Origin of the sequence: Corynebacterium sp. HMSC069E04, assembly GCF_001813175.1 — a bacterium.
Taxonomy (GTDB): domain Bacteria; phylum Actinomycetota; class Actinomycetes; order Mycobacteriales; family Mycobacteriaceae; genus Corynebacterium; species Corynebacterium aurimucosum.
This window is the reverse complement of record NZ_KV811686.1, coordinates 3,418-116,281: the sequence shown is the minus strand read 5'-3', so window position 1 is coordinate 116,281 and position 112,864 is coordinate 3,418. Positions and strand designations below refer to the sequence as shown.

At 62.3% G+C, this 112,864-nt stretch carries 105 protein-coding genes, 4 tRNA genes and 2 pseudogenes (1 of these 111 cut by a window edge); 71 read left to right on the top strand and 40 right to left on the bottom strand.

Translation table 11 applies throughout. The annotated features are described in order from the left end of the window. From HMPREF2896_RS08160 to HMPREF2896_RS08145, 4 genes are all read left to right on the top strand, one after another. Positions 1–1,956 carry the 3' portion of a fumarate reductase/succinate dehydrogenase flavoprotein subunit gene (locus HMPREF2896_RS08160; RefSeq protein WP_070719035.1) on the top strand. The gene continues 84 nt to the left of window position 1, outside the view, so only the last 1,956 of its 2,040 coding nucleotides appear in the window; the start codon falls outside the window, past its left edge; its stop codon occupies positions 1,954–1,956. Then, positions 1,956–2,705 carry a succinate dehydrogenase/fumarate reductase iron-sulfur subunit gene (locus HMPREF2896_RS08155; protein WP_070444027.1) on the top strand — a complete coding sequence of 250 codons (750 nt, stop codon included), beginning with the start codon at positions 1,956–1,958 and terminating at the stop codon, positions 2,703–2,705. Before HMPREF2896_RS08160 ends, HMPREF2896_RS08155 begins: the two co-directional genes overlap by 1 nt. Positions 2,706–2,752: 47 nt before the next feature. Continuing rightward, positions 2,753–3,124, top strand: coding sequence for a hypothetical protein (locus tag HMPREF2896_RS08150; protein WP_070444024.1), 372 nt, complete (start codon positions 2,753–2,755; stop codon positions 3,122–3,124). Positions 3,125–3,560: 436 nt separating this feature from the next. Next, positions 3,561–3,908, top strand: coding sequence for a DNA polymerase family A protein (locus HMPREF2896_RS08145; RefSeq protein WP_246824010.1), 348 nt, complete (start codon positions 3,561–3,563; stop codon positions 3,906–3,908). On the opposite strand, the gene HMPREF2896_RS08140 is transcribed toward HMPREF2896_RS08145, so the two are convergent. Further along, positions 3,905–4,822, bottom strand: coding sequence for an Abi family protein (locus tag HMPREF2896_RS08140; protein ID WP_070711091.1), 918 nt, complete (start codon positions 4,820–4,822; stop codon positions 3,905–3,907). The genes HMPREF2896_RS08145 and HMPREF2896_RS08140 overlap by 4 nt on opposite strands. 315 nt (positions 4,823–5,137) lie before the next feature. Between HMPREF2896_RS08140 and HMPREF2896_RS13095 the strand changes: the two are divergent. The 6 genes and pseudogenes from HMPREF2896_RS13095 to HMPREF2896_RS08115 form a co-directional block, all read left to right on the top strand. Then, positions 5,138–5,740 (top strand): annotated as a pseudogene (locus HMPREF2896_RS13095) (phage antirepressor); the annotation flags it as partial. A gap of 8 nt (positions 5,741–5,748) precedes the next feature. Continuing rightward, positions 5,749–5,904, top strand: coding sequence for a hypothetical protein (locus tag HMPREF2896_RS12985; RefSeq protein ID WP_210384666.1), 156 nt, complete (start codon positions 5,749–5,751; stop codon positions 5,902–5,904). Positions 5,905–6,025: 121 nt separating this feature from the next. Further along, positions 6,026–7,360 carry a DUF445 domain-containing protein gene (locus tag HMPREF2896_RS08130; RefSeq protein WP_070719031.1) on the top strand — a complete coding sequence of 445 codons (1,335 nt, stop codon included), beginning with the start codon at positions 6,026–6,028 and terminating at the stop codon, positions 7,358–7,360. A 15-nt stretch (positions 7,361–7,375) separates the two neighbouring features. After that, complete coding sequence (locus tag HMPREF2896_RS08125) at positions 7,376–7,837, top strand: CGLAU_01105 family protein (protein ID WP_070719028.1); 462 nt, start codon at positions 7,376–7,378, stop codon at positions 7,835–7,837. Positions 7,838–7,850: 13 nt separating this feature from the next. Continuing rightward, entirely contained in the window at positions 7,851–8,141 is a 291-nt protein-coding gene (locus HMPREF2896_RS08120) for a DUF2516 family protein (protein WP_070719024.1), read from the top strand. Then, entirely contained in the window at positions 8,141–8,590 is a 450-nt protein-coding gene (locus HMPREF2896_RS08115) for a deoxyribose-phosphate aldolase (RefSeq protein ID WP_070719023.1), read from the top strand. Before HMPREF2896_RS08120 ends, HMPREF2896_RS08115 begins: the two co-directional genes overlap by 1 nt. A gap of 24 nt (positions 8,591–8,614) precedes the next feature. Here the strand turns inward: HMPREF2896_RS08115 and HMPREF2896_RS08110 are convergent, their stop codons facing one another. The 4 genes from HMPREF2896_RS08110 to HMPREF2896_RS08100 are packed head-to-tail and all read right to left on the bottom strand — an operon-like array spanning position 8,615 to position 10,761. Next, a complete protein-coding gene (locus HMPREF2896_RS08110; RefSeq protein WP_070719022.1) occupies positions 8,615–9,409 on the bottom strand; it encodes an LmeA family phospholipid-binding protein in 795 nt (264 codons plus the stop codon). 23 nt (positions 9,410–9,432) lie between these two features. Next, complete coding sequence (locus HMPREF2896_RS08105; RefSeq protein WP_246824011.1) at positions 9,433–10,113, bottom strand: class I SAM-dependent methyltransferase; 681 nt, start codon at positions 10,111–10,113, stop codon at positions 9,433–9,435. Further along, positions 10,114–10,242: a hypothetical protein gene (locus HMPREF2896_RS13130; RefSeq protein WP_256375588.1), complete on the bottom strand. Its 129-nt coding sequence runs from the start codon at positions 10,240–10,242 to the stop codon at positions 10,114–10,116. Between the two features lie 27 nt (positions 10,243–10,269). Further along, positions 10,270–10,761: a DUF2505 domain-containing protein gene (locus tag HMPREF2896_RS08100; RefSeq protein WP_070645756.1), complete on the bottom strand. Its 492-nt coding sequence runs from the start codon at positions 10,759–10,761 to the stop codon at positions 10,270–10,272. Between the two features lie 24 nt (positions 10,762–10,785). Here HMPREF2896_RS08100 and HMPREF2896_RS08095 point away from each other — a divergent pair, with 24 nt between their 5' ends. Next, entirely contained in the window at positions 10,786–11,907 is a 1,122-nt protein-coding gene (locus HMPREF2896_RS08095; RefSeq protein WP_070719021.1) for a UDP-N-acetylmuramate dehydrogenase, read from the top strand. Positions 11,908–11,922: 15 nt separating this feature from the next. On the opposite strand, the gene HMPREF2896_RS08090 is transcribed toward HMPREF2896_RS08095, so the two are convergent. Continuing rightward, positions 11,923–12,399, bottom strand: a complete 477-nt coding sequence (locus tag HMPREF2896_RS08090) for an S-ribosylhomocysteine lyase (RefSeq protein WP_070719019.1) — start codon at positions 12,397–12,399, stop codon at positions 11,923–11,925. An 84-nt stretch (positions 12,400–12,483) separates the two neighbouring features. On the opposite strand from HMPREF2896_RS08090, the gene HMPREF2896_RS08085 reads away from it, so the two are divergent. After that, the gene (locus HMPREF2896_RS08085; RefSeq protein WP_246823032.1) at positions 12,484–13,668 is read left to right on the top strand and encodes a YihY/virulence factor BrkB family protein; all 1,185 of its coding nucleotides are present in this window, start codon (positions 12,484–12,486) and stop codon (positions 13,666–13,668) included. 114 nt (positions 13,669–13,782) lie between these two features. Here the strand turns inward: HMPREF2896_RS08085 and HMPREF2896_RS08080 are convergent, their stop codons facing one another. Next, entirely contained in the window at positions 13,783–13,986 is a 204-nt protein-coding gene (locus HMPREF2896_RS08080; RefSeq protein WP_070719015.1) for a hypothetical protein, read from the bottom strand. 164 nt (positions 13,987–14,150) lie between these two features. Next, positions 14,151–23,084 (bottom strand): type I polyketide synthase, encoded by an 8,934-nt coding sequence (locus HMPREF2896_RS08075; RefSeq protein ID WP_070719012.1) that lies wholly within the window; start codon positions 23,082–23,084, stop codon positions 14,151–14,153. Positions 23,085–23,384: 300 nt separating this feature from the next. On the opposite strand from HMPREF2896_RS08075, the gene HMPREF2896_RS08070 reads away from it, so the two are divergent. Beyond that, the gene (locus tag HMPREF2896_RS08070; RefSeq protein ID WP_141754778.1) at positions 23,385–24,383 is read left to right on the top strand and encodes a hypothetical protein; all 999 of its coding nucleotides are present in this window, start codon (positions 23,385–23,387) and stop codon (positions 24,381–24,383) included. Here HMPREF2896_RS08070 and HMPREF2896_RS08065 read toward each other — a convergent pair. Together HMPREF2896_RS08065 and HMPREF2896_RS08060 are read right to left on the bottom strand one after the other, a co-directional pair. Beyond that, positions 24,380–26,119: a long-chain-fatty-acid--CoA ligase gene (locus HMPREF2896_RS08065; protein WP_070711018.1), complete on the bottom strand. Its 1,740-nt coding sequence runs from the start codon at positions 26,117–26,119 to the stop codon at positions 24,380–24,382. The genes HMPREF2896_RS08070 and HMPREF2896_RS08065 overlap by 4 nt on opposite strands. A gap of 168 nt (positions 26,120–26,287) precedes the next feature. After that, positions 26,288–27,997 carry a long-chain-fatty-acid--CoA ligase gene (locus HMPREF2896_RS08060; RefSeq protein ID WP_070711019.1) on the bottom strand — a complete coding sequence of 570 codons (1,710 nt, stop codon included), beginning with the start codon at positions 27,995–27,997 and terminating at the stop codon, positions 26,288–26,290. A gap of 76 nt (positions 27,998–28,073) precedes the next feature. Between HMPREF2896_RS08060 and mshA the strand changes: the two genes are divergently transcribed. The 4 genes from mshA (at position 28,074) to HMPREF2896_RS08040 (ending at position 32,168) form a co-directional block, all read left to right on the top strand. Continuing rightward, on the top strand, positions 28,074–29,339 hold the full coding sequence (gene mshA / locus HMPREF2896_RS08055) for a D-inositol-3-phosphate glycosyltransferase (RefSeq protein WP_070443953.1): 1,266 nt from the start codon (positions 28,074–28,076) through the stop codon (positions 29,337–29,339). A 43-nt stretch (positions 29,340–29,382) separates the two neighbouring features. Continuing rightward, a complete protein-coding gene (locus tag HMPREF2896_RS08050) occupies positions 29,383–30,132 on the top strand; it encodes a phosphoglyceromutase (RefSeq protein ID WP_070645831.1) in 750 nt (249 codons plus the stop codon). A 75-nt stretch (positions 30,133–30,207) separates the two neighbouring features. Then, positions 30,208–31,473, top strand: a complete 1,266-nt coding sequence (locus tag HMPREF2896_RS08045) for a sensor histidine kinase (protein ID WP_070443950.1) — start codon at positions 30,208–30,210, stop codon at positions 31,471–31,473. Beyond that, positions 31,470–32,168, top strand: a complete 699-nt coding sequence (locus HMPREF2896_RS08040) for a response regulator transcription factor (protein WP_070443947.1) — start codon at positions 31,470–31,472, stop codon at positions 32,166–32,168. The genes HMPREF2896_RS08045 and HMPREF2896_RS08040 overlap by 4 nt, the downstream gene beginning before the upstream one ends. On the opposite strand, the gene HMPREF2896_RS08035 is transcribed toward HMPREF2896_RS08040, so the two are convergent. Then, complete coding sequence (locus HMPREF2896_RS08035; RefSeq protein WP_070443944.1) at positions 32,165–33,046, bottom strand: DUF3109 family protein; 882 nt, start codon at positions 33,044–33,046, stop codon at positions 32,165–32,167. The two genes, HMPREF2896_RS08040 and HMPREF2896_RS08035, sit on opposite strands and share 4 nt — an antisense overlap. Before the next feature lie 33 nt (positions 33,047–33,079). Between HMPREF2896_RS08035 and HMPREF2896_RS08030 the strand changes: the two genes are divergently transcribed. From HMPREF2896_RS08030 to HMPREF2896_RS12450, 5 genes are all read left to right on the top strand, one after another. After that, positions 33,080–34,009: a Ppx/GppA family phosphatase gene (locus HMPREF2896_RS08030; protein ID WP_083311470.1), complete on the top strand. Its 930-nt coding sequence runs from the start codon at positions 33,080–33,082 to the stop codon at positions 34,007–34,009. Positions 34,010–34,018: 9 nt separating this feature from the next. Then, a complete protein-coding gene (locus tag HMPREF2896_RS08025) occupies positions 34,019–34,831 on the top strand; it encodes a hypothetical protein (RefSeq protein ID WP_070443938.1) in 813 nt (270 codons plus the stop codon). Between the two features lie 217 nt (positions 34,832–35,048). After that, positions 35,049–35,840, top strand: coding sequence for a pyrroline-5-carboxylate reductase (gene proC / locus HMPREF2896_RS08020; protein ID WP_070719005.1), 792 nt, complete (start codon positions 35,049–35,051; stop codon positions 35,838–35,840). Between the two features lie 200 nt (positions 35,841–36,040). After that, positions 36,041–36,229: a helix-turn-helix domain-containing protein gene (locus HMPREF2896_RS08015; RefSeq protein WP_010189818.1), complete on the top strand. Its 189-nt coding sequence runs from the start codon at positions 36,041–36,043 to the stop codon at positions 36,227–36,229. Positions 36,230–36,473: 244 nt separating this feature from the next. Continuing rightward, on the top strand, positions 36,474–36,575 hold the full coding sequence (locus tag HMPREF2896_RS12450) for a 30S ribosomal protein bS22 (RefSeq protein WP_003855542.1): 102 nt from the start codon (positions 36,474–36,476) through the stop codon (positions 36,573–36,575). A gap of 118 nt (positions 36,576–36,693) precedes the next feature. On the opposite strand, the gene HMPREF2896_RS08010 is transcribed toward HMPREF2896_RS12450, so the two are convergent. Beyond that, positions 36,694–37,914, bottom strand: coding sequence for an HNH endonuclease signature motif containing protein (locus HMPREF2896_RS08010; protein ID WP_083311469.1), 1,221 nt, complete (start codon positions 37,912–37,914; stop codon positions 36,694–36,696). 197 nt (positions 37,915–38,111) lie between these two features. Between HMPREF2896_RS08010 and HMPREF2896_RS08005 the strand changes: the two genes are divergently transcribed. Continuing rightward, positions 38,112–38,690, top strand: a complete 579-nt coding sequence (locus tag HMPREF2896_RS08005) for an LURP-one-related/scramblase family protein (RefSeq protein ID WP_070719002.1) — start codon at positions 38,112–38,114, stop codon at positions 38,688–38,690. Here HMPREF2896_RS08005 and HMPREF2896_RS08000 read toward each other — a convergent pair. After that, positions 38,687–39,703, bottom strand: coding sequence for an HAD-IB family hydrolase (locus tag HMPREF2896_RS08000; RefSeq protein WP_070711021.1), 1,017 nt, complete (start codon positions 39,701–39,703; stop codon positions 38,687–38,689). The two genes, HMPREF2896_RS08005 and HMPREF2896_RS08000, sit on opposite strands and share 4 nt — an antisense overlap. A gap of 106 nt (positions 39,704–39,809) precedes the next feature. Here HMPREF2896_RS08000 and HMPREF2896_RS07995 point away from each other — a divergent pair, with 106 nt between their 5' ends. The 9 genes and pseudogenes from HMPREF2896_RS07995 (at position 39,810) to HMPREF2896_RS07955 (ending at position 49,026) form a co-directional block, all read left to right on the top strand. Then, positions 39,810–40,049 carry a glutaredoxin family protein gene (locus tag HMPREF2896_RS07995; protein ID WP_070447908.1) on the top strand — a complete coding sequence of 80 codons (240 nt, stop codon included), beginning with the start codon at positions 39,810–39,812 and terminating at the stop codon, positions 40,047–40,049. 105 nt (positions 40,050–40,154) lie between these two features. Next, positions 40,155–41,530 (top strand): annotated as a pseudogene (locus HMPREF2896_RS07990) (glutamyl-tRNA reductase). Continuing rightward, the gene (gene hemC, locus HMPREF2896_RS07985) at positions 41,531–42,421 is read left to right on the top strand and encodes a hydroxymethylbilane synthase (protein ID WP_070718999.1); all 891 of its coding nucleotides are present in this window, start codon (positions 41,531–41,533) and stop codon (positions 42,419–42,421) included. 179 nt (positions 42,422–42,600) lie between these two features. Beyond that, positions 42,601–44,283: a bifunctional uroporphyrinogen-III C-methyltransferase/uroporphyrinogen-III synthase gene (locus HMPREF2896_RS07980; RefSeq protein ID WP_070447915.1), complete on the top strand. Its 1,683-nt coding sequence runs from the start codon at positions 42,601–42,603 to the stop codon at positions 44,281–44,283. An 85-nt stretch (positions 44,284–44,368) separates the two neighbouring features. Continuing rightward, positions 44,369–45,346, top strand: coding sequence for a porphobilinogen synthase (hemB, locus tag HMPREF2896_RS07975; RefSeq protein ID WP_070645783.1), 978 nt, complete (start codon positions 44,369–44,371; stop codon positions 45,344–45,346). A gap of 10 nt (positions 45,347–45,356) precedes the next feature. After that, the gene (locus HMPREF2896_RS07970; RefSeq protein WP_070718997.1) at positions 45,357–46,070 is read left to right on the top strand and encodes a hypothetical protein; all 714 of its coding nucleotides are present in this window, start codon (positions 45,357–45,359) and stop codon (positions 46,068–46,070) included. Then, entirely contained in the window at positions 46,067–46,564 is a 498-nt protein-coding gene (locus tag HMPREF2896_RS07965; protein WP_070645786.1) for a tellurium resistance protein TerC, read from the top strand. The genes HMPREF2896_RS07970 and HMPREF2896_RS07965 overlap by 4 nt, the downstream gene beginning before the upstream one ends. 38 nt (positions 46,565–46,602) lie before the next feature. Next, positions 46,603–47,643, top strand: a complete 1,041-nt coding sequence (gene hemE / locus HMPREF2896_RS07960) for a uroporphyrinogen decarboxylase (RefSeq protein ID WP_070718993.1) — start codon at positions 46,603–46,605, stop codon at positions 47,641–47,643. Continuing rightward, positions 47,644–49,026 (top strand): protoporphyrinogen oxidase, encoded by a 1,383-nt coding sequence (locus HMPREF2896_RS07955; protein ID WP_070711024.1) that lies wholly within the window; start codon positions 47,644–47,646, stop codon positions 49,024–49,026. On the opposite strand, the gene HMPREF2896_RS07950 is transcribed toward HMPREF2896_RS07955, so the two are convergent. From HMPREF2896_RS07950 to HMPREF2896_RS07930, 5 genes are all read right to left on the bottom strand, one after another. After that, positions 49,023–49,277 carry a Txe/YoeB family addiction module toxin gene (locus HMPREF2896_RS07950; protein ID WP_070645789.1) on the bottom strand — a complete coding sequence of 85 codons (255 nt, stop codon included), beginning with the start codon at positions 49,275–49,277 and terminating at the stop codon, positions 49,023–49,025. The two genes, HMPREF2896_RS07955 and HMPREF2896_RS07950, sit on opposite strands and share 4 nt — an antisense overlap. A gap of 5 nt (positions 49,278–49,282) precedes the next feature. Continuing rightward, entirely contained in the window at positions 49,283–49,540 is a 258-nt protein-coding gene (locus HMPREF2896_RS07945; RefSeq protein WP_070645790.1) for a type II toxin-antitoxin system Phd/YefM family antitoxin, read from the bottom strand. 68 nt (positions 49,541–49,608) lie between these two features. After that, the gene (locus tag HMPREF2896_RS07940; protein ID WP_070718990.1) at positions 49,609–51,120 is read right to left on the bottom strand and encodes an ABC-F family ATP-binding cassette domain-containing protein; all 1,512 of its coding nucleotides are present in this window, start codon (positions 51,118–51,120) and stop codon (positions 49,609–49,611) included. An 84-nt stretch (positions 51,121–51,204) separates the two neighbouring features. Next, positions 51,205–52,221 carry an ABC transporter permease gene (locus HMPREF2896_RS07935; protein WP_070718988.1) on the bottom strand — a complete coding sequence of 339 codons (1,017 nt, stop codon included), beginning with the start codon at positions 52,219–52,221 and terminating at the stop codon, positions 51,205–51,207. Beyond that, positions 52,221–52,799 carry an ABC transporter ATP-binding protein gene (locus tag HMPREF2896_RS07930; RefSeq protein WP_070718986.1) on the bottom strand — a complete coding sequence of 193 codons (579 nt, stop codon included), beginning with the start codon at positions 52,797–52,799 and terminating at the stop codon, positions 52,221–52,223. The genes HMPREF2896_RS07935 and HMPREF2896_RS07930 overlap by 1 nt, the downstream gene beginning before the upstream one ends. Before the next feature lie 386 nt (positions 52,800–53,185). Here HMPREF2896_RS07930 and HMPREF2896_RS07925 point away from each other — a divergent pair, with 386 nt between their 5' ends. Beyond that, positions 53,186–53,707, top strand: a complete 522-nt coding sequence (locus HMPREF2896_RS07925) for a Fic/DOC family protein (protein ID WP_210388760.1) — start codon at positions 53,186–53,188, stop codon at positions 53,705–53,707. 61 nt (positions 53,708–53,768) lie between these two features. On the opposite strand, the gene HMPREF2896_RS07920 is transcribed toward HMPREF2896_RS07925, so the two are convergent. After that, the gene (locus HMPREF2896_RS07920; protein WP_070719075.1) at positions 53,769–54,608 is read right to left on the bottom strand and encodes an NAD(P)-dependent oxidoreductase; all 840 of its coding nucleotides are present in this window, start codon (positions 54,606–54,608) and stop codon (positions 53,769–53,771) included. A 73-nt stretch (positions 54,609–54,681) separates the two neighbouring features. On the opposite strand from HMPREF2896_RS07920, the gene HMPREF2896_RS07915 reads away from it, so the two are divergent. Beyond that, positions 54,682–54,996, top strand: a complete 315-nt coding sequence (locus HMPREF2896_RS07915; protein WP_070718983.1) for a DMT family transporter — start codon at positions 54,682–54,684, stop codon at positions 54,994–54,996. A 33-nt stretch (positions 54,997–55,029) separates the two neighbouring features. Here the strand turns inward: HMPREF2896_RS07915 and HMPREF2896_RS07910 are convergent, their stop codons facing one another. The 4 genes from HMPREF2896_RS07910 to HMPREF2896_RS07895 form a co-directional block, all read right to left on the bottom strand. Continuing rightward, entirely contained in the window at positions 55,030–56,325 is a 1,296-nt protein-coding gene (locus HMPREF2896_RS07910; protein WP_070718981.1) for an ABC transporter permease, read from the bottom strand. Beyond that, complete coding sequence (locus HMPREF2896_RS07905; protein WP_070711030.1) at positions 56,322–56,996, bottom strand: ABC transporter ATP-binding protein; 675 nt, start codon at positions 56,994–56,996, stop codon at positions 56,322–56,324. The genes HMPREF2896_RS07910 and HMPREF2896_RS07905 overlap by 4 nt, the downstream gene beginning before the upstream one ends. Continuing rightward, a complete protein-coding gene (locus HMPREF2896_RS07900) occupies positions 56,993–58,603 on the bottom strand; it encodes a permuted SH3 domain-containing protein (RefSeq protein ID WP_070718978.1) in 1,611 nt (536 codons plus the stop codon). Before HMPREF2896_RS07900 ends, HMPREF2896_RS07905 begins: the two co-directional genes overlap by 4 nt. A 123-nt stretch (positions 58,604–58,726) precedes the next feature. Continuing rightward, positions 58,727–59,200: a hypothetical protein gene (locus HMPREF2896_RS07895; protein WP_070718976.1), complete on the bottom strand. Its 474-nt coding sequence runs from the start codon at positions 59,198–59,200 to the stop codon at positions 58,727–58,729. A gap of 204 nt (positions 59,201–59,404) precedes the next feature. Between HMPREF2896_RS07895 and hemL the strand changes: the two genes are divergently transcribed. The 7 genes from hemL (at position 59,405) to HMPREF2896_RS07860 (ending at position 65,864) form a co-directional block, all read left to right on the top strand. Beyond that, positions 59,405–60,739, top strand: a complete 1,335-nt coding sequence (hemL, locus tag HMPREF2896_RS07890; protein ID WP_070718974.1) for a glutamate-1-semialdehyde 2,1-aminomutase — start codon at positions 59,405–59,407, stop codon at positions 60,737–60,739. A gap of 32 nt (positions 60,740–60,771) precedes the next feature. After that, on the top strand, positions 60,772–61,380 hold the full coding sequence (locus HMPREF2896_RS07885) for a histidine phosphatase family protein (RefSeq protein ID WP_070718969.1): 609 nt from the start codon (positions 60,772–60,774) through the stop codon (positions 61,378–61,380). Continuing rightward, positions 61,380–61,985 (top strand): TlpA disulfide reductase family protein, encoded by a 606-nt coding sequence (locus HMPREF2896_RS07880; RefSeq protein WP_070718968.1) that lies wholly within the window; start codon positions 61,380–61,382, stop codon positions 61,983–61,985. The genes HMPREF2896_RS07885 and HMPREF2896_RS07880 overlap by 1 nt, the downstream gene beginning before the upstream one ends. Beyond that, complete coding sequence (locus HMPREF2896_RS07875) at positions 61,982–62,788, top strand: cytochrome c biogenesis CcdA family protein (RefSeq protein ID WP_070718967.1); 807 nt, start codon at positions 61,982–61,984, stop codon at positions 62,786–62,788. The genes HMPREF2896_RS07880 and HMPREF2896_RS07875 overlap by 4 nt, the downstream gene beginning before the upstream one ends. 13 nt (positions 62,789–62,801) lie before the next feature. Next, positions 62,802–64,433: a cytochrome c biogenesis protein ResB gene (locus HMPREF2896_RS07870; protein ID WP_070718965.1), complete on the top strand. Its 1,632-nt coding sequence runs from the start codon at positions 62,802–62,804 to the stop codon at positions 64,431–64,433. Between the two features lie 141 nt (positions 64,434–64,574). Beyond that, the gene (gene ccsB / locus HMPREF2896_RS07865) at positions 64,575–65,606 is read left to right on the top strand and encodes a c-type cytochrome biogenesis protein CcsB (protein ID WP_070447958.1); all 1,032 of its coding nucleotides are present in this window, start codon (positions 64,575–64,577) and stop codon (positions 65,604–65,606) included. Continuing rightward, complete coding sequence (locus HMPREF2896_RS07860; protein WP_070718964.1) at positions 65,607–65,864, top strand: helix-turn-helix domain-containing protein; 258 nt, start codon at positions 65,607–65,609, stop codon at positions 65,862–65,864. It begins immediately after the preceding gene. Here HMPREF2896_RS07860 and HMPREF2896_RS07855 read toward each other — a convergent pair. Then, positions 65,861–66,178 (bottom strand): hypothetical protein, encoded by a 318-nt coding sequence (locus tag HMPREF2896_RS07855; RefSeq protein ID WP_070718962.1) that lies wholly within the window; start codon positions 66,176–66,178, stop codon positions 65,861–65,863. The two genes, HMPREF2896_RS07860 and HMPREF2896_RS07855, sit on opposite strands and share 4 nt — an antisense overlap. Positions 66,179–66,221: 43 nt before the next feature. Here HMPREF2896_RS07855 and HMPREF2896_RS07850 point away from each other — a divergent pair, with 43 nt between their 5' ends. Continuing rightward, the gene (locus HMPREF2896_RS07850) at positions 66,222–66,563 is read left to right on the top strand and encodes a DUF4229 domain-containing protein (protein ID WP_070718959.1); all 342 of its coding nucleotides are present in this window, start codon (positions 66,222–66,224) and stop codon (positions 66,561–66,563) included. An 8-nt stretch (positions 66,564–66,571) separates the two neighbouring features. On the opposite strand, the gene HMPREF2896_RS07845 is transcribed toward HMPREF2896_RS07850, so the two are convergent. From HMPREF2896_RS07845 to HMPREF2896_RS07825, 5 genes are read right to left on the bottom strand one after another with little or no spacing between them, the layout of a single operon-like run. Then, entirely contained in the window at positions 66,572–67,456 is an 885-nt protein-coding gene (locus tag HMPREF2896_RS07845) for a 1,4-dihydroxy-2-naphthoate polyprenyltransferase (protein WP_070645839.1), read from the bottom strand. A 5-nt stretch (positions 67,457–67,461) separates the two neighbouring features. Next, on the bottom strand, positions 67,462–68,316 hold the full coding sequence (locus tag HMPREF2896_RS07840) for a metal ABC transporter permease (RefSeq protein ID WP_070447968.1): 855 nt from the start codon (positions 68,314–68,316) through the stop codon (positions 67,462–67,464). Then, positions 68,313–69,167 (bottom strand): metal ABC transporter permease, encoded by an 855-nt coding sequence (locus HMPREF2896_RS07835; RefSeq protein WP_070447970.1) that lies wholly within the window; start codon positions 69,165–69,167, stop codon positions 68,313–68,315. Before HMPREF2896_RS07835 ends, HMPREF2896_RS07840 begins: the two co-directional genes overlap by 4 nt. After that, a complete protein-coding gene (locus tag HMPREF2896_RS07830) occupies positions 69,164–69,874 on the bottom strand; it encodes a metal ABC transporter ATP-binding protein (protein ID WP_070645823.1) in 711 nt (236 codons plus the stop codon). The genes HMPREF2896_RS07835 and HMPREF2896_RS07830 overlap by 4 nt, the downstream gene beginning before the upstream one ends. After that, on the bottom strand, positions 69,874–70,800 hold the full coding sequence (locus tag HMPREF2896_RS07825; protein WP_070718956.1) for a metal ABC transporter substrate-binding protein: 927 nt from the start codon (positions 70,798–70,800) through the stop codon (positions 69,874–69,876). Before HMPREF2896_RS07825 ends, HMPREF2896_RS07830 begins: the two co-directional genes overlap by 1 nt. A 108-nt stretch (positions 70,801–70,908) precedes the next feature. Between HMPREF2896_RS07825 and HMPREF2896_RS07820 the strand changes: the two genes are divergently transcribed. After that, positions 70,909–71,598, top strand: a complete 690-nt coding sequence (locus HMPREF2896_RS07820; protein WP_070718951.1) for a metal-dependent transcriptional regulator — start codon at positions 70,909–70,911, stop codon at positions 71,596–71,598. Here HMPREF2896_RS07820 and menE read toward each other — a convergent pair. The 5 genes from menE to dcuC form a co-directional block, all read right to left on the bottom strand. Continuing rightward, on the bottom strand, positions 71,595–72,743 hold the full coding sequence (gene menE, locus HMPREF2896_RS07815) for an o-succinylbenzoate--CoA ligase (protein WP_070718946.1): 1,149 nt from the start codon (positions 72,741–72,743) through the stop codon (positions 71,595–71,597). The genes HMPREF2896_RS07820 and menE overlap by 4 nt on opposite strands. 11 nt (positions 72,744–72,754) lie before the next feature. Further along, complete coding sequence (locus tag HMPREF2896_RS12850; RefSeq protein WP_010189743.1) at positions 72,755–72,916, bottom strand: hypothetical protein; 162 nt, start codon at positions 72,914–72,916, stop codon at positions 72,755–72,757. Positions 72,917–72,942: 26 nt separating this feature from the next. Further along, positions 72,943–73,923, bottom strand: a complete 981-nt coding sequence (locus HMPREF2896_RS07810) for a 1,4-dihydroxy-2-naphthoyl-CoA synthase (protein ID WP_070447980.1) — start codon at positions 73,921–73,923, stop codon at positions 72,943–72,945. A gap of 369 nt (positions 73,924–74,292) precedes the next feature. Next, positions 74,293–74,754: a DIP1984 family protein gene (locus HMPREF2896_RS07805; protein WP_010189741.1), complete on the bottom strand. Its 462-nt coding sequence runs from the start codon at positions 74,752–74,754 to the stop codon at positions 74,293–74,295. A gap of 261 nt (positions 74,755–75,015) precedes the next feature. After that, positions 75,016–76,425, bottom strand: a complete 1,410-nt coding sequence (gene dcuC, locus HMPREF2896_RS07800; protein ID WP_070718945.1) for a C4-dicarboxylate transporter DcuC — start codon at positions 76,423–76,425, stop codon at positions 75,016–75,018. 98 nt (positions 76,426–76,523) lie between these two features. Between dcuC and HMPREF2896_RS07795 the strand changes: the two genes are divergently transcribed. Genes HMPREF2896_RS07795 through HMPREF2896_RS07765 form a run of 7 tightly spaced genes read left to right on the top strand, consistent with a single transcriptional unit; the run spans position 76,524 to position 84,584 of the window. Continuing rightward, complete coding sequence (locus HMPREF2896_RS07795) at positions 76,524–77,534, top strand: o-succinylbenzoate synthase (protein ID WP_070719072.1); 1,011 nt, start codon at positions 76,524–76,526, stop codon at positions 77,532–77,534. A 48-nt stretch (positions 77,535–77,582) separates the two neighbouring features. Then, the gene (locus HMPREF2896_RS07790) at positions 77,583–79,934 is read left to right on the top strand and encodes an excinuclease ABC subunit UvrA (protein ID WP_070718944.1); all 2,352 of its coding nucleotides are present in this window, start codon (positions 77,583–77,585) and stop codon (positions 79,932–79,934) included. A 10-nt stretch (positions 79,935–79,944) separates the two neighbouring features. Beyond that, complete coding sequence (locus HMPREF2896_RS07785; RefSeq protein WP_070711046.1) at positions 79,945–80,547, top strand: hypothetical protein; 603 nt, start codon at positions 79,945–79,947, stop codon at positions 80,545–80,547. Then, positions 80,540–82,231 carry a 2-succinyl-5-enolpyruvyl-6-hydroxy-3-cyclohexene-1-carboxylic-acid synthase gene (gene menD, locus HMPREF2896_RS07780; protein WP_070718942.1) on the top strand — a complete coding sequence of 564 codons (1,692 nt, stop codon included), beginning with the start codon at positions 80,540–80,542 and terminating at the stop codon, positions 82,229–82,231. Before HMPREF2896_RS07785 ends, menD begins: the two co-directional genes overlap by 8 nt. Further along, positions 82,232–82,675, top strand: coding sequence for a DUF3592 domain-containing protein (locus tag HMPREF2896_RS07775; RefSeq protein ID WP_070718934.1), 444 nt, complete (start codon positions 82,232–82,234; stop codon positions 82,673–82,675). Positions 82,676–82,683: 8 nt separating this feature from the next. Beyond that, a complete protein-coding gene (locus HMPREF2896_RS07770; RefSeq protein ID WP_070719070.1) occupies positions 82,684–83,883 on the top strand; it encodes a glycosyltransferase family 4 protein in 1,200 nt (399 codons plus the stop codon). A gap of 11 nt (positions 83,884–83,894) precedes the next feature. Further along, positions 83,895–84,584 (top strand): demethylmenaquinone methyltransferase, encoded by a 690-nt coding sequence (locus HMPREF2896_RS07765; protein ID WP_046647771.1) that lies wholly within the window; start codon positions 83,895–83,897, stop codon positions 84,582–84,584. Between the two features lie 22 nt (positions 84,585–84,606). Here HMPREF2896_RS07765 and HMPREF2896_RS07760 read toward each other — a convergent pair whose 3' ends face one another. After that, on the bottom strand, positions 84,607–85,845 hold the full coding sequence (locus HMPREF2896_RS07760; RefSeq protein ID WP_070718930.1) for a geranylgeranyl reductase family protein: 1,239 nt from the start codon (positions 85,843–85,845) through the stop codon (positions 84,607–84,609). Between the two features lie 93 nt (positions 85,846–85,938). Between HMPREF2896_RS07760 and HMPREF2896_RS07755 the strand changes: the two genes are divergently transcribed. Further along, entirely contained in the window at positions 85,939–86,943 is a 1,005-nt protein-coding gene (locus HMPREF2896_RS07755; RefSeq protein ID WP_070447998.1) for a polyprenyl synthetase family protein, read from the top strand. A 76-nt stretch (positions 86,944–87,019) separates the two neighbouring features. Next, a tRNA-Tyr gene (locus HMPREF2896_RS07750) sits at positions 87,020–87,102 on the top strand. A gap of 67 nt (positions 87,103–87,169) precedes the next feature. On the opposite strand, the gene HMPREF2896_RS07745 is transcribed toward HMPREF2896_RS07750, so the two are convergent. Continuing rightward, positions 87,170–88,291, bottom strand: a complete 1,122-nt coding sequence (locus HMPREF2896_RS07745) for a glutathione S-transferase C-terminal domain-containing protein (protein ID WP_070718927.1) — start codon at positions 88,289–88,291, stop codon at positions 87,170–87,172. Positions 88,292–88,535: 244 nt separating this feature from the next. Between HMPREF2896_RS07745 and HMPREF2896_RS07740 the strand changes: the two genes are divergently transcribed. From HMPREF2896_RS07740 to rplA, 7 genes are all read left to right on the top strand, one after another. Beyond that, positions 88,536–88,611, top strand: a tRNA-Thr gene (locus tag HMPREF2896_RS07740). A gap of 34 nt (positions 88,612–88,645) precedes the next feature. Beyond that, positions 88,646–88,717 (top strand) — tRNA-Met (locus HMPREF2896_RS07735). A 127-nt stretch (positions 88,718–88,844) separates the two neighbouring features. Further along, positions 88,845–88,920: transfer RNA gene (locus HMPREF2896_RS07730), tRNA-Trp, on the top strand. 25 nt (positions 88,921–88,945) lie between these two features. Next, entirely contained in the window at positions 88,946–89,272 is a 327-nt protein-coding gene (gene secE, locus HMPREF2896_RS07725; RefSeq protein WP_070718925.1) for a preprotein translocase subunit SecE, read from the top strand. Between the two features lie 139 nt (positions 89,273–89,411). Beyond that, a complete protein-coding gene (gene nusG / locus HMPREF2896_RS07720) occupies positions 89,412–90,320 on the top strand; it encodes a transcription termination/antitermination protein NusG (RefSeq protein WP_070448006.1) in 909 nt (302 codons plus the stop codon). 165 nt (positions 90,321–90,485) lie between these two features. After that, positions 90,486–90,929 carry a 50S ribosomal protein L11 gene (gene rplK / locus HMPREF2896_RS07715; RefSeq protein ID WP_010189723.1) on the top strand — a complete coding sequence of 148 codons (444 nt, stop codon included), beginning with the start codon at positions 90,486–90,488 and terminating at the stop codon, positions 90,927–90,929. 97 nt (positions 90,930–91,026) lie between these two features. Further along, complete coding sequence (gene rplA / locus HMPREF2896_RS07710; RefSeq protein WP_070448010.1) at positions 91,027–91,731, top strand: 50S ribosomal protein L1; 705 nt, start codon at positions 91,027–91,029, stop codon at positions 91,729–91,731. A 102-nt stretch (positions 91,732–91,833) separates the two neighbouring features. Here the strand turns inward: rplA and HMPREF2896_RS07705 are convergent, their stop codons facing one another. The 4 genes from HMPREF2896_RS07705 to HMPREF2896_RS07690 all read right to left on the bottom strand — a co-directional run bounded on the left by HMPREF2896_RS07705 (position 91,834) and on the right by HMPREF2896_RS07690 (position 96,803). Further along, positions 91,834–93,222, bottom strand: coding sequence for a type III PLP-dependent enzyme domain-containing protein (locus tag HMPREF2896_RS07705; protein WP_070644700.1), 1,389 nt, complete (start codon positions 93,220–93,222; stop codon positions 91,834–91,836). Next, complete coding sequence (locus tag HMPREF2896_RS07700; RefSeq protein WP_070718923.1) at positions 93,219–94,520, bottom strand: FAD/NAD(P)-binding protein; 1,302 nt, start codon at positions 94,518–94,520, stop codon at positions 93,219–93,221. The genes HMPREF2896_RS07705 and HMPREF2896_RS07700 overlap by 4 nt, the downstream gene beginning before the upstream one ends. Next, complete coding sequence (locus HMPREF2896_RS07695) at positions 94,517–95,533, bottom strand: pyridoxal-phosphate dependent enzyme (protein WP_070448016.1); 1,017 nt, start codon at positions 95,531–95,533, stop codon at positions 94,517–94,519. Before HMPREF2896_RS07695 ends, HMPREF2896_RS07700 begins: the two co-directional genes overlap by 4 nt. Positions 95,534–96,008: 475 nt before the next feature. Further along, entirely contained in the window at positions 96,009–96,803 is a 795-nt protein-coding gene (locus HMPREF2896_RS07690) for a siderophore-interacting protein (protein WP_070718918.1), read from the bottom strand. A 125-nt stretch (positions 96,804–96,928) separates the two neighbouring features. On the opposite strand from HMPREF2896_RS07690, the gene HMPREF2896_RS07685 reads away from it, so the two are divergent. The 12 genes from HMPREF2896_RS07685 (at position 96,929) to HMPREF2896_RS07635 (ending at position 112,636) form a co-directional block, all read left to right on the top strand. Beyond that, positions 96,929–97,873, top strand: coding sequence for an ABC transporter substrate-binding protein (locus HMPREF2896_RS07685; protein WP_070718915.1), 945 nt, complete (start codon positions 96,929–96,931; stop codon positions 97,871–97,873). After that, positions 97,874–98,941 carry a FecCD family ABC transporter permease gene (locus tag HMPREF2896_RS07680; protein ID WP_083311468.1) on the top strand — a complete coding sequence of 356 codons (1,068 nt, stop codon included), beginning with the start codon at positions 97,874–97,876 and terminating at the stop codon, positions 98,939–98,941. It begins immediately after the preceding gene. Continuing rightward, entirely contained in the window at positions 98,938–99,990 is a 1,053-nt protein-coding gene (locus HMPREF2896_RS07675; RefSeq protein ID WP_070718911.1) for a FecCD family ABC transporter permease, read from the top strand. The genes HMPREF2896_RS07680 and HMPREF2896_RS07675 overlap by 4 nt, the downstream gene beginning before the upstream one ends. A 7-nt stretch (positions 99,991–99,997) precedes the next feature. Beyond that, on the top strand, positions 99,998–100,792 hold the full coding sequence (locus HMPREF2896_RS07670; protein WP_070719064.1) for an ABC transporter ATP-binding protein: 795 nt from the start codon (positions 99,998–100,000) through the stop codon (positions 100,790–100,792). 338 nt (positions 100,793–101,130) lie between these two features. Further along, on the top strand, positions 101,131–101,652 hold the full coding sequence (gene rplJ, locus HMPREF2896_RS07665; RefSeq protein WP_070644693.1) for a 50S ribosomal protein L10: 522 nt from the start codon (positions 101,131–101,133) through the stop codon (positions 101,650–101,652). Between the two features lie 88 nt (positions 101,653–101,740). Further along, positions 101,741–102,127, top strand: a complete 387-nt coding sequence (gene rplL / locus HMPREF2896_RS07660) for a 50S ribosomal protein L7/L12 (RefSeq protein WP_010189710.1) — start codon at positions 101,741–101,743, stop codon at positions 102,125–102,127. Positions 102,128–102,259: 132 nt separating this feature from the next. Beyond that, positions 102,260–102,583 carry a type II toxin-antitoxin system RelE/ParE family toxin gene (locus HMPREF2896_RS13090; protein ID WP_371325888.1) on the top strand — a complete coding sequence of 108 codons (324 nt, stop codon included), beginning with the start codon at positions 102,260–102,262 and terminating at the stop codon, positions 102,581–102,583. Next, positions 102,561–102,905, top strand: coding sequence for a HigA family addiction module antitoxin (locus HMPREF2896_RS07655; protein WP_186312136.1), 345 nt, complete (start codon positions 102,561–102,563; stop codon positions 102,903–102,905). The genes HMPREF2896_RS13090 and HMPREF2896_RS07655 overlap by 23 nt, the downstream gene beginning before the upstream one ends. Before the next feature lie 117 nt (positions 102,906–103,022). Further along, the gene (locus HMPREF2896_RS07650; RefSeq protein WP_070718909.1) at positions 103,023–103,979 is read left to right on the top strand and encodes a cell envelope lipid trafficking protein PgfA; all 957 of its coding nucleotides are present in this window, start codon (positions 103,023–103,025) and stop codon (positions 103,977–103,979) included. 277 nt (positions 103,980–104,256) lie between these two features. Further along, positions 104,257–107,736: a DNA-directed RNA polymerase subunit beta gene (locus HMPREF2896_RS07645; protein WP_070448029.1), complete on the top strand. Its 3,480-nt coding sequence runs from the start codon at positions 104,257–104,259 to the stop codon at positions 107,734–107,736. Between the two features lie 99 nt (positions 107,737–107,835). After that, a complete protein-coding gene (locus HMPREF2896_RS07640; RefSeq protein WP_070718906.1) occupies positions 107,836–111,831 on the top strand; it encodes a DNA-directed RNA polymerase subunit beta' in 3,996 nt (1,331 codons plus the stop codon). A 178-nt stretch (positions 111,832–112,009) separates the two neighbouring features. Then, positions 112,010–112,636 carry an ECF transporter S component gene (locus tag HMPREF2896_RS07635; protein ID WP_070718903.1) on the top strand — a complete coding sequence of 209 codons (627 nt, stop codon included), beginning with the start codon at positions 112,010–112,012 and terminating at the stop codon, positions 112,634–112,636. Positions 112,637–112,864: the final 228 nt, after the last annotated feature.

Sequence of the window (112,864 nt, the reverse complement as noted above, 5' to 3'; positions counted from 1 at the left end):
CCGGGCGTTAAGCCGGGCCGCATCCTGGAGTCCCACGAGCCGCACGGCGTCCCGATGAAGGACATGTGGAGCTACCAGAAGGACCACATGGAGCTGGTCTCGCCGCTGAACCGCCGCAAGTTTGAAATCATCGTTGTCGGCACCGGCCTGGCTGCTGGTTCCGCTGCGGCTGCCCTCGGCGAGCTGGGCTACAAGGTAAAGGTCTTCACCTACCACGACTCCCCGCGCCGTGCGCACTCCATTGCTGCGCAGGGTGGTGTGAACTCTTCCCGCCACAAGAAGGTGGATAACGACTCCGCTTACCGCCACACCAAGGACACCGTGAAGGGTGGCGACTACCGCTGCCGCGAGTCCGACTGCTGGCGCTTGGCTTATGAGTCCATCCGCGTCATCGACCACATGAACGCCATCGGTGCTCCGTTCGCTCGCGAGTACGGCGGCACCCTGGCTACCCGTTCCTTCGGTGGTGTGCAGGTCTCCCGCACCTACTACACCCGTGGCCAAACAGGCCAGCAGCTGCAGCTGTCCACCACGTCTGCGCTCTACCGCCAGATTGGCCTGGGCAACGTGGAGCTCTTCGCTCACCACGACCTGCAGGACATCATCACCTACACCGACGGTGGCAAGAAGCGCGCCGGCGGCATCGTGACCCGTAACCTCATCACCGGCGAGCTGAAGGCCTTCACCGGCCACGCAGTCATCCTCGGTACCGGCGGTTACGGCAACGTCTACCACATGTCCACGCTGGCTAAGAACTCTAACGCCGGCGCCATGATGCGTGCGTACGAGAACGGTGCTTACCTGGCTTCCCCGGCATTCATCCAGTTCCACCCGACTGGCCTGCCGGTGAACTCCGAGTGGCAGTCCAAGACCATCCTCATGTCCGAGTCGCTGCGTAACGACGGCCGCATTTGGTCTCCGATCAAGGAGAAGGATGACCGTCCTGCCAACGAGATTCCGGAAGAGGAGCGCGACTACTTCCTGGAGCGCCGCTACCCGGCCTTCGGTAACCTCGTCCCGCGTGACGTGGCGTCCCGCGCCATTTCCCAGCAGATCAACAAGGGCCTGGGTGTTGGACCGCTGCACAACTCTGTGTACCTGGATTTCCGCGACGCCATCGAGCGTCTGGGCAAGGACAAGATCCGCGAGCGTTACTCCAACCTCATCGAAATGTACGAAGAGGCCATTGGTGAATCCGCTTATGAGACCCCGATGCGTATCGCCCCGACCTGCCACTTCACCATGGGTGGCCTGTGGACGGACTTCAATGAGATGACCGCCATCGACGGTCTCTTCGCCTCCGGTGAGTGCTCCTGGACCTACCACGGCGCCAACCGTCTGGGTGCGAACTCCCTGTTGTCCGCTTCCGTTGATGGCTGGTTCACCCTGCCGTTCACCATCCCGAACTACCTGGCACACCACCTGGGTGAGGCCAAGCTGGCTGAGGACTCTGCTGAGGCCAACGAGACTGTCGCTCGCGCTCAGGCTCGCATCGACCGCCTCATGTCCATCCAGGGTGCGGACCCGCACGGTCCGGCGTACTACCACCGCCAGCTGGGTGACATCCTCTACTGGGGTTGCGGCGTATCCCGTAACGTCGAGGACCTCAAGGTTGCCATCGAGAAGGTTCGCGAGCTGCGCAAGGACTTCTGGGCTAACGTCCGCATCACTGGTGAGGCCAACGACATGAACCAGGTCCTCGAGTACGGTCTGCGCGTTGCTGACTACATCGACCTGGGTGAGCTCATGTGTATTGACGCCCTTGACCGCGACGAGTCCTGTGGTGCTCACTTCCGCGAGGACCACCTCTCCGAGGACGGCGAGGCCGAGCGTGATGACGAGAACTGGTGCTTTGTTTCCGCTTGGGAGCCGGGCGCTGCTGAGGGCGAGTTCATCCGCCACGCTGAGCCGCTGTACTTTGATTCGATCCCGCTGATGACAAGGAACTACAAGTAATGAAACTGACACTTGAGATCTGGCGTCAAGCCGGACCGACGCAAGAAGGCAAGTTCGAGACCGTGCAGGTTGACGACGCCGCCGAGCAGATGTCCATTCTGGAGTTGCTCGACCACGTCAACGACCGCCTCATTGAGGAAGGCACCGAGCCTTTCGCATTCGCTTCTGACTGCCGTGAGGGCATCTGCGGTACCTGTGGCCTCCTGGTCAACGGCCGCCCGCACGGCCCGGGCCAGAACACCCCGGCCTGCCAGCAGCGCCTCTTCCAGTTCAAGGATGGTGACACCATCAAGCTGGAGCCTTTCCGTTCCGCTGCCTACCCGGTTATCAAGGACATGATCGTGGACCGCGCCAAGCTGGACCACGTCATGGAGCAGGGCGGTTACGTGTCCATGGATGCGGGTACCGCTCCGGATGCTGACACCCTGCACGTTAACCACGAGACCTCCGAGTACGCTCTGGATCACGCTGCCTGCATCGGCTGCGGTGCCTGCGTGGCATCCTGCCCCAACGGTGCTGCTCACCTGTTTACCGGTGCCAAGCTGGTTCACCTCTCCCTCATGCCGCTGGGCAAGGAAGAGCGTGGCCGCCGCGCACGCAACATGGTGGACGATCTGGAGCAGAACTTCGGCCACTGCTCGCTCTACGGCGAGTGTGCCGACGTCTGCCCGGCTGGTGTGCCGCTGACCGCGGTTTCCGCGGTTACCCGCGAACGTGCACGTGCTGCTTTCCGCGGCAAGGACGACTAAGCTATAGTCATTCACAGGATTAACAGGAACGAGAGAAAGTTTCAGCCATGAGCGACCTCAACCCGGCAGTTGCTGATCACCACAGCGAGACCTACCCGGAGTTCTCCGGTAAGATTCAGGACTCCTACATCGAGGGATATGACCCCGTTTCTTACGGCGCACCGCACTCTTCTTTGCTGCGCACCTCCACCTGGGTGGGCATGGGTCTGACTCTCTCGATCCTGCCGCCGCTGGGCATCCTGATCTGGGGCCTCGGCACCTGGCTCTACCCGGACGGCACCGCCGGCGCTGACTACCAGATCAACCTGATCGTGGGCGCCATCGCCAGCGTCGTCGTAGCCATCCTGGCTATCGCCGCCGTCAAGTATGGCCGCCGCTACTACCGCCAGTACCGCAAGGAAACCGGCCGCATCAACTAGGCACCTCCTAGGCCGTTGAACGCCTGAGTTTCTGTACTGGTACCACAACAACCCCCATCTCCAAACACACATGGGAGACCATGTGAGGCGGTGGGGGTTGTTGGCGTTTGGGGTGGGGTAGAGGGAGCGCAGCCAAGCACAAGGGGATGACTGAGGCACCGACGCTTGGCGACGCCTCCCGCCTCCCGCCACAATGAGGGGGAGGGAAGTGCTCAGGATGACGTCTTTAGGTCACTTGGTATTTGTCTAATAGTTCTCCACTGCGTACATCACCACGCTTTTGGGGTTGGTCGGGCCGAAGTCCGTATCGTCGTTGAGGGGCCTGACCCCCGACGCCATCACCACCCGCCAGGCTGTTCGGCTGTGCAACCTTCGCTTCACTGCCGAGTCCGGCATCTTGTTTATCACCCCGCCCTCTGGTAGGCGGCTAGCCTGCGTGAAGCCCCAGCTGGGTGATAACCGGTGGGGCGGCGCCTCCATCACCTACAGCGATGTCACGACCGGACGCAAGTGGGGGCGGCTAGAGACCTACGGCGGGAAACTCGTCGAGAACATCGGCCAAGCAGTCGCTCGTGACCTCCTCGTCCACGGCATGACATTCGTCGCTCAGGCTGGGCACAAGATTGTCATGCGCGTCCACGACGAAATCGTCATCGACGAACCCGAGGACTCCGACTTCACCATCGCCGATGACTGCCAGCTCATGACGACCCCACCCGACTGGGCAGCGGGACTGCCACTCAACGCCGACGGGTACGAATGCGACTACTACCACAAGGATTAGACGCGCCAGAGAGACACCTCGCGCCAGTTGTCAGGTGCTCCTGTGCGAGAAAACGGCACGATGGGATTGTGCGGGTAGGTGTGGAACAGCTTCGGTAGCCGGTCGGCCGGAGACAAGCCCAGTTGGCGGTGCAAGTATTGGATAAGGGAGAGCTGGCCGAACAAGCGATTCATTCCTTCAGCTACCGGAGCCAGCCTGACGTCATTGTTCAGTTTCGGTTTGATGTCGTAAACACGGTTGAACATCCTTGCATGATGAGCTGCGTAATTGCGCAGAATATTCAAGGATTTCAGCCATGATTCAAGCTGAGGACCAGTTAGGCCGCAGGGCTCGGAAACCTGTTTGCGCACGATATTGGGCGACATGCCGTACAAGTACGACAGCATCCCCCAATCCATGATTTCGACAGCCGCCCAGATGGGTAGAGTCCCGCCATATTTGGATTTATGGTGGGCGACGAAGTCCTCCTTCGACGCTTTCAATGACGACAGGTACTTTCTCATCCACACCTCGTGCACGCTACGCCCGTCTTTGTTTCGCTGCCGTGCCCGAGCGCTCAAACGCTGGGGATCCAAATAGATCAGCGGGTCAAGGCGACCCAGTTCGTGGCCGAGCTTGGTTCGAATAGCCAACTCCACGCGATCAAGCTCGATGAATACGCTGTGGCGCAATTGTTCGTCAAACTCATAGAGGGCTACCACCAGGTCAAACGATGCTCCCTCCACGAATTCATCTCGGGCAGTGCCGTCGTCTTGGGAGAAACGGCGCATCGGGTACCAGTATCCGGACAAGCGGTAGTAGTTCAATCGCGCCAACAGCGTCTCAGCATGCTGGGGATCATTCACTCGCATCCCACGCTGACGAAGCAATTCGACCTGTTCACCGTAGGTCTTGAACTGCTTTACTCGCTCCACGCGCACCCCTGTTTGATACGAAAACAAAGACCGGCCCTGGACTCCCACCGAGGCGGGCAGCGGAACCGGTCATGTTGACTACGAGGTTACCTGGTTGATGACGCCGAAGCAAGAGCACGGGCCACGGAGCCATCGGTACGTTCACACACCAGTGTGCCCTCTGACCCGTCCGGATTTGTCGGGGATCGGGGGCGTATGGGCGAGAGCCTTCCTCACACCGTGTCCGGTTTCGGTGCCTGCCGTGCCTGATAGATGAGAGCCTGGCGCACCCCGCGCCTGCGATTGTCTACCCGGCTCTCAGAAAAGGAGCAGGTCATGGCTACCGCGCTACATGCGTTCACCAACCACGAGTTCGGTACGATCCGAACCATCACCTCGGGCGGGCAGGTCCTGTTCTACGGCAAGGACGTGGCCACCGCCCTCGGCTACGCCAACACGAAAGATGCCCTGGCGCGTCACTGCAAGGGGTCGTGAGTCACTACCCTCTTGAAACGGCTGGTGGCATCCAGCAGGTCAGGTTCATCAGCGAAGGCGACCTGTAACCGGCTGATCGTCTCCTCCAAGCGACTTGCCGCCGAACAAGCCCTGTTGAGGGCGGCACCGAAGGTGTCCTATTACGACGTGGTGCTGGCGTCGTCGTCGCTGATCACCACTACCGAGATCGCCAAGGACTACGGCCTGTCGGCGAAGAAGCTCAACCAGATTCTGCGCGAGGAGCAGGTGCAGTTTCACCAGTCCGGGCGCTGGTTCCTCTACGCTAAGTTTGCTGAGCAGGGGTACACCCAATCCAAGACGCACGAGTACGACGAGGGAAAGACCCACACCCACATGTACTGGACGCAGAAAGGCCGCCTGTTCATCTATGGCCTGTCGAAGAACACCCGTGGCCTGCTGCCGGTGATCGAGCGTGAAGGCAAGGACGCCAGATGACCACCACTGTGCTTCTTGATATCAGAATACCGAAGAAGAATGTCGAAGGATACCCCGACCCGACCTGCTACCGGGCGCTGAAAGCGATTCAGGTCCCCGGACGGTTCATCTACGGCACCACCAACGGGCCCTCGGCAGGCTGGCATTCATAAAGCTAGGAGTTGATCTTAGTGTTGCTGGCTATCGAGTGTGTCCGTTACGCACGCTAATGTTGATTGATGGATTCGCTATCCATCACGAAGCCTCGTTTACCCCCACCAAGGAGAACCACCCATGACGCACCGCGCAGACGCAGGGCTTGAGCCGGCTCGGGAAACGTCGGCGACGCAGACGTCGTTTGTGCCGCAGCCAGGAAACCAGGAGGCGCGCCGGGCGGATCTGCGCCGCTGGAAGGCGATTGCGCTGTCCTTCCTGATTGGTGCGGCGGTGATCTTTTTGGGGTGCTCGTGGTGGCAGGCGTCGGCAAGCGGGGCTCCGGTCTGGGTGGGCTACGTGCGTGCGGCAGCGGAGGCAGGCATGGTCGGTGGACTGGCGGACTGGTTTGCCGTGACCGCGCTGTTCCGCCGCCCCATGGGGCTGCCCATCCCGCACACAGCACTCATCCCCAACAACAAGGACCGCGTGGGTGATGCACTCAAGGACTTCGTGGAGGAGAACTTCCTCACCGCGGATGCACTCAGCGCCAAGGTGCGGGAGGCAGAGATACCGCTGTGGTTGGCGCGCCAGGGCGTGGAGCCTGGGCGGGCGGAGGAGGTCTCCGCGTGGATTGGTGAGCGCGCAGCCAGCGTGGTCGCAGACCTCGACCCGGCGGAGGCAGAGCAGTTCATCCGCACCCAGGTCATGGACCGTCTGGCAGAGCCGGAGTGGGGGCCGCCGCTGGGACGCCTGTTGGAGGGCTACATCGCGGATGGCAAGGCGCGGCCGTTGGAGGATGACCTCATTGACTGGACGCACGGGAAGATCCTCGGCATGGAATCCACGGTGGTCACCGCCATTGACGAGCGCATGCCCGGCTGGGCACCGCGCTTTGCCCGCGAGATGGTGGGGGAGAAGGTCTACGCAGAGCTCGTGGAATTCGCCGATGAGGTGCGCCGCAACGGCAACCACGAGGCCCGCCTGGCCATTCGCCGCAACCTATCCAAGCTGGCCTCGGACCTGCAGTGGGATGAAGATATGCGCGGGCGCATCGAGGGAATTAAGCAGGAGATGCTGGCCTCGGAGCAGGCACAGAAGGCACCGGCGGCGATGTGGGCGACGGTCTCCTCCACGCTCATTGAGCAGCTCACCGACCCGGAGTCCTTCCTGCGCCAGAAGATCACCGCCAAGGTGAAAGAATTGGCGCACCGCCTGCTGGAGGATTCGGAGTTCCTGGCCCAGGCCAACGAGCTGGTGGACAAGGCCGCGCGCTATGCGGTGGAGAAATTCGCACCGGAGATCATCGCGATCATTCCGGAGACCATCAAGCGCTGGGATGCCCAGGAGGCTTCCGAGAACATCGAGCTCATGGTGGGCAAGGACCTGCAGTTCATTCGCCTGAACGGCACGGTCGTGGGTGCACTGGCTGGGTTGGTTATCTACACTGTTAATCATCTGCTTTTTGGCGTCTAACAAGGAGTGACGACCATGTCCGTATTTGACTCAATCAAGAATGCCGGTTCCTCTGCTTTTGATGTGGCCAAGGATTTTGGTGGCCGTTTCAAGGAGGAGCGCCAGAACCAGGCCCAGAGTGCGCAGGCGGATCGCATTGCCCGCGCCGCCGATGAGGCAGGAATGGGTGACGGCACCGCGAAGGAAGAGTCCTTCTTCGACCGCGTGACCTCCACGGCGAAGAACATTGGGGAGTCCGTGTCCTCCGCTGCCCGTGAGACCCGTAACTCGGAGTCTTTTGAGAAGGCCCGCGAGGATTTCAACACCGCCTTCACCGAGACCTGTGAGGGTGTGCAGGGCGCTATCAACAACGCCAAGGAGCAACGTGCGGAGGGCAAGCAGGCCCAGCAGCCGCAGGAGCCGCAGAGCCCACGCAACCCTTATGCCCCGAAGCCGAATGATGATGTCATTGACGGCGAAGTAGTTGACGAGAACTAGTTAGTCTTTCTTGATGCACACTTTTTTAAACATTATTGCGTCGATACCGCAGTACATTTTCATGGCGGTATCCCTCTTCGCCCTCTTTGGTGCCGTCCTGGCAGCGATGACGCGGGAGGATGCTTTCCGCGCCGGTGACCGCCAGAACAAGTGGGTATGGGTGGGGCTGCTCTTCGGTTCCGCCCTGGTGATGAACCTGCCGCTGCCATTTGTTAGCTGGATTGGTGCCATCATCACCGGCGTGTACTGGTTTGATGTGCGCCCGCAGCTCAAGGCCATCATCAACGGCGATTATTCCTACTAATGCTGAACCTGCTTGAGGCCTCCGTGGAGGAAGTACGAAACCAGTCGGCGGGGCAGCAACGAGTGCTTGTCTCCCCGCACCACGTGCTTGCCGCTGAGGGTGCCGAGCACGTTATTGCTGTTGCCGGTTATCCCACCGGACGCCACCATTCGTTGGTGAAGGCGGCGGAGGCGCGGCTGGCCGTGCAATCAGGCGCCGCAGAGGTGTGGGTCGCGGTGGATGCACTGCTTGGCGACGTCACCTCGCTCCTCTCCGAGCTCGTCACCCTCCGCGAGGCCTGCCCGCTGCCCGTGCGTTTGGGGCTCATTCTTCCTGAGCATTCGGCTCTGCCGTTGCCGGAGTATGTGCGTGCTGCAGAGCAGGCGGGCTATCAGTGCCTGGTGGATCCGGGGTCCGTCGTTTCAGACGACGAACCCTTGGATACGCAGCTCGCCTTAGAGAGCCTCTAACTCTCTGCTTTAGTTTTTCGGTTCTTAGTTGGCCGGTGCCTGTGCTGGTGCGGTGGCGGAATCGAGCTCGCTCATCGGAACGTCGTGGCCAATGAGGGTGAGCGTGAGTTCGCCAGCCCCAACATCCACGGATTCGAAGGTCAGCTGCTGGCCCGCGAGCTGTTCCTCCATGCCTTCGGCCAAGGCATTCGAAATCGCGGAGGTGGCCTGCTCGGGCAGGTCGAAGCCGAAGAGCGATGCTTCCTTCGCATCGATGGCGAGCTTGCCGTCGCGAGCTTCCGGCTTGAGCGAGAGCGTGGCCAGGCCACCGGCAAATTCCACTTCGAGGTCATCCTCGGCATCGTTGGCGGTAATCGCGGTCACCACGAGGTTGCCCAGCGCGTCATAGCCGGACTGCTCAGCAATAGCCTTTTGGAAGCTGGCCAGTAGGAATTGATCCGGGACCGTCGTCGAAGCCCGCAGCGTGCCCGCGACCGGCTCCTGGGACAGCGTCATGTCTTCGACGTGAATATCAGCGGCCGGTTGGCCGATGATGTTAGTGCCCTCAATCTGTAGCGTGGACGGGGTCTTCATATCCATCTGCGGAATCTTGCCGTTGAGCATGCCAAAGACCATGGGGCTGGCACCAAAGCTCACCTCCGGTTCCTCGGAGGTCTCCACGCCTTGCTCCTTGGCGGACTGGGTGAATTCGCTCTTCATCTGTGAGCCCAAGAACCAGCGTATACCGAGCTCAGCTACCAAGATGATGAGCAGGAGTGCAACGAGCACGCCGATGAAAATTTTCCAGGCCGTTGAGGCGGGAGATTTAGAAGAAGCCATGACTACTAGTGTGGCGCACGGGCTTAAAGTTGGCCAACTACGAGTTCCCAATCCACTGTGAGCACGTTATCCCGCAGGCGGCGGTTCACCGGATGGATGGGCACTGTCTGTCGGAGTTCTTTACGCGCCATGCGCCAGCGCACCCGCGGTCCATAAGGAGACCAGCCGGCGGCGCGGTCCCAGGCGGCATCGGCCGCTTGCAGGAGTTCATGGATTGGCTCACCCGGCACGTTGCGGTGGATGAGGATCTTGGGCAGGCGCTCCGCGATATCGCTGGGGCGCTGAACGTCGAAGGGATCCCAGGCGAGGGTCAGCGTGCGTGGACCGGCGGCGCTGAGAAGCACCCAGGCCGCCCTGCGCCCTAGCTCATCGCAGGTTCCCTCCACGAAGAAGCCGCCCGGAGCAAGACGCGAGGTCACCGTGTTCCAGGCTTTCTCTACTTGGTCAACGTCATACTGGCGCAGCACGTTGAAGGCGCGCACTAGCTGCGGGCGGTAGCCGGCAAGCTCGAAGCCGCCGAGCTCGAAGGTGACGCCATCGCGCGGCGGCAGGACGCGCTCGGGGGAAATCTCTAGGCCCGTTACCCGGGTATTCGGGTTAACGCTGCGCAGCCAGCCCGCCCACTCCACGGTGGTGGTGTGGGAGGCGCCGTAGCCGACGTCGAGAGCCAGCGGCTTACTCGTGGAGCGCAGCAGCGAAGAGATTTAAGGGTGCGCCACCATCCAGCGATCGCAGCGGCGCAGCCGGTTGGGGTTGGTGGTGCCGCGGGTAACAACGCCGAAAGGCCGACCAGCGCTTTCCTGAGCCTTCAGGTTATGCGCGTGATCGGCCATAGCAACAACTGTGGTGTAGGGAGTTGTTTAGAGGTTGTTGGAGATCCACTCTTCGGTGAGCTTGCCCTCGTTGGTGTAGAGCTCCTGCAGAGCCTCAGCGACCTTCGGCTCGATGGCAGCGCCCATCATCGGGATGTTGACGGAAACCTCGGAGACATAGTCCAGAACGGTGGTCTCATCCTGGGACTTGTAGGTGATGTCACCCTTGAAGTCGACCGGGGTGCCCTTGACGTCAGCGGTGAAGGAGACGGACATCTGATCATCGACAACCTCGCCGATGGTCACGGTGCGCTTTTCCTTCAGGTCCTGGGAGACCATGGCGCGAACAGCCTCCGGGAGGAGGGAGGTCGGAAGAATCTCGTAGAGCACGGCGGTGTTGCCGGTGAACTCGTGCACGGTACCCGGTTCCGGGGACAGCTTGGCCACGATGAAGTCCCAGTACTCCCGAGTGGTCAGTGCCTTGTGCACCTTATCGATGGGCTGGTTGATGATAACGGTGTTTTCGCTACGGGTTGACATGAGTTACAGACTACCTTGGTAGACGTGCTAGATAAATTCCTGACCCTCGCTGACATTGACGGAGTCACTCTGGATTCCGAGACCACCTTCGCCGATCTCACGACGCTGCGCATCGGTGGTGCACCGCTGGTGACGGTGCGCTGCGCCAGCGCTGAGGCCGCTATCGCTGCGTTGGCAGCGCTTGACGAGTCCTCCCAGGACTACCTCGTCGTCGGCGGCGGCTCCAACCTCGTGGTGGCGGAAGGCCAGTTGGATGTCGTGGTGGTCACCCTCGACTTCGAGGACATCGACGTCACCGTGGCCAACGGACTCGTGCGCGCTGATGCGGGCGCGGTGTGGGATGACGTCGTGGCCCTGACCGTGGAGAGCGGCCTGGGCGGCATCGAGTGCCTTTCCGGGATCCCGGGCAATGCGGGTGCCGTGCCGGTGCAGAATGTCGGCGCCTATGGCGCGGAGACCTCCGACGTCCTCACGCAGGTCTATCTCTATGAGCGCGCTACCCGCACCGCGACGTGGGTACCGGCCGAGGAACTGGAGCTGGCCTACCGTTACTCCAACCTGAAGTTCACTGGCCGCGGCGTGGTGTTGGCTATTGAGCTGCAGCTGACCACTGATGGATTATCCAAGCCGCTGCGCTTTGGCCAGCTCACTCAGAACCCCGGTGAGCGCCGCCCGGTCGCGGACGTCCGCGAGGAAGTACTGAAGCTGCGTCGCGGCAAGGGCATGGTGCTCGACCCAGACGACCACGACACTTGGTCAGCCGGTTCCTTCTTTACCAACCCCATCGTGGAGCCGCAGCTTGCTGACTCCATCCAGGAAGCCGTCCGCGCCACCCGCGGCGACGAGGATGCTGACCGCATGCCCCGCCATGCGGTGCCGGCAAGCGGCACCGCATCTGGAGAAGGAAAGGAAAAGCTCTCCGCTGCCTGGCTCATCGAGCGCGCTGGCTTTGCCAAGGGCTACCCAGGTGAAGAGTCGGGCGCGAAGGCAACACTTTCCACTAAGCACACCCTGGCGCTGACCAACCGTGGTGAGGCCACCGCAGACGACATCGTTGCGCTGGCCCGCGACATCCGCGCCGGGGTTCAGAAGGCCTTCGGCGTGACGCTGGAGCCGGAGCCCATCTGGCTGGGTGTGAGCATTTAAGGAGGACTTGGGTGGCTAGGCCATGACGTTGAGCCACTCATCCTTGGCCGCGAGGAAATTGCGTGCGGCCTCCTGCGCGCCCTCGAGTGAGTGGTGGGCGCCCCAGCCACATTGCACCTCGTTGGCGGCGGGGACCTCGGTGGCGTTGAGGATGTCATTGAGCGCGCCCTCGACAGCGCGGAGCAGCTCGTCCTGTTCCATGCCGTTGGTGATGGCGTAGAAGCCGGTGCGGCAACCCATCGGAGCAAAGCCAATGAGCTTGTCGGTGTAGTTGCGCATGAAGTTGGCCATCATGTGCTCGACCGAATGCAGTGCTTCGGTGCCGAGGTGCTCTTTGTTGGGCTGGCAGAAACGCAGGTCATACTTGATAATCTCGACCCCGCCGCCCAGGTCGGTGCGGTCGGCGACGCGGATATAGGGGGCGTCGACAAGCCGGTGGTCAAGCTCGAAGGACTTTACGTTGATCTTGTTGTCGGTGTTCTTCTCAATCATGCCTCCCCAGTGTAACCACGGCTTAGCCTGTGGTCTGAGTGTCCTTCCCCTGTATGCGGGCTGTGCCGCATACGCTGGTCAGATATGAGCGAAGAGGAGACCCGAGGCAACGCTATTCCGGCCGAAGAGCCAGAGACTATCGTGCCGTTTAAGAGCTCGACCATCCTTGAAGTCGAAGGCCACGATGATGAGCGCAACCCCCTCGCTAAAGGTAACCGCCTGCGCAAGGAGAGCTGGGGGCTGGTCATCCGCCGCACGTGGAATGACTTCTTCCACGATGCCTTCATGGACCGCGCCGCCGGGATGACCTACTTCACGCTCATGGCTTTTGCACCTACGGTGCTGGCCGCCTATTCCATCGCTACGCTTATCTTCTCCTCCCGCCAAGCGGAAGTGGAGCAGCTGACTTCTGAGTTCATTGAGCAATACGTTCCCGGGTCGCTATCAGAACAAGCCCATACGGTCGTCGGCACGATTATCGGCTCCAGCGCGCAGGGTACGTTGGCTCTGATCATCTCCCTGGCCATCTCGCTGTTTTCGGCGTCGGCGTATGTGCGGGCCTTCTCGCGGACAGCCAATACCGTGTACGGCCGGGTGGAAGGCCGCGGCATCATCCGCACGTGGGCGCTGATGTGGGGGCTGACAGCAGTCATTGTGGTCGGCGCGGTCATCGTGCTCTTTGCCAACTTGCTGCGTGATGCAGTTCTTAATGAAGGATTGATTCCGCTTGCACGCAACGTAGGACTAGAGGATGCCGCCACATACTTGGTACGAATCTTCCTCCCGGTGTGGAACTGGCTGCGCTTCCCAGTCACTGTGGTTGTGGTTCTCACGCTGATCGCGGTGCTCTATCACTTCGGTCCCAACGTGCGTCCCGGGCGCTTTAGGTGGATAACCTCCGGTTCCGTGGTGGCGCTTGTAGGCACGGTCGTGTCCTGGGGTTTGGTAGGCCTCTACCTGAAGTACCTCGCTGCGGCCAGCGCTTATGGTGCGTTGAGCACGGTCATGGCGGTCTTCGTGGCCACGTGGTTGATGAACACTGTGCTGATCGTCGGCATCAAGATTGATGCGGAGGTGTTGCGCGCCAAGGAGCTGCAACTGGGAATGCACTCCGAGCGCTTCATCCAAGCCCCGCCGCGTGCCGATAGCTCCTCCCAAGCCCAGGCCCGCGCCCAGGAGAGCTTGGAGCAGAGAGCGCGTGAGATTTCAGATAATGCGCGGCGGGCGCAGGACGAGCCGGCAGAAGAATCAGAGGAAGAACGCGCCTAGTTGCCAAAACCTTGGCCCCGCGTTGCATGGATCGGCGCTAAGTTTGGCAGATAGGGCAGTTGTGCAGCCGAGGGAAGGTGTATCTTCCGCGCTGCGTGCCCAGCCGGTGAGTTGTCACTGCGCAGATTCTTCAGCTACCCGGCGGTGGCCCGCGGCCTTGTCTCGCCTGCGTTTATTGAGGAGGGCCGAGATGAGGAATCCAAACCCTATAACCGTTGCGGTCTTGGTTGCCCACTCATAATCAGCCATGAGCCAACCGATAAGGGAAATGACGCTGAGCGAGCCGACTGCTGTGATGAGGAACTTCTCAATATCCATGTTTCACCCCTGAGTCGTGGAAGTCTCGTAATTAAGTAAACGGTGCATTATGGGAAAACTATCACGTAGTGATATGTGCGCAGGCAGAAAAGAAGCCGAGGAGGCCCGCTTCTTTGCGGACGTCCTCGGCTTGTTCTTAGGGCTTGCTGTTAGGGGCCAGCGCCTTAGGCGGAGGGGTAGGTGCCGTTATCGGTGAGGCGCGCGGAGTCGTCGAGAAGCATGGCAATCTCGGCGGCCTTGGCATCGCGTGCCGGGAGGCGGCGGCCTTCGATGACCTCGAAGAGCGGGGCGCGGCCCAGCATGCCGGCCTCAAAGTGGGCGCGGCCAGCACGCAGGCGCTGCTCGGCGCGCTCACGCCATTGGGAAGCGGCATCCGCCCCACGCTGATGGGACACAGCCTGCTCAAACACGCCGGGGTGGGCGTAAACGATGAGCGCGCTGACGTGGCCGAAGCCAAGCGAGGTCAGTGCCGCGGCCTTCACGCTGTGGCCCGCAGAGCCGAGGTCCAGCGGGGAGCGCAGCCACACCAGGTTCGGCGCCTTCGGGGCGATGAGCGGGTCGACGCAGTCCAGGGACACGTTCGCCGGGATGCGGTGCGTGCGGAAGACGTCGATGATGCCGCCTGTCTGGAAGAGCGCGGCACCCGCCTTGGAGTGGCCGGTGAGCGTCTTCTGGGAGATGACGAACATCGGCTGATCCTCATCGCGGCCAATCGCCGGCCACAGCAGGGAGTGCAGCTCCGACTCGTTGGGATCGTTGGCGTTGGTGGAAGTGTCGTGCTTAGACAGGACGCTGACGTCGTTGGGGGTGAGGCCCAGACCGCGCAGCGAGCGCGCCAAGCGGGAGTTCTCCCGGCCGCGGCCAGCACCCAGTGCACCCAGGCCAGGGGCCGGGATGGAGGTGTGGGCGCCGTCGCCATAGGAGGCGGCGTGCGCGACCACCGCGAGCACCGGCAGTCCTAAGTCGGCTGCTAATGAGGCACGAACGAGCAGGACCGTGCCGCCGCCCTCGCCTTCGAGGAAGCCGCCGCGGCGGCGGTCGTTGGCGCGGGAGATGAAGCGATCATCGATTCCCTTGGCGGTCATCTTGGCGGTCTCCGCGGTGGCGTTCATATCGCCGAAGCCCTGGAGGGACTCCACCTGGACATCGTCGATACCGCCGGCCACGACCACATCGGCCTTGCCCAAGGCAATCTTGTCCACGGCCTCCTCAATCGACACCGCTGCGGTAGCGCAGGCGCCGATGGGGTGAATCATGGAACCGTAGCCGCCCACCAGGGACTGCATGGTGTGTGCCGCGATGACGTTCGGCAGGGCTTCCTGCAGGATGTCCGACGGGCGCTCCTCACCGAGGAAGCGGGTGACGAAGACCTTGTGCAGGGACTCCATGCCGCCGATACCGGTGCCCTGCGTGGTGGCCACCTGACCCGGGTGGATGGAGCGCAGCAGCTCCGCCGGGGAGAAACCGGCCTGGGTGAAGGCATCCACCGCGCTGACCAGGTTCCACACCGCCATGCGGTCCAGGGAGTCGAGCATGTGCTCTGGGATGCCCCACTTGGCAGCGTCGAAGTCATCCGGCATCTGGGCGGCGACGGTGCGGGTCAGCGTGGCCTTGCGCGGGACCTTGACGGTGGCACCCTGGCGGCGGGTGACCTGCCATTCGCCGTCCTCCTCGACGATGCTGACGAACTCCGGGTCCGCGTCCTGGATATCGCGGGCGGTGGCCTCCGAATCCACGGTGAAGGTGACGTCGCGGTCGAGGAAGACGGTGGTCAGGTCGATGGAGCCGCGGTCGGTGAGGTGGTACTTATCCGTCAGGGTGCGCACGCCGGAGCGTGCGACGACCTCATCGCGGAAGCGCTCGAAGATGTCCTCCTCGGCGATCTCCTCATCGCTCTCCACGACGAACCAGCCCGGGTGTGGGTCCTCGCGCCATTCCACCAGCCCGGTCATCCAAGCCAGCTCCAGCACACCGGCTGCGGTCAGTTCCGCAGAACCATCGCGCTGCAGGCCATACTCGGCCTCGAAGCGCGTGCGGCCGGAGCCCCACGAGGAGACCTCGCCGATACCGGCGATGACCACCATGTCCTCCAGGTCCGTGGTGACTTGGCCAACTTCTTCCTCCAGGCCAGGCTGTACTGCTTGTACCTGGTTGGGCAGTGCGGTGATGGTGGCGGGGGCGTCCTTTTCCTCATGTGCAGCTGCGCCAGTGGTTCCTGCCGGCTCCACATCTGCGGCGAGCTCCTTGAGGGAGAAGCCCTCCAAGCCGCCGGTGAGGTCCTTCTCCAGCGGGGCGTGAGCTGCCTGCTCGCGCGAATCGGCGCTGGCCAGGTCCATGAGCTCGGCGGAAATCTCCTCCGGGCTCCACACCTTGATGCCGGCCTTCTCGGCGGCGGGCACCAGCCCATCGTTGCCGCCCATGAGGTGCGTGCCGGCGACCCAGCCGATCTTGGCCTGCGCCAGCGTGACACCCTGCGGCCAGCCGGCTTCGACTTTCCACTTGTTGAGGATGGCATCGAGTGCTGCCTTGACCTCGCCGTAGGCGCCGTCGCCACCGAAGGTGCCGCGGTTGGGCGAGCCCGGCAGGACAACGTGGCAGCGCTTGTCCACATCCTCCTGGCTCAGCCGTGCCAGCCCCGCGATGGTGCGCTCGACGGACCACAGCAGCAAGCGGGCCTGCGCCTCGGTGGTACCGGAGGCATCCGCCAGCGAGCCGGATACGCTCGGCGCGGCGAAGGGGAAGGCCAGCGTCGGAGTGAGGGCCGGTTTGAGGATCTTGACCTCGTTGCCCACGGACTCGCGTTGCTCGGAGCCGATCCAGTCGATGAGCGCATCGATATCGCGGAAGCTCGACAGGTTTGCCGGGACCAGCCACAAGGCGGAACCAGCAGCCCCGTGCTCGGCGTAGAGCGTGCGCGCGAATTCCTTGCGGGCCTGGCTGACACGAGAGGCAGTCATGATGACGGTTGCGCCGCCCTCCAGCAGGCGCTCCACCAGCGCGGTGGCGATGGAACCAGGGGCAGCACCCGTGACCAGGGCAACCTCACCGGCATACGCGCCGGGGGTGGTGTCCATTGCGGCCTTGGCGATATCCTCGCGCTTCCACCAGCGCGCCTGACGCGCCAGATCCTCGCCGGCACCGCGGAAGCTGTTCACCGGGTACTCGGCCTGGCCCAGTGCCAGGCGGGCGAGGCGCTCGCGGGCGATGGCCCAGGAGTCGTCGAAAAGCACGGCCTTGTTCGCATCGAAGGAGGGCGTGACGGACTTGAGCCAGCCGGAGCCGAGCTCTGCCTCGACGGCATCGATGACGGTGGTATCCGGTGCCTCGATGAGCTCCGGTTCGGAGTCCAAGCCCAGCTGGGAAAGAACCTGGCGGGCAACAGTAGCCAGCACACCGCTCTCACCGGTGACGGTCTCGGCGAAGGCATCCAAAGCAGCAGAGTCAACCACGGCACCGCCACCGGCACCACCGGCGGCCGCGCCCTTGGACACGGAGGCACCGTGGGTAGCGGCGACGGCTTGGACGGCGGCGTCGATCAGCTCGTGTGCTGCGGACTTCGAGGTAGTGCTCGCCGGCACGGTGCTCAGCGAGCCGCCGCGCACGGAGTCCTCTTCACGGGAGCCGAGCAGGATCTCCGCCTCGACGTGGGCAACCCAGGATTCGGGCAGGCCCCAGGTTCCGGTGACGTAGTCCGCCACGGCGGTGGGCTTGAGACCCGCAGCGCCGAAGAGCTGGCGCAGGCGCGCGCCGACGGCCTCACCCAGAACCGGGCCGAAAGCGGAGTAGCCCGGGGCGGCGGTGGCGACCTTCTCGCGCAGCGTGGCCACGTCGGCATCGGCGGCGCCATCGATGGCCGGCACGCCGATTTCCGCGGACATGTCCATGAGCAGCTGATTACGGCGCGAAGACACGCCGTTGGTCAGCTCTTCCACGGTGTCGGAGTCCGTGATCTGGTCCACGCGGATCTTGTTCTGGAAGGCGAAGAGCACCATGATGGCCTCCGCCGCACCAAAGCGCAGCTCGGGGGCGTCGCCGGAGGCAGCTGACGCGGTAGGTGCAGGAGCCGGTGTAGCTGGCTCGGCCGCAGCCGGAGCCTCGGCAGCCTCGACTGGTGCTTCGCTGGCCTGCGGAGCTTCCTCCGCAGCGGATTCCGGAGCCGGTGCGGCGGCGGGGGCTTCGGAGACGTCGGCAAGCATGACCTGCTCCTGGTCGCGCTCAACATTGAGCACGCGGATGGTGCCCTCCGGGATGCCGGCGACGGCCAGCGAGCGGGTAGCCAGGTTGGTCAGCGTCGGGGAAGAAGCCAAGCCGACCTCGATGATCTGCTCGACCTTGCCAAAGAGGAGCTCCTGGGTCTCAATCCAGCGCACAGGCGAAGCGAACTGCCAGGACAGTAGCTCGATGAGCAGCAGGCGGGCGAGCTCGTGCTCGTTCAGGTCCTCCACCTTCAGCCCGTCCAGCTTGCCGGAGGGAGCCAGCGGTGCCACGGCGTCGACGAAGTCCTGGGTGAGTTCGAAGGGGCGGGCCACCAGGTTCGGGATGTAGCGGCCTACCAGGGCATCCAGATCCAGCTCCTGCGGCAGCAGCTCATCGAGCTTCTCCGCGAAGGCCGGAACGCCCTCGCGCAGTACGCGGGAGTGGAAAGGAACATCGATACCCGGGACCATGACCGCCGCGCGCGGGGCGATGGCATTGGCCTTATCCACCAGGGCTTTGAGTCCCTTCTTGGTGCCGGCGACGGAGTACTGCTGGCCGCGGATGTTGTAGTTAACAATCTCCAGGAACTCACCGCTGGCCTCGGAGACCTCAGCCACCCAGGCGTCGACGCTGTCTGCATCAATGCCGGCCATGTTCGGGCGCAGTGCCGCCATGGCGTACTCGGAGTTGCCCTCCGCATCGCGCGGGACCAGGCTGCCCATGGCGGAGCCGCGGGAGTAGACGATGTCGATGACACCCTCAAGGTCAAAGATATTCGCCAGCGAGGCCAGCGCGGTGTACTCGCCCAGGGAGTGGCCGGCGAAATAGGAGGTCGGGGCCAGGGCGTCCTCGGCGCGCAGGCGCTCGGTCTGGGCATAGGCCACCACAGCCAGGGCCACCTGGGTGAACTGGGTCAGGTGCAGCACGCCCTGCGGGTGGCGGAAGGTGGTGCCGCGAACGGTGAGCTCCGTCGGGTTCTCATCGATGACTTTCTGGATGCTAAAGCCGAGGTTTTCGCGGGTATGCGCATCGGCACGGCGCCAGGCCTCGCGCGCTGCCGGAGAGGCCTGGCGGTCGCCCTTGCCCATGCCTTCGGCCTGGATGCCTTGGCCGGGGTAGACGTACGCCGTGGTCGGCGCGGCAAGCAGGGCCTGTCCGCGGGAGACGACTTCGCCCTCGATGCGGCAGGTGACTTCGAGGGCCTGGTGGATGCCCTTGCGGCCGACGCGCTCGACGGTGACCTCGATGTCATCACCCAGCTGCACCATGCCGTACATGGAATAGGTCCAGCCCACCACGCGGCCGTGGCGGCCGGCCACCTGCTGTGCCGCGGCCGAGAGCCACATGCCGTGCACCAACGGTGCCTGCAGGTTAACCAGCTGGGCCGCATTATAGGACGTGTGAATCGGGTTGTAGTCACCGGAAACCAGCGCAAACGGCGTCATGTCCTGCGGGGCGGTGACGGTGGCGCGGTCGACGAAGGAGCGCGGCGTTGGTACCACCTTGGTGGCGGACTTGCCGCCGCCCCACTCCGGTGCCTGGCTCGGTGCGGCGGTGCCGGTGGCGCGGCCGCGGATGGCAAAGCGGTGCATCTGCGTGGCCACGATGTCACCGGAAACGTGATCCTTGAGCTCGAGCTCCACCGTCACGATGCGTCCGGAGACGGATTCCTCGATGGCAGTGCAGGAGGAGGTGACGTCGATCTGGCGGCCGTCGGCAAGCTGCTCCAGCGGCACGCGCAGGTCGATGACGTGGTCCAAGTGCACCGCGTTAAGCAGGCCTTCGATGACCGGGTAGCCATCCTCTAGGCGGCCGGAGCCGAGCGCGGCATAGATGGCCGGCCAGCACGGGCCGACCAGGACATCCGGGGTGCCGGCTTTCTCTGTGGAGGACTCACCGCAGGTCACCGCGCTGTGTGCGGAGAGCAGCGAAGCAGGGAAGTGGAAGGAGTAGCCGGACTCGACGGTGGGCATCTTAGTGATCTCATCGCCCTGCTCTGCCGTGGAGCCGACACCAGCCAAGCCCTCCAGGAGGGTGAAGACGGAGTTAGGCAGGCGCTCCTCGGAGACCACCGGGGAGCCACCCGTGGCTACATCCTCCGGCAGGTCCACAGGGACGGTGACCTCGCGAACGTAGAAGGGGCGCTGCTCCTCCGGCAGGTCATCCCAATAGGAGTCCGCCGTGATAACAATCTCCCAGTTGCCTTCAGCATCCTGGCGCAGGTCGAAGGCGTTCTCATCCATCTCATAAGCCGGGTTGGCCATGAGGTGGCCGTGCCACAGCAGGGTAGGAGAAGTGCGCAGGAATGCGGCTTCATCGGCGGCGGAGTTCAGGCGGGAGAAAGCCTTCTGCGGGGTCGAGCCCTGCTCCAGCAGCGCATCCGTGGTGGCCTGCTCGAAGCGGGCAAGCAGGTCCGCCACGGGCTCGTTCTTCTTGGTAATGCCCGCCACGGCCACGGGGCCGGGGATGATGCGCACCTGGTCAGCGGTGTAGCGCTCATCCTGTGCCTGCCAGAGGGTGTCCTTGCCAAACCAGGACTTCAGGTCACCGTCCAGGGCCGGTACCCACGGCATGGGCTTGACGTGCTTGTAGTGCAGGGAAATCCACCAGGCGGCATCGCGCGCGGAGACCTCGGTGGTGCGTGCGGCAGGGTAAGCATCCAGCAGCTTGGCCACGGCCTGCGGGGCATCGTGCACAGCTTCCACAGCGGGGAAGAGAGTTTCAATCTGGCCATGGTCGGCCGGGTTCAGGCGGGCTTCGACGCGGTGCAGGAGATCGAAGAAGCGGTCATCCCAGCTGGGATCCACGAACGGATGGGCCAGCTCCACGAAGCGCTCGAGCCACTCCGCGTAGGTCATGGACTCCACATCGCCGAAGTAAGGCTTGCAGGTCTTGGCCAAGGCGTCGATGATCTCCTGGCGGTGGGCCGGGTATTCCTCGATGCTCAGGGAAGTAATCAGGCGCGAGGCCGCGGCGAAGGAATTATCCAGGTCGTGGATGTCCGCCAAAAGGTGCGACTGCGAGGATGCCACGCCGTTCGCACCGGTGCCGCGGCCGACCCATCCGCCGTTCTTGGAAGGCGAAATGCCTTCCGTGTTGACCAGCAGGTCCTTCACCGAATCGGTGGCCTTGGCTTCCTTGGTGGCCATGGCGACGGTGCCGAGGAAGACGGCGTCGACAGGCATGGCCGGCATAGCGTGCTTCTTCGCCCACTCACCGGTGAGGTAGGAGGTGGCGCGATCCGGGGAGGCGATGCCGCCGCCGACCGCCAGGTAGACGTTGGGGTGCTGGCGGATTTCGGCGTAGGTATCCAGCAGCATGTCATCCAGGTTGACCCAGGAGTGGTGGCCGCCGGCGTGGCCGTCCTCGACCTGCATGATGATGCGGTCCTCCGGGTAGGCCGTGGCGATGGCCAGCACATCCCGGATCTGCTTCGCGGTGCCGGGCTTGAAGGAGATGAAGGGGAAACCATCGGCGTGAAGGCGGTCCAGCAGCTCGCCAGCTTCCTCTACTTCCGGGATACCGGCGGAGATGCACACGCCGTTGAAAGCCGCACCGGCCGCGCGTGCCTTGGGCACGATGCGCGCCTGGCCGAAGTGCAGGTTCCACAGGAAGCGGTCAAAGAACATGGTGTTGAACTGCGCCGTGCGGCCAGGGCGCAGGTGCTGCTCCATTGTGGCCAGGTGGGCGCGGAAGACCTCATCGGAGTACATGCCGCCGCCGGCCATCTCCGTCCAGTGGCCAGCGTTGGCTGCCGCGGCCACGATCTCACCATCAGCGGAGGTCGGCGTCATGCCGCCCAGCATGATCGGGGACAGGCCCGTGAGATCGGAGAAGCGGGTCTGGGTATAGGTGCGGCCATTGGGAAGCTCGATGGTGCGCGGGGCGAAGTCAGCGTAGTTCAGGGTCTTGGGCAGTTCAGCGCCCGGCGTCGCCAGCGCATCAAGCTCCTGCGGGGTGGCGGCCGAGACCACCGTGACTCCCGTGCCTTCCACCACGCGGCGGGTGATGTTCGCCAAGGCGCGGTCGAGAACAATGAGGTGCTCGGAGTCGAGCGCGGCGAGCGTGGCCGGCCAGTCGTGTTCGGTGACCAGGATGGCTTCGGCCTGCGCGCGGGCCTCATCCGCGTCGAGGCCGCACTGCTTAGCCAGCGTCACGGTGCGCTCGGCCGCTGGGGCGAGCACCGGGTTGTGGAAGGGAAGGGCCACGGGCAGCTCATCAAAGCGGGGGCTGAGCTCATCGCCGCCGACGGTACGCTTCTCCAGCTCGGCGTTGAAGCTCTTCACAGCCTCGTCGATGGCGGTGCGGGTGGCAGCCAGGTCCTCCGGGCTGCCGGACAGCGCAAAGTGGCGGCGGCCGTTGACCACGGCGATGGCGGCGGTGCCGTGCAGGTACTCGGTGATGAAGCTGCGCTCCAGGCCGCGAATGGACAGCATCTGGGAGCGCGGATCGGAGCCGTTGACCGCGCTGGCGGCGGTGCCCATCAGGATGGCCAGGGCCAGGGCTTGCGCTGGCTTGTCGACGGCCAACGCGCCCAAGCTGCCCTGCGAATGCCCAGCGCGCTCGTCGATGTCGACGCCCAGGTCACGCAGCTGCTCGATAGCGGCAATCTGGCCGAGGACGATGCCGGGGATGGAGACCGCCGGCAGGGCATCGAGGGACGTGGACTCGGTGGAACCCGCAATGAGCTGCTCGAGGCGCTCGAGCGCGCCGGGGCACGTGGAGGCGATGGTGCGTGCGGCGGGGCCGGTGAGGCTGCGTGCCTGGGCGAGGGTCTCGCGCAGGGTGTCAGCAGTGGCGGCAGACTGCGCGGCGGTGGTGATGAAACCCTGCCAATCGGAGCCTTGTCCGGCGAAAAGTACGGCCGGGCGGGGCATGGAATGCAGCATAGTAACAGGCATCTTTCCTCTTTTGAGCTGATGGGGAACGGTTTTATGAAGAGCTGTGGGCAAGATTAGTTAGCCCTACAGAACAATCATGATGTGCCACCGTAGTCGAAGCCTTCGCGCAAAGCGGCCTCCCGCGCGGAAAATGTGAGGTTTTTCTCACGTTTGGGTTGTGGGGGTACTCGCCGCGTCGCCGCTGCGCGAAGTTGCGCAACCTTTTGTATTCTTGGCCTCACTGCAGCGGCTCGGGGAGGAGCAGGGGTGGCTCAGCATCGGTTCGCGCAGCATGAAAGAAAAGAAAAACAAGGGGGGACTATGTCTCAATCAGCAACCGAGAAAACAAACAAGACACCAGCTCGGCTCAGCAAAAGCCGAGTCATCAAAACCATGACCAAGCTGGCCGGAAAGCTGGAGGAAGATTTCTCCACCGGCTTGCCTACCATCAAAATTGCGGGCGGATTCTTAAGTGTCGACGTCAATGAAGAGATGGGCGGCCTCTGTGTCCTTGGGTATTGGGGCGGTGCAGTGCGCTTCAACCCGGACCGGCAGCCTTTGCGCATGGAGGTCAATGATCTCAACGGCGGTGGAATCTCTGGCAACCTCGTTGCCGAGCCCTGTGGAAGCTCTACTATGCATACCCACCTGCTGGTCCTTGCGCCGCCTTATCTGCCGTCGACGGCCACGAATGCTCAACTCAAGAGCATTATCGCGGGCTATGCGGCCGAAATGTCGGCGGTCTTCGCGCGCCTAGATGAGCAGTTTCCGGAAGAGCCCTCCAAGCCACGGAAGGGGTCTGGGCTTAAGCCGGTATCGCCCCACTATTTCAGCGAGGCCTATGGGGTTTCAGCGGTGGGGATGTGGCGGGTGCACGAGCGCGCCACGCGCCTGGCGATGATCGGCACGTCCGTTCACGTGGTGGACCACCGGAACGGGGCCGTGAGCATCCTCATCAATGAACACGCGATCACTATTGAATCCGCTCGTGATGGCTCCGGGGATATTGAACTCCGCCTCGTCACGCCCTCCGGCCGCTGTGCGTGCGACCTTGATGCACTCGTGCGCTGGGCCGAGTTTATGAACGATGATCAGTATGTCTACTCCGCGCGCATCGAGGTGGTGAACCTCGATGGCGGCGATGGGCAGGACCTGGTCTTGGTGGCCACGGCCCGCATTCCCACGAAGTGGGGCTACACCGATGAGCAGCTGGATTGGCAGCTCAGCACGTTGGTGAGCCAGCTTGTCGGTGCTGGTGAAGCGTTCTACCGAACCTTCAACCCCACGCGCGTGATGCGCTATATCGACCGCGCGGCTTAGGCGGAAGCTTCTTTGCCGAGCAGTTTGAGGAGGTCCTGCTGCACTTCGCGGCGGCGGACCTTGCCAAGCTGGTCGGAGGCCAGGTGCTCGAAGTGGTAGAAGGTGCGCGGTACCTTGTAGCGGGTCAGGCGCTCGCGGCAGTAGTCCTTGAGGCCCTCTGGATCGAGCACCGCGCCATCCTCCAGGATGATGCAGGCCACGACATCCTCGGAGCCGTCCGCGCGCGGACGGCCGACGATGGCCACGTTGGTAACGTCCGGGTGCTGGCGGATAACGTCTTCCACTTCGGCCGGGTACACATTGAAGCCGCCGGTAATGATCATTTCCTTGATGCGGGAGACGATCTTGATGAAGCCATCGGATTCCATGATTGCCATGTCACCCGTGCGGTACCACCCTTCGTGGAAGGACTGCTCGGTGGCCTCCGGCATGTTGAAGTAGCCTTTGAACACCTGCGGCCCGCGCACGAGGAGTTCGCCCGCGGTGCCATCCGGCTGGGTCTCGCTGAGGTTGTCTGGGTTGCCGATGCGCACCTCGGTATCCGGGAAGGGGATGCCGATATAGCCGGGGCGGCGGTTCTTGTTGAGCGGGTTTGCGGCCACGATCGGCGAGGTTTCCGTGAGCCCATAGCCCTCCACGAGCAGGCCGCCGGTCAGCATCTCCCATTCCTCAACGATCTCCTCTGGTAGCGCTGCTGCGCCCGAGAGGCTGTTCCCGATGCCGTGGAGATCGATGTTCTGTTCCTTGGCTGCCTCCATAACCTTGGAGTAGATCGTGGGCACGCCCGGCATCCAGGTGGGGAGGCGCTTCTTCATGATGTCGAGGAGCAGAGGAACCTTCGGTGCAGGGGTGAGGACCAGCTCGCCGCCAATGTGTACGCCAAGGGCGGCGATGAGGGTGAGTCCATAGACGTGGAAGAGGGGGAGGGCGGCGAGCATGCGCTCGGGCTTCTTGCCCAATTCGGGCACCCACGCTTCCGCCATCTTCATGTTGCAGTACAGGTTGGAGTGGGTCAGCTCCGCTCCCTTGGGTCTGCCGGTGGTTCCGGAGGTGTAAAGGATTAGTGCGGTATCGTCGCGGTTGACCTTGGCGTCTTCGAGCTTCTGGCCCTGCCCGCCGATGGCGCGGCCTGTGAGCGTGCTCCACGGAACGGTGTTGGGGGCGGGAACTGAAAGCTCGGCCCGCTTGTCCTTAATGAAAGGAAGGGGCAAGCGCAGTAGCAGCTGCTTGGGGCGCGGCATGGCCTCAATCATGTTGACCGTAACGATCGTCTCCAGCGGCGTGGAATCACGCAGCTCCTCAAAGACCGGGCTCGCCTTATCCCAGACCACGGCCACGCGGGCGGCGTGGTCCTGGAACAGGGGCTCGAGCTCAGCAGCGGTGTAGAGCGGGTTATGCTCCACGACGGTCGCCCCGAGCTTCAAGATGGCATAGAAGACCGCCACGTGCTGGGGGCAGTTGGGGAGCGCTACGGCGACGCGGTCGCCGGGGCGAATGCCGAAGGCCTTAAGCCCCGCTGCGGCGGCGCGCACGTGGGTGTCGAGTTCGCGGTAGGTCATCTGGTGACCAAAGAACCACGTGGCGGGCCTTTCGCCGAATTTCTCCACGGTTTCTCGGTAGGAGTCCAAGAGCGTTTCGGTGCCGTAATCCAGATTGGGTTTAGTCCACTCAGGGTAATACTGGAGCCAGGCTTTCGTCTCAAAGGCGGAGGGGGCCTGGGCAGGGGATTCGGTCATGTTCGCGAACTCCTTAGGTGGTCAAACTTATTATGTGTGGAACAGTATAACCAACTTGTGACAGAAGTCTCGCAAAAATTAGCAAAGTTGCTTAGAGGAGTGAAAATATTATAACCCCGGTGATATGCGTCTATCGCGCAGGGATCGCTCCGGGGTTATGCAGCGCTATTATTCAGCCTTGAGGCGCTCCAGTAGATCCGCCTGAACCTCGCGGCGGCGAATCTTGCCCAGCTGGTCCGTGGCCAGCTTCTCAAAATGGTAGAAGGTGCGCGGCACCTTGTAGCGGGTCAGGCGCTCGCGGCAGTAGTCCTTGAGGCCTTCGGGGTCGAGCGCGGCGCCGTCGTTCAGCACGATGCAGGCCACGACGTCCTCCGAGCCGTCCGAACGCGGGCGGCCCACCACGGCGGCCTCCGCCACGTCTGGGTGGTCCAGCAGCGTTTCCTCAACCTCGCCGGGGTAGACGTTGAAGCCGCCGGTGATGATGATTTCCTTAATGCGGCTGACCAAGCGGATGAAGCCATCTTCCTCCATCACGCCCATATCACCGGTGCGGAACCAGCCATTGTGGAAGGCCTTCTCGGTGGCTTCCTCATCGCCGAAGTAGCCCTTGAAAATCTGCGGGCCGCGGGCCAGGACCTCACCTTCTTGGCCGTCCGGCATGGTCTCATCCAGGTTCTCCGGGTTGGCGATGCGAATTTCGGTATCCGGGAAGGGGATGCCCACGTAGCCGGGGCGGCGGTCGTTGCTCATGGGGTTGCCCACGATGATGGGCGAACACTCCGTCAGGCCATAGCCCTCCACGAGCAGGCCACCGGTGTACTTTTCCCACTTCTCCACGGTATTGACCGGCAGGGTCGAGGCACCGGAGAAGGCCGCGCGCACGCCATCGAGGGAGACGTCGTTTTCTTCCGCCTTCGCCACAATGCGCTCGTACAAGGTCGGCACACCCGGCACCCAGGTTGGGGTGTGCTTCTTCATGAGATCCATGATGAGCGGCATCTGCGGGCTCGGAAGCAGCACCAGCTCGCTGGCGATGAGCGGCGCCAAGGTGGCGTTCATGGTCAGGCCATAGGCATGGAAGAAGGGGAGGGCGGCGAGCATGCGCTCAGGGGAATCGCCCAGGCCCGGTACCCAGTGCTTGCCCATCAAGATATTGGAGAAGAGGTTGCCGTGGGTCAGCTCCGCACCCTTGGGGCTACCAGTGGTGCCGGAGGTGTAGAGGATCAGCGCGGTGGTGTCCTTGGTGACTTCCTCCGGGGTGATGACGTCAGAACCATCGCCGCCGATCGCGTTGCCCACGAGGGATTCCCACGGCACCGTATTCGGGGCCGGGGCGGTGAGCTGATCGCGCTTGGACTTCAGCGGCGGAATAGGCAGGCGCAGGGCTAGGCGCTGCGGAGTCGGCATCGCGTTGATCATGTTGATGGAGACGACGGTCTCCAGGGAGGTCGTCGGGCGCAGCTTCTCCAAGGTGGAGGCCGTTTTATCCCACGCAATGGCGATGCGTGCGCCGTGGTTCTTAAACAGGCCCTCCAGCTCGTGGGCGGTGTAGAGCGGGTTGTGGAGCACCGCGATGGCGCCCAGCTTGAGTACGGCCCAAAAGGCGGAGATGAACTGCGGGCAGTTGGGGGCGACGATGGCAACGCGGTCTCCCGGGCGCACGCCGAAGGCGCGAAGGCCGGCGGCTGCGCGGCGAACCTGCTTGTCCAACTCGGCATAGGTCTGCGTGCGGCCGAAGAAGTAGGTTGCCGGCTTGTCGGGGTGGAGCGCGAGGTTGTTGTCGTAAACGTCGAGAAGCGTGGTGTCCCCGTACTCCAAGCTGTGCGGGGTCCACTCCGGGTAGTACTGGAGCCACGCCTTGGACTCGTATGCCGACATCGATTCACCTTTCGGTCGCGTAGGTTGAGGTACGGGCCAGTATAACGCGGCTCGTTTCGGGATACACTGGAAAATTATGCGCATCGCGATGATTTCCATGCACACCTCGCCCCTTGAACAGCCCGGTTCCGGGGACGCGGGCGGCATGAATGTCTATGTTCTTAACACTGCCCGCCAGCTCGCGCGCCTCGGCGTAGAGGTCGATATTTTCACTCGCGCCACGCGCCCCAGTCAGGGGGAAGTGGTGGACGTCGAGGAGCGCCTGCGCGTCATCAATATTGTGGCGGGACCCTATGAAGGCCTCAGCAAGGAGGAACTGTCCACGCAGCTGGCCGCGTTCACGGGCGGCATCTTCAACTTCGCGCGCTGTTTTGAGGTGGAGTATGACGTTATCCACTCCCACTACTGGCTCTCCGGCCAGGTGGGCTGGCTGCTGCGTGACCTTTGGGACGTCCCTCTTGTCCACACCGCACACACGCTGGCCGCGGTGAAGAACGTGCACCGCACGCTCGATGACACCCCGGAAACCGAAGCCCGCCGCATTTGCGAGCAGCAACTGGTGGATAACGCCGACATCCTGGTGGTCAACACCGCCCAGGAAACCCGCGATCTGATCGAGCATTACGACGCCTCGCCGGAGAATATCGTCGTGGTCTCCCCGGGTGCAGATACCGAGCTGTATACCCCGGGTACAGACCGTATGACGGAGCGCGCCCGCCGCCAGCTGGGCATCCCGCTGCACACCAAAGTCGTGGCCTTTGTGGGTCGCCTGCAAAAGTTCAAGGGCCCCGACGTGCTCATCCGCGCCGCCGCGGAGCTGATGGAGCGCGATCCGGATCGTCGCCTGCGCGTGATCATCTGTGGCGGTGCCTCTGGGGCGAATTCCTCGCCGGATGCCTACCACAACCTCGCTCGTGAGCTGGGGGTGGAGCGCGTCGTGCGCTTCCTGAGCCCGCGCCCGCCGCAGGAGCTCGTGGCCATCTATCAAGCCGCGGATATCGTCGCGGTGCCCAGCTATAACGAGTCTTTCGGGCTGGTAGCCATGGAAGCGCAGGCCTCCGGAACGCCCGTGGTGGCAGCGGCCGTCGGCGGCTTGCCTATTGCCGTCGCGGATGGTGACACGGGCTTGCTCGTTCACTCCCATTCGGCGCAGGATTGGGCTGACGCGCTAGAGCAGTTGCTTGACGACGACCCCCGCCGCATCGCCATGGGCGAAGCCGCCGTCGATCACGCCCAGCAGTTCAGTTGGGCAGCGGCCGCCACCCAGCTGGAGAATATTTATGCCGATGCGATGAGTATCGAGATTCCGGACTGTCATGCGCGCCGGGCAATCGGATATTAAAACCACCTGACGCGCTGTCGAAAAACGTGGCATGCTGGTGTTTATGAGTAACGGAAAGCTGATTCTACTTCGACACGGACAGTCCGAATGGAACGAGTCCAACCAGTTCACCGGTTGGGTTGATGTCAACCTCACCGCCAAGGGTGAGGGCGAGGCCAAGCGTGGCGGCGAGCTGCTCAAGGAACAGGGCATCTTGCCGAATATCGTCTACACCTCCCTGCTGCGCCGTGCCATCCGCACCGCCAATATTGCGCTCAACGCTGCGGACCGCCACTGGATCCCGGTCGTGCGCGACTGGCGCCTCAACGAGCGCCACTACGGCGCCCTGCAGGGCCTCAACAAGGCAGAGACCAAGGATAAGTACGGTGAGGAGCAGTTCATGGCATGGCGCCGTTCTTACGGCACCCCGCCGCCGGAGCTGGAGGATGGCGCCGAGTACTCCCAGGCCGGTGACCCGCGCTACGCCAACCTGGATCAGGTTCCGCGTACCGAGTGCCTGAAGGATGTCGTCGAGCGCTTCGTTCCTTATTTCGAGGAGGAGATCCTCCCGCGCGCCAAGAAGGGTGAGACCGTTCTCATCGCCGCACACGGCAACTCCCTGCGCGCGCTGGTCAAGCACCTGGATCAGATCTCCGATGAGGAGATTGCCGGCCTTAATATTCCAACTGGTATCCCGCTGGTCTACGAGATCACCGAGGACGGCTCCGTGGTGAACCCGGGCGGCACCTACCTCGATCCGGAAGCTGCTGCTGCCGGCGCTGCCGCCGTGGCCGCTCAGGGTGGAAAGAACTAAACACCGAGCAAGCTGCGTGCTGCGCACAATCCCCAGGGAGCATATACTCCTTGGGGATTCTTTGTAGGGGCGTGAATGATTGTGGAACTGGTTTTAGCTTTTCTTGCCGGCGTGGTGGCCTGTGGTCTGGCCATTCCGGTGCTGGCTCGGTTCCGTGAACGCATGGAGCGCCGCCGCGTCCGCGATGCGGACGCCAACCAGGTCACCAGTGTGAGCCAGGTCCTGCATCTCGCCGTGGCGGGCTCGCCGGCCGGTATGACGGTGCTCTCGCGCGACAAAGAGGTCATCTTTTCCAACCCTGCGTCCCATCAAATGTCGATGGTGCACGACCGTGCCGTGAACCCCGATATTTGGAAGGTCGCGGAGGAGGTCTTCGACGATAAGGAGACTCGAACGCTGGACCTTGCCATTCCCAAGCGGCGCACGGGTAACCGCGTGATTCAGGTACGCGCGGTGGTTCAGCCGCTGACGCTGAACGACGATCGCTTCGTCATCGTCTACGGCACCGACGAGTCCGAATCGGTGCGCATGGAATCTGCCCGCCGTGACTTCGTGGCTAACGTGTCGCACGAACTGAAGACCCCAGTCGGCGGCATCGCCCTGTTAGCCGAGGCCCTCCTCGAAGACACGGGGGATCCCGAGCATGTCGAGTACTTCGGCAGCAGGGTGCAAAAGGAAGCCGCTCGCATGGCCGAGATGGTCAGCGAGCTCATTTCCCTGTCCAAGCTGCAGGGTGCGGAGGCGCTGCCAGAGATGGAGCCGCTTGACCTCGATGACGTCATCGATGAGGCCATCACCCGCAACCAGCTCGCCGCCGATTCCCACCACAACCAGCTCACCCGCGGCGAATCCGCAGGTGTTCACGTCATGGGAGATAAATCCCTCCTGGTTACGGCGATCTCAAACTTGATCTCCAACGCCATCCACTATTCGCCGGATGAGCTTCCGGTATCGGTGACGCAGAAGGTCGTCGGCGGGAAGGTCGTGCACATCCGAGTCACGGACCGCGGCATCGGCATTGCTCCGGAAGACCAGAAGCGGGTATTTGAGCGCTTCTTCCGCGTGGATAAGGCACGCTCCAGGCAGACCGGCGGGACTGGCCTTGGCTTGGCCATTGTGAAGCACGTCGTGGCTAATCACGGCGGCAATATCAAGCTGTGGTCACGCCCCGGAACTGGCTCGACGTTTACTATCGAGCTCCCTATATACGCCGAAGAGAAGCCAGCGGATAATCTTATTAACCGGGATAATATAGAAGACGGAGCCGTCAGCTCTGCCGCCCCTGGTTTGCAGCGCGCTGTGGCGCGTGTAGCAGCTCGTCGAAAGGATAAAGCGCAATGACCACCATCCTCATCGTTGAAGATGAAGAGTCGCTGGCCGATCCCCTCGCCTTCCTCCTCCGAAAGGAGGGATTCGACGTTCTCCTTGCCCCCGACGGGCCCAGCGCGCTCGAACAGTTTGCGGCACATAACGTAGACATCGTCCTGCTGGACCTCATGCTGCCGGGAATGTCTGGAACGGACGTCTGCAAGCAATTGCGCACGACGTCTTCTGTGCCGGTGATTATGGTGACCGCGCGCGACTCGGAGATTGACAAGGTTGTGGGCCTGGAGCTCGGCGCGGATGACTATGTGACTAAGCCTTATTCCTCCCGCGAGCTCATCGCCCGCATCCGCGCTGTGCTGCGCCGTGGCCAAGATGTCTCCTCCGAGCACGCTGAGGAGGAGCCCGACGAGCAAATCCTGGAAGGCGGCCGCGTGCGCATGGATGTGGAGCGCCACACCGTTCTCGTGGCCGGCGAGCCGGTATCCATGCCGCTCAAGGAGTTTGACCTCCTCGAATACCTACTGCGCAACGCCGGACGTGTACTGACTCGCGGCCAACTCATTGACCGCATCTGGGGAGCGGATTATGTGGGCGATACCAAGACCCTCGATGTTCACGTCAAGCGCCTCCGCTCCAAGATTGAGGCCGAACCTTCCCGCCCACAGCAGCTCGTGACGGTGCGCGGCCTGGGCTATAAGTTCGAGGCTTAAACGCGGGGGTCAGCCGGGTGCCGCGGGAACTCGACTCCGGACCGTGCCCGGGCCTCGCAGTGTGTGGCCAGGATGTCGTAGCACTCCTCTCCGAGTAGCGCGATCAGCTCGGTTTTCTGCGACTTCCACAGCGGTTCTTCCGCGATGTGGCAGGAGGGATCTGCCGAGCAATACCAATCAAAGTCCTCTCCGCCGTTACCCCACCCGCGGCGGTCATATTCGCCGATAGTGGTGCGCAGGATTTCCTCCCCGTCGGGGCGCTCCTCATAGTCCTCGTGCCGGCGAATCGGCAGCTGCCAGCACACCTCGGGCTTGACCACGGTGAGTTCCTCACCCGCCTCGAGCGCCCATTGGTGGATAGCGCAGCCCGCGCCCGTGGGCCAGCCGGCGCGGTTGGCGAAGATGCAGGCGCCGTCGACAAGCGGCGTCTTCAGGGCCGGCTCCGGCTCGCCATCATCGCCGTCGAGCTCATCCCACTCCAGCCAGGGCTCCAACTCCTCAGGTTCTCCGTGTTCCAGGAACTCATCTACCCCCGCAGGGCGGTGCTGCCAGAAGCGGGCGGGCATGCGCGCGACGGCGTCGCGAAGCTGCTCCCGATCCGTCTCATCAGCCATGTAGGCGCCGTGCACGCAGCAGCCGACATCGGGCTGCTGCTTATCGATGCCGTGGCACCTCTCCGTCCCAAACTGGCAGGCATAGTGCGATTCGAGCCAGGTCAGGTCGATGGAAAAGACGTGGAGTGGATCGTTTGGATCCGTAAATTCAAACCACTCTCTAGGAAAATCGGGGGCCTTTTCGCGGCCGGCCAAGATGGACGCCGCCGCCGGGGAGGAGGCGGGAAAACCCAGGTAAACTTCATTTGATTTCGGGCGATTCACACCTACCCACGGTAGACCTACTACTCTAGAGGCGTGCGATTAGGTGTATTAGACGTCGGAAGTAATACCGTCCACCTCGTTGCGGTCGACGCCGCAACCGGTGGGCGGCCTTCGCCGATGAGCGATTGGAAGACCCCGCTGCGTCTGGTGGAACAGCTAGACAAGGACGGCAACATCCACGAGAAGGGCATGAAGAAGCTCATCTCCGCCGTGAGTGAGGCCGCTGAGCTGGGCCAGAAGCTGGGTTGTGATGAATTCATGGCTTTTGCTACCTCCGCCGTGCGCTCGGCCACGAACTCGGCCAAGGTTCTCGATGAAGTTGAGAAGCAAACCGGCGTCCGCCTAGAAATCTTGTCGGGCGAGGAGGAAGCGCGTTTGACCTTCCTCGCCGCCCGCCGGTGGTATGGCTGGTCCGCTGGCCGCATCACCAACCTCGATATCGGTGGCGGTTCGCTGGAGCTGTCCACCGGTACCGATGAGCATCCGGAAATGGCTTTCTCCCTCGACTTGGGAGCTGGCCGCCTGACTCATAATTGGTTTGATACCGATCCTCCGCAGAAGTCCAAGGTAAATTTGCTGCGGGATTACATTGACGCGGAACTGGTCGGCGTGGCCGATAAGATGCGCGCCCTGGGCCCTGCGGGATTGGCCGTGGGAACCTCGAAAACATTCCGCACGCTGGCCCGTTTGACCGGTGCTGCGCCCTCGTCTGCGGGTCCCTACGTCAAACGCACCCTTACGGCGCCGGGTTTGCGTCAGCTGATTTCCTTCATCTCCCGTATGACTGCAGCTGACAGGGCGGACCTTGAGGGTGTAAGTTCTACCCGATCGCATCAGATCGTCGCCGGTGCTTTAGTGGCGGAGGCGAGCATGCGTGCCCTGGGAATCGAAAAGCTGGAGATCTGCCCCTGGGCTCTCCGAGAAGGTGTTATTTTGCGCCGTACCGATAAGGGACTGGAATAGGAAAGAAACGTGGCTGACAAGAAACAGTTGACAGTTGCGGAGCTGCTGGCCCGTAACGCGAAGGACCGACCCGGCGAGGAGAAGACCCCGCGCCGCCGTCGCCGGAGCCTCGATGAAGGCGGCATCTCAGTTGCGGAGCTGACCGGCAATCTCGAAAAGGTGAAGGCAACCCCGGCTGAGGCAAAGCACTCGAACGTCTCCATCGATGAGACGGCCCCGGTGATTCCTGCTCCGAAGAAGGAGACCAAGAAGGAGTCCAAGGAAGAGACTCCGAAGAAGGAAGCCCCCAAGCAGGAAGCAGCCCAGAAGGTGGACAAGCCCCAGGCCGCTGCCGTTCCTGTGGAGAAGCCCGCGGAGTCCGAGTCCAAGCCTTCCCAGCCTTCTGATGATGACACCCGCGTCATCCAAAAGGTCAAGGACGAGCCAGAGAAGCCTGAGGTAAAGACCGCCGCACCGGTCGATGAGAAGCCGCAGGACGCCGCCGAGGACACCTTCACCACGGGTGAGCTCGAGGCAGTCGATGAGGACGTTGACGAGTATGACGAGGACTACGACGAGGAAGACGAAGGCAAGCTCAACCCCTTCGCCGTCGTCCTGCTCGCCCTCGTGGGCATCGTGCTCGGCGCCATCGTGTTCAAGGGCTTTGAGATCCTCTGGGATCGCTTCGACCGCCTCGTTGTCCTGGTGCTTGGTGTAGTTGTCACCGGTGTCATCGTTGGCATCGTCCACGCACTGCGTACCAGCCGCGATGGCCTCTCCATGTTCCTCGCAGCCGTGGCCGGCTTGGTGCTGACCTTCGGCCCGCTCCTCGTGGTGATGTAAGAACCAGCTCCATAGGACACCTTCTCATAAGGCATCTGTCACAAGGCATCTGTTAAAAGGTATCTTTGCCCCTGAAAACGCCTTTTACCCTTTGCAAAGGACGTTTTCAGAGCAGAAAACGCCTTCTGGCAGATGCCTTTTGCATGCGCGGGGTCAGCCTGCGTGCACAGCCTTGACCTGGTGGCCGCATCCTAGCCTTTCTGGCACCCTGGATAGCATGACAAAAATTGCAGTACTTGGTGGAGGACAAATCGGCGAAGCCCTAGTTTCCGGGCTGGTGAATGCGGGCTATGACGCCGCGGACATCGTGGTGACCAACCGTCGTTCCGAGCGCAGCGAGGAGCTAAAGAGCGCCTATGGCGTGTCGGTCACGAGCGATAATGCTGCGGCTATCGACGGCGCGGAATACATCTTCGCGTGCGTGAAGCCCTATGCCATCGAGGAGCTCCTTGAAGGCCTCGACATCCCCAAGACGGCCGTGGTTGTGTCCATGGCTGCCGGCCTGACCCTCGAGACGTTGGAGAAGGCCACCGGCGAGGGCGTGCCAGTCGTCCGCGTCATGCCGAACACCCCCATGTTGGTGGGCAAGGGCATGTGCACCTGCGCGGGTGGTTCCCACGTCACCGAAGAGCAACAGGCTGGCGTGGTCAAGCTTCTGGAAGCCGTCGGCGAGGTTGCTGTCATTGAGGAGAAGCACATCGACGCCGCCACCGCACTGGCAGGCTCTGCTCCCGCGTATTACTTCCTTGTCACCGAAGCGCTGATCGACGCCGGTGTGCAGCTCGGCCTCACCCGTGACGTCGCCGAAAAGCTAGCCACCCGCACCGCCCAAGGCGCGGGCACCATGCTGGCTGAATCCGGCAAGGATCCGGTGGCTTTGCGCGCAGGGGTAACCTCCCCGGGGGGAACCACTGCTGCCGCCCTTCGTGAACTCGAGGAGTCTGGCCTGCGGGGCGCGTTCTTCCGTGCCGCCGAAGCATGCACCCAGCGTGCGCAGGAACTTGCTTAAAATTTCCCGCCGTTCTGGTAGCCCTGTGGCATATGTTGTCACACGGGCTTGATGGGGAACAGCGGTGCGAAAGAGGAAAAAATTAGCTCTTGGGTCGCATTAGTCACACGTTTCACGCTAAGCTGGCAGGAGCGCGTGCGTGATAGTCCTGTGGGAGGGGAAGCCTACAGCGCGTCACGTGCTGAAGGGTTAAATAAACTATGACGAATGAAGATAAGGGAACTTTCCTGACCATCGCCGAAGTTGCGGAGATCATGCGTGTCTCCAAGATGACGGTGTACAGGTTGGTTCATGCAGGTGACATGCCGGCCGTGCGCGTGGGACGCTCCTTCCGCGTCCACGAATCTGCCGTCAAGGAATACCTTGAGGCCTCCGTATACGGAGCCTAGCGTTCACCTCTTTCTGGCAGCGCCCACCACTGCGGACCACTCGCGGTCCGCGGCGGTGGGCGCTGCCCTTAGTTTTGGTGCTGGGCAGGCCGCTAGGTAAGATAGTGAACATTCGTTTCGGCACTGGTATGCCTGTGTCTCCCTGTTTCGCAGGGGCCGCCACGAGTGCACCGTGTGTGGTTTCATTCCAGGCGTTGCCGGCCGGTTTACGTACGTACTGATACCGAAAGTGAGGAAACCTACTATGGGTTCTGTCATCAAGAAGCGCCGCAAGCGCATGTCCAAGAAGAAGCACCGCAAGATGCTGCGTCGCACCCGCGTTCAGCGTCGCAAGCTGGGCAAGTAAAGCTTCGCCTGCAACTCCCCGCATGGTCCTTTCAGGATCGTGGCGGGGAGTTTCTGTTATCTTTTCTCCTTCCCGCCGTTTCGGATGACTGCGCCGTCGTTTCAGACGACGAAGCCGCTTAGAACGGAATGTCCTCCTGCGGGGAGGTCGGGGTACGGGGTTCCTCGGCAGCGGCCTGTGCTTCCTTAGCTTCTTGCTGGGCGCGCTCGCGGGTGGCCGAAATCTTTTGGGCCACTGTTTGTGCCCAACGCTTCGTCTTCTGTGCCAGCGGGCCAGTCGGCTCCGTCATAGCCCAGGTCCCGTCTTCGTAGAGCCACACGATGTCCCCGGTGTGCGGGTCCATGATGTAGTGCGCGCGCCCATCAGTCTTCATATTGTGGTGGTGCTGGCACAAACTGGCCAGGTTGCGTGGGTGCGTGGCGCCGCCGTCGGCGTAGTTGACGCGGTGGTCCATCTGGCACAGGTAGGCCGGCCGGTTGCACCCCGGAGCGCGGCAGGTGCCATCCCGGCCTTCCACGTATGTGCGGATGAGCTCCGAGGCGATGTAGCTGCGCGATTCCGGTGGCTGCGAGGAGAGGTCGCGCGTGCGCGTGACAGGCATGTCCTGTGACGTCCACCCATGGCCTTGGACGAAGGTGGGGGCGTCATCGATATCGCTGGCTTGGTAGGTGTGCAGAATGACAGTCGCCGGCGGCGAGATACTACCGGCGATGAGCTTTTTCAGGGCATCAGCCTGTGAGAGTCCGTTCTCCTTTGCCGCTTGTTTGATGTAGCTATCCAGAATCATGCCCGTGGCGCTATCGGTATTGAGCTCAAGGATGCCGCGCTGGCCAGTATCGGTGAAGGTATACGTCTCTTTCTGCGGGGAATTGCGAAAGCTAAAAGTCTTGTCAATACTCTTGCAAATATCGCGTAGTTTGCGCCCAATCTGCGCTGGGGTGGGAAAGACCTGATTCGGGGAGGTGGGGGTGAAGAAGGTGATCAGGGCATCGTCGATAAGCGCGAGCGTTTCTGGCGGCAACGCGCCCAGCTTTGTCAGGGTGCGGTCAATAGTGATGAGGGCCTTCATATCCAGCAGGAACTGGCTGTCCTGTAACGCCTTGACCTGCGGGAGCTCCGTGAGTCGGTGCACGGCCAGGCAGCATTCGCTCACGGTATAGTCGCCGACGCCAAGCTTGGCGACGAGCCTCTGGCACGCGACATCAAAATCCTCATCGAGGTCTGGCATGGCAGCTACCCAAGAGCGGTAGTCTGCGCGGCGGGCGGCGCTGCGCTCCACAGCGAGGGCGCAGTCAGGATTCATATGGGAAAAGTAGGCGGTTTGGGTAGCAGTATTCACGATGTCCTCTAAGCTTCTATCTCGATTCTATGTTCTAACAGAACTATAAAACACGCTTCGGACATCTATTCTGACCTGCGTCTATGCTAATAGTTGAGTGGGTGTTATGGGGTGTATATTTGCCTCTATAAACTAGGCGGGGGAGTGTCATCCTTCTGGCCCCACAGGAGCCCATCACGTACGTAAAATGGCGAACTATGTTGCCTCGACTCCTCACTCTTGACAGCCTGGTTATCTCACAGACCAAGTCCTTCATGCAGGATGAATTCCTGATCGCCGATGAACAAGGCGTGCCCGTCGGGACGATTCTGCAGTCGACGAGCCTGAAGGACATGTTCTTCAACTCCTCCCGCAGCCTCGAAGTCGCCTTCACTGATGAACAGGGCAATCCGCAGCAGCCGCTCATGGTGATTAAGGATCCGCCGAACTTCGTGCGGGATACCTATGAGGTGTACCTGCCGGGCGTCGAGAAGCCCATGGCGGTCGTAACTAAAAAGTTCTCCCTCCTGAAGACGCGCCTGAGCTTGGAAATGGAGGGCTTCCCGGAGATCGAGATTGAAGGCGATGTCTGGGATTGGAATATCACGATTACTAGCCAAGGCCAGCCTCTAGCGGAAGTTCGCAATGAGTGGGCGGGCGTGGGCCGGTTCCTCGCTGGGAAGAATACGTACCGCCTCAGCATTGCGCCGGGGCTCGACCCACAACAGCATGCCGGGCTGATTGGTGCGGTCATGTGCATGGACATGCTGCGCACCAAGGCGCAGAGCAGCAGTTAGCGGCGCACGAAGCGCCAGCTGCCATAGGAGAAGAGCGCGGTGGCTAGCGCGGGGAGGCCATAAGCGCGCACGGCCTTGCGCACGGAGCGGTAGTCGCGGATGAGCCAGCCTTTTTCCTCTGCAATATCGCGCAGCTTGGAATCCGGATTAATGGCCACGGGGGTTCCCACCATGGAAAGCATCGGGACATCGTTGGCGCTGTCGGAGTAGGCGGTACAGCGCTCAAGATCGAGGTTCTCCAGTGTGGCGAGCGCCGCCACGGCGTGCTTCTTACCCGGCCCGTGGAGGATATCGCCCACGAGGCGGCCGGTGAAGCGGCCATCTTTGACCTCCGCCACGGTGCCGAGCGCGCCCGTGAAACCGAAACGCTGCGCCAGAATCTGCGCCAGCTGCACGGGGGTGGCCGTGACCAGCCATACCTGCTGGCCAGCGTCGAGGTGCATTTGCGCCAGCTGCTTCGTGCCCGGGTAGGCCTTGCGGGCCATGGATTGGTCCACGATGCTCTCGCACAAAGCCACCATTTCCTCCACTGAGCGGCCCTTGACAAACTCGAGCGCTTGCACGCGCCCTGCGGCCACGTCGGCGGCGTTCTCCGAACCGGAAATCCGGAATTTTAGCTGCTTCCAGGCGATGGGCAGGATCTCTGAGAGCTTGAAGTAGCGACGCCGCGCGAGGCCCAAGGCAAAAGACACGAGCGAGGACCCTTGGACCAAGGTGTTATCCACGTCGAAGAAGGCGGCAGCGCCGGTGTCCTGGGGGATGTCTGGGTCGGGCTCAGTGATGGAGCGCGCGCCGGCGGATTCGAAGGAGCCCCGAACGGAGTCCACACCAGAAGAAAAAGCATCCAGGTCGATGCCGAAGAGGTGCTCTACCGCCGCGGCTGCCGACGCCTCACCGGCCGCCCTCTGGTGCTCTTCACCCAGCGGGGCGAAAGCCTGCTGCTCCAGGAAATTACGCAAGTTTCCCCTGCTTGCGGTCCAATTGGCAAGGAACTCACGGGGAGAATCGGGCATACCAGGAGGGAGCGGGAGAGGCACGCGTTCAGCTTTCATAAGGCGGGAAGACTAACGTGTCCATAGTAAACCGCGAACCGTTCTACGTCCTATCGAGGAGTTCTTAATGTCTCACGTCGTCGAGCTGATGGTGCGTACCACGTGCGGCTCCTGCGCGCGCGTTCTGGAGCAGATTACCCCGGTGGTCCGGCAGGCTGGGGCAGAGCTTAAAGTGCGCAACGTCGATGAGGATGCGGAGCTGGCCATGGAATATGGTGATCGCGTCCCCGTTGTGGTGATTGATGGCGAGGAGTTCTCCTGCTGGGAAGTGGACAATGAGGAGCTAGCGCAGGCGTTGGTGGAGTAGCTTTCCTCGGGGACTCCCGCGAGTTTCGGAAACGAGCTGAAAACTAGTAGTCTTTTGGATGATCTATGTCATCCAAAGGGATGATGCAAAACTGGAGGGTAGTGCATGAGTGTGCTCGTCGTGGGCATGTCGCATCAGTCGGCGCCGGTGGCGCTGCTGGAAAAGCTAGCATGGACGAGACCGTGCAGAATGACACCTGCCGGGCCATGGTATCGGCAGGCTCGTTGACCGAGGCGATGATTATCTCCACCTGTAACCGCCTCGAGGTTTATACCGTCACGAGCTCTTTCCACACGGGCGTCCAGGATGTCGTGCGCAACCTCGCTGAAGTCTCCGGGGTGGAGGAGGAGAAGCTGCGCTCCTATCTTTATGTGCGCTATGCCGACGCCGCCGCCGAGCACCTCATGATGGTGGCCTCCGGCTTGGACTCGATGGTGGTGGGTGAGCAGCAAATCATCGGCCAGGTGCGCACCGCCTACCAGTTTGCTTCGGAGCAAGGAACCGTCGGCCCGCGCATCCACGCGCTGGCACAGTCCGCGCTGCGTACCGGCAAGCGGGTGCATTCCGAAACTGAGATCGATGAGGCGGGCTCCTCCATGGTCTCCTTTGCTTTTGATCAGGCGCTGAGCCGCATGGGCAGGGAAGATCTCGCGGGCAAGCGCGTGCTCATCTTGGGTGCAGGTGCAATGGCCTCGCTGGCGGCAACGCACGCGGGGCGCCTGGGTGCGCACCTGATTATTGCGAACCGCACCATTGCCCGCGCTGAGCGCGTGGCGCAGCACGCCCATGAGGCGGGCGTGTACGCAGACGTTATTGAATACTCGGAACGCGCCCAAGCCCTGCGCGATGTGGACGTGGCGATCTCCGCCACCGGAGCCCAGGACTTCACTATTACGGCGACCGACGTCGAGCGCTATCACGTGGCCGACCGCGAACTCATGCTCGTGGACCTGTCCCTGCCACGCGATATTGATGACGCCGTGGCAGAAGCCGAGGGAGTCGACCTGGTCAATATCGAACGTCTCAATAACTCGCTGCAGGCGGCCGATACCGATCTGGCAGCGGGTAGCAGCCCACACGCGCAGGCGCGGCGCATCGTCAGTGAAGAACTGGAAGCCTATGCTTCCGAGCAGCGCGTCCGCGACGTCGTCCCGGCCGTATCGGCACTGCGCAAGCGGGCGGCAAACCTGGTCCAGTGCGAGGTGGCGCGGATGGAGCAGAAGCACCCCGAGTTGGACGAGCGCCAGATGGGAGATATCAATCGCGCGCTCAAGCGCGTTGCGGATAAGCTGCTCCACGAGCCCACGGTTCGTGCGAAGCAGCTCGCAGCTAACTCTGGCACCGTAAGCCATGAGACCGCGTTGCAGGAACTCTTTGGACTCCACCTGGAGGGCAGCGGCGTAGCGGTAGACATGGCAGATCTGCCGGATGCCGCGCAGATGGAAGCCGCGGAAAGTACTAAGGAAGAAAAGGACGCATAGATGTTGAAGATCGGTACCCGAGGATCCCTCTTAGCCACTACTCAGTCGGGCCACGTGCAGGAGTGGTTGCAGCAGGAAGGCTATGAGGCCGAGCTGCACATCGTTACTACGCAGGGTGACGTCAACATGGCTCCTGTGGAGCGCATCGGCGTGGGTGTGTTTACGCAGGCCCTGCGTGAGGCCGTCGACCGCGGCGAGTGTGAGATCGCAGTGCACTCCTTTAAGGACCTGCCCACGGCTGCCGACGAGCGTTTCGACCTCGTGGTGCCGCAGCGCCAGGACGTCCGTGAGGCGCTCATCGCCCGCGATGGTCTGACCCTCAAGGAGCTGCCGGAGGGCGCACGTGTGGGTACCTCCGCGCCGCGGCGCATCAGTCAGCTGCGCGCTATGCGCCCGGACCTGGACATCCGTCCGCTGCGCGGCAACATCGATACCCGCATGGGCAAGGTCACCAGCGGCGAGCTCGACGCCGTCCTCCTGGCCTACGCTGGCCTCGTGCGCGCGGGCTATGCTGATCGCGCCACCGAGGTTTTCGATCCGGAGGTCTTCATGCCCGCACCCGCGCAGGGCGCGTTGGCCATCGAGGCTGTCAAGGGAACTGAGGCAGCGAAGGCCATTGCTCTGCTTGCCGACGCCCCCGCCACCGCCGCCACTCGCGCCGAGCGCACCGTGCTCTCCCAGCTGGAGGCCGGTTGCACCGCGCCGGTCGCTGCCACTTCCCACTGGGAAGGCGAGCAGCTGGTCGTTCGCGGCGGTGTCTTCGCCCTCGACGGCTCCCGTCAGCTCATCGCTCAGGCCCAGGGCTCGGCAAGCGAGGCAGAAGAATTGGGACGTGCAGTCTCCAAGGAGCTCTTCGCTCAGGGCGCTGCGGATGTGCTGGCAGCGGAATAACCGCACGTAATTTTTGCTTTGGGGCCTTTTCCTTTAGTGTGTATCTAGCACACGATCATTGAGAGCAATGATTTAGGCCCCCTTAACTCGCGAGTGAGGGGCTTTCTTGTCTCCACTCCCGCGCCTGCCACAGCGGTGGCGCCGGGGCACTCGGAATCCACAAACTAGAAAAGAACCTTATGAGCAATGCCGTTCCGGATACCCAGCCTGAGCTGGGTAAGTCTGATCTGGGCAAAGTCGTCTTCGTCGGTGCCGGACCAGGTAATCCCGACCTGCTGACCGTTCGCGCCCGCGAGGTTCTGGAGACGACCGCCAACGTCGTTACCGACCCGGGGGTCTCGCAGGGCGTGCGTGACATGGTGGCGCAGCAGGTGCCGGTTCCGCAGGAGCTTCTCGACGCCGCCGAGGAAGAGTACGAGCGCATCTGCGCCGCCGCCAAGGAAGCGGGCGCACGCCGCAAACCGCCGCGCCCGGCACCGCCGACGGCAGCGGTCTTTGAGGAGGTCGAGGGGGACGTCGTCAAGCAACTGCGTAACGCGCTCGAGCGCGCTGAGGGGCACGACGTGATCCGTCTGGTTACCGGTAACCCGCTCAACCGTGAGTCCATCAAGGCGGAGATCACCGCCGTGGCCAATGCGGGCATGGAATTCCAGGTGGTCCCGGGTATGTCTCTGCCTTCGACGGTTCCCTCCTTCGCAGGCATTGCTCTCGGTGCGACCTATACTGAGGCCGACATCACGGAAGGCGCGGACTGGGATGCGCTGGCCACCGCGACGCAGCCGCTGGTTTTGCAGGCTACGGCAGATGACCTGCCGGTTATTTCCGCCGAGCTGGTGGAGCGCGGGATGCCCGCGGAGACGGAAGCATACGTCACCGTCCACGGCACCACGCGCCTGCAGCGCACGCACGAGACCACGCTGGGAACACTCGGCAAGCTTGACGCTGAGCTGCCGGGCGAGCTCGTGGTCACGCTGGGGCGCAGCTTTGATGATCGCTCGAAGTATTCCTGGTGGGAGAACCGTTCGCTCTATGGTTGGCGCGTGCTGGTGCCGCGCACGAAGGAGCAGGCCGCAGCGATGAGCGCCCGACTGGCTGGCCACGGCGCCATCCCGCAGTCGGTGCCCACTATTTCCGTGGAGCCGCCGCGCAACCCGGCGCAGATGGATCGCGCCATCAAGGGTATTGTCGAGGGCCGCTACAAGTGGGTCGTGTTCACCTCCGTCAATGCGGTGAGCGCGGTGTGGAAGAAGATCGCGGAGCTCGGCCTCGATGCTCGCGACTTCGCCGGCGTGCACCTCGCTGCGGTGGGGCAGAAGACCGCCGATGCTATTCGCGCCAAAGGCATGGTCCCGGAGCTTTTGCCGCCGGCGACGAAGCAGAACGCCGAGGGCCTCGTGGAGGTCTTCCCCAACTACGTTGAGGATATCGACGCCGTGGGGCGTGTACTGCTGCCGCGCGCCGATATCGCCGGCGAGGCGCTGGTGACGGGCCTGCTGGACTTGGGCTGGGAAGTCGATGATGTCGTGGCCTACCGCACCGTCCGTGCGGCCCCGCCGGCCGCGGAGATCCGCGACATGATCAAGACTGGCGGCTTCGACGCCGTTGCCTTTACCTCGCCGTCGACGGTGCGCAACCTCGTCGGCATTGCGGGCAAGCCGCATGCCCGCACCATCATCGCCTGCATTGGCCCCTCCACCAAGGCGGCGGCTGAGGAGGTGGGCCTGCGCGTGGACGTGGTCCCGGAGGTCGCGGATGTGCCGATGCTTGTCGACGCCCTCGCTGACCACGTCGCCGCCCTGCGTGCTGCCGGCAACCTGCCAGCTCCGCGCAAGAAGCGCCGCTCGCGCAAGAAGACGGCGTAGACCGCTTCTGGGCGGGCAGGTAAGGGGCGACTAGAGTCGGGAAGGTAGTTCAATTTTCTCGTAGCTCAAAGGAGAGTTTTTACTCATGAGCATTGCTCGCCGCCCCCGCCGCCTACGTCAGAACCCGGCTTTTCGGGATTTGGTTGCGGAAACGTCGCTGCGCCCCTCCGACCTCATCCTCCCGATGTTCGTGGTCGACGGTCTGAACGAACCCCGTGACATCCCCTCCATGCCGGGCGTGCAGCAGCACAGCCTGGATTCCCTCAAGCGTGCCGCGCACGAGGCTCTCGATGCGGGCGTGACCTGCGTTGACCTCTTCGGCGTGCCGCGTGAGGAAGACAAGGACGCGACCGGCTCCGTGGCCTGGGACCCACAGGGCATCCTCAACGTGGCGATTGCGGAGCTGCGCCAGGAATTCGGCGATGACCTCATTGTCATGGCGGATACCTGCCTCGATGAATTCACCTCCCACGGCCACTGCGGCGTGGTCGATGATCAAGGCCGCGTGCTCAACGATGAAACCGTGGAGCTCTACCAGGACATGGCCCGCTCCCAGGCCCGCGCTGGAGCACACATGGTCAGCCCGTCCGGCATGATGGATGGACAGATTGCCGCCATCCGTGAGGCTCTCGATGAAGCCGGCCACGAGGATGTTGCGATCATGGCCTACTCGGCCAAGTACGCCTCGGCCTTCTTCGGCCCCTTCCGCGATGCCGTGGGTTCCTCCCTGGAGGGCGACCGCCGTACCTACCAGCAGGACCCGCGCAATTTCCGTGAGTCCATGCTGGAGGTAGACCTGGACATCGAGGAAGGCGCGGACATCGTCATGGTTAAGCCTGGCCTGCCGTACATCGATGTGCTGGCCGGTGCTGTCGAGCGCTCCTCCGTGCCGGTAGCTGTCTACCAGGTCTCCGGCGAGTACGCGATGATTCAGGCCGCTTCCCAGAACGGGTGGATCGATGGTGAGGCCGTTATGCTGGAGTCCTTGACCGCGTTCAAGCGCGCGGGCGCGGATCAGATCCTGACCTACTTCGCCACGGACGCCGCCCGCTTGCTCAAGTAAAAGGAGAATCGTGACGTTCAGCCCGAACACTACGCCGTCGGCACACAAGCCGGCGAAGCAGGATACGGAGCCGGATAAGGAGCAGACCAAGCGCACCGAAGCCGTCTCCCTCATGCTCAAGGTGTGGACCGTTGCCTTGGTGCTCGAGGTGGTGCACCTGGTCTTGAGCATCGTGCTGACCCTGCTGAATAGGGAAGAGCTCTTTGCCCAGGCCCGCACTACGGCGGAGTCCGCAGCGGAGAAGTCCGGGCAGGACGTCAGCGATGCCCTCGTACAGCTCGTGGGCTATGGCTCGGTGGCCTTCAGCTCGCTGATTTCACTCGCCATCGTGGTGCTGTTGGGCATCATGCTGGGCTTTATACACAAGAACTCCAAGGCAGCCGGTACTGGCCGGCGCCTGTGGTTTGCCTTCTCCCTCTACTTTGGCCTCCGCGTGCTCATCGTCTTCATCAGCAGCCCCGCCGGGGCGAGCGCGCCGGATTGGCTCTTCCTGCTTGATGGTGCCGTGCAGATCCTCGTCGGCGTGGCGGCCGTGATGGGCTTGATGTTCTCCACCAAGGAAGAGGTACTTGAATACACCGGCGAAATGGAGCAGCTGCGCCAGATGCGCAAGGAGATGGAGGAGCAGCGCCGCCAGGAAAACCTGGAGGAGCGCGAGAAGAAGGACAAGGACAATAAAGAAAAGGACAGGGAGAAAGAGGACAGCAAGGACGGCAAGCGATGAGCGAGCGCCCCGGCCCCGCGGACTATAACCGTCGCCCACGCCGCCCTAAGAAGCAGGGCGAGCAGGACTTTTCCACTTGGCCTTCCCAGCTGCGCATTGCCTACTGGGTCTGTGTCATCGCCGCAATCGTCATGCTCACCGCCGGGATGGTGGGCCTCTTCGGCTCCTATACATCGGTGACGAACACCCAGCTCAGCCCAGAGCAGGTGGACTATATCCGCTTCAACACACGTTTCACGGCCATCTCCAACGTGGTGGGTGCCGTCGTCATTGCGGCGTGCTCCGCGCAGCTGGCGAGTGGCTCGATATGGGCGCGTCGCATCATTACCGCGGTGTCTGCTTACATCATGTTCGTCAGCATTGCGGCGCTGATCGCGGGCGTGGGCGGGCTGCTCTTGTTGCTTATCCCGATGGCGCTCATGGTGGCCATCTACTTCCTCTTTCACCCGGATTCGACGGCTTTCATTAAGGCCCGCCGCGACCAAAACTCCTGATTGGCGCCTACTCCAACTTTTGATTCATAATGGACGGTATGTCTCGACTGTCTGATGCGCCGCTGATTGCTGCCGCTACTGGCCACACGCCCTCCCGCCCGCCCGTTTGGTTCATGCGCCAGGCGGGGCGCTCTTTGCCGGAGTACCGCAAGGTACGCGAGGGAATCAGCATGCTGGATTCCTGTTTCATGCCGGAGCTCCTGGCGGAGATTACCCTGCAGCCGGTGCGTCGCCACGATGTTGATGGCGCCATCCTGTTCAGCGATATCGTTGTCCCGCTCAAGGCAGCGGGTGTCGGCGTGGAGATCGTCCCCGGCCGCGGCCCCGTCATGGATGCACCCGTGCGCACCAAGGAGGACGTGGCCAACCTGCCTATCCTCGACGTTGATGTGCCAGAGGTACGCCAGGGCATTGAGATCATCCTGAGCGAGCTCACCGACAAGCAGGCCCTCATCGGCTTCGTCGGCGCGCCCTTCACCTTGGCCAGCTACCTCATTGAGGGCGGCCCCTCGAAGAATCACGAGCGCACTAAGGCTCTGATGCATTCCGAGCCGGATACCTGGCACCGTCTCATGCAACGCCTCACCCCGACGATCATCTCCTTCCTTCAGCTCCAGCTGGATGCCGGCATTGACGCCATGCAGCTCTTCGATTCCTGGGCGGGCTACCTCAACGAGCGCGATTACCGCGAGTTCGTGCTGCCTTATTCGGAGCAGATCCTCAAGGTTGCAGAAGGCCGCGTGCCGCGCATCCACTTTGGTGTGGGGACCGGCGAGCTGCTCGGCGCGATGTCGGAGGCTGGTTCTGAGGTCATGGGCGTGGACTACCGCGTGAGCATGGATGCCGCCGCGGCCCGCGTCAACGCGGACATTCTCCAGGGCAACCTCGACCCGGCTCTGCTGTTCGCCGGCGAGGATGCGGTGCGCAAGGAAGTACACGCCATCAAGGCAGAAGTAGATGCCGCCCGCGCGGCAGGGAACCTGCGTGGACACATCTGGAACCTTGGCCACGGCGTGCTGCCGACCACGGAGGCGGAGGCCATTACCCGCGCCGTCGCCATCATTCACGAGGAGGGCTAAATGAAGATCGCGATCATCGGTGCGGGCCTAGCGGGCCTCACCGCGGCATGGGAACTCAAGCAGAACACGAAGGGCCCCCACGACATCTTTGTCTTCGAAGCAGCCGACCGCATCGGCGGCAAGCTGCACACCGTGGCCTTCAACGGCGGCCCCACGGACATGGGCGCGGAGGCCTTTATCCGCCGCCGCCAAGACGCCGTGGACTTCTTCACGGAGCTGGGCCTGCAGGATTCCTTCGTGGAGCCCAATCCGGAGCTGCGCCCGCGCGTGTATACCGGTGGCGCGCTGCACTTCCTGCCGCAGGGCGGGGTCATGGGTATTCCTTCTGAGCCGCAGGACTTCTTCTCCGAGGCGACCAACGAGCGCATCACCAACGAGCAGCCCTTCGAGTGGGAAATTGGCGGGGATGTCTCCGTGGGTCAGCTCGTGCGCCAGCAATATGGCGATGACGTGGTAGACCACGTGGTTTCCGCGCTGCTCGGTGGCGTTTACTCCTGCTCGGCCGATGACCTGGGCCTGCGCGCCACGGTTCCGCACCTGGCGGCCACGCTGGACTCACTGGCCAAGGAAGGACCCGTCACGCTGTCGGCAGCTATCAAGCAGATCGAGTCTGGCCGCAGCCCGGCCGAAGGTTCCGTCTTCGGCACCTTCAAGGGCGGCTACGCAGAGCTTTACGAGGCCCTGGCTGAGAAGTCCGGCGCGCAGATTCACCTGGACGCCTTTGTTTCTGGTGTGACGCGCAAGGGCGATGCCTTTGAGGTCAAGGGCGCGCCGGGGGATATCGGTCCATTCGACCGCGTGCTCTTTGCCACCCCGGCTCCCACGACGGCGCGCCTGCTCAAGGCCGTGGCCCCCGAGGCCGCCCAGAAGCTGTCCACCGTCCAGCTGGCCTCCTCTGTGGTCGTCGGTTTCAACTTTGCCTCCGCCACGGATCCGGAGGGCAATGCGCTTCCCGACGCCACCGGCATCCTCGTCGCCTCCGACGAGCCCGACGTGCGCGCCAAGGCCTTCACGCTCTCTTCTAACAAGTGGCCGCACCTGAACGAGCGCGAGGGCTTCCTCGTGCGCGCCTCCTTCGGCCGCTTCGGGGATGATGCCCTCGTGCGCGCGGAGGAGGATGATCTCGTGGACTATGCCCTCGATGACCTGCAGAAGATCACCGGTTTCGACGGCCGTGCTAGTGGCGTGGAAGAGATCTACACGCAGCGCTGGTTCGGCGGCATCCCCCGCTATGACGAAAAGCACCTGGCCACCGTTGCCGCCGTGCGTGCCGCGCTTGCCGACGTCCCCGGTATCGCCACCGCCGGCGCCTGGGCCGATGGAGTCGGCGTGCCCGCTGTCATCGCCGGCGCCCGCGCTGCCGCGCAAGTACTCGTTAGCTAGTAGTGGTATCTGCACCCAGCAATCTCAATTGTCGCGCCCTTAATGCGATAGATCAGTCGGTGCTCTTCGGTAATTCGCCGAGACCAGAACCCGGACAACTCGAATTTGAGAGGTTCGGGTTTTCCTATTCCTTCGTTGCCGTTTCGCGCAATGTCCTTAATGAGGTTATTGATTCTCTTGAGGAACTTCTTGTCGTGAGACTGCCACCAGAGGTAGTCCTCCCATGCTTCCTCTGTCCACGAAAGAATCATGGAGCTTAATCTTCCTCAATGAGCTCGTGTTCCGTTGCTTTCCCCGTATTGAGGCTCTCAATGGAGTCAAGTAGGCGCTGGGCATTGCGAGGGGAACGCAGAAGGTAAGCAGTTTCGCGAAGAGAGTTGTAGTCATCGAAGGAAACGATGACTGCAGACTCATGACCATTGCGAGTGATGATGACTTCCTCGCGGTCATCAACAACCGACTGCAATACTTCGGCGTACCGTGCTCTCGATTCCGAGTAAGACATGGTCTTCATAAGCGATCTCCCTTCTTGTACAAGAAACTGTACAACGAAAAGAGGATGGGCGCTAGAGAAGTTTCAGTTTATGGGGCCACGTGAACAGCGCGCGTCAGGTTGAGCCGCTCGCACACGTGCTCATCGTGGCTGACTAAGATGAATGCTCCGCGGTAGCTGGTGAGCACCTCAATTAGCCAGTCGGTGGTGGGGATGTCGATGTTGTTCGTTGGTTCGTCGAGAAGCAGGAAGCGCGGGGCTGGATCGCTGAGCAGGACGCGGGCGATTTCGACGCGGAAGCGCTCGCCACCAGAGAGTTGTCCCACCGGCTGGTGGATCTTGTCGTTGATAAAGAGCATCTGGGCCAGCTGGTCGCGCAGGAACTGCGGGTCTGCGCTGGGGTTGGCTGCCCGCACGATGTCGAACACCGATTTCTCTTCAGGCAAGACGATGCGCTGGCGGATGTATCCACAGGGCAGCGCGTATTCGACGTCGCCGCGGACAATGCGGTTGAGGAAGGTGGTCTTGCCGCTGCCGTTGGGCCCGGTGAGGCGAACGCGCTCGGGGCCAGTGATGCTGAGCAGATCGCTGACGAGCACTCGGGTGCCCGCGGGCAGCTCTGTGCCGGGGAGGTCGATGTGGACATGGGTGTCGTCGCGAAGCGCGCGCTGTGCCTTGTCGTGCGCCGACTGGGCGGCAGACACTGCATCGTTGGCCTGTTGAGAACGCCCAGCGGCGGAGCGCTCGGAACGGTTCTTGTCATTGCCCATGGCCATGCCGGGTTTGCGCTTCGAGTTGGAGAAGTTCTTGCCGCGGCGGGCATCGCGGGCAATGCGGGTCTGCATAGCGGCGCGCTCGCGGATCTGTTTGCGGTGGTTGGCCTTGGTTTCCCTGACCTTGGCCTGCGCGGAATCCTGCTCGGCATCAATCGCTGCGCGGTAAGAGGAGTAGTTTCCCTCGAACTCGCGCAGCGTTCCGTGGTAGAGCTCCGCAATGCTGTCCGCGTGCTCGAGGAGTTCGCGGTCATGTGAGACAACGAGAACCGGCATCGGCGCGGTGCGAATGAGCTCGAGCAGGCGCTGGCGTGATGAGGAGTCCAGGTTATTGGTGGGCTCGTCGAGGATCAGGAAATCCGGCTTGCGAAAGAAAGCGGCGGTCAGTGCCACCGTGACGGCTTCACCACCGGACAAAGTCCCTATAGTGCGATCTAGCGGGAAGGGGATACCTGCGGCGTCGAGAGTCGCTTCGATGCGCTCTGCCACATCCCACTGCTCACCAACAGCGGCGGCGAGGTCGTCTGAGTATTCGCCAGCCTCAATGCGGTCAATGGCGCTGAGGATCTCTGTTGCGCCAAAGACATCGGCGATGGTGTCAGACGTGTGGAGGCCTAGGTCTTGGTCGACATAGATGACTGAGCCCGCGGATACCGTTCCCGAAGTCGGAGCAATGAGGCCAGCAAGTACCTTGGCTAGCGTTGATTTTCCGGAGCCATTCGCACCAACCAAGCCCGTGAAGTGGGAAGAAAACGCGCCGCTGAGGTCCGTGAAACAGGGGGTGCCGTCGGCCCAAATGACGGTGAGATGAGAAAAAGAAATAGGCATGAAGAAATCCACCTTCGAGTAAGTCGCGTAAAAGAGTGACGTCGAATTAGGAAAAAATCTTCATGCCCGAAAGACTAGCCTCGGCTAATACCCCAGCGCAAGGGCCGCCACGCCAAAACCGAGGGCGCCGCGGGCAATGTAGTGCAGCACCTCGGGGGAGAAGGAGACACCGAAACCGCCGCTATCCAGCATGGACATGCTGTCTACCCGTGCCGGGCGGGAACGCTTAAACGACGCCCAGCTAAGACCGGCGATGATGAGCGCCACTGCGATGGCGGAAAGATTCCACACCAAGAGGAGGATACCGGCACCAAGGAGTGCCGTGCCCACAGAAGCTATAAGGGGAAGGCCCCAGTCGGGCCATGCATCGTCGTTGACGCGGGCAAAGGAGGCGGCGCGCCCAACCGCCGCGCCGACGATGCTCCACGCAGACATGAAACCGACGATGGCCAGCGCCCCGAACTGTGGGGCGAACCCCAACGACAAGCCGAGGGCCGCGAGCGCACCGACGCCGATGTACCACCGTCGTCCCAAACGACGGAAGAAGAGACTCATTAACGTCGATGGCGCATGGGCGCGACGAGGAATCCACGCGGATTGGCTCGCAATGGCATCAGAGGTGACTTCCGAATCGAGAAGGCTTAGGCCAGAACCGCCGACCAGGCGCGTGCGCCCAGCGCTGAGTAGCGAAGCCAGCGTGAACGAGCGCCACCCCACGACGAAACGTAGGGCCGGGACTGCTAGCGCGAACCACGGGGATAGCCCGGTGGACAGGCAGATGCCGAGTCCCAAGACTCCGAAGCCGACCAGCTGCGCCCACGTGATCCAGTCCGTGCCGCGGAGCCGGCCGCGCGGGCGATCAACGTACACCCAACGCTCCCGCGATAATGCGCGCAGGGGATAGAGAACCTCGGTGAGCACCATGAGCGCGAGCAGTCCCACGACGGCGGCAATCGGGGCGACGCTAGTTAGCGCGATGCGCGCCGGGATGGCAGGCGCGACGGCGCCGACTTCTTGCCATCCTGTGTAACCGAAGCCGATGACGATGCCGGCGAGAATGAGGTACCAGATACCGTCGCCCAGTCGAGATAGAGCGCGCATCACAGCTGCACCACCTCGTCGCATGCCTGGGTGATGGTGTCGGAATGTGAGGCCACGACGATGCAGCGATTCTCTTCGTCGGCTAGGTAGCGCAACTCACCTGTCAGGAACTTAGTCCAGGCGGTGTCAAGGTGGCGCTCGGGCTCGTCGATAAGTAAAGCACGCGCCGGCTGGTACAGCTGCGCAGCTAGAAAGACGCGCTGGCGCTGGCCCGAGGACAGGCGCGAGGCTGGGTGCGGAAGGAGACGCTCAAGCGCCCAGAGTTCGCAGAGCTTGGCGACGTCCACCCCTGCCGCCTTCCCCATCAAGTCCAGGTGCTCGCCCACAGTGAGGTCGGGGAGGAAAACCGGCTCGGCCACCGTAATCACAGCACCCGGCTGTTTCTTCGTGCCGATAGGATGTCCGTCCCACTCCACTGATCCATCGAGAGGGGCAAGCTCTCCGCCGAGCGTGGCCAGCAACGTGGATTTACCGGAACCGTTGGGCCCAGCGAGGCCATAGATGCGGCCTGGGGCGAAGTCCTTCTCAAGGTGTCCAAGGGGCGTGGAATGCCCATAATCGGCGTCGATGGAAAGCATTGCTGGGCGGCGAGCTCCTTACATTGGGCGGCTAGACAATAGTTAAAACTTATTGATGAAGTTTAGCAAAATGCACGCCCTGAACGTTGTCCTAGTGATGGGAAACGCCCTTGGGATTAGTGTTATGAGCTGCTAAAATGAGAGAAAATGTAGTTGAAAACTCGGGAGGGCAGCAATGTCGGAGCCTATTCAAATTGAAAGCAGCAGTAGTAGCGGCCGTGATCCGTTAGCGTTGAGTGATGCTGCGTTACGTTTAGCAGGCCACGATGTGACTGATGAGTACGTGCGCCAGCTAGGCCGCGAGATAGCCGCAGGGACACTATCTGCCGACGAAGCAATCGCTCGTGTACGGCGTGCTTCGCTGAAGTAGAGCGCGGGGGAGAAACATGAGCGGGGGCTGGGAGAACTATTTCATTCCAGGGACCAAGGTTCTGAAGAATCGCTTGGGGTTAGATGACGCAGAAGAACTACGGATCTTGGAAGAAAAGCTTGTATTTCTTCGGATGACCGAGTTGGACTCGGCACCTGTGGAAGGTGCTTTTGATTATGCGCATTTCAAGGCCATACATCGACATCTTTTTCAGGATGTGTATGAATGGGCGGGTGAAGAGCGAACTGCCCCTACAGACCAGTTCATGATTAAGGCTGGGCATGCCTACTACCCGGCGGGACCGGAAATGACGAAGGCAGCAGAGAAGCTGTTTGCGGGGCTTGCGAAGGACAATTTTCTGCGTGGTCTAGGGTTTGATGATTTCGTAGCCAAGCTGGCGGAGCTGTGGGGTGAGCTCAATGTGGTGCACAGCTTTAGGGAAGGGAATACCCGCACACAGACGGTGTTCTTTGACGCGCTGGTTACGGCGGCAGGATATCAACTCCGCGCGCTTTCACAGTCAGGACACTGGAGATAACGCGCAGCTGGAGGAGGTGCTGCGCGGGATCGTCGCACCGCAGGGCGGCTAGAAGCCGGGTTTATCCCTTGTTGCGGAAGACGAAGATGGAGGAGAAGTCCTGGTCGCCGTGGCCCATGGCCTGCTGCTCCTCAAAGCGCTCGATGGCGGCGGCCACTGCCGGCAGCGGCTTGTTGGCGGTCATCTCCATGAGCTTGGCGTCCTTGCACAGGGCGTCCACGGTGAAGTCACCCGGAGTGGTGTTGCGCTCGCCGGTGATGAACGGGCCCTTCATGTTCTTCATGAAGGCCAAGCCGGTGATGTCGAGCATCTCGAGGACGACTTCGGAATCGAGACCCTCAGACTCACCGAGGTGGAGGGCTTCGAGCACGCCCTCCGCGGTTACGGCGAGGGCCAGGTTGGCCAGGAGCTTGCCAATCGCCGCGGTGGCGGCGGACTCCACGCCGATGAGCTTGTTTTCATCGGCCCAGGACTCGGCAATGGTCATGGCGAGCTCGCGGCGGTCGTCGTCAGGCGTGCCCACATAGACGCCGAGCTTGCCTTCGCGCGCCGGGCCCAGCGAACCAACGACGGGCGCGTGGACATAAGAGTCGACCGCTGCGGCGAACTCGCGGGCGGCATCGGGGGAGACGGTCGTGGTATCGATCCAGGTCACGCCCTCGGGGATGAGGTTGGTATCAATGACTCGCTCACGGATGTCATCGGGGCCAAAGAGCGAGGTGATGATGACCTCTGCGCCCTCCACGGCGGCGGTGGGGGAATCGGCGAGGGCAGCGCCGGCGTCGACCAGCGGCTGTGCGCGCTCGGCGGTGCGGTTCCACACGGTGAGCTCATGGTTCTTGAGGAGGTGTCGGGCGAGCTCGGTGCCCATACGGCCAGTACCAAGGAATGCAATCTTCATGCCGCCCAGTGTGCCATCATTGTGGGCAGGCTCGCCGCGATTCATGCGAGCCCCGGACGAGGGAGGCTGGGAAATGGCGTGGTTCGTGTTGATTTTCTCCGGTGCCTTTGAGGCTGTGTGGGCAGCGGCGCTGGATAAGTCGGAGGGCTTTAGCCGCCTGTGGCCCTCGGTGATCTTTTTCGTTGCCTGCGCCATTTCCATGGGGGGGTTGGGCTGGGCCATGAAGTCCATCCCCGTGGGCACGGCCTACGCGGTGTGGGCCGGCGTGGGCGCGGTGGTCACCGTGGTTTACTCACTCGCCACGGGACACGAGGCGGCAACCGTCTGGAAGGTGCTGTTCCTCGCCATGATCATTGGTGGGATCGTGGGCCTGAAGGTGGTGCATTAGGAGGCGTCGTCGTTTGAAACGACGACGCGGGATTTATTCGTAGCGCAGTGCCTCAATCGGGTCTAGCTTTGCGGCCTTGCCCGCAGGGTAGTAGCCAAAGAAGAGGCCAATAGCCAGCGAGAAGAGCAGCGAGAGGATGACCGCCCACAGTGGCGGCGCTACGAGTGAGCCGATGGCCGCTGCGCCCGCCATGCCGGCGGCGCTGCCGATGGCGATGCCGATGAGTCCACCGATGAGGCAGACCACGATGGCCTCCGTGATGAACTGGATGCGGATATCACGGCGGCGTGCGCCAAGCGCCTTGCGGATGCCAATCTCGCGGGTGCGCTCGGTGACGGTGATGAGCATAATATTCATCACGCCGATGCCGCCGACGAGCAGTGAGATACCGCCGATGGCCGCGAGCACCAGGCTCATCGTGGTGAAGATCTGGTTCAAGGACGCGAGGTCATCGCTGAAGTCGGTCACTTTGACCATGTAATCAGGGTTGTCCTTGTAGTAGCTATCGAAGACGCGCTGCATGTTGCTGGCTACCGCGGCCTTGTCCAAGTCTGGGTTGCCGCGAACGGTGACCTCGCTGAAGGCGGTGCCGGCACCGGGGGAATCGGAAAGCTCGGCTTCCAGCGGGTAAGGAACGAAGGCGGATTGGCTGGGGCCACCGCCCACCAGAGGTCCGGTTTGCGGCTCTTCAAAAACGCCGATGACGGCGAGCTCAATAGGAGAGGCCTCTTGGCTTTCAAAACTCACGTATTGGCCAATGGCGTCTTCAGGAGCGCCGAAAAGCTTGGTGGCGGTCTCCTTATCCAGCATGGCAACTGCCCGGCTGGAATCAATATCGTCTTCATTGAGGAAGCGACCGGCCACGATGGAATAGGAGGAGCCTGAGACATAGTCCGGGTTGGTCGGGCGGACCAGGAGGTTGGCAGTTTTCTCTTGTTCGTCGCCTTCGGCGACGAACGCGCCGGAATAAGCGCTGTACTCGCCGATATTGATGCCGACGATCTGATTTCCCATGACCTCTTTGGTGCGGTCCAGCATATCCGGGGTGAGCATGGAGGATTCGTCTTCCACAAAGCCGCCGCCCATGAAAGGATCGTCGGCTTCTTCCTCTTCGCCTTCTTCAGGGCGCTCCTTGACTTGGACAGTGAAGTTATTGGCGCCGACCTTGTCCAAGTCTTTTTGAACCGAGGCCTGCAAGGAATGGCCGAGCGTGACGATGGCGATGACCGCGGCGATGCCGATGATGACACCCAAGAGTGTTAGCGCCGAGCGCATCTTGTTGGTGCGCAGGCTCGTCAGCGCCATCGTGGTGGATTCAGCAAAATTCATGACAGCACACCGTCCTTCATCGTGACGGTACGGCTGCATTCATCAGCCAATTCCGGGTTGTGGGTAATGAACAAAATGGTCTTTCCATGCGTGCGGTGCAGTTCGTGGAATAAGTCCATGACCATGCGGCCGGTCTGCGAATCCAGCGCACCGGTGGGCTCGTCCGCCAACAGAATCTCCGGCTGGTTGGCCAAGGCGCGGGCCACCGCCACGCGCTGCTTTTGACCACCGGAGAGCTCATTGGGCAGGTGATTCATGCGGTCGGACATGCCGACCATCTCCAAAAGCTCTTCCGCGCGCTGGGTGCGCTCGTGGGCCGAAACGCCCGCATAGACCATGGGCATCTCCACGTTCTTCAGCGCGGACATGCGGCCGATCAGATTGAAATTCTGGAAGATGAAACCGATTTTTTGGCCGCGGAAGGAGGCTAGTTTATCGTCGCCAAGCGCCAGCGCATCCACGCCAGCCAGCTGGTACTCGCCAGCGGTGGGGCGGTCGAGGAGGCCGATGATGTTCATGAGCGTGGATTTGCCGGAGCCAGACTGGCCCACGACCGCCACAAACTCGCCCTCCTCGACGTTGAAGTCGAGGCCCGGGATGACGGTCAGCTCGCTGTCGAGGCCCTCGTTGAAACGTTTGACGATTCCCCGCATCTCAATGAGGCGGCTCATGCGTTCTCTTCCGCATCATCGGAGCCATCGATGGAGGCGGACATGCCGACCATGTCCTTGTGCGTATCCGCCTGGCTGATGACGGTCTCGCCCTCCTTGAGGCCGGAGGAGATGGCGGCGGAGAAATCAGATTCGCTGGCGATCTTCACCTCGCGGGCCTGGATCGTGCCATTGTCGATGACGAGGACCTTCTTCTTGCCGCCTTCTTCATAGATGGCGGAGAGCGGCACGGTGATGGCGTCCTTATCCTTCTTCGTAATGATCTTCACCTTCGTGGTGGAACCGAGGCGCAGGCCTTCGCGGTTGCCATCGACGCGGATATGCACGGGGAATTCGGGCTTGGAGGAACCAGATGGTTTGCCGGAGCCGCCGCCTGCACCGGCCTCGACGTCGGGCTGTTCAGCGGTAGGAGAGATGAAGGTGACCTTGCCTTTGTACTCCTTGCCAGGGCTGGATGGCGAGGTGAAGGAGACTTCATCGCCGACCTTGATGCGGGCGATATCGCCCTCCTTGACCGTGGATTTCACCAGCAGGGAGGAATCATCCGCCACGGTGAGGATGGGGCCTTCGGCGGGCATGCCGGCTTGGCCATTAACGGCGGTGACAACGCCCGCCAGAGGGGAGCGCAGGTCGGCCTGGGAGAGTCGGTACTCTAACGGCCCATTTTCCTTGGCATTATTCGCGCTTGCCGACGCCGCCGATTCCACCGCGTGGTTCACCGCCTGGGACTGGGAAGAAATCTGCTGCTCGATGGCCAGGTTGCTGGCTTGCAGCGCGCGTTCGGCATCGGCAACCGCTTGGTAGGAGGAAGCGGTGGCGCGCTGTTGTTCGCCCAGCTCGCGGTCGATACCGCGGAGGACGCGGCCATAGGATTCCTCGGACTGCTTGAGCTGACGCTCGGAGTCCTGCACTGCCTCATCGGAGTCCAGATAGCTCAAGAAAGCGCTGGCGGTGTTGAGGCCGGAGGGATCCTCGGTGGCAGTGCCGAGGGAGGCCAGTGCGGACTGGAAAGACTTGGACTCCGCATCGCGCACACCAGAACGTGCTTGCTCGACGGCGGCGCGGGCCTCTGCAATCTCGGGGCGGTCGCCCTTGGTGGCCAAGGCTTCATCGAGCTTGCGCTGTGCTTCGGCGTATTCGGTCTGCGCCGAGTTCACGGCGGATTGGGCGCTGTTGACCTCGGGGTTGAGGCCTTGGTCGAGGGAATCCTGAAGCTGGCGCAGCTGCAGCTGGGCGTCCTCAATCTGATGGACGGCCTCAAGCTTGCCTGCCTCCTGGGAGGTGCGCTGGGCCTCGAGCTCACGCTCGGTTTCGGTGGTGTCCATGCGGCCGAGCAACTGTTGGGCCTCGACGCGGTCACCCACTTTCGCGTCCAAGGACTGGATGGGGCCGGTCAGCGAGGTGGTCAGCGAGAGTTGGCGCTCGGCAGAAACCGTGCCGGTGGCGGAGACGGAACTGATGAGGTCTTCTTTGGCGGTTGTCGTGACATCGGTTGCGGTGAGCTGAATATCGGATGACCCACTGGTTAGTGCGTACATTCCACCGCCGCCTGCGAGGAGAACCGCAGCGATAGCGCCAGCAGTGATGCCGAGAGCTTTCTTATTCATGAATCCCTTACTGTCAGGTTAACGCCGTCATTGAAATCGGGTTCAGGTTAACTCTCGGACATGTTTCTTGTCATGCGCAGCGGGGGAATATAGGAGGTAGATCAGGGTCTACCCTTAGAGGTTTTAGAAGGGCACGTCGATGTAGATCTCCTCCGCTTTGGGCAGCGGGGGAAGCGTAGGTATGTGGTCGAGCCCTTCCTGGACTTCCGGCGGGATGGGAATGTGCGGGGGTTTGGGAAGCTCAAACTTGGGTTTGGGGCTCTGTGGCGGGGCCGGGTGCGGTGCTGGTGCGGGCGCTGGCGCTGGCGCTGGGGCACGGAGCGTAACGGTTTCTACCTGTGGTGCTGGTGCCTCAACCTTCGTGGGTGCGGGAGCTGGTGCCTGGGCTTCAGGTTCTGGTTCGGCTGGGGCTGGCGCGATGGAGGTGGTGTCGCCCAAGCGGTTGACCGGCTGAGGTAGGGCATTCGGCTCCCAGGACGTCGGTGGGGCCGAGGTAATGGGACCGGGCTCGCTTCGCGGAGCGGTTTCTGCCTGCGTGGTGGCACAGGCAGACAGCGGAAGGCAGGCAAGAATGATAAGAAATCGGCGTGAAGCCATGGGAATCCCCCCTTAAGTAGTGCCTCTCCGCAGCGCACCCCAGCGCCGAAATAAAGAAAGGCAGAATCAACAGTGTGCTGCCAGCATAGCGCCACAGTGGCGGGTGCGCAGCGCGAGCGTGTCGAGGGCGCGCGCGAGGCTTTGGAGGAGCGACCGTGGGACACGAGGGGACTCCAACTTTTGTATAGGGCTAAAACCGATACAATGTGGGCTATGCCTAACTCCAGCCAGCTAAACCAGCAGAATACGTCCCAGTCCGCCGAGTGGTTCGAGCGCGCCACCAAGGTCACCACGGGCGGTGTGAATTCCCCGGTCCGCGCCTTCGGATCCGTGGGTGGCCAAGCCCGCGTCATCGCGCGCGGTGAAGGCTCGCGCCTCTGGGATATCGACGGCAACGAGTACGTCGACCTGGTTAGTTCCTATGGCCCGATGATCCACGGCAACGCCCACCCGACCATCGTGGAGGCGGTGCAGAAGGCGGCTGCCGACGGCCTCTCCTTCGGCGCGCCCACCGAGGGTGAGACGCTGTTGGCGGAGCACATCGTCAAGCGCACCGCCGTGGAGCAGGTACGCCTGGTCAACTCCGGTACCGAGGCCACCATGTCCGCCGTGCGCCTGGCCCGCGGTTTTACCGGCCGCGCCAAGGTCCTGAAGTTTGAGGGCTGCTACCACGGCCACGTGGACGCGCTGTTGGCGTCGGCTGGCTCCGGCGTGGCCACCTTCGCGCTGCCGGATTCCCCGGGTGTTACGGGTGCATCGGCCGCGGACACGATCGTCGTCCCCTACAACGATCTCGACGCCGTCCGCGAGGCCTTCGCCGCGCATCCGGGAGAGATCGCCTGCATCATCGCCGAGGCAGCCGCCGGCAACATGGGCACCGTGGCCCCGGAGGAGGGCTTCAATGCCGCACTCAAGGAGATCGCGCATGCCGACGGCGCCCTGCTCATCCTCGATGAAGTCATGACCGGCTTCCGTACCTCCTACAAGGGCTGGTTCGGCGTCGATGGGGTAGCGGGTGACCTGGTGACCTTCGGCAAGGTGGTCTCCGGCGGCCTGCCGGCTGCTGCCTTCGGTGGACGCGCCGACGTGATGGCTTCGCTGGCACCGTCGGGCCCCGTCTACCAGGCGGGCACGCTGTCCGGTAACCCGGTAGCGATGGCCTCCGGCCTAGCATCACTGGAGCTCGCAAACGAAGAGCTGTACCCGCGCCTGCAGGCCAACGCGGACCGCCTGACCGGCCTGATAACGGCGGCGCTTGATGCCGCCGGCGTGGCACACCACATCCAGCGCGCAGAGACGATGTTCTCCATCCGCTTCGCCGAGGGCCAGGGCCGCAACTTCGCCGATATGCAGGCCGCCGATACCTGGCGTTTCGCGCCCTTCTTCCACGCACTGCTGGAGGGCGGCGTGTACGTCCCGCCGTCAGCCTTCGAGACCTGGTTTGTGTCTGATGCGCTCACGGACAAAGATTTTGAGGTAATCGAGGCAGCTCTCAAGCCTGCCGCCCAGGCCGCTGCCAGCGCGCAGCGCCCGCACTAAACCAACCATGTTGAGGGGATAGACACAGGCATATGTCCACCACCATCGTCCACTTCGTCCGCCACGGCGAGGTTTATAACCCGGATAAGATCCTCTACGGGCGCATCCCGGGCTATCACTTGTCCTCCCGTGGGCATTCCATGGCCGCACGCACGGCGAAAGCCTTTGAGGGCCATGACGTGACCTACCTGGCGGCCTCGCCGCTGCAGCGCGCGCAGGAAACCGCGCTGCCGATTGCGCAGGTGACGGGCTTGGAGGTGGACGTCGACAAGGGCGTCATCGAGTCCGGCAACCGCTTCGAGGGCCTGCGCACCAAGGGTTGGAACTCGCAGCTGTGGAACCCGCAGCGCTGGCCGCTCATGGTCAACCCGCTTGAGCCCTCGTGGGGCGAGCCTTTCGAGGAGATCGCCGCGCGCATGATGGACGCCGCTGAGCGCGCTCGTTCCAAGGCTGAGGGGCACGAGGCCATCGTGGTGTCCCACCAGCTGCCCATCGTCATGGTGCAGCGCACCGTGTTGGGCAAGCGCCTGGCCCACGCGCCGTGGGACCGCCAATGTGCTCTCGCCTCGGTGACCTCGTTGGTCTACCGCAACCGCGAGATCATCGATATCTTCTACTCCGAACCGGCACAGGACATCTAATGGCGCACAGAACTATCCGCGCCGCCGTGGCCGGTGTCGTTGCTGTGTTTGCCTTAGCTGGCTGTACACAGAGCGAGGAGAATGCACAGAACGCCGTTGCTTCCGGCGGCACCTTCGAGTTCATTTCACCCGGCGGGCAGACCACCATTCGTTACGAGGAAGCAGACCGCAAACCACTCAAGGATTTCTCCGGTGAGGACCTGCGGGATGAGTCCACGACGATCAAGCTCTCAGATTTTCAGGATCAGATCGTCGTCCTCAACTCCTGGGGCCAGTGGTGCGCGCCGTGCCGCTCCGAATCAGATGACCTCCAGGCCATCCACTCGGAGCTGCAAAAGCGCAAGGTCGGCACCGTGCTAGGCATCAACGTCAAGGACTTCAACCCGGAGATCTCCCGGGACTTCATGGCCGATAACGGCCTGGAGTACCCCTCCATCTACGATCCGCCCTTCAAGACGGCCGCGGCCCTTGGCGGCGTTCCCACCTCCGTGGTGCCCACCACCATCGTGTTGGATAAGCAGCACCGCCCCGCGGCGGTCTTCCTGACGGAGATCACGGAGAAGGATGTCCTCGAGGTCGTCGACGAGCTGGAGAAAGAACAGTGATCCTTGCCGCTGACGGCGTGGGACAAAGCTTTGCTGATGCCGCAGTGTCCGGCCCGCTCCTTATCGGAGTGCTCGCCGCCGCTGTGGCCGGGTTAGTCTCCTTCGCCTCGCCATGTGTGGTTCCACTGGTTCCGGGTTATATCTCCTACCTCGCCTCCGTGGTGGGCGGAGAGGTTAGTTATGACGAGGAGCTGGGGGTGGGCGTCGGCAAGCGCCGGCGTTGGGCCGTGGTCGGTGCCGCAGCACTCTTCGTGCTGGGCTTTACCATCGTGTTTGTCCTCGCTACGGTGTCGGTTTTCGGTGCCATTTCGGCGCTGACCCTCAACGCGGACACCCTCATGCGCGCCGGTGGCATCATCACCATTCTTATGGGCGTGGTGTTCATGGGCGTGGTGCCGGTGCTGCAGAAGGACACGCGCATGGCACCGCGGCGCTGGACCACATGGCTGGGCGCGCCCCTGCTCGGCGGGGTTTTCGCCCTGGGCTGGACCCCGTGCCTGGGCCCCACCTTGGCAGCGATCTTGTCCGTCTCCGTCGGCACCGAAGGAACCACCGCGCTGCGCGGCACGATCCTGATCATCGGCTACTGCCTGGGCCTCGGCCTGCCCTTCCTACTCGTGGCACTAGGCTCCGCCAAAGCCATGCGCACCGTGACCTGGATGCGCACGCACTCCCGGACCATCCAGATTCTCGGGGGCATCGCCATGATCCTCGTCGGTCTGGCGCTGCTGACCGGGCTCTGGGGAGATTTCATCAACGCCATCCGCCAGTGGACCGTGTCCTATGGCGCGACGCTGATTTAAAGGAGAATTTTTCGTGAGATACATCCGCAAGGCCTGGCACTGGCTGACCAGTATGCGCACCGCGCTGGCGCTGCTCTTCCTGCTGGCCATTGCTGCCATTCCGGGCTCGCTCCTGCCGCAGCGCTCGCTCAATGAGTCCAATGTCAATGACTTCATTGAGACCAACGGCAAGGTGGCGGAGATCTACGATAAGCTGCAGCTTTTCGACGTCTTCTCCTCCGTCTGGTTCCAGGCCATCTACGTCCTGCTCATGATTTCTCTGGTGGGCTGTATCATCCCGCGCTCCTGGGATCACTACAAGGCCTACCGCACCCCACCGACGCGCGCGCCGAAGTTCTTGAATAAGATGCCGCTGAACGCCACCGGGCATTCGGAGAAATCCCCGGAGGAGATCGCGGCTGCCACCAAAACCATGTTGAAGAAGTGGCGCGTCAATGAGGTCTCCCCAGACAAGGACCGTGCGGGTGCGCAGTCCTTCTCCGCGGAGCGCGGTTATGCCCGCGAGCTGTGCAACCTCATCTTCCACATCGCGCTGGTGGCTATCCTGCTGACCATGGCAGCCGGGCGCCTGGTGCACTATGAAGGCCAGGTCATCGTGGTGACGGAGAAGAACTCCCAGGGCCAGACCCAGGAACAGCCACAGTCCACGGAATTCTGTAATACATCAACCTCTGTCTATGACTCCTTCCGCGCCGGCCCGCTGTTCGACGGCACCGGCCTGCACCCCTTCTGCTTTAAGGCCCACGACTTCACCGCGGACTACCTGCCCAATGGCCAGGCGGAGATGTTCACCTCGAACGTGTCCTATGCCGCAGGCGACGATATCTTCACGGATCCGGAGACCTGGGAAGACTACCAGCTGCAGGTCAATCACCCGCTGCGCATTGAGAATAACCGCGTTTATCTGCAGGGCCACGGTTTTGCGCCGACGATGACGGTGGAGTGGCCCAACGGCGAGAAGCGCACGCAGACCATCCAATTTCAGCCCAATGACACCACGTTCTTCCTGTCCTCGGGTGTCATGCGTTTCGACCCGCCGGCGGGCATGTACCCGGACCTGTTTGAGCGCCGCCAGAACCAGATCGCCATCCAGGGCCTGTTTGCCCCGACCGCCGAGTGGTCCGGCGAGAGCGGCAAGCTGTTGCAGTCTTCCTACCCGGCGATGCTGGACCCAGCCGTGGCTATCGATATCTACCGCGGCGATGCCGGCCTGGACACGGGTACCCCGCAGTCCCTCTTTTCCCTTGACACCAGCCTGGTCCATTCGGGGCAGCTGCAAAAGATCGACCGCGTCAACCTGAACCAAGGTGAATCGGTCACGCTGGACGACGGCACGAAGATCACCTTCGATGGCGCCTCCGAGTTCGCGAACTACCAGGTTTCCTATGACCCCTTCCAAAGCTGGGTTCTGGTGTCCGCTCTGGTCATGCTGGTATCGCTGGTTGGCTCGCTGGTGATTAAGCGCCGCCGCGTGTGGGTGCGCATCCGACCTGGCGCCAACGGCGGCACCGACATCGAGATGGGCGGTCTTGCCCGCACCGACCGCGCGGGTTGGTCTGAGGAATTCCATAAGCTTCACCGCGAGCTCTTGGAGTTGCCGGATCCCGATGAGGTGGAGGAAGACGAGCTCTACTCCGCCGACTAAAGGCGCGGAGTGTATCCGTCAAAAGTTGGATACTGCTGGGAAGGGGGGGTACTCTTATGAGCACCATAAATCTCTCCGCTCATGCAGCCTCGTGCGTGAAGCACGGTGTAGGCACGATTGTGAAGGCAAGGTTTCCCACTCATGCAGGTTGATCAAAATCTGTCCAACTTTTCCGACATCGCGGTGCAAACCGCGTTCGTCGTTTATGCTCTCGCCTTGGTGTTGTCCCTGGTCTACTACGGCCGGATGCACAGCATCATCGAGGCTATGCGCTCCCGCACGAGTGCTGTGGCGCAGCAGCGCGAACTCGCCAGCGTGGGGGCCTCGGCAGACAGTGCCGTGCTTGGCGACGTCCCCCCGACAGCCAGCGCTGGTCCCGATGCTGACCTAGATGCGGATCTGGCGAAGAAGCGGGAGAACGCCGACAAGCTCGGCGGCATGACGCAGATGCTCCTGTGGTTGGGTATCGCCTTACACTTGGCGGCCATTGTGCTGCGCGGTCTGGCAACGGGGCGCTTCCCGTTTGGCAACCTTTACGAGTACGTGCTCATGGTGACCGCCGGCGCCATGGTGGTGGCGACCATTGCCATGCAGCGCAAGGAGTGGCGCACCCTGTGGCCGTGGCTGCTCACGCCGATTCTGGCGTTGATGTTCTATGGCTCCACCAAGCTTTATGCGGAATCCGCTCCGGTGGTCCCGGCACTGCAGTCTCACTGGCTGCCGATTCACGTCACCGTGGTTTCACTCGGCGCGTCCATCGGCGTGGTCTCCGGTATTGCCTCTCTGCTCAGCGTGCTGCGTGAATTCCAGCCGAAGGGTAATGAGTCTGGTTTCTTCGGTGCGCTTGCCCGCCCGCTTCCTTCGGCGAAGAAGCTGGACCGCTTGGCTTATCGCTTGGGCGTGGTGGCGCTGCCGACCCTGGGCCTGGGTATTGTGCTGGGCGCCATTTGGGCCGAGTCCGCATGGGGCCGCTACTGGGGTTGGGACCCGAAGGAGACCGTCTCCTTTGCCACCTGGATCCTCTACGCCGCCTACCTGCACGCCCGCGCGACGCCGGCCTTCCGCAAGGCCGCGCCGTATATCAACATCGCGGCGATGCTGCTCATGATCTTCAACCTGTTCTTCATCAACATGGTTGTCTCCGGCCTGCACTCCTATGCGGGGCTGAACTAAATGGCGGAGACCCCTAAGCCGCGGCACAAGCAGGGCAAGCCGGCGGGCGATAACCCGCAGCTCATCGCTCTCGGTGAGGGCTTTGCGCAGCGCCGCCGAGAACTCGGTATCTTGCAGCAGGCGCTGGCTGAGAAGGCCGGGATTTCGCGCTCCACGCTGCACACTATCGAGCACGGCGGCTCTGGCGTGCGCTGGGAAAAGGTGATGGCGGTGGCTGAAGCGCTCGATCTCGAGATGACCTTCGAGCCGAAGGCTTAGGCTTCGTCGGCTCCTTTGCCTTTATCGTCTTTGTCCTCGGTGGCCTTGGGTTTCTGGGAACCTTGTGAACCCTGTGAGCGCCGGCGGCGCTCTTCTTCTTGGCGCTCTGCCTCCCGCTCCCTGGCGCGGCGCTCTTTGAAGCGCTGCTTCTCTAGGTTCCACAGGAACTCTTCGTCATCGTCTGGGCCCTTGATTGCGGGGCGCTGCGGCTGCTGTGTCTGCTGCACCTTCTTATTCCAACTCGACGGACCAAAGGCCTTCCATACGAGGACCGCCGCGAGGACAAACAAGAGTAGTAGTATCAATCGACCCATGCGTTGTATTCTACGGAATGCCCGCAAAGCAAAAGTGAGAATTATGAGTCAGACAGAAAACACCACCAACACTTCCCAGAACCCCGAACCACCCCAGCCGGATCCGGCCCTCAAGCGCCGCTCCCGCGTCGCTTTGTGGAAGTACGGGGCTGCCCGCGTGGTGCTGTTCATTGTGCTCACCGGGGTGATTCAGCTGCTGGCCATGGCGGTTCTCGGGACCTTTCCGCTGCTGGTCTCCGCCCTGTTGGCGTTGTTTGTGGCGCTGCCGCTGTCCATGCTGATCTTCTCCACGTGGCGCATGGAAGCCACTCAGACGCTGGCGGAGTACTCCGCGCAGCGCAAGGCCCACAAGAAGTGGGTCCAAGAGGAGCTGGCCGGCCGCTAAATCGGTGGTTAAACCAGGGCCAGCGCTACAGCGTTGATAACCGCCCACACCAGCATCGCGCGGCCGGCCATGCCAAGTACTGGGATGAGTTTCGGGCCGCGTGCGCCGCGGTTGACGGTGCGGATAGCGCCCAGCGCGAGGGGGAAGTAGAGCAGCGAAGCGAGCGCGGCCCAGGAATCGAAGGCTAGGCCGATGGTGAGTAGTACCGGCAGCAGCAAGAGTGTCATGAATAGCGTGCGGGACTTTTTATCACCCAGGCGCACCGCCAAAGTGATCTTGCCGGTGGCCTTATCGGAGGGGATGTCCCGGATGTTATTGGCCAGGTTTACCGCCGCACTCATACCGCCGATACCCACGGCTAAGGCAAGGCCCGTCCACGTGATGCGGCCGGCCTGCGTGTACTCGGTGCCCAGGACGGCGACGAGTCCGAAGAAAATGAAAACGGCGATTTCTCCGAACCCGCGGTAGCCGTAGGGGTTCTTGCCACCGGTATAGAACCAGGCGCCGGCGATACACACGGCGCCGACGAGGATGAACCAAGCTGCGTTGGCAGCCAGGGAGAGCGAAATTCCCGCGATGGCGGCCACGCCGAAGCAAGCGAAGGCGGCGAACTTGACGTGCTGTGGTTTGGCCAGCCCGCCGCCGGTGAGGCGCTGGGGGCCGGTGCGGTCATCATCGGTGCCGCGGATGCCATCGGAGTAGTCGTTGGCGTAGTTCACGCCGATGATAAGAGCCCAGGCCACGATGAGTGCCAGCAACGCCCGGCCCCAGTGCAAACCATGCGCCGCGGCGGCAGCGCCGGTACCAGCGATAACGGGAGCAAAGGCATTGGCCCAGGTATGCGGGCGAGCACCCTGGAGCCAATCGGCAGGAGTGGCGGAAAAGGCAGACATGCTCACTATTGTGCCACTGGTGTGGTTCGCTGCGGCAATGAGCTGGTGCGTTGGCGAAGGCGGTAGATAATGAGCACCGCGACGAAAACGACGGCATTGGTGACTGTCATTGCGGCAGAGGTAGCTGCGTCGAGGACATAGGCAACCCAAAATCCAACGACTGCGCTGATCGCGGCAACGCCACAGGCAGTCAACACCAGCGTGGGCACGCGCTGAGTAAGCAGTCGCGCGGTCATCGTCGGGAATACCATGAGCGCGATGACCAGCATGGCACCGGCAGCGTGAAAAGCGGCGGTGGCAGTGCAGGCAACCACGGTCATAAAAATGACGTGAAGAACGCGCGTGGGCACCCCGCGTGCGGCACAAAAATCGGCGTCAAAAGTCGTGGCGGACAAACGCGGCAGTGTAAGGGCGAGGAAGAGAGCATTGATACCCAGCACTGCGGCCATGATGTAGCAATAGTTAGGGTTGGAGAAGGCCGCGAGGTTGAGATCACCGACGAGAACCGCGTGGACATCAAGGTGCACGTGGCTCATGTGCGTGGAGATCAAGATGACTCCGGCGGCAAACAGGGCGGGAAAGACCAACCCGAGGGCGGAATCAGCAGTCACCAGTGGGCTTCGCTGGAGCGCATCGGTCCCCAACGCTACTACCAAGGCGCCGGCAGCCGCGGTAGCGAGCAGCACGGGCGAATCCAGATCGGAGGTAAAGAGGTAACCGATGGCAATCCCGGGAAGGACGGCATGGCCGATGCCGTCGATAAGCATGGCCTGGCCTTTGAGGACAACAAAGGTGCCGGGGATAGCACAGGCTAAGGCAGTCAGGACAGCAAGGAGACAAGCAGTGGCGGCGAGGGTCATGAGGCGAGCTTTCTGCTGAGGAGGCTGATGGTGACGAGCGCTGCCTGAGCCAGGACGATGACCGGACCGGTGGGCAGCGGGCCGTGCGCAATGGAGACATAGCAGCCGAGAGCAGCGGTGGCCGCGCCGAGGAACCCGGAGAGCGCGATGAAAGGTAGCAAGCGCGTGGTCCAGGGGCGGGCAGCGGCGGCAGGGCTGATGACTACGGCGACCATGAGTACCACGCCGACGACTTTGACACCGAGCACCGTGATGGCGGTGAGGGCGAAGAAACTAGCCGCGTTGAGGAACGAGGCGCGAATGCCGGCTACCTGGGCAAAACTTGAGTCAAAGGTGACCGCGGCCTGCCGGGTGTGAATGAGGAAAAGAAAAAGCAGCACGCAGCCACCGATGATGAGTGTGGAGCGCACATCCGCGCGAGTGAGCGTGGAGGCATTTCCCAGCAAATAATCCTGGATTCCGGCCTTGCCAGGCAATGGTCGGCGGGAAATATACTGCATGAGCAGCATGCCTACCGAGAAAAACGTGGTCAGCGTGGCCGCCATCGCAGTGGTTTGCCCCAGGGGAGTCAACCGCGGGATGAGGTGAATACAGACCACCGCAAGCGTTCCGGTGAGCAGGGCTCCACAAGCAAGGAGCCAGACGTTTCGCCCGTCCCAGCCAATGGCGGTGGCCACGAGGAAGGCGGTGAGCAGGCCGGGCAGGGAAGAATGCGAGATGGCATCGGCCAGCAGGCTGGTGCGGCGAACATATACCAATGGGCCGAGCGCGCCGGCGCAGCCACCGATCAGCACGGTACCCAGGAGTGCCTGGGTATAGGTGTAGTTCTGAAGAAGCTCGAGTGGGTTCATGATGGCAGGGAAAACATATCGGCAATGGCGGACTCTGTGAGAACCTGTTCGGTGGGGCCAGCAGCAACGAGCCGGCCGTGGCCGACCATGAGGACCTCATCGCAAAAGTCGGCGACTTCCGCCAGGTTGTGGTGCACCAGCAGGATGGTCACGCCGTTGTCGCGCAGTTCCTTGAGTACATCCATGATGGCGCGCTGACTTGCGGCATCAACACCAGCGAAGGGCTCGTCCAGGATGATGAATTCCGGATCGCTAACGAGCGTGCGCGCCAACAACACGCGCTGGCGCTGCCCACCAGATAGCGCGGAAATTGGCAGTTGCGCGTGTGCCTGCATTCCGGTGCGAGCAAGTGCTGCGTGGGCGGCGTCTTTGTCAGCGCGGCTGGGCCACTGCCACCAGCGCAGCCCGGCGGTGCGGCCCATCAGGGCAACGTCGAAGGCGGTGGCAGGGTAACTCCAGTCGATATTCGCATGTTGTGGCATGTACCCGAGCCGCTGCCGAAAATGCGCAAGATCGACGCCATCGAAGGTCATCGACCCGCAGGCTAGTGGCGGAAGGAGCCCGACCAGCGTGCGGACCAGAGTGGACTTTCCCGACCCATTCGCGCCTACCAGTCCGGTGATGGTCGCGGGGGTGAGGGTGAAGGTGGCGTCGTGAAGCACCGGCGTGCGGGGATAGCCGGCGGTGAGGTTTTCAACGTGGAGCATTAGCTCAGTGCTTTCGCCACGGCGCTAGCATTGTGCTCAAAGGCTCCGAGGTAGGTATCGGTGGGGGCTTCCGGGCCGAGGGTATCGGCAAAGAGCTCCTCATCCGAGATGGTGACTGTCCAGTTGCGGGATTCTACGGCTTCCTTGAGAGAAGTGATGGCCTGTGGGTTCGCCTGGTTATCTTGGAAGATAACGGGGACCTTTTTCTCCGCGATGGTATCCGCGAGCTCGGAGATCTCAGTGGCGGACTTGGTGGCTTCGGTGGTCACGAAGTCGGTGGCTTGGACTTCAAAGTCGAAGGTCTTGCCGAAGTAGTTGAAGGCGTCATGGCCGGTGATAAGAACGCGCGGGGAGGCGCTTTCGAGTTCCTTAGCGGCCTTGTCGTGCGCGGCTGCAATCTTGTCTTCATATTCATCGGCGGCCGCGGCGTACTCTTCGGCATTGTCAGAGTCGATTTCGCCGAGTTTGGTGCCGATGTGATCGACGACCTGGCTCCACAGCTCGGGGCTATTCCAGATGTGCGGGTCGTAGAGTTTTTCGCCCTTGTCGCCTTGCTCGGGCCACGGCAGGAGGTCAGCAGTATCGAGCTGTTCGCCGACAGCTAGCTGCTTCTCACCGAGGGAGGAGAGCTGGTCCACCATTTGCGCCTCGAGGTGAAGGCCATTCCAGAGGACGAGGTCGGCGTCCTGCATCTTTTCAATATCGCGCGTGGTGGGCTGGTAGGTGTGTGGATCGCCGCCGGGGCCGACCATGGTGGTGATGTCGGCGTCCGGGGCGATGTTGGCGGCCGCATCAGCCAAGTAACCGGTCGTGGCGAAGATCGTCAGATTGTCGTCCTGGGCTTCGGCGGAGTCGCTGCTGGTGCAGGCAGTCAGCGCGGTGGCAGCCACGAGGGAAGCGAGGGGAAGCGCAATAAGTTTCTTCACGGGAAACCTCTCTTATTAAAAGTGAATGTCGATGTTCAATAGATTGAACTTGAAAGGGCATAAGTCCTGAAACCTTTGGAAGCAATAGGCTGAACTACGATGGGGGGTATGCACATCAGTGAGCTGCCCGAACGCACCCAGGACTACCTCAAGATCCTCTGGACCTATGAGGAGAAAGAGGGCGCTAATACCGCGATGCCGCTCGGGGATCTAGCCAAAGCGGCGGGGCAGAAACTGCCCACTACTTCGGAGGCGGTCAAGCGCCTGGCCGCGAAGGGGCTGGTGGAACACGAACGCTACTTCGGTGTTCGGCTTGTTGAGGAAGGCCGGCGGCTGGCTGTGGCAATGGTGCGCCGGCATCGACTCCTGGAAACCTTCCTCGTGCGCACTCTGGGCTATACCTGGGATGAGGTGCACGATGAGGCAGAAATGCTAGAGCACGCGACGTCCGACAGGCTCGTTGAACGTCTCGATTCTTTCCTGGGCAACCCCGCCCGCGATCCGCATGGTGATCCCATACCTGCCCCGGACGGCACTGCCGAGCCGGTCTCGCGCATTACGCTTATCGACGTCCCCGCGCAGACCCCCGTCACCGTGGAGCAGGTCACTGACGCTGACGGCGAATTTTTGCGCTACCTGGATAAATATGGAGTGCGGCCGGGAGCGGAATTGACCGTCGTTGCCCCCTCGGTCGCGGGTGTGCTCGAGGTTGCCGTCGACGGCGGTTCGAGTTTCCCGATCGGGGAATCCGCTGCGCGCGGTATCGCCGTACGCAGCATCAGCGAAGCGGAGGTTTAGGCGCTCCACAGCCGGGTGACGGCGAGGCGGTCAACCTTGCCGGGACCGGCGGTGGGGAGCTGGGCCAGGCGCTTGAAGTCCTTGGGGATGTGCCACCGGGGAAGGCCACTATCGTCGAGAGCCACAAGGATATCGCCGACATCCGCCCATCCGGTATAGGCAGCGACGATCATCTGTCCCAAGCGTGGGTGGGGGATGCCGACCACGCACACGCCGTCCACTCCCGGCACGTGCAGGATGTGCTGCTCGAGCTGCTCTGGGTGGAGCTTGAGCCCGCCGGTGTTCAGGATGTTGTCGAGGCGCCCGGTGACGGTGAGGTGGCCGTCGTGAAGCGCGCCGGCGTCGGAGGTAGCAAACCACGAGGTGCCGGACTCATCGGCCACGAAGGCATCTGAGTCCACGTTTCGGTAGCCCTGCGCAATCATGGGCCCGCCAAGGTAAATGCGCCCCTCGTCGCCGATGCGAACAAGAGCGCTATCCAGTGGCTGTCCGTTGTAGACGCAGCCACCGGAAGTCTCCGAGGAACCGTAGGTGGTGACGATGGTGATGCGCAGCTTCTTCGCTGACTCCAACAACTGTGGGTGGGTGGCAGCACCCCCGACGAGAATGGCATCAAAGGTGCGCAGGGCCTCGATTCCCTCTAGCGAATCCATGGCCTTGGCCAGCTGCATCGGGGTCAGGCCCGTGTATGAGCGATCCCCGGTGGCGGCCAGCTCGTGCGCGGCGCGGGCGAAATTGGGGATGGAAAAACCTTCCGACAGGTCAAGGCAGAGCGGCTCCACACCCGCGACGAGCGAGCGGATTAATACCTGGATTCCCGCGATATGGGCGGCGGGCATGGCTAGCAGCCACTGGCCGGTGCCGCCGAGAGCGCGGTGCGTGGCATCGGCGCTGGAGACCAAATTGGCGGCCGTGAGTTGCGCGCCTTTCGGCGTGCCCGTGGACCCGGAGGTGGCCATGACCAGCGCGATGGAGGAGTTAATGGGTTCTCCTGCGCGCATGTGGTTGCGCAGGAGCTGCGCGCGGGTGCGGTCCTCCGCCGGGACGGGCAGGAAGGTGGCTTGTCCTGCGATGGCCGCTTCCAGATCAGGGAGGATGGCGGCGGGGTCATGTGGATTGACAGGCAGAGGAGAGAGGGCAGTCACGGTTAGTTAGGTTACCGCCCGCGGTGCTCATAGGGGTTGATGAGCTCATCCTCCTGATCGAAGGGGCGCTCACCGTCCCTCTGAGCCTGCTGGATGCGGCGTAACATCCACACTCGCGATGCGATGACGGCAATGAGCGCGATGGCCGCGAGGGCAATGGCGAAATACAGCACTGTGGATTCTCCTCGAGGAATGACGATTAGTAGTAGTACGGGAAGTCATCCCAGTTGGGCTCGCGTTTTTCCAAGAAGGATTCCTTGCCTTCGACGGCCTCGTCTGTCATGTAGGCCAGGCGCGTGGCTTCTCCAGCGAAGACTTGCTGGCCCATGAGGCCGTCATCGGTGAGGTTGAAGGCGAACTTGAGCATGCGCTGGGCGGTGGGGGACTTCATGTTGATTTCGCGCCCCATCTGGATGGCGGCGTCCTCCAGATTGGCGTGGTCAACTACCTCGTTGACCGCACCCATCTCATACATGCGCTGTGCGTCATAGGTGCGGCCTAAGAAGAAGATCTCGCGGGCGTACTTTTGGCCCACCATCTTGGCCAGGTAGGCCGAGCCATAGCCGGCGTCGAAGGAGCCGACGTCGGCGTCAGTCTGTTTGAAGCGGGCCTCCTGGCGGGAGGCAATGGTCATATCGCACACCACGTGCAGGGAGTGCCCGCCGCCGGCGGCCCAACCGTTGACCACGGCGATGACCACCTTGGGCATGGTGCGGATGAGGCGCTGGACCTCCAAGATATGCAGGCGGCCGCCCTCAACCTTCTCGCGGGCGGTGTCCACGGTGGATTCATCGGCAGTCGCGTCATCATGCGCGTGCTCCGTGGCGTAGCGGTAGCCGGAGCGGCCGCGGATGCGCTGGTCACCACCGGAACAAAACGCCCAGCCGCCGTCCTTCTGGGAAGGCCCGTTGCCGGTCAGCAATACCGTGCCGACATCCGGGGTGCGACGCGCGTGGTCCAGCGCGCGATAAAGCTCATCCACCGTGTGCGGACGAAACGCATTGCGCACCTCGGGGCGGTCGAAGGCGATGCGGACGATGCCGTCCTTGCGCTGGGGCTTTGGACCGTCACTGATGAGCCGGTGATAGGTGATATCCGTCAGGTCTTCAAAGCCCTCAACGGGGCGCCAGAGTTCCGGCTTGAAAGGATTATCGGTGCTGTAGTTTTTCTGCTCGCTCATGGCACACCAGCTTAATTGGAAAGCGGTGCGCCGGAAGTATAGTCCCCATTCCCAAACCCTCACCCACACTCTCCGCCCAGCGCGGCGGTGATAAACAATAAACAATACTGCGGGATTATCCCCGTCAATGTGCACGTGTACTCCGTACCAGCGCGGTACACCATACAGTGGGACGGAATCGAACCTCCCTGCCTTCTTGCGCTACGAAGGCGCCTGAGAAGCACTGGGCTCTTCCCTGCCCAGTAAGGGTTGCGCTCGCTGCGAAGGGTGTGGGCTACCGTCGCGCGCTTGACGCGCGACATGACGTGCCGCAAAAATGCGACACAAAGCGAAAGCGCCGCAAGAATGCGGCACAACTAGCGGCAGACCTTATTTAGTTATCAGTTCCGTATTCCAGTTCAGCTGCTGGATGCGGGTATCTAGCTCGCGGTACTGGCGGGCCAGATCATCGGCGCGCTCGCGCAGTTTCGGCACGGGCACCGTGGCCACGAACTTGATCTCCGAGCGGGAGTAACGGTCGTGGCGCGCACCCGCACGCTCTGCCAATCCCTGGTAGATGCGGCGCTTGCGCAGCAGACCATCACGCAGCGCCAGCGCTTCCATGAGCGTGATCTCATCGTCGAACGCGGTGGCCGTGTTCGTAGCGTTGATGGCGATGACGAGCTCATCGATGCGCTTGGTCACGCCTTCCAGCTCACGGAGGAGATCCGTCGGGTTCTCATCCGGTTCATCGCCTTCCTGAATGCGGACCGTCGCCGCGAGCCGGTCACTCAGCGAGTTCAGGCGCTCCTGCGCCTGGGCGCGCTCGGCCAATGCTTCAGCAAGTAGCATGGCTCCTCCTTAACGCTTAATGGGATTCATTGTCTGGGCAATTGTACGGCAGACAGGAGGCTTGGCTTCGTGGTCGTGACGCTTCTAACAAATAGTGGCCTAAAACTTCGAGGCGGGCCTTATTTGATCGATGTGTACGTCCTGCACGGTTGGTTGGTACGTTTTCGTAAATATGCCCGCAGATTTTCGGATTTGGGGGACCTTATTTACCAAAACGTACCGCGGGCTCCGTGATTAACGTTGAGCCCGCGCGAAAAACCGCTACCCAATAAACATGAACGCAAACAGCGTATTGAGCACCGTCGCCACAATCATGGGCACGGAGGTGCGCTTGACCAATTGGATGGGATTGACCTTGATGGCGCCGGAGACAATGAGCACCGCGGCGTTGACCGGGGAGACCTGGCGCATCAGGTTGGAGGTACCCCAGATGGCGGTGAGCATCTGCGGGGCGTGGATGGAGGTCTGCGAAGCCAGGTTGGGCACCACCTCAGAGAAAGCAAAGTAGGGGGCAGTGCCAGAGCCAGTGAGCGCGGCCATTGCGGCGGTGGCGGCGACGAAGATGAGGACGATGAGGACGGCGGCGCCGGAGGAGCCCTCGGCGGCGTCGATAAGCATGTCGATGACACCCATCTGCGTAATACCCTCCACCAGGACAGCAGCAGCCACCAGCAGGGCCACGACGCCCGCAGCACCTTCGCCCATGCCTTTGAAGAAGCTGGAGATGGAATCCACAGCACCGGTGACGGTGCGCTTGCGGATGGATTCGATGATCATCGCGATGAACAAAGAGACCACGGTCACCGGGAGGATGCCGCCCTCAAAGGGGATGACACCCAAGCGGTTAAGAATGGCGGAGACGATGATGAGTAGCAACGGCATGAGCGGAAGCACGGCGTAGTAACCCGGCAGGGAGGCTGCGCGGGCGATGGCTTCCTCGGTAGCGTCATCGTGCATCGAATCGGCGCTGACCTCACCGGAGCTTTCGGCCTTGCGGGCATCCGCCTTGTCGCAGCGGCGTTGCCACCACATGTGGACGAAGGCCGTGATGAGCAGCGTGGGCACCGTGGCGTAGGCGACAGCACCGTAGACGAACTCGGTTGGCGTCATGTTGGTGAGATCGGCACCCTGGATGAGGCCGGCCTCAAGTGGGGTGGGCACGATGGTGGAGGAGGTCACCACGATGGCGCCCACGGTCAGCGGGGTCAGACCCGCAGCGATGAGTGCCGGCAGGAGCGTGGCCACGAGCAAAAGGGAAAGCGCTGCAGCCGAGGGGATCACCAGCGAGAGCAGCGTGCCCAGGATGAAGCCCACCGGAACCAGCCAGTAGGAACCTTTGAAGCGCTTGAGCGGTGAGGAGAGCACCACGACCGTCTTGGCGTCCGCACCGATGTGCCGCATATAGGACACGAAGCCGAAGAGCACCATGATCGCCATGCCGATGCCGGAGAAGCGTGCTTTGAATAGCGCATCCACGACGAGCAGCTGATCGTAGAAGGCATTACCTGTGGCTTCGATTTCGGTGGTGCGGAAATCCGCGCGCCCAGTGAGGGCGGCGAGCATGAGCAGGACTACGCCAACGGCGAAGATGGAGGCCGCGGCGTGGACTTTCTTATAGATGAGGTAGACAACTGCGGCGATGGCCAGCAGTGCGATGAGAAGGTAAAGCATCTGAGGATCCTTCTTCTGGTTATATCCACTTACTGTTATAAGGTAACACCGGCTATGACAGGTGTCGCGCTCAACCCCCCACACGTACGATGAACCTCATGCACATTGATGACGTCCTTGACCGCGCCCACGTGGTCTCCCTTCCACTCGCCGTGAAGTTCCGTGGCATTACGACCCGGGAAGCATTGCTTATCGATGGCCCCGCGGGCTGGGGTGAGTTCGCCCCCTTCCTGGAGTACGGGGCGGAGGAATCCGCCCGCTGGCTCGCCGCCGGCCTGGAGGCCGCCTACGAAGGCTTCCCGGAACCCGTACGCGAGTGGGTAGAAGTCAACGGCACCATCCCCGCGGTCCCCGCCGAGCAGGTCCCGAAGGTCATGGAACGCTACCCCGGTTGCCGCACCTTCAAGATCAAGGTGGCGGAGAAGGGACAGACCCTAGAGGACGATATCGCGCGCGTTCACGCTGTCCGTTCCCACATCGAAGCCCAGGGCCGCGTGCCGGTCCTGCGCGTCGATGCCAACTGTGGCTGGAGCGTCGAGGAAGCCGTCACCGCGGCCAAGGAGCTCATGCCGCTGGACTATATGGAGCAGCCGTGCCAGACCGTCGAGGAACTCAAGGAAGTGCGCACCCAGCTCATGCGCGCCGGGATTTTCGTGCGCGTGGCGGCAGATGAGTCCATCCGCAAGGCCAGCGACCCCTACCGGGTGGCGGAATTGCAGGCGGCGGATGTCGCCGTGGTCAAGCCCGCGCCGCTGGGTGGTGTGCGCAAGGTGCTCGAGGTGGCTTCCCATCTGCGCGAGCGCCACATGGACATCACGGTGGCCTCCGCCCTGGATACCTCGGTGGGAATCTCCATGGGGCTTGCCGCCGTGGCCGCCTTGCCGCAGATCTATGACGACGAAGACATCGACGTCACCCCGGCCGCCGCGGGCCTGGCCACCGGTTCGCTGTTCCTCGAGGATGTCACGGCACCGCGCGAGCTTGTCGACGGTCACCTGCGCGCCGAAGCCCTTGCCCCCGACCCGGATCGCCTCAGCGCGCTCGCCGCGCCGGGCGAGCGCCGCGAGTGGTGGTTTGAGCGCGTGCGCCAGTGCTGGCCGCACCTTTAAAAGCACAGCTCACGGTCCATGTCCGGAGGTCAGCGTAGGCTGGCGGGCATGACGATTTCCGTGAGAGACGCGCACCTGCACAACCTTCGCAACGTGGATGTGGACCTTCCGCGCGGCCAGCTCGTAGCCGTGACGGGGGTGTCCGGTTCCGGCAAGTCTTCGCTGGCCTTTGGCACCATTCATGGCGAAGGCCAGCGCCGCTACCTGGAATCCGTCGCGCCCTTTGCTCGACGCCTCATCGCCTCCGCGGTGGACCCTCAGGTCGGCCGCATTGAGGGGTTGCCGCCGACGGTGGCGTTGCAGCAGTCGGCGTCGGCAAGCAGTGCGCGCTCCACGGTGGGCACGATTTCCGCCATGTCTAACTCCGTGCGCTTGCTGTACTCGCGCTGCGGTGACAACCCGGAGGGGCTGTACTCCGATTCCTTCTCCCCGAATACCCCGGAAGGCATGTGTCCGGAGTGTCAGGGCACCGGCGTGGTCCACGAACCCACGGAGGCATCCATGGTGCCGGACCCTAGCTTGAGCATCGAGGAAGGCGCGATTGCTGCGTGGCCAGGGGCCTGGGCGGGCAAGAACTTCCACGACATTCTGCAAGAACTGGGCTATGACTTGGATTCACCGTGGGAGGATTTGCCGCAGAAAGACCGCGAGTGGATCCTCTTCACCGAGGAGCGCCCGGTGGTAACCGTCAAGCCGCGCCGCGGGGCGGATCAGATCCAGCGCAATTACGAGGGCACGTGGCGTTCCGTGGCCAGCTACCTGACCAAGACCTATGCGGAGACGAAGTCGGATACGCTGCGTGCCCGCGTCTTGAGCTTCATGGAAACCCGCCGCTGCGATACCTGTCAGGGGCGCCGGCTGACGGCGAAGGCGCTCAAGGTCACCTACGCCGGGCTGCCGATCGACGAATTCAATGCCCTTCCGTTGAGCGAAGCCCACGAGCTGCTAAGCGCTCAGAAGCCACAGCCGAATGATGCCGAAGACCTGCTCCTCAAGGCCCTCCTTCCGGCCTTTGAATCCGCACTGGAACTCGGCCTGGGGCACCTCAGCCTGGATAGGCCGACGGACACGCTCTCGGGCGGTGAGGTGCAGCGCCTGCGCCTGGCTGCGCAGCTGCGCTCTGGACTCTATGGCGTGACCTATGTCCTGGATGAGCCCTCTGCGGGCCTGCACCCGGTGGAGCGGGGCGCGGTGCTTGATATGTGCCGGCGCTTCATCGCGGAGGGGAACTCGGTGCTGCTGGTGGAACACGACATGGAACTGGTCAAGCAGGCCGATTGGATCGTGGATGTCGGCCCGCTCGCCGGTGAGCGCGGCGGCCAGGTGGTGTACTCGGGTCCCGTCGCCGATTACATAGAGGCGGCGGACTCCGCAGATACTCCCACCGCGCGTGCCTTAGCCCGCCCGCGTCCCACGCCCAAGGCCGAAGCGCGCCCGGCGCACGGTGATATCGCGCTGTGCCGGGTGCACTCGCACACCATCGATGGCCTCGACGTGGACTTCGGACTCGGCCAGTTTACGGCCATTACTGGGCTTTCGGGTTCCGGCAAATCCACGTTGCTGGCCGCACTCCATGACATGCTCATGGGGCCGGACTGTCCGAAGCAGGTCAAGCGCGTGGTCTCCATTACCCAAAAGCCAATCGGCCGAACCCCGCGCTCCACGGTGGCGACGTACACCAACCTCTTCGACAACGTGCGCAAGCTCTTCGCGGCCACCCCGGAGGCCAAGAAGAAGAAATGGACGGTCTCGCGCTTTTCCTACAACGTTAAGCAAGGCCAGTGCCCCACCTGCGGTGGCGCCGGCCAGATCGAGGTCGAGCTGGTCTTCCTTCCAGGCTCCTATACCCAGTGCCCGGATTGCCAGGGACAGCGCTATAACGATGACACCTTGTCCATCCGCTGGAAGGGCAGGACCATCGCGGACATCCTCGACCTTACGGTGGAAGAGGCCCTGGAGGTCTTTGCAGATGAAGCGCCGATCCTCCACGCGCTGCAAACCTTGGAAGCGGTGGGGCTAGGTTACCTGCGCTTGGGCCAGGGCGCTCCGGAGCTTTCCGGCGGTGAAGCGCAGCGCATCAAGCTTGCCACGGAGCTGCAGCGCTCCCGAAACTCGCGCCGGGGCCATACCGTCTACCTGCTGGATGAGCCCACCGTCGGGTTGCACCCGGCCGATATCGACCTGCTCATCGCTGAGCTGCACTCGCTGGTGGAGGCCTCCCATACTGTCGTGGTGGCAGATCATGACCGTCACCTCATTGCCGGCGCTGACCGGGTTATTGAGATGGGCCCGGGGTCTGGTTCGGATGGCGGAAAGATTGTGGCGGATGGCACGCCGGGTCAGGTTTCCACGGGACTAACGCCCACCGGGCGGGTGCTAAGTGGCGCGGGTGCACGATAAGGTAAATCCCATGACCAACAACAACGGCGACAACGAGACGCGGCAGTTCGGCCGCGTCACCGGTGAGAACGAAACCCGCCAGTTCGGCGCGCCCCAACAGCAGCCGCCACAGCGTCCCCAACAACACTTCCCGGAGCCCGGATCCCAGAACGCGCAGGCCTATGGTCAGCCCTATCAGCAGGGCTATGACCAGAACTATCAGCAGCCGCAGTATGACCCGGTCCCGTCCAGCTACCAGGTGGAGCAGCCGAAGAAGGGCGGGGGAGCCCTGTCCTATGTCTTCGCGGCCATCGCTGCTATCGCCGTCGTTTTCGCCGGCGTGCTGTTCTTCCTGTGGCGCGGTGCGGCAGCGGATGCTGACAAACCCGCCCCGGAGCCGGTTACCGAGACCGTGACCACCGAGGTTCCCACCACGGTGACCACCACCAAGAGCTCGCCGCGGGATAACCTCCCCACCGATATTCCGACGGAGCTGCCGACGGAGCTGCCGCCGGACGTCCAGGACCGTGTGGACCAGGGGGGAGCCGAATTGGAAGGGTTGATCAATGACCTCTTCGAGCAATTCGATTCGGGCATGGAAGAGCTCGATACGGGTGGTGCAGGCAATGCCTAATACTGAATCTCACACCGAGCCCACTGCCTCCGCGCAGCCGGAGTCGATGCAGCTGGCCGAAGCACTGGCGGCCCAGCTTTCGCGGCACCTCACCGACGTGGTTATCTGCCCGGGTTCGCGCAACGCACCGCTGTCTTTGGCGCTTCTCGCGCGCAGCGATATTCGCGTGCATACCCGCCTGGATGAGCGCTCCGCCGCCTTCGCTGCTTTAGGTTTGGCACGCGTCCAACGCCGGCACGTCGGCATCGTGATGACCTCCGGCACCGCGGTGGCTAATGCCCTGCCCGCGATGGTGGAGGCGCATTACTCGCATACCCCGCTGGCCGTCATCAGCGCGGACCGGCCGGCCCGCTTGGTGGGCACGGGGGCCTCCCAGACTATTGAGCAGCCCGGCATCTTCGGCGTGTACGCAGAGACCACCCAGGTGGAGAGCACGAGTGATATCCCGCTTATCGCGGAGCGCTTTTTGAATGACCGCCAGGTGCACATCAACGTGGCTCTCGATGCCCCGCTGGTAGGCGAAGAGCTGCCCGGTAGCCCGACGGATTACACGCAGCACCGCGCTCGTACCCCGCGGTGGGCGAATCACGGAGAGGTGGCCGTCGATCTCAGCCGCAACACGCTCGTCATCGCCGGCGATGAGGCCTGGGAAGTCGAAGGCCTGGAGGATGTCCCCACCATCGCCGAGCCCACGGCACCTGCGCCCTATCACCCGGTGCACCCGGCCGCGGCGCACCTCTTCCGCCGCGCTCAGGTCTCCGCCAACGACTACGTGGTCAACACCAAGGTGGAGCAGGTCATCGTCGTGGGCCATCCCACCCTGCACCGTGGAGTTCTGGCGCTGCTGAGTGATCCCGATATCGACCTCATCTGCCTGTCCCGCACGGAAGATTTCACTAACCCGCGCGGCGGGGCCGCGCAGCTAGGAACCACCGTCAAGACCAGCGGCGAGCCCACGCGAGAGTGGATGAAAATCTGCGAAGGCGCAGCCCAGATGGCGGCCGACGGTGTTCGTGAGGTTCTCGCGGAGACCACCGGTGAGGAGTCTACTCAGCCCGAGATTGGCTTTACCGGTCTCCACGTCGCCGCCGCGGTGGGCGATACCCTCGCCGTTGGTGACACCCTTGTCCTAGGTGCCTCCAACGCGGTGCGGGATGCGTCCTTCATCGGCCTGCCTTTTGACGGGGTGGAGACCTATTCGCCGCGCGGGGCTGCCGGCATCGACGGCACCGTCGCGCAGGCCATCGGTATCGCCCTGGCCACCCAGTCCCGCGAAGCCGACGCCCCGCGCGCCCCGCGCACCGTGGCGCTCATGGGGGATGTCACCTTCCTCCACGACGCCACTTCGCTCATCCTCCCCGAAGACAACCCGCGCCCGGAGAACCTCACCATCGTCGTCTCAAACGACGACGGCGGCGGCATCTTCGAGGTGCTCGAACAGGGCCGCGAGCCCCTGCGCGACTCCTTCGAGAAGGCGTTTGGAACGCCGCATGGGGTGGGCGTGGCCAAGCTAGCGGAAGCCTGCGGTGCTGAGCACCGCGAGGTGAGCTCGGCGCAGGAGCTGCTCGACGTTTTGGCAGAACTCAAGGAATACTCCACCGGCATCACCGTGGTGGAGGCGCATACCACGAGGTCCTCGCGCCGCGCGCTGCAGGAAGCTTTGAATGCCAAGGTAGGTCAGTAAATGACGCGGCGCCGGGTACGCCAGCTGATCCTGGTGCTGTACGCCGCAGCTCTCGTGGGCATGGCGGGAATGGTCATCGGCCCTTTTCTCAATGACCGCACCATCGGCGCCAACCCCGGGCGCGCCCTGGCCACGGTGACGGATGTCGGCACCTTGCGTACCTTCGTGGATTTCCAGGACTCCGAGGGTATCTATCACACCCCGCCCACCGGCCTGCTTTATCCCACCGGGCTGGGGGAGGGACAGCAGGTCTGGGTGCTCTATGCCAAGAACAACCCGGACCTAGTCAAGGTGGAAGGCCGAGAATGGACGCTATCGATCATTCCAGCGCTGTCCTCTGCAGTTGTGGCGACCCTGATTGCCGGTGCGTGCTGGTGGGCAAGCGGGAAAATTAACCGGAATTTAGCACGTGCTTTACCAGCTGAGCACCCAGGAAAGGAATGATGGGGCGCATGCGTGTAGCCATCGTCGCGGAATCCTTCTTGCCTAACGTCAACGGAGTGACCAACTCCGTGCTGCGTGTCCTCGAATACCTCCACGAGCACGGCCACGAGGCCATCGTCATCGCTCCTGGTGCCCGGGATGGGCAGGAGGAGATCCCTGATTACCTCGGGTTCACCATCGTGCGCGTGCCCACCGTGCGGGTGCCGCTGGTGGATTCGCTCCCGGTCGGCGTTCCCACTTCCGCTGTGGACGAGGCGCTGCGCGAGTTCAAGCCGGACATCATTCACTTGGCCAGTCCCTTCGTTCTCGGAGCTGCGGGCGCATTCTCCGCACGTCAGCTGCGCATTCCGGCAGTGGCGCTGTACCAGACGGACGTCGCGGGATTCGCCACCAAGTACCATGCCTCCGCGCTGGCCTATGGGGTGTGGGAGTGGCTGCGCACCATCCACAACGCGTGCCAAATGACTCTCGCGCCCTCCTCACTGACCATCAGCGACTTGGAGAAGCACCACATCAAGAACGTGCGCCACTGGGGCCGCGGCGTAGACTCGGAGCGCTTCCACCCCTCGAAGCGCTCGGCGGCGCTGCGCCGGAACTGGGACTCTACGGGGAAGAAAAAGATCGTCGGCTTTGTGGGCCGGCTGGCCGCAGAAAAGGGCGTGCACCGCCTGTCCGCGCTCAATGATCGTGAGGATATTCAGCTCGTCATTGTTGGCGATGGCCCAGAGCGTCCGCTGCTGGAGGCCCAGCTGCCAGGTGCAGTCTTCACTGGGGCGCTGGGTGGCGAGGAGCTCGCAGCCGCATATGCAAGCCTTGATGTCTTCGTGCACGCCGGCGAGTTCGAGACTTTCTGCCAGGCCATCCAGGAAGCGCAGGCCTCAGGCGTGCCCACCATCGGCCCCCGCGCGGGCGGCCCGGTGGACCTCATTGAGGAGGGCTATAACGGGTTGCTTCTCGATGTCCCTACGTTCGTCGAGGATCTCCCGAATGCCGTCGACGCGCTTCTCAATCCGGAGATTCACCAGGAGATGCGGGAGAACGCCCGGAAGTCGATTGCCTCCAAGACTTGGCCGGCGTTGTGCGAGCAGCTGCTGGGCTACTACGACGAGGTTTTGGAGAATGTCCGTGAGGTCCCGCTGACCATTCTGGGCCAGCGTCCGGAGCTGCCGCGTTGGGCCGCTCGCGCTCTGGGAGCGCGCGTCGCCTAAACTAGGCGCTTGTGTCTAAGGCAGATCTGGAGAAGAAGCCCTTCGATGTCGCGCGCATGTTTGACGCGGTGGGCAAGAAATACGACATCACCAACACGGTGCTGTCCTTTGGGCAGGACGCGCGCTGGCGCCGTCTGACGCGCGAGCGGCTCAACCTGAAGCCAGGGGAGAAGGTCCTCGACCTGGCTGCCGGAACGGCCGTCTCGACGGAAGAGCTGTCCAAGTCCGGCGCGTGGTGCGTGGCCTGTGACTTTTCCCTCGGCATGCTCGCGGCTGGCGCGGAACGCGATGTTCCCAAGGTGGCCGGCGATGGAATGCGCCTGCCCTTTGCGGATAACACTTTTGACGCGGTGACCATTTCCTACGGTCTGCGCAATATCCACGACTTCGAGCTGGGGCTTCGGGAGATGGCGCGCGTGACCAAGCCCGGCGGGCGCCTAGCAGTGGCGGAGTTCTCCAAGCCGGTCATTCCGGTCTTTGGCACCGTCTACAAGGAGTATCTGACCCGCTTGCTGCCGCCGATTGCCAAGGTCGTCTCCTCCAACCCGGAGGCCTATATCTACCTCGCGGAGTCCATCCGTGCGTGGCCGGAGCAGCACGAACTGGCCGCTGCTATTAACCGCAATGGCTGGGAGCAAGCAGGTTGGCGCAACCTGACCTTCGGCATCGTGGCGTTGCACTCCGCAGTGAAGCCCGCTTAAGAGGGCAGCAGGCCTAAAGGCCCTAGGCCCAGAGCGGGGTATCGCGCCGCAGCGTGGAGACCGCCCCGCCGGCCAGCCGCCAGGCGCGGGCGAGGAGGTCCTTGTCCTCGTCGGTGATGAGGTTGCCCATAAGACGCGCTGCGGCCGGCATGAGCATGCGGCCCACCGGCCCGCGCATGGCCACAGGCCCGGCCAGCGGCAGGAACTGCGGGTAGGTCAGCAGGCGCGCGGCGGTGCGGGCAAGTAGGAAGGCCTCGCCATACTCGGCGCGCAGCCGGTCTGGCCACGCCAAGGTGAGGTCCTTGGTGCCGAGCATCTCCACGGCGAGTGCTGCCGTTTCCAGGCCATAGTCGATGCCCTCGCCATTGAGCGGATTAACGCAGGCCGCAGCGTCACCGATGAGCATCCAATTGGCGCCGGCAACTCCAGACACCGCACCACCCATCGGCAGCATCGCCGAGGTGACGTTGCGCAGCTCGCCTAGACCCCACTCCGAACGCTGCTGTTCGGCGTAGAAATCCAGCGCCTTCTTCGTGTTGAGGCGGGCCGGGCGGGCGGCCGTAGAGAGCGCGCCCAAGCCGATGTTGACCCCCTGGCCCAGCGGAAAGATCCAGCCATAGCCCGGCTGCACCACACCCTCGGGATCCTTGAGCTCAACGTGGGAGTGCATCCATTCCTCGCCGTCCTGCGGTGAATCGGCATAAGCGCGTGCAGCAATGCCATAGACCTCCTCGCGGTGCCAGGTGCGGCCCAACTGTTTGCCAAATGTTGAGCGCACCCCGTCGGCCACGATGACCCACTGGGCGCGCACGCGGCGCTTGCCGACGGAGAACTCCATCAGCCGGTTACCGTCCAGCTGCGGCTGTGTCGCCGCGCCGGTTATCAGTTGCGCGCCGGCTGCCTGCGCAGCCTCAACCAGCAGCGCGTCGAATTCATAGCGCGGCAGGGCCGTGCCTTTGTGCGAGGGGTAGGTCTTAGGCCACGGGGCGGTGACGGTGCCGCCGAAGCCATGCAGTTTGAGGCCGCGGTTGCGGTAGGAAGCATTGACTTCGATGCCAAGGAGCTCTAGCTGGTGCATGGCACGTGGGGTCAGTCCATCGCCGCAGGTCTTGTCGCGGGGGAAGGGGGAGGCGTCGACAAGCAGCGTCTCGTGGCCGGCGCGTGCGGCGTGGATAGCGGCGGCAGCGCCGGCGGGCCCGGCACCTACGATGGCGACGTCAACAAGGGTGGAATCGATCTGCTCCGACATGGGGACTATCATTGCACGGGATAGTGGCCACAAGTGTGTTGAGGGCCGTGCCATGGGCTACGGTAAGTAAACACTAGGATTTTTGAGCTTAAAGGAACACGTTTAATGTCACACGGCCAAACTCACGCCAAGCACGTGGACTTGGGGGATGCGCAGCTCACCGAGCGTATCAACGCCGGGATGGCTGCTGTAGAGGACCTGCTGAATACGGAGCTCGACCGCGGGCAGGACTTCATCAAGGACAAAGTGCGCCACCTGTCCCTGGCTGGTGGCAAGCGTTTCCGCCCGATGATGGCGTTGTTGGCCTCCGAGTTCGGTGAACGTTCACAATCCCCCGAGGTGGTGAAGGCGGCAACCGTGGTGGAAATGGTCCACGTGGCTACGCTCTACCACGACGATGTCATGGATGAGGCGGAGCGCCGACGCGGCGTGGATTCCGCGAACTTCCGGTGGACCAACTCGGTGGCGATTCTGGCGGGCGATGCACTGCTCGCGCACGCCTCGCGGCTGATGAGCCAGCTGGATACCCACACGGTGGAGCATTTCGCGGAGACTTTCGAGGAGCTCGTCACCGGCCAGATGCGGGAAACCATCGGTGCTGGCGAAGCCAATGCCGTAGAGCACTACACGGCGGTGATCCGGGAAAAGACCGCGGTGCTGATCGCGTCCGCCGGCTACCTGGGTGCCTACCACGCGGGTGCGGGTCCAGAACAGTGCGAGGCGCTGCGCCAAATCGGTGCGGCCGTAGGCATGATTTTCCAGATCGTCGACGATGTCATCGACATCTTCTCCGACTCCGAGGAATCCGGGAAGACCCCGGGCACGGACCTGCGCGAGGGCGTGTTCACCCTGCCGGTGCTCTATGCCCTGGAGGAGGAAGGCGAGGTCGGCGATGAGCTGCGCGCCCTGCTGACGGGCCCGCTGGAGGATGACGCTTCCGTACAACGCGCCATCGAGCTGCTGTGGCAGTCGGGCGGCCGTGATAAGGCGCTGGCCGACGTCAACGCGTACCTGCGCGTGGTCGAGGACCAGCTCTCCCTGCTGCCGGAATGCACGGCTAGTGAAGCACTGCGCCAGTTGGCGGACTATACCGTTCAGCGCGTGGGTTAAAAGCCCCTCCTGCCTGGCGATTTGCATGTTAGGCGGGAGTTCGTAGTAAAGTACATAACCGCACTCAAGAGTGCTTGCCAGGTTGCCCGAGCGGCCAAAGGGAGCGGACTGTAAATCCGCCGGCTTTCGCCTTCAGAAGTTCGAATCTTCTACCTGGCACAACATGAATCCCGCAGACACATCACATGGGTCTGCGGGATTTTTCGATCTCCGGGTGACTCAGGGGCTAATCCAACGTGAACAGCTCTCGCTGGAAATCCGTGGGGTTCTTCAACCGCTCAGCCTTGGGCAACGGCCCCGGCAGGGTGGTGCCTTCAGCGAAGGGCGCACCCGGCAGGTGATCGCGGCCGTGGGGCTGTGCCAAACCATTAAGGTCGGGGCCGGCCGGCACCACTTGGGTGGGATTAATTTCGCGGTGGACGATGTAGTAGTGCTGCTTGATCTCGGTGAAGTCGGTGGTATCGCCGAAACTGGGGAGCTGGAATAGCTCGCGCAAGTAGCCATAAACGTTCGGCATCTCGCTGATCTTATTCCGGTTGGTCTTGAAGTGGCCGTGGTAGACAGCGTCAAAGCGGATCAAGGTGGTGTATGCCCGGATATCGGTCTCCGTGATGTGCTCGCCCATGATGAAGCGGCGGTGGGCTAGCCGCTCCTCCAGCCAGTCGAGGACCTCGAAGACATCCGCATAGGCCTCTTCATAAGCCTCCTGGGATGCGGAGAATCCCGCGCGATACACGCCGTTGTTGAGCTTCCTGAAGATGACGTTGTTGACTTCCTCCATCTCCTCCTGTTGCTCGGACGGCGGCAGCAGGTTGGGTGCGCCTTCTCGTTGGAAGTCGGTCCACTCTGTCTGGAAGTCCCGCACCATGGAGTTGAAGTCGTTGGTGACAACCTTGCCGCTGGACTCTTCCACAATGGCTGGCACCGTGATGCCCCGCGGATAGGCAGGAAAGCGCGCGAAATACGCATCCTGCAGGCGGGGGATGCGTAGGACGGGGTCGAGCCCGTCGGGGTCGAGGTCGAAAGTCCAGGAGCGCTTGTCGTGGGTGGGGCCCGCCAGGCCTAAGGAGATGATATTTTCCAGTCCCAACAAACGCCGAACGATGATCGCGCGGTGCGCCCACGGGCAAGCGCGCGCAGCAATGAGGCGATACCGGTGGGGCTGCACCGGCCAGTCGAGGGCCTCGCCGCTACCAGCCACGGAAGGCTGTGGTTCGTCACCGGTGACCGAGGCAAGAATGCGGTCGCCGATGTAGTTGGTGTCTCGCTTGAATTCGCCGTCCGTCGAGGCATTCTGGGCGTCGCCGGCCCAGTCCTTCGGTGTCTGCTTCTGGGTACCAGAGCTCATGTGTCCTCCCTAGAGCACATAAAGTATTTGATACGTCAACAATAGCTGGGTTTGGTGCGCCTGGAGTAGGGGCGGTCTACCGCGAGAGTGGTGCAAGGGTGATGTGTGCGAGTTTAGGTGCCTGAAAAGTGCGCAAAAACCATTGTCGTACTGGCGATTTGTGTTGTTTAAGCGTTTCGGGTTAATCTTTTCAAGGCTTCAACGAGAGCACAGCGGAAGAAACTCCGTGACTCTAAGAGGCTGTGCCCCCTTAGCTCAGTCGGCAGAGCGTTTCCATGGTAAGGAAAAGGTCGACAGTTCGATTCTGTCAGGGGGCTCCATTCATGTTTCTGGAAGCTTTCAGAAAGTGAATATGGCGGTGTAGCTCAGTGGTAGAGCAAGCGACTCATAATCGCTGTGTCGCGAGTTCAATTCTCGCCATCGCTACCGGGAAAGAAAAGCGCCCGCATATGGGCGCTTTTTCACTACCGACTCCCAGCCTTATACGGCACGTGGTTTCCATGGGGAATCACTGTTCTGGTAGGGTTGTGCGTTGTCCCAAAAGGGCACGCAGAGGGGCGTGGCGCAATTGGTAGCGCAACGGTCTCCAAAACCGTAGGTTGCAGGTTCGAGTCCTGTCGCCCCTGCCACATCACTTCCAAGGAGGGAATCGCCGTGAGCGAGGAAAAGCAGCCGAGCACCGGGGCTCCGCGCCCAACCGGCAAGCGTCAGCTCTCTGGCGCAGCGACCACCTCTACTGATTCCTACACCGACAAGCGCGTCGTGCGCGTCGAGGATAAGAAGGAAGATTCTTTCGGCGGATCCGTCGGCTCCTTCCCGGGTGAAGTCGCCTCTGAGATGAAGAAGGTCGTGTGGCCTACCGGCAAGGAAATGCTTCAGTACGTTCTGGTGACCTTCGCCTTTCTTATCGTCCTCACCGCTCTGGTGTGGGGCGTGGACACGCTGACCGGCCTCGGAGTTGAAGCAATCCTCGCGCCTTAGTACACTAATTTCATACTTTCATCCCGCCGCCTTCCCGCTAGCTCGACTAGGGGAAACGGCGGGATACTTTTTGCCCTAGTCCCGCCGAGTACCCTGGTGGGGGACTGGAAGAATGAACACCAATTTGGAGTAGCAGACAATGAGCGAAGAAAACACTGGCACCTCCCTCGAGCAGGCCATGATCGATAACGTCCAGGAACAGGCCGCCGAAGCGGTCGAGGCTACTGAGGAATCCCAGCAGCCGCAGGAGGAACTGTCCGCTGAGGAGAAGGAAGCTGCCGAAAAGGAAGCTGCTACCAAGGCCGCTGAGGCTGCTCTCGGTGGCGTCACGGATGAGGCTGAAGGCGAGGGTGCAGGGGAGGTGTCGGCAAGCGCTGAGGCAGACGCCGCCGCTGCCGCAGACGCCGAGTACAAGTCCCGCCTGCGCGCCTTTACCCGCGAGCTGAAGAAGCAGCCGGGCCAGTGGTACATCATCCAGTGCTACTCCGGTTATGAGAACAAGGTGAAGACCAACCTCGATATGCGTGCCCAGACACTCGAGGTGGAGGATTCCATCTTTGAAGTCGTTGTGCCGGTCGAGCAGGCCATTGAAAAGAAGGACGGCAAGAAGAAGGTAGTCAAGCGCAAGCTGCTGCCGGGCTACGTGCTGGTGCGCATGGAGCTTAACGACGCCGCCTGGTCCGTCGTCCGCGATACCCCGGGCGTGACCTCCTTCGTGGGCAATGAGGGCAACGCGACCCCGGTGAAGATCCGCGACGTTGCTAAGTTCCTCATGCCGAACGATCCGACGGTCTCTCCGGAGGACTCCGCAGCAGACTCCGAGGGCGAGCAGGTTGTGGCCATGCCGGAGAAGGAGGCCGCCAAGGCCTACGCGCACGACTTCGAGGTGGGCGAGGCCGTCACCATCCTGTCTGGCCCGCTGGCTTCCGTCTCCGCCACCATCTCCGAGATCGACCCAGAGACCGGCAAGATGCAGGGCCTGGTGTCCATCTTCGGCCGCGAGACCCCGGTGGAGCTGTCCCCGACGGAGATCGAGCGCATCTCCTAAAAAGCGATTTTGAGCTGGGCGCACGGTGTTCTAGACTTGAACGCCGTGCGCTTTTGCGCATCTTGAAACGTTCATCCTCCGGTGGCCCACAATGCGTGAGCATCCGGACGGGGCGCTGTTATTCATCGTGGCGGCACTCCGGTACCACAGGAAAGAGGTAATTCGATGGCTCCCAAGAAGAAGGTCACTGGCCTGATCAAGCTCCAGATCGAGGCAGGCGCTGCTAACCCGGCTCCGCCGGTCGGCCCGGCACTCGGTGCTCACGGCGTCAACATCATGGAGTTCTGCAAGGCTTACAACGCTGCGACCGAGTCCCAGCGCGGCAACGTCGTGCCGGTGGAGATCACCGTGTACGAGGACCGCTCCTTCGACTTCAAGCTGAAGACCCCGCCGGCAGCTAAGCTCCTGCTCAAGGCCGCTGGCATCAAGAAGGGCTCCGGCGTTCCGCACACCGACAAGGTTGGCTCCGTGACCTGGGATCAGTGCAAGGAGATTGCACAGACCAAGTTTGAGGACCTCAATGCTCGTGACATCGAGAACGGCGCTCGCATCATTGCTGGTACCGCTCGCTCCATGGGCATCACCGTTGACGGCGTCCCGGCTAAGTAAAAATTCGATTTAATGCGCGATACGTTGTGTATCGCGCGTGGCAGGGCCAGCTTCGGCCCGCTAACACCACATCAATCCAAGAAAAGGAATTGCACTTATGAGCACCAAGTCCAAGGCATACAAGGCTGCCGCTGAGCTGGTAGACCGCTCCCGCCTGTACCGTCCGATCGAGGCCGCCAAGCTGGCCAAGGAGACCTCCTCCAAGAACTTCGACGCTACCGTTGATGTTGTCTTCCGTCTCGGCGTTGACCCGCGTAAGGCTGACCAGCTGGTTCGCGGCACTGTCTCCCTGCCCCACGGCACCGGTAAGGACGTCCGCGTGGCTGTCTTCGCTGAGGGCGACAACGCTGAGGCTGCGAAGGCTGCTGGCGCCGACATCGTGGGCACCGAAGAGCTGATCGCTGCTATCAACGAGGGCAACATCGACTTCGACGTTGCTATCGCTACCCCGGATCAGATGGCCAAGGTTGGCCGCGTTGCCCGCGTCCTGGGCCCGCGTGGTCTCATGCCGAACCCGAAGACCGGCACCGTGACCGCTGACGTGTCCAAGGCCGTTGCTGACGTCAAGGGCGGTAAGATTTCCTTCCGCGTTGACAAGGCTTCCAACCTGCACGCCATCATCGGCAAGGCTTCCTTCGATGCTGAGAAGCTGGCTGAGAACTACGGCGCGCTGTACGACGAGATCATTCGCCTGAAGCCGGCCTCCGCTAAGGGCATCTACGCCAAGAAGGTCACCATCTCCACCACCTCCGGCCCGGGCATCCCGGTCGACGCTTCCGTGGAGAAGAACTACACCGAGTAAATCGGTCGAGCGCATCGCGCTAAATGACACAGGGCTTCGAGGTTTACCCTCGGAGCCCTTTTCCTATGCCTGCCAGTCCCGTGGAGATAGCGGCTCGGATCGCTAGGCGTCGATATCGTCTGGCGCCCAGCCCCGGCCGTCTGCGTCTAAGTAGACATTGCGTGCTAACGGAATCTGGTGAGAGGCAGATTCCAAAATATGCATGAAGTAACCGGCGGTGTTGGGGATAGCGAGGGTATCGCCCACCGCTATGCCCTCTGGGAAATCGAGCTCGCGGCGCAGGATGACTTCATCTTCGATGCAATAGGCCCCCACCACGAACCCGGTGCGCGGTTCCCGGCCCACCGTACCGCGGTCTCCGGCAGTGGGCACGAGGAGCGGGTCGAGCAAAATGTCATCCGCCGCGGTACGGCACTGGGTGCGGTTCATAGCTGCGCCGATGAGGGGCAGGCCGTCGGAGCGCTCTTTGAGGAAGCTGACCTCAGCGAGAATGATGCCGCAGCCATCGAGCAGGCTGCGCCCCGGCTCCAAATGAAGAGAAATATTCCGCTCGCTCAAGGCACGGCCGGCAGGTCCAAACCCGGCTACCTCACCAGAAAGAAGTTGGTCTAACCACTGGCCGCGGGTGGGTGTTTGCCAGAAGGGGTAGGTATTTGAGAGCGGGTCGGACTTCCAGGTGAAAGGCTCACCGGTGCCGGCGCGCTGGGCTGCGATGCGCTGCTGGTAATACTCCCATTGCTCGCGGGATTCGAGGTAGCTCATGGGAACACCGCCGCCGATATCGATGAAGGAAGCAGGCTGGCCAACTAAGCGGAGGTGCTCGATGAGGGCGATGGCCTCCGCGAGTGCGGTGCGGCGGTCCGATTCGCTATAACCATGCAGGTGTACGTGAACGCCGTCAGCGTGGATGGTTTCGGGCCACGCGTGGCTTTGCCATGCGTGAAGGAGCTCACCGAAGCGCGTCGGCGGAAGGTTATCCGGGTTGGGGGCAAGGCGCGGTGCGACGTGCGCGGTGTGGTTGAGGGCCTTGGCAAGGGCAGCGATGCGCTCGGCTTCCGCTCGCGAATCGCAGGAAATGGTGACTCCGCGGTCGATAGCTAGGCGCAGCAACGCGTCGGTCTTAATAGCCGCGCTGAGGATAATCCGCTCGGGCGCGACTCCACGGTTAAGCACTTGGCGCAGCTCATTTTCACTGGCGACGTCCACGCCCAGACCAGCCCCGCGGGCGGCGTCGACGAAACACAAGGCTTTATTGGCCTTACGAGCGAAAAATACCTGTGTGTCCACGCCATGAGAGGCGCCGGCATCGAGGAGCTCTTGGGCGTTGCGGCGCAGCGGCGCGGGGTTGAGCACATTAACGGGCGAGCCATACTCGGAGGTAAGGCGGGAAACTTGCTGTGGGTCGCCCACCAATTCCGTCATCCACTCTTCCCACCGCGCGCGCAGCGCAACGGTGCCATGAACGGGTAACGGGGTGGTGTGGTTGGTCATGGGTTTCCTACTTTCTCCGCCCAACGGGGGATGTCATCGTGCACGGAACGGTTCAACGAGTCATGGCCGGGAAGCTCAAGCTCATTCATGCGGCCGATTTCCACGACGCCGGGGACATCGTGGAAAGGGGTGGGGATGGCTTGGGGAGCTACGGTGGCATCGATAAGCAGATCAACGCCACCCTGCTCGCGCCAGTGGTCTATCTGGTCCGGGGCGGCGAGGTAGCGGGTATCTACCACGCCTGTGCGGATGAGCTCGAGCAGCCGCCGCGCGGTGACCGGTGGTGGGCCAAAGGCCACGCGCTCGAGGGTGCGCGAGAGCTCACGGAAGCCGGGCATGGCGCCATGAGTCTTATGCCATTCAACGCATTCTTGAAAGAGCCCCCGAAACGCCGCGCCTACAGCCGCAGCCGGGGTAAGCGGCCCGGTGCCCTCGGCGGCGCGGAGGGAGGCATCCAGCTCCGCGACGGCATCGCCGGAAAAGTCGTGGCCGTCGAGCACTGCAGCAAGCTCCCCGGTGGAAAACTCACCCATCGATCCGGCGGCCGCCAGGAGGATGTCGCGCAACTCATCGGCATTGTGCACGCCGGCACAGGCGCGCCTTACATTAGCCGGGATCTTGGGCTGCGGCGTGCCCGGCGCGGGTTTGACCTCCATAAAGCGCCCGCTGCGGCTCACCGGGAAGATGACCTCGGCGGCATCGCCGTACAGCAGGCAGACATCGATGAAGCTCAAGGCAGCACCGCGTACCCCAATCCGTCGCGGGGCACTGGGCAAATCGGCGCCGAAGTAGAGTCCGGTGATCGGAACGCGGGAAGGCTCGTGAACTAAGGCACCGGGGTGGAGGTGATCGTGGCCGGTGCAGACGAGGACTTCGTCGAAGGGCGAGCCATCGACGATGAACCCGTCGTCAGCGGTAGACACCGAACGCACACGCTGGGGTAGGTGTCGAATGCGCACGTGCTGCGGGGCGCGGTGCAGGGCAGCAGCCCACGTATCGGCCAGGAATTGCCCTACCTGCGCGCGCGGCGGGAAGGCATCGGTGGTGGATTCCCCGCGGCGGGTGCGCCAAGCGTTGAAGCTATCGTGTGCGGTGGTGACGATGGCGCAATTGACGTTAAGGCGCCATTGCGACGGCTGCTGCGGGCGATACACCGCGCCGGCGCCGGCGGGGTAGGGATCAAAGACGGTGATATCCACGGGGATGCGGGCGCGCTCGATGAGTTCTTCTACGGCCCACAGCCCGCGTGGGCCGCCGCCGATGATGGCGATGCGGCGGGAAGGTTCCTGCGGGCTCACTCTGAATCCCCTTCGACGCGCGCGGCGAGCTCGGGAGGAGAGATGTCGAAGTGCTCGCAGACCCAGGAATCGTTGTAGATGGTATCGAGGTAAGGCTGGCCACCGTCGTGGAGTACGGCGACGACCTCTGCACCGGCCGGAAGGGTAGGCGCGAGACGCTGGAATGCCGCGATAACCGCGCCACCGGAGGCCCCAGGCAGAAGGCCTTCGGCCTGGGCGAGGCGACGGGCTGCCACAATGGCATCCAGATCGGGCACACGCTCTACTGAGGACGGCGAGAATTTGGTGGATAGATCGGTGACAATGCCAGCACCATAGCCCGGCAGCATGCGGGTGCCGCGCTGGCCCCCAAACAACACGGAGCCTTCGGCATCGACACCGATGGTCTCCGTATCCGCGCCAAGCTCAGTGAGCTTTCGCACGCAGCCGCCGAGAGTACCGGTGGTGCTCATAGCGACGAGCAAGTGGGTGGGTGCCTGTCCGAGCTGGTCCACGATTTCCGTCATCGTGCCTTCGGCGTGGGCGTAAAAGGCGGCCTCGTTGGAGTACTGGTTGAGATTGAAAGAATTGGGGATCTCTTCTAGAAGCTCGGCCACGCGGGTGCGGCGAGCGGTGAGCCAATCGCCGGTTTCCGGGTCCGGGTGATCCAGCAATTCTACGTGGGCGCCGTAGGCCCGCATCGTGGCCACTGTGGAGGAATTGACGCGCGGATCGACCACGCAGTGGAATTTCATACCCGCAAGTGGGGCCTGGCGGGCCAGTGCCATGCCGAGGTTGCCCGAGGAAGACTCCACCAGGGTGGATCCGGGGCCTATGTCGCCGGCGTCAAGCGCGGCTTGGATGAGTGCGCGTGCGGTGCGGTCCTTGGCGGATCCACCCAGGTTGAATTGCTCTAGCTTGAGGTAGAGGTGCACATCGGTACGGGGATTAATGGCGTCCACGCGCATCAGCGGGGTATGGCCAATAGGTGGTTGGGCTTGAGAATGAATCCGTGGGTTCATCATTAGCCCCATGGTAGACCTCTGCCTGCGGCTTTTCCCGTGTCTAGTGCTGGATTTGTGTAGGGTAACGGCACTTTTCTCACTAACAGGCAATTGGCAGGTTGGTGGTATGGGATTACAAGGAACGTGCCGCATAATAATCTTGTGCGTTTGAGAGAGGCGCATGAGAGATAGAGAGAACACCCTGAGTCTTGCAGGGCGGGCGGCGTGAGAAACCGCCTGATAGACAAGACCCCTTACAACGCGGGTCCCAGATTTTACTGGGACCCGCGTTGTACTGTGTGCGGAGACTTTAGCCCCAGGTGGCTTTAACCCCCAGCGCACCTGAGGCACCTGACTGGAGGAGGGGAAGAGGGACCAGACTAAAGACACCATATGCAGCGCTGAATCGAGATAAGCCCAGGTGAATGCATGCGCTCCTTTGCATAAGGTGCCATTGCTTTGGTCCCTGTGCCCCAGGCGGCAGGCTCTAGAGGCGAAGACTGCTCTAAGGCCGCGGCCTCCCTTTCATCCAGTACACGGACCAGATGACCTCTTCGCGCGGAACGCCCCAGTCATGCACGGCTAATGAGCGCACAGCTTTTGCGAGATCCCCTTCACCGGCAACCCATACCGAATCTGGTGCGGTATCGGGGGTGAAGCGGGAGCCGAGAAGTTGTCTGGCGCGTGTGCAGTGTTCGTCGTCTGGAGCCAGGACCATGGTGAGTGAGCGGACCTTGCCGCGCCACGTCTCCTCCAAGCCGTCTTCAACTTCATCGTCGTCTGTGATCATGGCAACGACGTCAACTGCATCCAAGATTTCCGGTGAGAAGGCTTCGTAGTGCTCGAGGATGTGCCACAGTGCCGGTAGAGCAGAGGCATCCGCGAGTAACAGTTGTGACTTCCTAGGGGCCTGCCACAGTGCTTGCCCGGTATATATTCCGGCGGTATCCCCGGGTTGGGCATTGAGGATCCAGTGTGAACCCGGGCCATTATCGCCATGGGTCACCACGTCGACATCGATGGTGCACGCTTCTTGGTTGAGCTTGCGAATGGTGTACCAGCGCAATGCTGGGCGAATGTCGTCGGGCAATCGGGTGACGGCGGCGCGAACATTGGCATCGTCGACCGCGAAGGGCGAAAAATCCTGCTCGTCTTGGGGCATGAGGAGCCCAAAATATTCGTCAGGCCCGGCTAAGGGGTAGTCACTAAAAGCCGGCGAGTGAAAAGTTAAACGGTGCAGTCGCGGCTTGAGGCGGGTGTTCCCGGTGAGGGTTACGGGAAGTAGGCGGTGATGCGTCAAGGGAATTGATCCTAGGTAGAGGCCAAATTTGAAACCATCATAACGCGCAGGTTAGGCTAGCCTCAAATAAGTTAGGGGGCGCGTTAATGTGCGTGCCGCTTCCCTGTGAAGGAAAGGTTCATTCCATGGTTGCTATCAACCGGCGCGCGAAAGCAGTGCTCGCTATTGTCTCAGCGGCAGCGGTTGCTTTAGCGGGGTGCTCGCGCGGAAGTGGCGAGGGCAGCGCGGGTGCGGACAGTGCTGAGGAGGTACGCGTTGCCAGCCTGGGGCTCGGTGATGCCGATACCGTGCTGGCACTCGGAATCACTCCGGTTGCCGTAGCACCCTGGGGTTCGCAAGGCGACGGTGATGGCTCCGGCGTTGGCCCATGGGCGAAGGAACTTTTGGGTGACGCCCAGCCCGAGGTGATTTATAACACCGCTTCCGGTTTCACGGCAGAGGTTCTTGAACAGGTCACGGCCTCGGATCCCACGCAGATCATCGCCGTGAACCAAGCTGTGGATCAGGAGGCGAAGAAATCCCTCGAGGATATCGCCCCGCTGACCGTGAAGCCCGAAGGTTTCGAAGACTGGCAGATTCCCTGGGAGGAGCAAGTTAAGACCATCGCCTCTGCCGTGGATAAGGAAGAGGAGGGGGAGAAGCTCATTGACCAAGCAGAGGACGCCTTTAAGCAGTTCAAGGACTCCCACCCGGAGCTGCAGGGCAAGCGCGCAGCCATCGTCATGCCCTATGAGGGGAAGCTGGGCCTCTACACAGCAGAAGACGGCCGCGGCCAGTTCATTGAGAACCTCGGCTTTGACATTCCGAAGGAACTGCAGGGTGATGGTTCCAGCTTCTTCGTGGACTATGCCCCGGAAAACTACTCCCAGCTCAACAACGTGGACTACCTGTTCGTCTTGGATTACAACGGCGCGGCCGATGAACTCAAGAAGGATTCCACGTTCCAGGGCCTCGACGTGGTCAAGGATGGCCGTGTTCGCTACCTGGACACGGACACCGGCAATGCGATGAGCATGCCAAATCCGCTGACTATTCCGTGGGCCGTCGACAAGTTCGAAGAGAAGCTTTAAGTGCTCGCATTACCGAGGAAGGCTGAGGCTATCCACGGTGCTGCGGGTGCGCGCCACGGCGATGAGGCAGCCGCATTGGATTCGCGGGGGAGAAGCCGCGCACTGCTCACCACGGCCCTAGTTGTGTCGACCTTCCTCCTTTTGCTGTGCTCATTGGCGGTGGGTTCGAGGGCTATTCCGTTGCCGGATCTGTTGTCTGCCCTCCTCCGTGGAGGCGAAGCAGATATCGAAAACATCGTGTGGGATTTGCGTATTCCCCGCACGTTCGTGGCCTACTTCGCGGGTGCCGCAATCGCGGTATCGGGTGTTATCGCCCAGTCCTGGACTAGAAACCCCTTGGCTGATCCGGGCTTCATCGGTATTACCGCGGGAGCTTCGTTCCTGGTTGCCCTCGGGACGGCGCTAGGTGTCGCCACCTCAACCGGAATGCGGACCGCGCTCGCCCTCCTCGGCGCTGGCTTAGCCACGGCATTAGTGCTGGGCGTGTCCCGCAGGTTTCAGGATCCCCTGACGCTGGTTCTAGTCGGCGCAGGCGTTGCTGCCGCCTTGAGCTCTGGCGCCATGCTGATCGGCCTGTACTCCACGGATGTTCTCGACAGCATGCGCCGGTGGACCATTGGCTCCACGTTCGGGCGCGGCCCAGAGGATGTCGCCATCGCAGGTGCCGGATTGCTCATCGGGTTTATCATCGCCGCACGTGTCGCGCGCCCGCTCGATCTTCTGGCAATGGGGGAGGAATCCTCGGTTGCTTTAGGTGGCTCGCCCACGCTGGCGCGGCGCGGCGCTGCCTTGAGCATCGTTGTTCTAGCGGGATGCGCAACTGCAGCGACGGGGCCCATTGCCTTCGTCGGATTCGCCATCCCCCATCTGCTGCGCCGGTTCACGGGGCCAGAAGTTACCGCGATGATTGCTCCTGCCGCATTGCTCGGTGGTTGCTCCGTACTCGCTGCAGATATTCTGGGCCGCCTCATCGCGGGTCCCTCTGAGCTGGAGATGTCCATCGTCTTGGCCTTTGTGGGCGCACCATTTCTCATCTGGGCCGTACACCGTGGGGAGCACAAGCTATGAGTGGGTTGCAGAAGGGGGACGTCGCCAAGCAACTGCGTTCCCAAGAGCGGCAGCGCCGGACATGGATATGGGCAGCGACCTGCTTCTTTGTTCTGGTCGCAGCAAGCTCCTATGTCCTCCTTTTGGGTCAGGGGCCTGTGGTCTTGAGCCCGGGGCGGGTCCTGGAGATTCTCAACGGCGGCGGAAGCCGCAGCGAAATCCGCGTTGTCTGGGACCTTCGCATGCCGGTAGCTCTAGCGACCCTCATCGTGGGTGCCGCGCTCGGGCTGGCGGGATCGTGGACGCAGTCAATGTCACGCAATCCGCTGGCCTCGCCTGACATTCTTGGCGTGACTGGTGGCGCGTCCGTCATGGTGGTCCTCGGAACGGTAGTCTCCCGGCCGCTGCTTGCCGACGGGCTCTCCATGTTCTGGTGGCGAGCCGGGCTCGCGTTGCTGGGTGCCGTGCTGGCAGCCATCCTGCTGGTGGCACTTGGGGGAATCGGCACGAGCAACCGCATCGTCATCGTCGGAATCGCGCTCTCCCTGCTGTTTCAAGCGCTGGTGGCGTATCTCTTGCGCGCAGCCGAGCTCCTCCGCGCGGCGCAATCCCAGCTGTGGCTGGCGGGAACCACGGGCTTCGTGCGGATGGAAGTCATTCTTCCTTTGCTCGTGGGGTTGACTCCTTTTGTGGTGCTTGGCCTGTGGTGTGCTCGGGAGTTGCCGCTTCTTGCGCATGATGATCTCTCGGCCCTTTCCCTCGGGGTTAACATCACGCGAACACGGGCGCTGCTGCTGGTCGCAGCTACGGGCATCTGCGCGGTGACCGTATCCGTGGCCGGCCCCATTGGTTTCATCGCGCTCCTGGCCCCGCATGTGGGGCGCATTGTTGCCCGAACGCCCACGCCGGTGCCCCTAGTCTCCTGCGCTGCCGGCGCCGCCTTGTTGAGCGCGTGCGCTGTCATTGCTGGAATGCTGCCGATAGACGCTCCAGTGGGTGCTGTCTCCTCCATCATCGGAGGTTGTGCCCTGGTCATCTTGGTGTGGAATGCCGCACGGCGGAGAGGATAAAAAACTTGTGAAAGACAGAGAAATTACAGCTACCGGTATTCATGCCGGTTATAAGGACGGGGAAGACATCCTGTCCGGCGTTGACTTGGTGGCCCGCCCGGGTGAAATCACCACGCTTATTGGACCGAATGGTTGCGGCAAGTCCACGCTGTTGAAGACCTTGTCTAAGATTCTTCGCCCGCGACAGGGGAGCGTGCACATCGGCGAGCTAGACGTGCACGCTATGAGCCCGAAAGAAGCAGCTGCCCACGTGGCGCTTCTTCCGCAGCAGCCGATGGCACCGGACGGGCTGCGTGTGGGCGAGCTCGTAGCGCGCGGCCGCTACCCGCACCTGGGCCGCGGGCGGGGACTGTCCGAGAAAGACCGCGATATCATCGCGCAGGCCTGCGTGGAGACTGGTATTACTGACTTCATCGACCGTGACATCGCGGCGCTCTCGGGCGGCCAGCGCCAGCGGGTCTGGCTCGCGCTGGCCTTGGCGCAGGACACGCCGGTGCTGCTTCTCGACGAACCCACAACCTTCCTCGATCCAGCCCATGCCATTAGCGTTTTAGAGCTTGTGCGCAAACAAGCCGATGCAGGGAAAACGGTCGTCGTCGTGTTGCACGATCTCATGCTGGCCGGCCAGTACTCCGACACCATGGTGGTCATGAACAACGGCGAGATCATCGCGCAGGGAACCCCTCAACAGGCGTTGACAAAAGAAGTGCTGGCGGCCGCCTATGGCATCGACGTCGAGATCTGGGATGACCCGCGAAGTGACGCCCCCGTCATCGTTCCGCGCGGAGTGCTCGGTGACTAGACATGCTCATACACGAGCTCGAGCAGGAAACTCCCAGCGGAGCGATTTGGAGTTGTGGCAGGTCGGGTTGTAAAGTACCTAGCGAAGTTTGAACGGCCCGCTGCGGTCGAGTCAAAGTTCACCGAAGACCGTCGGTCATCCGGATACCCGGATCGAAGGTTCCTCATCCTAGAGGGCGGCCCACGCAGGAGACACTTTGCGAATGAGCGCGGATTTCCGCGCGCGCCCTGTGCTCTTGCACGGGGCTTTTGTTATTTCGGTTGTCCATCGGGCAAGCGGAGTAGGGAAGGCCCCGGCGGAAAACACAAGAGATGTTTCGAAAGGAGGCGAAGTAGAAAATGGCAAACCCGAAGAACACCGCAGACCTGGCGGCACTGAAGGAGAAGCTCGAGGGTGCAAACTCCATCGTGCTTACCGAGTACCGTGGCCTGACCGTGGGTCAGCTCCAGGAGCTGCGTACCAACCTCGGTTTTGACGTTGAGTACTCCGTCGCCAAGAACACCCTTTTCAAGATCGCTGCCAACGAAGCTGGCATCGAGGGTCTTGACGAGCACCTGACCGGCCCGACCGCTATTGCGTTCATCAAGGGTGAGGCAGTGGATGCTGCGAAGGTCATCACCAAGTTTGCTGATGACAACAAGGCACTCGTTATCAAGGGTGGCTACATGGACGGCAACGCTCTGTCTGCCGACCAGGTTGAGGCCATCGCCAAGCTGGACAACCGCGAGACCACCCTCGCAAAGCTGGCTGGCGCCATGAAGGGTTCTATGGCAAAGGCTGCCGCCGTATTCAACGCTCCTGCAACCAAGATGGTCCGCACCGCTGCGGCCCTGCAGGACAAGAAGGCTGCGGAAGCTTAAGACGCCACTTACAGGCGCACAACTTAAACACACACACACTTATCTGGCTGCCTAGCGCGGCCAGGAACAATGAGAAAGGATGCCAATTATGGCTAAGCTCACCAAGGACGAGCTCATTGAAGCTTTCAAGGAAATGACCCTCATCGAGCTCTCCGAGTTCGTCAAGGAGTTCGAGGAGGTCTTCGACGTTGAGGCTGCCGCTCCGGTTGCTGCTGTTGCTGCTGGTGCCCCGGCTGCCGGCGGTGCCGCTGAGGAAGAGAAGACTGAGTTCGACGTCGTTCTGACCGACGCTGGCGCTAAGAAGATCGGCGTTATTAAGGCTGTCCGCGAGATCGTCTCCGGCCTGGGCCTGAAGGAAGCTAAGGAGCTCGTTGAGGGTGCTCCGAAGGCTATCCTCGAGGGTGCTTCCAAGGACGACGCTGAGGCTGCTAAGGCTAAGCTCGAAGAGGCTGGCGCTTCCGTCGAGCTCAAGTAATTCACCTGAATTACTCAGCTTTCCCGCGCAGCACACTCGCTGCGCGCCAACAACCCCGTTCCGCTTTCCTGCGGTGCGGGGTTGTTCCCGTTTTGCCGGAACCCCGATGGCCCGGCGGATTCTAAACATTTCGTGTCAAGTCTTGACACTAGGGTCAAAAAGGGACACTATTGGAGTGTGCAATTTCGGCGTAGAAGTCTCGAGCGGTTCCATCAGGATGGTGTGCCGCCGCGATATATTCCATCGGAATTGCGCTCGGTAGTGCGCCGCAAGTTACTTATGATTGGGCGGTCTGTAAATGTCACGGACCTTCGGATTCCACCAGCAAACCGGTTGGAGCGGCTCAAGGGTGACCTTGGTGGTTACTACTCAATTCGCGTCAACTCGCAGTGGCGCATCATATTCAAGTGGACACCCGAAGGAGCTGTTGACGTTGACTTTATCGACTACCACTGACGCGCATACTCATGTTGATGTTGTTCCCGTTCCGCATCCTGGAGAAGTCCTTCTCCTAGAATTCCTCAAACCCTGCGGTATCACCCAGTATCGCCTGGCCAACGACATTGGCACTACTCGTTCCCAAGTTTCCAAAATCACTCGCGGTGCGCTCGGTATCAGTGCCGATATGGCTTTGCGTTTGTCGGCCTACTTTGGGAATTCCGCGGAGTTCTGGCTCGGGCTTCAAGAGGAATACGATCTGTGGAAAGCTCGCCAGACTACGGATGTCAGCGCCATCGTCCCGTGGAATCACAAAGAAGAAGCCGACTCTCACTCATAGAAACAGATAACTTGCGCTCAATGCGAGGTAAGGGTCGCCCCGCAGCGCCCCATAAATCTGAAACGCACCCTCCAGGGAAATGTGTTTTGAACAAACGAGTCGGTAGGATAAGCCACCATGCTGCCCAAGTCCCGCATCTTCTCCGTCCTCCTGCTCGGCCTTGGCGTTGCGCTGATCGCAGCTGGCCTAGCGGCTTCGAGCTTCTTGAGCTTTAGCCCGCGCCTGCCGCTGGATATCAAGGACACTACGTGGACGATGCAGGATGAGAATGCCACTGGGCAGGCACTGTCCGCAGAGGGTGTTACGCAATACGAGGAGCCGATGACCTATCAGCTCAACCTGGACATCCAGGACCCGGCGGACAAGGACACCGCAACGCTGCGGGTGGGGGAGTCCGCCATCCGCGGTGGCACGGGCAACGTGGAGGACTTGAGCTTTGCGCGCGTGTGGAACTATCCCGTCGACCGCCTCAGCGGTGAGGCCACGGGCCCGGCGGCGCTCTCCCACACCATGGGCTCGCCCACGGCGGAGGTCCCAATCGAGGGCTACTGGCTGAAGCTGCCCGCCAATGCCGAGCAGACCACCTACCCGGTCTTTGACCCAGTGTTGCGCAAGGCAGCGGATGCCGTCTTTGAGGAATCCCTCGACATCGATGGCCGCACGGTCTACCGCTACCACCAGGAGGTTGAGCCCACCAATGTGGCTACCCTTTATGCTGGGAACACGACTACCACGCTGAGCAACGAGGATGGATCCACCGAGCAGGGCTACCTCTTCCACGCCGCAACACGGGACCTCTTTGTAGACCAAGCCACCGGACTCGTCGTGGGCATGGACGTCGATATCAAGGACTACTGGGCCGACCGCGAGGGCAACGAGCGCGAGGTGCAGTTCGCCTTCAACGGTGCCACTGATGAGGAATCCCGCGCGGAGCTGCTCCAGCAAGCAGAGCGCTTCCCGCGGAGTGCTGTGGGGCAGTGGGTGCGCTGGGGTGGCGTCGGCATCGGCGCCCTTCTGGTGCTGCTCGGAGCGCTGGGCGCTTTCCGCCGTCCCGCCAGCCGTCACTCTCGCTAGCCGCGCGTGCGAATCTCCGCAGCGACACGCCGACGGCACGTTTCGCCTTTACAAGGCTGCCATTATGCTATAGGCTATTTCGTTGCGCTGGAATCTGGATCTTTAGTGCACATTTAGCCTTTCGAGCGGTGATGGTAAAACCGACTTGACAAGGTGATTTTGTGCATTCTAAACCCAGTCATTCCACAGCAGACCGAATGCTAAATCTACCAGCGGTTTTGCACCTCACCGGCCAGGGTGGGGCCGCAATCCGCCAGAGGTACTGGAAGGACCCATCTTGGCAGTCTCCCGCCAGACCAAGTCAGTGGCCAACATCCCTGGAGCCCCGAAGCGATACTCCTTCGCTAAAATCAGCGAGCCTATCGCTGTCCCGGGCCTCCTCGATCTACAACTCGATTCTTACGCGTGGCTCATCGGCACCCCCGAGTGGCGCGAGCGCGAGCAGGCAGAGCGCGGCGAAGACGCACGCGTGACGAGCGGCCTTGAGGATATCCTCGAGGAGCTTTCTCCGATCCAGGATTACTCGGGCAACATGTCCCTGTCCCTGTCGGAGCCTCGCTTCGAGCCGGTGAAGAACACCGTGGACGAGTGCAAAGAGAAGGACATCAACTACTCGGCGCCACTGTATGTCACCGCAGAATTCATCAATAACGACACCCAGGAGATTAAGTCCCAGACCGTCTTCATCGGCGATTTCCCGATGATGACCGATAAGGGCACCTTCATCGTCAACGGCACCGAGCGCGTTATCGTTTCGCAGCTCGTGCGTTCCCCGGGTGTCTACTTCGACCAGACCATCGACAAGTCCACCGAGCGCCCGCTGCACTCCGTGAAGGTGATTCCTTCCCGCGGTGCATGGTTGGAGTTTGACGTCGACAAGCGCGACACCGTCGGCGTTCGTATCGACCGCAAGCGCCGCCAGCCGGTCACCGTGCTGCTCAAGGCCCTGGGGTGGAGCGAAGAGCAGATCAAGGAGCGCTTCGGCTTCTCCGAGCTCATGATGTCCACCCTTGAGTCCGATGGCGTGGCCAACACCGATGAGGCTCTGCTGGAGATCTACCGCAAGCAGCGCCCAGGCGAGCAGCCCACGCGTGACCTCGCACAGGCACTGCTGGATAACTCCTTCTTCCGCGCCAAGCGCTATGACCTGGCCAAGGTGGGCCGCTACAAGGTCAACCGCAAGCTCGGCCTGGGCGGAGACCACGATGGTCTGATGACCCTGACCGAGGAAGACATCGCCGTCACCCTCGAGTACCTCGTGCGCCTGCACGCCGGCGAGCGTGAGATGAAGGCCCCGAACGGTGAGATGATCTCCATCCACACCGACGACATCGACCACTTTGGTAACCGTCGTCTGCGCACCGTCGGCGAGCTCATCCAGAACCAGGTCCGCGTGGGCCTGTCCCGCATGGAGCGCGTCGTCCGCGAGCGCATGACCACCCAGGACGCCGAGTCGATTACCCCGACTTCCCTGATCAACGTCCGTCCGGTTTCTGCTGCCATCCGCGAGTTCTTCGGTACCTCCCAGCTCTCGCAGTTCATGGACCAGAACAACTCCCTGTCCGGCCTGACCCACAAGCGCCGCCTGTCCGCGCTGGGCCCGGGCGGTCTGTCCCGTGAGCGCGCCGGCATTGAGGTGCGAGACGTTCACGCTTCGCACTACGGCCGCATGTGCCCGATTGAGACCCCGGAAGGCCCGAACATTGGCCTGATCGGTTCGCTGGCTTCCTACGCCCGCGTCAACGCTTTTGGCTTCATCGAGACCCCGTACCGCAAGGTCGTGGACGGCAAGGTCACCGACCAGGTGGAGTACCTCACCGCCGATGAAGAGGATCGCTTCGCTATCGCGCAGGCTGAGGTTGAGAAGGATGCCGACGGCACCCTGACCGGCGACCGCATCGAGGTCCGCCTCAAGGATGGCGATATCGGTGTGACCGACGCCTCCGGCGTGGACTACGTCGACGTGTCCCCGCGCCAGATGGTCTCCGTGGCAACCGCCATGATTCCGTTCCTCGAGCACGACGATGCTAACCGTGCCCTCATGGGCGCGAACATGCAGCGCCAGGCCGTGCCGCTGGTTCGTTCCGAGGCCCCGTACGTGGGCACCGGTATGGAGCAGCGCGCTGCCTACGATGCTGGTGACCTCATCATCACCCCAAAGGCGGGCGTGGTGGAGAACGTCACCGCGGACCTCATCACCATCATGGATGACGAGGGCCAGCGCGATACTTACATGCTGCGCAAGTTCGAGCGCACCAACCAGAACACCAACTACAACCAGACTCCGCTGGTCTCCCTGGGTGACCGTGTGGAGGCAGGCCAGGTGCTTGCCGACGGCCCCGGTACCCACAATGGTGAGATGTCCCTCGGCCGCAACCTGCTGGTTGCCTTCATGCCGTGGGAAGGCCACAACTACGAGGATGCCATCATCCTCAACCAGCGCATCGTGGAGGAAGACATCCTCACCTCGATCCACATCGAGGAGCACGAGATCGATGCTCGCGATACCAAGCTGGGCCCGGAGGAGATCACCCGCGAGATCCCGAACGTCTCCGATGACGTTCTGCGTGACCTCGACGAGCGCGGCATCGTCCGCATCGGTGCTGACGTCCGCGCGGGCGACATCCTGGTAGGTAAGGTCACCCCGAAGGGTGAGACCGAGCTGACCCCGGAGGAGCGCCTCCTGCGCGCCATCTTCGGTGAGAAGGCCCGCGAGGTGCGCGATACCTCCATGAAGGTGCCGCACGGTGAGACCGGTAAGGTCATCGGCGTCTCCCGCTTCTCCCGCGAGGATGATGACGATCTGGCCCCGGGCGTCAACGAGATGATCCGCGTTTACGTGGCTCAGAAGCGCAAGATCCAGGACGGCGATAAGCTCGCTGGCCGCCACGGCAACAAGGGCGTTGTGGGCAAGATCCTCCCGCCGGAGGACATGCCCTTCATGGAGGATGGCACCCCGGTGGACATCATCCTCAACACCCACGGTGTGCCGCGTCGTATGAACATCGGCCAGGTTCTCGAGGTTCACCTCGGCTGGCTGGCACACGCTGGTTGGAAGATCGACACCGAGGACCCGGCCAACGCTGAGCTGCTCAAGACCCTGCCGGAAGAGCTGTACGACGTCCCGCCGGAGTCTCTCACCGCAACCCCGGTCTTCGACGGCGCCACCAACGAGGAGATCTCTCGCCTGCTGGCTTCCTCCAAGCCGAACCGCGATGGTGACGTCATGGTGGATGAGCACGGCAAGGCCCGCCTCTTCGACGGCCGCTCCGGCGAGCCATACCTGTACCCGGTTTCCGTCGGTTACATGTACATGCTCAAGCTGCACCACCTCGTCGACGAGAAGATTCACGCCCGCTCCACCGGTCCGTACTCCATGATTACCCAGCAGCCGCTGGGTGGTAAGGCACAGTTCGGCGGCCAGCGCTTCGGTGAGATGGAGGTGTGGGCAATGCAGGCATACGGCGCTGCCTACACCCTGCAGGAGCTGTTGACCATCAAGTCCGATGACGTGGTCGGCCGCGTCAAGGTCTACGAGGCCATTGTCAAGGGTGACAACATCCCGGATCCGGGTATTCCGGAGTCCTTCAAGGTCCTCCTCAAGGAGCTGCAGTCCCTCTGCCTGAACGTGGAGGTTCTCTCCACCGACGGCACCCCGATGGAACTGTCCGGCTCCGACGATGACGACATGGACGGCGCTCCGTCCCTGGGCATTAACCTGTCCCGCGACGAGCGCTCCGACGCAGACATCGCCTAGCTTCTTGGTCCGCCGCCATAAGCGGCGGGCATCACGAAACACCACCTACATTCAAAGCCATCAACTTCCCCCTGACGGGGGATGAAAGGGAGACATTACGTGTTTGACGTAAATCTCTTCGACGAGCTCCGCATCGGGCTGGCCACCGCAGAGGACATCCGTCGCTGGTCCAAGGGCGAGGTCAAGAAACCCGAAACCATTAACTACCGCACCCTCAAGCCGGAGAAGGACGGCCTCTTCTGTGAGCGCATCTTCGGCCCGACCCGTGACTGGGAGTGTGCCTGCGGTAAGTACAAGCGCGTGCGCTACAAGGGCATCATCTGTGAGCGCTGTGGCGTCGAGGTGACCAAGTCCAAGGTGCGCCGTGAGCGCATGGGCCACATCGAGCTGGCCGCGCCGGTTACCCACATCTGGTACTTCAAGGGCGTTCCTTCCCGCCTGGGCTACCTGCTGGACCTGGCTCCGAAGGACCTTGAGCGCATCATCTACTTCGCCGCCAACATCATCACCTCCGTGGACGAGGAAGCTCGCCACAATGACCAGTCCACTCTGGAAGCAGAAATGCTGCTGGAGAAGAAGGACGTGGAGGATGACGTCGAGGCAGAGATCGCTGAGCGCGCTGCCAAGCTCGAGCAGGATCTGGCTGAGCTGGAGGCCGCCGGCGCTAAGGCCGACGCCCGCCGCAAGGTCCAGAACGCTGCCGACAAGGAGATGCAGCACATCCGCGAGCGCGGTGAGCGCGAGGTTGCTCGCCTCGATGAAATCTGGAACACCTTCATCAAGCTGGCTCCGAAGCAGATGATCATCGATGAGACCATCTACGAAGAGCTGGTTGACCGCTACGAGGATTACTTCACCGGCGGCATGGGTGCAGAGGCTATCCAGACCCTGATCCGCAACTTCGACCTCGAGGCTGAGGCCGAGGAGCTCAAGGAGATCATCAACAACGGCAAGGGCCAGAAGAAGATGCGTGCCCTTAAGCGCCTGAAGGTTGTTGCAGCCTTCCTGCGCTCGGGCAATGACCCGGCCGGTATGGTCCTGGATGCTATCCCGGTGATTCCCCCGGAGCTGCGCCCGATGGTGCAGCTGGACGGTGGCCGCTTCGCTACCTCCGACCTCAACGACCTCTACCGTCGCGTGATCAACCGCAACAACCGCCTCAAGCGCATGATCGACCTCGGTGCTCCCGAGATCATCGTGAACAACGAGAAGCGCATGCTGCAGGAGTCCGTTGACGCGCTCTTCGACAACGGCCGTCGCGGCCGTCCGGTCACTGGCCCGGGTAACCGCCCGCTGAAGTCCCTGTCTGACCTGCTCAAGGGCAAGCAGGGCCGCTTCCGCCAGAACCTGCTGGGTAAGCGCGTGGACTACTCCGGCCGTTCCGTGATTATCGTTGGTCCGCAGCTCAAGCTGCACGAGTGTGGTCTGCCGAAGCTCATGGCACTGGAGCTTTTCAAGCCCTTCGTCATGAAGCGCCTGGTGGAAAACGACTACGCGCAAAACATCAAGTCGGCTAAGCGCATGGTGGAGCGCCAGCGCTCCGAGGTGTGGGACGTCCTCGAAGAGGCCATTTCCGAGCACCCGGTGATGCTGAACCGCGCACCTACCCTGCACCGCCTGGGTATCCAGGCCTTCGAGCCGAAGCTCGTCGAGGGTAAGGCCATTCAGCTGCACCCGTTGGCTTGTGAGGCTTTCAACGCTGACTTCGACGGTGACCAGATGGCAGTCCACCTGCCCCTGTCCGCCGAGGCACAGGCTGAGGCACGTGTGCTGATGTTGGCTTCCAACAACATTCTGTCCCCGGCTTCCGGTAAGCCGCTGGCTATGCCGCGCCTCGATATGGTTACCGGCCTGTACTACCTCACCATGGACAAGGCCGAGGACGAGATCGGCGGTGAGGGCCGTTACCAGCCCGCCACCGAAGACCGTCCGGAGCAGGGCGTGTACTCCTCCTACGCGGAGGCCATCATGGCTCGTGACCGCGGTGTCCTGGGCCTGCAGGCCCCGATCAAGGTGCGGATCTCTCACCTGCGTCCGCCATCAGACATTGAGGCAGAGCAGTTCCCGGATGGTTGGCAGAAGGGCCAGGCTTGGCTCGCTGAGACCACCTTGGGCCGCATCATGTTCAATGACCTGCTGCCGTGGAACTACCCGTACCTCGAGGGCGTCATGGTCCGTAAGGGCGGCGCCGGCAACAAGATGCTGCTGGGTGACGTCATTAATGACCTCGCCGCGAAGTACCCGATGATCACCGTTGCCCAGGTTCTGGACAAGATGAAGGACGCGGGCTTCTACTGGTCCACCCGCTCTGGCGTGACCATCACCATGCACGACGTTCTGGTTCTGCCGAACAAGACCGAGGTCCTCGAGTCTTATGAGAAGGAAGCAGAGCGCATTGAGCGCAAGTACTGGGAGCAGGGTGCCCTGACCGAGCGCGAGCGCTACGACCGCCTGGTGGAGCTGTGGAAGGATGCCACGGACACCGTGGGTAACGCCGTCGAGGAGATGTACCCCGACGACAACCCGATTCCGATGATCGTGAAGTCCGGTGCTGCCGGTAACATGCGTCAGATCTGGACCCTGGCCGGCATGAAGGGCATGGTTGTGAACTCCAAGGGTGACTACATCACCCGTCCGATTAAGACCTCCTTCCGCGAGGGCCTGTCGGTTCTGGAGTACTTCAACAACTCGCACGGTTCCCGTAAGGGTCTGGCGGATACCGCTCTGCGTACCGCTGACTCCGGCTACCTCACCCGTCGTCTGGTGGACGTGGCGCAGGACGTCATCGTCCGCGAGGAGGACTGTGGCACCCGCCAGGGCGTGCGCGTCCCGCTCGGCATCGAGGTTGCCCCTGGCTCCTACGACCTGCACGAGCTGTGGGAGACCTCCGCCTCCGGCCGCGTCGTGGCTAACGACGTCAAGGATGAAAACGGCGAGGTCATCGCTGAGGCAGGCACCGACCTGACTGAGGAACTCAGCCGCACGATCGTCAACGCTGGTGTGCTGGAAATCAAGGTCCGCTCCGTGCTGACCTGCCAGACCCCGGCCGGTGTCTGTGCCAAGTGCTACGGCAAGTCCATGGCCTCCGGCCAGCTGGTCGACATCGGTGAGGCCGTCGGCATCGTGGCCGCACAGTCCATTGGTGAGCCGGGTACTCAGCTGACCATGCGTACCTTCCACCAGGGTGGTGTCGGTGGCGATATTACCGGCGGTCTGCCGCGTGTTCAGGAGCTCTTCGAGGCCCGTAACCCGAAGAACCGCGCTCCTATCGCTTCCGTTGACGGCACCGTGTCCCTGTCCGATGAGGGCAACTTCTGGACCCTGACCATCACTCCCGATGATGGCTCCGACAATGTGGTCTACGAGAAGCTGTCGAAGCGTCAGGGCCTGGCTCAGGTCCGCCGCCCGATGGAGTCCAACCCGGACGCCATGATCGAGCGCTCGCTTCGCGACGGCGACCACGTCACCACCGGTGACCGCCTCATGCGCGGTGCGGCTGACCCGCACGACGTTCTGGAGGTCCTCGGCCGCCGTGGTGTGGAAAAGCACCTCATCGACGAGGTCCAGGCCGTCTACCGTGCACAGGGTGTGGCTATCCACGACAAGCACATCGAGATCATCATCCGCCAGATGCTGCGTCGCGGTACTGTCATCGACGCTGGTACCACCGACCTGCTGCCGGGCAACCTCATTGACCTCTCTGAGGCCAAGCAGGTTAACGCCGCTCAGGTTGCTGAGGGTGGCCAGCCGGCACAGCTGCGCAGTGAGATCATGGGTATTACCAAGGCCTCGCTGGCTACGGAGTCCTGGCTGTCTGCGGCCTCCTTCCAGGAGACCACGCGCGTGCTTACCGACGCCGCTATCAACAAGCGCTCGGATCAGCTCATTGGTCTGAAGGAGAACGTCATCATCGGTAAGCTGATCCCGGCCGGTACGGGTATTTCCCGCTACCGCAACATCAGCGTGAAGCCGACTGAGGCTGCACGCAATGCTGCGTACTCCATCCCGACCTACGGTGATTCCATCTACGGCGACGATGGCTTCGGTGAGTTCACCGGCGCTTCCGTCCCGCTGGAGGAGGACTACACCTTCTAGGACCTAGTCCTTAGCCCCTTAACGGCAAAGGGAAACCAAGACCCGCACTTCACCCCGCCACACGCTGGTGGGGAAGAGGTGCGGGTCTTTTTGGACTGCGGGATTATTTGGCTTTGCTTAGAATAGTGCCAACGACACAGTAGATCACCAGCACTCCTGTCAAGAAGGGCCCTAACCTATGACCCACGCCAACAAGAGCTCCAAGGATACGAATTCATCCACGACTGTGACTGCCGAAAAAACTAAGACGTGGACAGGCATTGACGCCCTTGTGGTCATGGCTTTCTCCCTCATGGGCGCACTTCTGCTGTGGGGAAAAGCCGCCGTTTTTCAGCGAGCGGCGACGGGGGAGGGCATTCCCCTCGGTTGGGACAACCTTATGGCTCTGCTCTCTGCGTTATGGGTGCTGCAGTTTATGGGTGCCCTGTGCGCGGCCTTGACCACACGCAAGCCGGGTGCGGCGTTCGTGGGGTATGTCATGACCGTCATTTTGTGCCGTGCGCTGGTTGGGAGCTTTGAGCAGCTGAGCTGGCCAACAATCCTCCTCACCGCCCTGGCAATGGAGGCAGCCTTCCTCGCCTTCAAATACAAGCGCTTCACAATTCTTACCGGCGCACTGTCCGGCGCTGCCGCGGTGGTCGTTACCGGAATCGCAACCTTCACCACCCACGACCTCGCTCCAGGGACTGCCGCGCTCCAATTCCGTGCCGAAGTCATTCAGCTCCTCGTCACCGTTGTGACCGTGGCACCGGTGTCCTACCTTCTGGCTACGGCAGTGCGCTCGGCGTTCTATAAAACTTCTTAGATTCAACCTCAGGTTGATACCCCCGTCAAGTCCCCCTCTATAGGGACCTTGGTGGGGGTGACTTATGTGCGGCCCAAATTACGAACCTAAATAAACCTGTGAACGTCATGAACATGGGAACCGGCTGTGGCCTGCAGCTTTACAGAGTTCTACCTACGGAAACTCCGTGACATGCATGGACACCGTTAACCGCCGACGAAATTAGCCCTTGCGGAGAGTGGCGGGGGG

Coding starts and splice junctions, on each gene's coding strand:
- HMPREF2896_RS07760 (WP_070718930.1), bottom strand. CDS start 85,845: ATGATAGTCCCCATGTCGGAGCAGATCGATTCCACCCTTGTTGACGTC.
- HMPREF2896_RS08085 (WP_246823032.1), top strand. CDS start 12,484: ATGAGCGAAGAGGAGACCCGAGGCAACGCTATTCCGGCCGAAGAGCCA.
- rplJ (WP_070644693.1), top strand. CDS start 101,131: ATGGCAAACCCGAAGAACACCGCAGACCTGGCGGCACTGAAGGAGAAG.
- HMPREF2896_RS07915 (WP_070718983.1), top strand. CDS start 54,682: ATGGCGTGGTTCGTGTTGATTTTCTCCGGTGCCTTTGAGGCTGTGTGG.
- HMPREF2896_RS07745 (WP_070718927.1), bottom strand. CDS start 88,291: ATGAGCTCTGGTACCCAGAAGCAGACACCGAAGGACTGGGCCGGCGAC.
- HMPREF2896_RS07775 (WP_070718934.1), top strand. CDS start 82,232: ATGACGCGGCGCCGGGTACGCCAGCTGATCCTGGTGCTGTACGCCGCA.
- HMPREF2896_RS07855 (WP_070718962.1), bottom strand. CDS start 66,178: ATGGGTCGATTGATACTACTACTCTTGTTTGTCCTCGCGGCGGTCCTC.
- HMPREF2896_RS07950 (WP_070645789.1), bottom strand. CDS start 49,277: ATGATTCTTTCGTGGACAGAGGAAGCATGGGAGGACTACCTCTGGTGG.
- HMPREF2896_RS12985 (WP_210384666.1), top strand. CDS start 5,749: ATGACCACCACTGTGCTTCTTGATATCAGAATACCGAAGAAGAATGTC.
- proC (WP_070719005.1), top strand. CDS start 35,049: ATGACAAAAATTGCAGTACTTGGTGGAGGACAAATCGGCGAAGCCCTA.
- HMPREF2896_RS07900 (WP_070718978.1), bottom strand. CDS start 58,603: ATGAATAAGAAAGCTCTCGGCATCACTGCTGGCGCTATCGCTGCGGTT.
- HMPREF2896_RS07705 (WP_070644700.1), bottom strand. CDS start 93,222: ATGACCAACCACACCACCCCGTTACCCGTTCATGGCACCGTTGCGCTG.
- HMPREF2896_RS08100 (WP_070645756.1), bottom strand. CDS start 10,761: ATGTCAACCCGTAGCGAAAACACCGTTATCATCAACCAGCCCATCGAT.
- dcuC (WP_070718945.1), bottom strand. CDS start 76,425: ATGCTTTACCTTCTCATCGCACTGCTGGCCATCGCCGCAGTTGTCTAC.
- HMPREF2896_RS07925 (WP_210388760.1), top strand. CDS start 53,186: ATGAGCGGGGGCTGGGAGAACTATTTCATTCCAGGGACCAAGGTTCTG.
- HMPREF2896_RS07695 (WP_070448016.1), bottom strand. CDS start 95,533: ATGGGGCTAATGATGAACCCACGGATTCATTCTCAAGCCCAACCACCT.
- nusG (WP_070448006.1), top strand. CDS start 89,412: ATGAGCGAAGAAAACACTGGCACCTCCCTCGAGCAGGCCATGATCGAT.
- HMPREF2896_RS07820 (WP_070718951.1), top strand. CDS start 70,909: ATGCACATCAGTGAGCTGCCCGAACGCACCCAGGACTACCTCAAGATC.
- HMPREF2896_RS08060 (WP_070711019.1), bottom strand. CDS start 27,997: ATGTCGGCATACGAGTCCAAGGCGTGGCTCCAGTACTACCCGGAGTGG.
- HMPREF2896_RS08090 (WP_070719019.1), bottom strand. CDS start 12,399: ATGATTGAGAAGAACACCGACAACAAGATCAACGTAAAGTCCTTCGAG.
- HMPREF2896_RS07935 (WP_070718988.1), bottom strand. CDS start 52,221: ATGCGCGCTCTATCTCGACTGGGCGACGGTATCTGGTACCTCATTCTC.
- rplA (WP_070448010.1), top strand. CDS start 91,027: ATGAGCACCAAGTCCAAGGCATACAAGGCTGCCGCTGAGCTGGTAGAC.
- HMPREF2896_RS08125 (WP_070719028.1), top strand. CDS start 7,376: ATGTCCGTATTTGACTCAATCAAGAATGCCGGTTCCTCTGCTTTTGAT.
- HMPREF2896_RS07980 (WP_070447915.1), top strand. CDS start 42,601: ATGAGCAATGCCGTTCCGGATACCCAGCCTGAGCTGGGTAAGTCTGAT.
- HMPREF2896_RS07755 (WP_070447998.1), top strand. CDS start 85,939: ATGTCACACGGCCAAACTCACGCCAAGCACGTGGACTTGGGGGATGCG.
- HMPREF2896_RS08005 (WP_070719002.1), top strand. CDS start 38,112: ATGTTGCCTCGACTCCTCACTCTTGACAGCCTGGTTATCTCACAGACC.
- HMPREF2896_RS07850 (WP_070718959.1), top strand. CDS start 66,222: ATGAGTCAGACAGAAAACACCACCAACACTTCCCAGAACCCCGAACCA.
- HMPREF2896_RS08065 (WP_070711018.1), bottom strand. CDS start 26,119: ATGACCGAATCCCCTGCCCAGGCCCCCTCCGCCTTTGAGACGAAAGCC.
- HMPREF2896_RS08070 (WP_141754778.1), top strand. CDS start 23,385: ATGTCTCAATCAGCAACCGAGAAAACAAACAAGACACCAGCTCGGCTC.
- HMPREF2896_RS08150 (WP_070444024.1), top strand. CDS start 2,753: ATGAGCGACCTCAACCCGGCAGTTGCTGATCACCACAGCGAGACCTAC.
- HMPREF2896_RS07995 (WP_070447908.1), top strand. CDS start 39,810: ATGTCTCACGTCGTCGAGCTGATGGTGCGTACCACGTGCGGCTCCTGC.
- HMPREF2896_RS08110 (WP_070719022.1), bottom strand. CDS start 9,409: ATGGCTTCTTCTAAATCTCCCGCCTCAACGGCCTGGAAAATTTTCATC.
- HMPREF2896_RS07785 (WP_070711046.1), top strand. CDS start 79,945: ATGACCAACAACAACGGCGACAACGAGACGCGGCAGTTCGGCCGCGTC.
- HMPREF2896_RS07945 (WP_070645790.1), bottom strand. CDS start 49,540: ATGAAGACCATGTCTTACTCGGAATCGAGAGCACGGTACGCCGAAGTA.
- HMPREF2896_RS08115 (WP_070719023.1), top strand. CDS start 8,141: ATGCTGAACCTGCTTGAGGCCTCCGTGGAGGAAGTACGAAACCAGTCG.
- HMPREF2896_RS08075 (WP_070719012.1), bottom strand. CDS start 23,084: ATGCCTGTTACTATGCTGCATTCCATGCCCCGCCCGGCCGTACTTTTC.
- HMPREF2896_RS07880 (WP_070718968.1), top strand. CDS start 61,380: ATGGCGCACAGAACTATCCGCGCCGCCGTGGCCGGTGTCGTTGCTGTG.
- HMPREF2896_RS07635 (WP_070718903.1), top strand. CDS start 112,010: ATGACCCACGCCAACAAGAGCTCCAAGGATACGAATTCATCCACGACT.
- HMPREF2896_RS07685 (WP_070718915.1), top strand. CDS start 96,929: ATGGTTGCTATCAACCGGCGCGCGAAAGCAGTGCTCGCTATTGTCTCA.
- HMPREF2896_RS07810 (WP_070447980.1), bottom strand. CDS start 73,923: ATGAGCGAGCAGAAAAACTACAGCACCGATAATCCTTTCAAGCCGGAA.
- HMPREF2896_RS08050 (WP_070645831.1), top strand. CDS start 29,383: ATGAGTAACGGAAAGCTGATTCTACTTCGACACGGACAGTCCGAATGG.
- HMPREF2896_RS08120 (WP_070719024.1), top strand. CDS start 7,851: ATGCACACTTTTTTAAACATTATTGCGTCGATACCGCAGTACATTTTC.
- HMPREF2896_RS07675 (WP_070718911.1), top strand. CDS start 98,938: ATGAGTGGGTTGCAGAAGGGGGACGTCGCCAAGCAACTGCGTTCCCAA.
- HMPREF2896_RS07835 (WP_070447970.1), bottom strand. CDS start 69,167: ATGAACCCACTCGAGCTTCTTCAGAACTACACCTATACCCAGGCACTC.
- hemL (WP_070718974.1), top strand. CDS start 59,405: ATGTGGGCTATGCCTAACTCCAGCCAGCTAAACCAGCAGAATACGTCC.
- menD (WP_070718942.1), top strand. CDS start 80,540: ATGCCTAATACTGAATCTCACACCGAGCCCACTGCCTCCGCGCAGCCG.
- HMPREF2896_RS07805 (WP_010189741.1), bottom strand. CDS start 74,754: ATGCTACTTGCTGAAGCATTGGCCGAGCGCGCCCAGGCGCAGGAGCGC.
- HMPREF2896_RS07845 (WP_070645839.1), bottom strand. CDS start 67,456: ATGTCTGCCTTTTCCGCCACTCCTGCCGATTGGCTCCAGGGTGCTCGC.
- HMPREF2896_RS07965 (WP_070645786.1), top strand. CDS start 46,067: ATGAGCGAGCGCCCCGGCCCCGCGGACTATAACCGTCGCCCACGCCGC.
- HMPREF2896_RS07840 (WP_070447968.1), bottom strand. CDS start 68,316: ATGACCCTCGCCGCCACTGCTTGTCTCCTTGCTGTCCTGACTGCCTTA.
- HMPREF2896_RS07905 (WP_070711030.1), bottom strand. CDS start 56,996: ATGAGCCGCCTCATTGAGATGCGGGGAATCGTCAAACGTTTCAACGAG.
- HMPREF2896_RS08015 (WP_010189818.1), top strand. CDS start 36,041: ATGACGAATGAAGATAAGGGAACTTTCCTGACCATCGCCGAAGTTGCG.
- ccsB (WP_070447958.1), top strand. CDS start 64,575: ATGCAGGTTGATCAAAATCTGTCCAACTTTTCCGACATCGCGGTGCAA.
- hemE (WP_070718993.1), top strand. CDS start 46,603: ATGTCTCGACTGTCTGATGCGCCGCTGATTGCTGCCGCTACTGGCCAC.
- HMPREF2896_RS07650 (WP_070718909.1), top strand. CDS start 103,023: ATGCTGCCCAAGTCCCGCATCTTCTCCGTCCTCCTGCTCGGCCTTGGC.
- rplK (WP_010189723.1), top strand. CDS start 90,486: ATGGCTCCCAAGAAGAAGGTCACTGGCCTGATCAAGCTCCAGATCGAG.
- HMPREF2896_RS07940 (WP_070718990.1), bottom strand. CDS start 51,120: ATGCCTATTTCTTTTTCTCATCTCACCGTCATTTGGGCCGACGGCACC.
- HMPREF2896_RS08045 (WP_070443950.1), top strand. CDS start 30,208: ATGATTGTGGAACTGGTTTTAGCTTTTCTTGCCGGCGTGGTGGCCTGT.
- HMPREF2896_RS08000 (WP_070711021.1), bottom strand. CDS start 39,703: ATGCCCGATTCTCCCCGTGAGTTCCTTGCCAATTGGACCGCAAGCAGG.
- HMPREF2896_RS07955 (WP_070711024.1), top strand. CDS start 47,644: ATGAAGATCGCGATCATCGGTGCGGGCCTAGCGGGCCTCACCGCGGCA.
- HMPREF2896_RS07790 (WP_070718944.1), top strand. CDS start 77,583: ATGACGATTTCCGTGAGAGACGCGCACCTGCACAACCTTCGCAACGTG.
- HMPREF2896_RS07895 (WP_070718976.1), bottom strand. CDS start 59,200: ATGGCTTCACGCCGATTTCTTATCATTCTTGCCTGCCTTCCGCTGTCT.
- HMPREF2896_RS07885 (WP_070718969.1), top strand. CDS start 60,772: ATGTCCACCACCATCGTCCACTTCGTCCGCCACGGCGAGGTTTATAAC.
- HMPREF2896_RS07910 (WP_070718981.1), bottom strand. CDS start 56,325: ATGAATTTTGCTGAATCCACCACGATGGCGCTGACGAGCCTGCGCACC.
- HMPREF2896_RS08080 (WP_070719015.1), bottom strand. CDS start 13,986: ATGGATATTGAGAAGTTCCTCATCACAGCAGTCGGCTCGCTCAGCGTC.
- HMPREF2896_RS07830 (WP_070645823.1), bottom strand. CDS start 69,874: ATGCTCCACGTTGAAAACCTCACCGCCGGCTATCCCCGCACGCCGGTG.
- HMPREF2896_RS08040 (WP_070443947.1), top strand. CDS start 31,470: ATGACCACCATCCTCATCGTTGAAGATGAAGAGTCGCTGGCCGATCCC.
- mshA (WP_070443953.1), top strand. CDS start 28,074: ATGCGCATCGCGATGATTTCCATGCACACCTCGCCCCTTGAACAGCCC.
- hemB (WP_070645783.1), top strand. CDS start 44,369: ATGAGCATTGCTCGCCGCCCCCGCCGCCTACGTCAGAACCCGGCTTTT.
- HMPREF2896_RS08130 (WP_070719031.1), top strand. CDS start 6,026: ATGACGCACCGCGCAGACGCAGGGCTTGAGCCGGCTCGGGAAACGTCG.
- HMPREF2896_RS12450 (WP_003855542.1), top strand. CDS start 36,474: ATGGGTTCTGTCATCAAGAAGCGCCGCAAGCGCATGTCCAAGAAGAAG.
- HMPREF2896_RS13130 (WP_256375588.1), bottom strand. CDS start 10,242: ATGGCCGATCACGCGCATAACCTGAAGGCTCAGGAAAGCGCTGGTCGG.
- HMPREF2896_RS08155 (WP_070444027.1), top strand. CDS start 1,956: ATGAAACTGACACTTGAGATCTGGCGTCAAGCCGGACCGACGCAAGAA.
- HMPREF2896_RS07770 (WP_070719070.1), top strand. CDS start 82,684: ATGCGTGTAGCCATCGTCGCGGAATCCTTCTTGCCTAACGTCAACGGA.
- hemC (WP_070718999.1), top strand. CDS start 41,531: ATGTTGAAGATCGGTACCCGAGGATCCCTCTTAGCCACTACTCAGTCG.
- rplL (WP_010189710.1), top strand. CDS start 101,741: ATGGCTAAGCTCACCAAGGACGAGCTCATTGAAGCTTTCAAGGAAATG.
- HMPREF2896_RS07920 (WP_070719075.1), bottom strand. CDS start 54,608: ATGAAGATTGCATTCCTTGGTACTGGCCGTATGGGCACCGAGCTCGCC.
- HMPREF2896_RS07930 (WP_070718986.1), bottom strand. CDS start 52,799: ATGCTTTCCATCGACGCCGATTATGGGCATTCCACGCCCCTTGGACAC.
- HMPREF2896_RS07795 (WP_070719072.1), top strand. CDS start 76,524: ATGCACATTGATGACGTCCTTGACCGCGCCCACGTGGTCTCCCTTCCA.
- HMPREF2896_RS07860 (WP_070718964.1), top strand. CDS start 65,607: ATGGCGGAGACCCCTAAGCCGCGGCACAAGCAGGGCAAGCCGGCGGGC.